This window comes from Streptomyces sp. NPDC090445 (assembly GCF_044769385.1).
Taxonomy (GTDB): Bacteria; Actinomycetota; Actinomycetes; order Streptomycetales; family Streptomycetaceae; genus Streptomyces.
In genome coordinates, this window is the sequence record NZ_JBIVXV010000002.1 from 405,238 (window position 1) to 516,027 (window position 110,790).

The window sequence follows — 110,790 nt, forward strand, 5'->3', positions numbered from 1 at the left end:
CTGCTCGGCCGCACCTCCGGCCCCAGCGCGCCCCCGACCCCGCCCCCGACCCCGACCGCGACCGCGGCCTCCCTCCCGGACACCCGCACCCCGGTGGCCCTGGCCCGCGCCCTCTCGGTGCGCCGCGGCCGGGCGGAGGTCCTGCACGGCGTCGACCTCGCGGTGGCAGCCGGTGAGACGGTGGCGCTGATGGGCCGCAACGGCGCCGGCAAGTCCACGCTCCTCGGCGCCCTGGTCGGCACCCTCGCCCCGGCCGGCGGCGAGGTGTCGGTCGGCGGCCGGGTGCCGCACCGCACCCCGCCGGCGGAGATGGTGCGCCGCGTCGGGCTGGTCCCGCAGGAGCCCCGCGACCTGCTGTACGCGGACACGGTCGCCGCCGAGTGCGCGGCCGCGGACGCCGACGCCGGGGCGGCGCCCGGCACCTGCCGGGGCCTGGTGTCGGCGCTGCTGCCCGAGGTGGCCGACGGCACCCACCCCCGCGACCTCTCCGAGGGGCAGCGGCTCGCCCTCGCCCTCGCCCTGGTGCTGACCGGCCGGCCGGCGCTGCTGCTGCTCGACGAGCCGACCCGCGGCCTGGACTACGCGGCCAAGGCCCGGCTGATCGGGATCCTGCGCGGGCTCGCCGCCGAGGGGCACGCGATCGTCCTGGCCACGCACGACGTGGAGCTGGCCGCGGAGCTGGCCCACCGGGTGGTCGTCCTGGCCGGCGGTGAGATCGTCGCGGACGGGCCGACCGCCGAGGTCGTGGTGTCGTCGCCGGCGTTCGCACCGCAGGTGGCCAAGATCCTGGCGCCCGGCCACTGGCTCACCGTGCCGGAGGTCGCCGCGGCCCTGGCGTCCGCTGCCCCACGGCCCGAGGTGCCGACCGCCGGGGCCGGCAGCCCGTCCGCTCCGGGTGCACCGGAGGGAGCGCCGTGAACCACCCCGCAAACAACCCCGCGAACAACCCCGCACACCACGCGCCGAACCACCGCGCAAACAACCCCGCACACCACGCGCCGAACCACCCCGCGAGCCGCCCGGCAAACCACCGCCCCGTGCGGATCGGCCCGCGGGCCGCGGCCGCCCTCGTCCTCGTCACCCTGATCGGGATCGCCGCGTTCGGGTGGCCGCTGCTCGCCGACCGCCAGTCCGGGCTCGCCCACTCCCAGGACGCCCCCTGGCTCTTCGCGGCGCTGCTCCCCCTCCTCGTCGGCGTCGTCGTCGCGACCATCGCCGACCAGGGCATGGACGCCAAGGCGGTGGCGATGCTCGGCGTCCTCGCCGCGGTGGGCGCCGCACTGCGGCCGCTGGGTGCGGGGACGGCCGGCCTGGAGCCCATGTTCTTCCTGATGGTGCTCAGCGGCCGGGTCCTCGGCCCCGGCTTCGGTTTCGTCCTGGGCTCGGTGACGATGTTCGCGTCGGCCCTGCTCACCGGCGGGGTCGGGCCGTGGATGCCGTTCCAGATGCTGGCCCTGGGCTGGTTCGCGCTGGGCGCCGGCCTGCTGCCCGGGCCGGAGCGGATCCGGGGCCGGGCGGAGCTGGCGATGCTGGCGGCGTACGGGTTCGCGGGCTCGTTCGCGTACGGGACGATCATGAACCTGCAGGGCTGGGTCCTGCTGCAGGGCATGGGCCAGGGCGTGTCCTTCCATCCGGGGGATCCGGTCGCGGCGAACCTGGCGCGGTTCCTGGCGTACTGCCTGGCGACCTCGCTGGGCTGGGACCTGGGCCGGGCCGCGCTGACGGTCGTACTGACCCTCGCCCTCGGCGGCACGCTGCTGAAGGCACTCCGCCGGGCGACTCGGAAAGCGGCGTTCGACGCCCCCGTCTCCTTCGATTCGGGGCCGAAGGTGGCCCGGGACACACCATGAAACAGGCACAAGCGGCCACAGAAGGTGACATTTGGGCCCTCCGGCGGTGAGGCGCCCCACAGGACCCACGTCACATACGGCCCGCCCTAGTAGCCCGCGCGGCACCCGCCGCCCCCGCCCCGAACCCCTTCCCGCCTGCACGGACCCGACCACCCGCGGCACCCCGCGGACCACCCCGGCCTGCGAGGCCCGGTAGTAGGAGGGGGGCTTTGCCGGGGCGGCGGCGGCCTGGCTAACTGGTGTTGTCGCCGAGGCGGCCGGGGCGCACAGCCCCCCCGCCGGGACGAACCCCTCCACCCCGTGAGTGGCTCACGCATGCCTCCGGCATGCCGCGACCGACCTTGTCCCCTACGGAAGGCCCTCCGTGTCCAACACCGTCATCCGCCGCATCGCCGCTTCCAAGAAGACCCTCGCGGGTACCGTGATCGGCCTTGCCGCCGCCGGTTCCATGCTGGCCGCCGTCCCGGCCCAGGCCGCGCCCACGAGTGCCAAGGCGATCGCACAGCAGATGATCAAGGACCCGGCCCAGTTCGCCGCCTTCGACAAGATCGTCTCCCACGAGAGCGGCTGGAACCACACCGCCACCAACGCCTCCTCCGGCGCGTACGGCCTGGTCCAGGCCCTGCCGGCGTCGAAGATGTCCTCCGCCGGCACCGACTGGAAGACCAACCCGGCCACCCAGATCAAGTGGGGCCTGGACTACATGAACGAGCGCTACGGCTCCCCGGTCGAGGCCTGGAACTTCTGGCAGGCCAACCACTGGTACTAAGCCGGTGGCACCACACGGACTTGATCGCGCACACACGCAAAATACGCGAACGCGCGAACGCGTGAGCACACGAAGGCCCCGGTGGCCGGCCTCCCCAGGCCGGCCACCGGGGCCTTCGCCTTCCCATCCCATCCCACAGGGTTCATGCGGCGCCGAAGGCGCCCTGTCGTACGCCCCTCGGCCTCACGGCCTCACGGTCTCGGCGCCTCCGCCTCACAGCCTCTGGATGATCGTCCCGGTGGCCTGCGCGCCGCCCGCGCACATGGTGATCAGGGCAAATTCCTTGTCGCGGCGTTCCAGCTCGTGCAGTGCGGTGGTGATCAGGCGGGCGCCGGTCGCGCCGACGGGGTGGCCGAGGGCGATGCCGCCGCCGTTGACGTTGACCTTGTCGAGGTCCTGCTCGAAGACCTGGGCCCAGCTGAGCACGACGGATGCGAAGGCCTCGTTGATCTCGACGAGGTCGATGTCCTTGAGGGACATCCCGGCCTTGCCGAGCACGGCCCGCGTCGCGTCGATCGGGCCGTCCAGGTGGTAGTGCGGGTCGGCGCCGACCAGGGCCTGGGCGACGATCCGGGCGCGCGGCTTGAGCCGCAGGGCGCGGGCCATCCGGCGGGAGGCCCACATCACAGCGGCGGAGCCGTCCGATATCTGGGAGGAGTTCCCGGCGGTGTGCACCGCCGTCGGCATGACCGGCTTGAGCCCGGCCAGGGCCTCCATGCCGGTGTCGCGCAGGCCCTCGTCGCGGTGGACCAGGCGCCACATGCCCTGGCCCGCCGCCTGCTCCTCCTCGGTGGTGGGGACCTGGACGGCGAAGGTCTCGCGCTTGAACCGCTCCTCGGCCCAGGCGGTGGCCGCCCGCTGCTGGGAGAGCAGTCCGAGCCGGTCGACGTCCTCGCGGGTCAGGCCCCGGCGGCGGGCGATCCGCTCGGCGGCCTCGAACTGGTTGGGCAGGTCGACGTTCCACTCGTCCGGGAAGGGCTTGCCGGGGCCGTGCTTGGATCCGGAGCCCAGCGGTACCCGGCTCATCGACTCGACGCCGCAGGCGATGCCGATGTCCATGACACCGCCGGAGATCATGTTGGCGACCATGTGGTTGGCCTGCTGGGAGCTGCCGCACTGGCAGTCCACGGTCGTCGCGCCGGTCTCGTACGGCAGGCCCATGGCGAGCCAGGCGGTCCGGGCGGGGTTCATCGACTGCTCGCCCGCGTGGGTGACGGTGCCGCCGACGATCTGCTCGACGCAGTCCGGCTGGATGCCCGTACGGGCGAGGAGCTCGCGGTAGGTCTCGCCGAGCAGGTAGGCGGGATGGAGGTTGGCGAGCGTGCCCCCGCGCTTGCCGATGGGCGTGCGTACTGCTTCGACGATGACGGGTTCCGCGGCCATGAGCTCGTCCTCTCCTGCGCAGTGCCGACGCGGCGGGCCGTCCCGGCGCCCCGCCTGAACTAGTACGCGTTCTAGTTCCCCCCGCAGTCTTATGACCCCTGGGCCCGGCACGCAAGGGTCTTGCACCCGGCCTCCACGGATTCCCCACGCAACAGTTGGCGCGCAAGCCCTTGTCACTTCTAGAACTCGTTACTACGTTTCAGCCACTTCAACTTCCTGATGGTTCGTCAGACTTGGAGTTGCCCCGATGACCTGTCCCGCGCTGCCCGAGGGCTTCGACGCCACCGACCCCGACCTCCTCCAGGACCGGGTCCCGCTCCCCGAGTTCGCACGGCTCCGGCAGACCGCGCCCGTGTGGTGGTGCGCCCAGCCGCGCGGCATCACCGGGTTCGACGACGAGGGCTACTGGGCCGTGACCCGGCACGCGGACGTCAAGTACGTGTCCACGCACCCGGAGTTGTTCTCCTCCACCGTCAACACGGCCATCATCCGCTTCAACCCGCACATCCAGCGCGAGCAGATCGAGGCCCAGCGCCTGATCATGCTGAACATGGACCCGCCGGAGCACACCCGCGTACGCCAGATCGTGCAGCGCGGCTTCACGCCGCGGGCGATCCGGGGCCTGGAGGGCGCCCTGCGCGAACGAGCGCGGAACATCGTGGCACAGGCGCGCGCGGAGGCGACGGGCGTCGGCACAGGCGCCGGCACCGGCGCCGGCGCCGGCACCGACGACGCGAGCTTCGACTTCGTCACGCGCGTCGCGTGCGAGCTCCCGCTGCAGGCCATCGCCGAGCTGATCGGCGTACCGCAGGAGGACCGGCTGCGCATCTTCGACTGGTCCAACAAGATGATCGCGTACGACGACCCCGAGTACGCCATCACCGAGGCGGTCGGAGCCGAGGCCGCCATGGAGCTCATCGGCTACGCGATGAACATGTCCGCGGCCCGCAAGGAGTGCCCGGCCAAGGACATCGTCACCCAGCTCGTGGCCGCCGAGGGCCAGGGCAACCTGAGCTCCGACGAGTTCGGGTTCTTCGTCCTCCTGCTGGCGGTCGCGGGCAACGAGACCACGCGCAACGCCATCAGCCACGGCATGCACGCCTTCCTCACCCACCCCGAGCAGTGGGAGCTGTACAAGGCGGCCCGGCCGGCGACCACCGCCGAGGAGATCGTGCGCTGGGCCACCCCCGTGGTGTCCTTCCAGCGCACCGCCACGCAGGACACCGAGCTCGGCGGGCAGAAGATCAAGGCGGGCGACCGGATCGGGCTCTTCTACGCCTCCGCCAACCACGACCCCGAGGTCTTCGCGGACCCGGACGCCTTCGACATCACCCGCGATCCGAACCCGCACCTCGGCTTCGGGGGCGGCGGACCGCACTTCTGCCTCGGCAAGTCCCTGGCCATCCTGGAGATCGACCTGATCTTCAACGCCCTCGCCGACGCCCTGCCCGACCTGCGGCTGGCCGGCGAGCCGCGGCGGCTGCGCGCGGCCTGGCTGAACGGCATCAAGGAGCTCCGGGTCAGCCACGCCTGAACGGGCGGGGCGGAACCGGTCCGGGACGGCAGGCGCCGGTGAGCCGATGGGCAGGTGGGCAGGTGGGCCGTTTCGGGGAGTTCGGCGGCGTTGGCCGCGCTTGGCCGCGCTTGGCCGCGCTTGCTGCGCTTGCCCGGTGTTCTCCGCGATCTCCGGTGATATCCGCTCTTCTCCACTGTCCTCCACTGTTGGACCGGGGGTTGCACGCGGTGAGGCGACGATCGCGACAAGCCGCGGTAACGGCCCGCCATCGATGCCGTCCGGAGGATTGTCGCGGCGGCTGCAGCACCGTCAGACTGCGCGGATGAACCTCCAGGACAGCGGTACCGACGAGAGCGTGGAGGCGTGCTGGCAGCGTCTCCCGACGACGTGGCGGCTGATGCTCGACCGGGGTGATTCCCAGGCCGCGGCCGCGGGGCGGGGTGTCCTCGCGCTGATCGAGGCCGCCTCCGCACAGCCTGAGCTGCGGCGGCTGTATCCGTTCACCACCCGCTGCGTCCTGCGGTTCGGCTCCGGCGGCGGCCTGCCGACCGAGACGGACACCCCGGCTGTCGAGCCGCTGCGCGACGGCCGGTTCCGCGTACTGAGCCCCAGCCTCACACGCGTCATCGGCGAAACCGACACGGCGGACGCGGCGGTCGCCCTGGTCCTCGCACAGCTGCCGTAGCTGCCGTGGCTGCCGTAGCTGCCCTGGCTGGCTGGCTGGCTGGCTGCCGCAGTTGCCGACGGCCCCGGATCAGTGAGCCCGGGCGCCGGACCGCGCCCGAGTGGCGGGAGTGACGGCGCGGGCGGATCCTGACAGAACGCGGCGATCCACCGAAGGGGCGCCGGAGCAGTCCTGCCCGGCGCCCCTACGGCCAGCTGACGCGGCCGCAGCGGCTCCACGCCCCCCGCGGTGGACAGACCGCCAATTCACCGCCCCCGGGCCGTCATTCTTGAACGCCCGGGCCGGACCATCGCCTACGGCCGCGCGGACGCCGACGGCACCCGGACAACGGCCTCCCCGGAGGCACCACCGGCAGCACCCGGACCACCGGCAGCCCCCACATCCCCCTCACCCCCGGCACCCCCCGCACCGTCACCTCCGGCACTCCGCTGCCCCGGCAGCCCCGGCAGCGCAACCGCCGGCCGGCGCGGCCCGGACAGTACGTACACGAGCCCGAACCCGGCGGCGACGACGACCGCCCCGCCGGCCGCGTCGAGCACCCAGTGGTTGGCGGTGGCGACGATCGCGCACACCGTGATCAGCGGGTGCAGCGCCCCGAGGAGCTTCTGCCAGGCCTTCGGCGCGAGCGCGACGATCACCACCCCGCACCACAGCGACCAGCCGAAGTGCAGCGAGGGCATCGCCGCGTACTGGTTGGAGATCGCGGTCATCGCCCCGTACTGCGGATTGGCCAGGTCCTGCGGGCCGTGCACGGTGTCGATGAAGCCCAGGCCGGGCATCAGGCGCGGCGGCGCCAGCGGGTAGAGCCAGAAGCCGGCGAGCGCGAGGACGGTGGCCAGGCCGAGGGAGGCGCGCGCCCAGCGGTAGTCGCCGGGCCGGCGCCAGTACAGGACGCCGAGGATCGTCAGCGGAATCACGAAGTGGAACGACGTGTAGTAGAAGTTGAAGAACTTCTCCAGCCAGGGAGTGTTCACCACGGCCTGGTTGACGGCGTGTTCGATGTCGATGCCGAGGGTGCGCTCGATGCCGATGATCTGCCTGCCGTGCGCCTCGGCGTGGCTGCGGCCGGCGGGTGCGGCGGCCCGTATGTGCGAGTAGATCGAGTAGCCGACGCGTATGAGGAGCAGTTCGAGCAGCAGGTTGGGGCGCGACAGCACGCGCCGCCAGAACGGCATCAGCGGCACGGCCCGCCACCGGGCGGCAGCCGGCTGCCCGTACGCGGTCGGGACGGGCTCGCGCCAGTACGGGGAGGAGCGCGGCAGGAACGGCACCGCGCAGGCCGCGGCGAGCGCCGTCAGCAGCAGCACGTTGTCCCGTACGGGGGCCAGTACGGCGATGTTGGGCAGCAGGACGGAGCTGGGCAGGGTCGCGGCGAGGACCACGGCGACGGGCCACACGCGCCGGTCGGCGGCACGGCTGCCGACCTTGCCGGCCACGGCGAGCAGCAGCCACAGCAGCTGGTGGCGCCAGCCGGCCGGGGTGACGGCGACGGCCACGCACCCGGTGACGGCGACGGCGAGCAGCAGCTGCCCGTCGCGGGCGTAGCGGACGGCGCGCCGCATCCCGGTCCAGGCGATGGCGGCGGCGAGGACCGCGTACAGCAGGACCTCGGCGGGGCCGGTCAGGCCGAGGCGCAGCAGGGCGCCGTGCACGGACTGGTTGGCGGGGGCGGCGGGGGTGCCGCCGAGGCCGGTGCCGGCGAGGTGGTGCACCCAGTACGTCCACGAGTCGCCGGGCAGTGCCGCCCAGGCGAGGGCGGTCGCGCCGGCGCAGGTGACGGCGGCGGTCCGGGCGGCGGTGCGGCGGCCGGAGCGCCACTGCAGCAGCGCGAACAGCAGGAGGGCGGGCTGGAGGGCGGCGGCGAGGCCGAGCAGGAAGCCGGCGGGGCGTCCGCCGGGCACCCGGAACACGGCCAGCAGCACCAGCAGCACGGGCAGGACCGCCGGGAGCAGCAGGAGCAGCAGGACCGGCGACACGGGCAGGACGGCGCTCTGACCGGGCGCGGCGGCCTCCCGGACGGGCAGCGAGACCAGCATCAGCCCGACCAGGGCGGGCGCGGCGAGCAGCGCGGTCCGCGGCGGCACGGGGCCGGGCAGGCCGCGCGCGGCGACCAGCCCGACGGCGGCGACGCACAGCAGCGTCACGCAGGTCCAGGCAGGCAGCAGCGAGGACGGCGCACCCAGCCCGAGGAAGGGCTTCGGAAAGGACTTCAGGAGGAGCCCGGCGAACGGCGTGCCGGAGAACTGCCCGGAAAACTGCCCGGCGTCGTACAGCGAGCCAGACAGGACACCGGGAAGGTGCAGGCCGGCGAGCCGCTCCCCGGGCGGCACGCGCAGCACGGCCGCAGCCTGCCGGGCGGCGAGGACCGCGACGAACGCCCACAGGAGCAGCCGCGCCACCGCGAGCCCGCCGCCCCCGCCGACACCCCGGCCGCGCCCGGGCCGCGCGGCCCGGCCCCCGCCGCGTCTGCCGCCCCCGCCTATGACCCCGGCATGTTCGTCCGCCCCGCTGTGCTCCGCCGTGTCGGCCACGCCTCGCAGGCCCTCCCACCTGATGAACGCAACCCCGGCTTGGCCTGGCTGCTGCGTTGATTTACCCGGAACGACGATATCCCCCGCCTCATCCCTAGGATGGCGGCCATGAGCATCGTGAAGATCAACAAGGGTGTCAAGGCACTCACATAGAGCCCCACCTGTGGGTGATTCACGCCGGCGACTCAAGCATAGGAGCCCCGCCCGGCGGGGTCGGTCTCCGTCGCCGGACGGGGCTCGCGGCTGGCTCAGCGGTTCAGGTCCCGGTGTTCGTCCAGCGCGCGCAGTCCGGGCGCGAGACGGGGCAAGGAGCCTGTACACCGGATCTCTCGGGGGAGGGCCCAGGAGTGCCAGCAGGACAGGCACCACAGCATCGGGTGATGCTCCGCGTCCGGCACCGCTTCGCCGCCACAGCGGGGGCACTCCTGCACCGCGTCTCCTAGGCCGAGAGGTCGAACTCGCCCAGCTTGGCACCGCTCAGGAAGTCGGTCCATTCCATGGCGGTGAACTCCACCGCCCGGCCGGTCACGGAGCTGCGGACGACCACCTTGCCGGGCACGTTGGTGGCCACCTCGACGCAGCGCGGGTTGTTGTTCTCGTAGGTGCACGCTGAGGACGTGCGGAATTCGAAGTCGGGAATCGTGGTCATGGTGCCTTCCCTTCGCCGTGCTGCGGGGGAGCGGCCCCCGCGCCGTCGTGCATGTTCGCCCCACCCGTCACGGGCGGGGAGTCTCGAAGTCCCACATGGCCCGTAGGCAGCGCAGACACTCACAGGGCGGGAACACGTCCCCGAAGCCCTCCCAGTAGCCCTCACGGCGGAAGCGCGCCACGTCGATCGGGTCGCGCACCAGCGGGCGTACGGGGTCACCAGACCGGAAGACCAGCACGGGGCCGGCTGAGCCCCCGCTGAGCACGCTGACCGTCAGCCGGGACCGCCCCCTCACCGGACCCGCTCCACCACGGCGACTTCCGAGAACTCCCGCAGGAACGTCATGTGCCCCGTCCGCCCCGTGTGCTCGATGCACATGTCGGTGCACACGTCCGCGTTGCCCGTCGGAGCGGCCGCCCACTGGCAGTCCGGATTCAGGCACCGTGCCGTGGCGGTCGTCTCCGCCGACGGATGGCGGTGCATCACGTAGCGGACGAAGCGGAGGACGGCTCGAACGGTCATGCCGCGCCCCTGTCGCGGGAGTGGTTGCGCAGCTCGGTACGCAGCGACTCGACGGCGCCCAGGTTTCCGACCGCTTCGGCCCCCTTCAGGTCGGCGTCGAGCGCGCAGCACACCCCGCATTCATGGGCGGGAGGCTCCGAACCCTCCGGCCGGGTCGCTTCCTGTCGTGCTGCCGTCGCCATGCTGCACCTCCGTGTCACCCTCGGTGCGGGCATCGTTTCGCCGCCAGGAAGCCCGGCCTAGTGTGATCCGTAGTGGCAACCGTCCCCTGGGCCCCGGAATCTCTCTGTCTAGTGGCATCCCTAGTAGCAAGATGGCCGCATGGACATCGGGGAGCTGATTCGGGATCTCCGCACGGCTCGTGGCTGGAGCCAGGGGCGGTTAGCTTCGGAGATCAACAAGGTTCACGGCACGACACTGACCCGGGAGTACGTGAGCAACTGGGAGCGTTCCAAGGTCAGGCCAGGCCCGTTCCACCTGGCCGCACTGTCCGCCGTACTCGACGTTCCCCTAGCTGTCCTTGAAGGTGAAGTGGACCGACGTGAGTTCCTTACCGACGTGGCCGGGGCCGCCATAGCCCCTGTCGTCGCCTCCGATCTGATCAGCGCAGGATTCGCCGCCCGGTTGCGTGGAGGGCCGTCAACAGACGAGTGGGAGGCCAAGCTCACGACGTACGGCACCCAGTACATGTCCATGGGCGCGGCGGACATCCAACGACGTGTCTCCGGCGAACTCGTCACCGTGCAACAGCAACTCGATGACCCCCGGCTGTGGTCCGTCGCCTCCCGCCTGATGACCCTCTACGCCAAGACGTTCCCGGGGTCGGACGGCTCCAAGGCGGTGCACTGGTACCGGATGGCAGCGACGGCTGCTGACGAGTCCGGCAACGACGAAGCGCGCGTGTGGGTCCGGGGCCGTGCGGCTATCGCCCTGGGCTACGAAGGCGCGTCCCTCGGGGTCGCTGACGTGCTTGCCGACCAAGCCATGGCGATATCGGATCGCCCCTCCCTCGGCCTCCTCAACGCTGTGATGGGCAAGGCGCACGCGGCAGCGATCCGAGGGGATCGGACAACAGCACTCCACCTGGCGGACCGTGGCCGGCGCATCTTCGACAAGGCGGGGTCGCACGAGCAGACCAGTGACTACGCCGTGCCCTGGTGGCGAATGAACGTCTTCCTGTCCCTCCTCCTGGCCCGTCTGGGAGATGAACGGGGAGCCGTGGAAGCACAGGAAGCAGCACGCCGGGAACTCCCCGCAGAGCTGCCCCGGTTCGCGACACACCTAGAGATGCACCGGGGGCTCATGCTCGCCCGGTCCGGAGACCTCCTGGGCGGAGCCGCCTACGCCCGGACAGCGCTGGACGCCTTGCCGCCGGAGAAGCACTCCCTGACGCTGCGGTTGCTCATGGCGGAGATCGAACGGACCTGACGGCCGGCGACCGCGAAACCCGTACGCGGGCAGGGGTGCCACCACGCTCCGGTCCCCGAGCTGGTGTTTTGGGGGGCCTCCCCACCTCCTCACGGGGTCGTTCTCGGGTGCTGGTGGAGAGGTTTCCACTGGTCAACGCCACGCAAGGCCCGAAAAAGGGCGTTGCACCCAGGGCGCGCATTCCGAGCTTGGGCCGGGATCGCCAGCGGGCATGCACGCCGAACTTTCGGACCGTCCTCCCCTCGCCTCAGCAGGACGCAGGAAAGACCGTCCACCACCAGGGCAGACGGTCTATCGGGTTGGCGCGGGTTACTCGTTATCACCCAAGGCCCGGTACAGCGTGGCGCGGGAGACCCCGAGGGCCTTGGCGATGGCCGTAACGCTCTCCCCTTTTTCGCGACGGGCCTTTGCCGCAGCGAGCTTGTCCGCGTCCATCACGGCGGGGCGTCCACCCGTACGACCCTGAGCGCGGGCAGCGTCCAATCCGGCCCGGGTGCGGTCCTTGATCAGGCTGCGCTCGAACTCCGCCATGGCGCCCACGACCTGAAGCATGAGCCGCCCGTCCGGCGTGTTCGGGTCAATGCTCGCCAGCGCTCCCGTCAGCACCTTGAAGCCGACGCCACGGGCAGCGAGCGAGTCCACGAGGGTCACGAGATCGATCAGCGATCGGGCGAACCGGTCCAGCTTCCAGACGCACAGGGTGTCGCCGGGGCGCAGGTAGTCCAGAGCGGCCGTCAGCTCCGCGCGGTCGGTGTTCTTGCCGCTTGCCTTGTCCGTGAAGATCCGGGCGCAGCCGGCCACCGTCAGCGCGTCGTGCTGCAACTGCGCTTCCTGGTCGTCGGTGGAGACTCGGGCGTATCCGATCAGGTGTCCTGCGGTCGTCGCCATGCACCAATCGTCGCAGAACTCGTCTCAAAACATCAAGGGATTTCAGGGAATTCTGAGACGGGTTTTGGAACGCCTTCGGGAGGAGCTGGAACACCCCTCCCGCCTGTCTCACAAACCATCGTTTCTGAGACAGTCGCAGCCGGTGACACACAGCCACATCCGCCAGACCCGTACACCCGGCCAGGGTCAGCCACCTAACGGTCCGCCGCTTGCCGCGCCCGGGATGCCCCCGTGGGGTCGCAGGACTCCACGGGAAGACCCCAATGAGCCACCGGAAAGTTCCTTCTCCCTGTCGCTCCGACGGCGCGGGCGGTGGGGGCTACCGCCTTGGATCCGCCTCGGGAACCACGACGCCCCGCCACCCCTCGCAGCCGGCCAGCTTCCGGCGCGTACCGAAGCGCTTGTCCATGGCCGCGAACAGAGCGCGCTTCCCGGTCGTCGTACCCAGGTTCCGGGCGAGCACCGGCTCAGCCGCGCAGAACGCCTCCCACACGGCCGACGTGCGGACGTGGACGTTGTGCGGTGCGGTCCCCAGCATCCGGACCCACGTGGCCGGATCGTTCAGCGGGGCACGGAACGCGTCGAACTGAGAGGCCAGCGAGAGGAGCTGCGTGGCGCGACCGTCGGAAGCGGAATCCACTTCGGACGCCACGGTGCCGATGTCCCGGACGACGGCAGGGTCAAGGTCGCCGGGGGCGGGAATGGCGTCCAGCTCCTCGCGGAGTCTGCCTATGGCTTCGTAGTGACGGTCCGCTTCCTCTTCGCTCTGCGCGTCCTCCATGCCGTACTGCGCCGTCTTGATGGACTGCCGCAATGCGTACCGACGTTCCTCGTTGGACTTCTCCGCCTCCGCGTCCACCCCCTTATGCAGCATGCGCAGCCACTCGCCCATGCCCCGGCGGACCAGCGGCCAGTCCCTCCACTCACCAGCGGGGGTGGTCCACTGAGCACCGCTCCACAGGAACGGCACGGGGCGATCCGCCCTGTCTGCGTGCTGCGCTGCGGCTTCAAGGGCGCTGCGCGCCTTCGTGTCGTCTATGTACTTTCCCAAGACTCCCAAACCCCCTGATCTGCAACCACAAAGACCTTCTCTCCCCGCTGTCCGCAGATCGCGAAGCGATCGAGGACCCTCACAGGTGACCAAAGGTGACCCGAACACCATCCAGAGAGTGAGTTGGTGAAGCATCAAAACACCAGGTCACTCGCTGTTTAGGTGAAGAGAGAGAGGTGAAAACAAAAACTACATACAGAAGAAGTTGGAACGGTGCCCAACATCGTCATTCGTCACACCGTCACCCCTCACGACCGTAAGCGGACCGGCTGACAGTCGCCGGACCGGTACACGCTCACAGGAACGCCGAACGGCCCGCCACCGGGTTTCCCCAGCAACGAGCCGTGAACGGCGCTCAGACAGGCTCAGGCTCCCGCAGGTTCCGGAGACTCGGCCCACCGCAGGATCACGCGGTCAAGCGTCTTCGCGTTCCGGCCCCTGCCGACAGATTTGGCGATCCTCACGGAGTCGATGAACAGCGCCAGGAACTCCCGCTTCGTCTTGAGGTCCCACGCTGCCCACGTGGAGCCCTCTCCGATCGGATCTCCGTCCACGCCGGTCCACTCGTTGGGAATCTCGATCGTCTGGCCTTCCGTCGCGTCCAACTGGGCGAGCCGTTCGGCCGTGCGCTCCTCGTGGGCCGACAGGCGCGCCATCGACTCGTGGAACATCTGCGTGCCGGTCTTGTCGTCGTAGACGCCCGCCAACCGGTCCATGTGCAGGATGCGGCGGGACTCCCGTACGTGCTCCAGTTCGGCGCGCACGGCCGCTCGTTCAGCGTCCCGCTGGGACGTGTCCCGCTGCCTGGCGAATCGACGGGATGCCTCAGCGAGCCATTCGAGGTCTTCCGGGTCGTCCGGGTCCATGGCAGTGAGGCGCGCCCACACTCGGCGTGCTGTCTGGTCGTCCGCCGCCTCCTGCCCGATGACGAGACCGCCATGGCCGGCTACGACTCCCCCGGCACGGTTGCACTTGTAGTAGAGCTTTCCCACCCGACGGTCGGCGACCATGACGGAGCCGCACACGTCGCAGAACAGCAGCCCGTGACCGGCAAGCAGCGTGGGCACGCGTCGTCCGGCGCGCACGACGGTCTGCGTACGGCCGTTGAGCACGTCCTGAAGCTGCCACCACTCCTCGACGGGAATCAGTGGGTCATGTGTCTGGACGGGCTGCCCCTCTTCGTCACGGAGGATGACTCGCTTGCCGGTCTTCCCCGGGACCGGGTTGCCGTCAGCATCCTTGGTTGGCAGTACGCGCCCCTGCCATTCGATGGCGTACCCAGCAAGGCGCGGGTCCCGCAGGATGCGGAGCACGGTGGAGGACACCCACGCGGGCCGGTCCACAGCTTCCGAGATCGCCCGAGCGCGCCGCGCGGCAAGCCTCTTTATCCCCGCCTCTCCCAGAGACTCGGCCTTGGTGGGTACGCCCTCTTCGTTGAGCCGCTTGGCGATCTGCGAGGCGGACAGTCCGTCGGCCGCCCATCTGGCCATGTCGCGCACATGCGGGGCCTCCACGGGGTCCGGGACCAGCCGGATGACCGACAGCTTGCCGCTGGTGCCGCGCTCCGTCGTGAAGCCGTAGGGAGAGAAACCGGACACGTGGCTACCAGCCCGCCGGAGTGTGTCCTTCGTGGCGGAGACGTAGGCCGACTTCATGTCGGATTCCTGCTGCGCCAGACCCGCGATGATGGCGAGGATGCCGACCCCGACCGGGGTGGACGTGTCGAGGTACGGCTCTTCGACGCTCACCAGCCGGACGCCGTGCGATTCCAGCTCCTCGATGATCCGCATGGCCTCGAGAGCGCCACGGCGAGTGAGGCGGGACAGCGAGAAGACGACCACCGCGTCCACGTGCCCGCCGCGTACGGCAGCCATCATCTCCTCGAACCCCGGGCGGTGGACGCTGGGGTCCCATCCGGACTTGCCTACGTCCTCGAAGTGGCCTGCGTCGTTCCACCCTTTCGAGCTAATGAGTGACGCGCACCGGTCGCGCTGCGCCACGGGTGACGCCTGCGAATCGTCCTCACGACGCTTTGACTGACGGATGTAGGAGACTGCTCGCACGTGGTCAAGGCTAGGTGCAGTGCCCGGCCTGTGTTTCCTGAGAGGTGTCATGTGCCTAGCATTGTAAAAATCAACGTTCTGACCGTTCCCGCCGAGCAGCGGGAGGTGCTGGAGCAGCGGTTCGCCTCACGGGCGGGGGCTGTGGAGGGTTCGGACGGGTTCGAGTGGTTCGAGCTGCTGCGTCCGGTGGAGGGCACGGACCAGTACCTGGTCTACACGCGGTGGCGGTCCGAGGAGGACTTCCAGGCGTGGATGGAGGGCCCCATGAAGGCGGCGCACCAAGGCGGGGCCGGCGGCGGCGCGGCGGGAGCGGGAGAGCGCCCGAAGCCGGCGGCCTCGGCGTCGACGGTGTGGTCGTTCGAGGTCGTGCAGCAGGCGGGACCGAAGACCGGAGCCTGACCGGGAAGGGCACGGGCCCGAGCAGGCACGGAAGCACGGAAGCCCGGAAGCACGAAGACGCAGAGGCAGGAGGCGAGGAGGCGAGGAGGCGAGGAGGCGAGGAGGCGAGGAGGCCGTCAGCTCCAGAAGACGTCCTCCTCGTCGATGTCCTGGGTGCACTCGTCGATGTCGCTGATCTTCCCGCCGACGATCGTGAAGAAGAGGCCCTGCTGGACTTCGAGTCCGCGGTCGCCGCGGTCGCCGCGGAACGTGTGCACGGAGATGCCGTGCCCGCGGCCGTCCACGAGCACCGAGTGCAGGTCGACCGCCATGGTGCCGTTGGTCTCCTCGGCGAGGCGGCGGTAGAGGTTGAGGACGGCTTCCCGGCCCTTGTGGTGGCCTGACAGCGGGTTGCTGCCGGGCACGTGGTGGATGACGTCGGCCGTCATCAGCGAGCCCAGGGTGTCCATGTCGCCCTTGCCGAAGGCCTCGTAACCGCGGCGGATAAGGGCAGCGTCAGGGTGTTGGGACATGGTGGTCACGCCCTCCATCGGTGCGATTTAACCCTTTTCTCATCATCAGCCCGTTCCTGTGGATATTCCACGCGGCGGACGACGGCGAGATCCCACAATGACGCCATGAACATCAACTCCGGCACCAACACGGCTACGGCAACCAACACGGCTACCGACAGCACCTGGACGGTCGCCCCCGAGCACGTCGACACACCCGACGCCACCGCACTGCGGCGCGCGTACTACGCGGAAGTCGCCGGACGCTACTGGAAGCGGCCCGCGACGGAGGCCGAGGTCGACGAGGGGCTGCGGGACGACCCGGCCGACGGGCTGGTCCCGCCGACGGGCCGGTTCGTCGTCGGCCGGCTGGACGGCGCGCCCCTGTCCTGCGGCGGCATACGGATGCTCGACCCCGTCACCGCCGAACTGACCCGGGTGTACGTGGACCCGCGCGCCCGCGGCACCGGCGGCGGCGCGGCGCTGCTCGCCGCACTGGAGGACGAAGCCCGGGCGCTGGGTGCCGAGCGGGTCCGCCTGGACACGCGGTCGGACCTGGTGGAGGCCCGGACCCTGTACGCGCGGAACGGGTACGCGGAGATACCGGCCTACAACTCGGGCCCGTACGCAGAGCACTGGTTCGAGAAGCGCCTGGCCTGAGAGGCGAGGCGGGTGAGCCGGGTGAGCCGGTGAGCCGGGTGACGCCGGATCGTCGGCCGGTCAGGGAGCGGCGTGGTCGCGGCGCGGGGGCGCGTCGTACGGCTCCTCGGCGTCCGATCCGCAGAGCTCGGCGTTGATCTCCTTGACCAGTTCGGCCAGGTCGGTCGGGCGGTCCGGGCCCCACCAGTCGCCGAGCAGCGCGGCGAGGGACTCCTCGCGGGCCTGCGCCAGCTTCGCCGCGGTCTCCCTTCCGCGGTCGGTCAGGATCAGCGGCAGCCCGTCCCGTACGGCGAGGCCGCGCACTTCGAGCTGGCGGGCGGCCTCGGTGATCACCTTCACGGGGACGGTGGTGCGTTCCGCGAGCACGGCGGGCTCGGCCGAGCCGTACCGGTTGATCCGCAGCAGCAGCCAGCTGGAGGCGGGCAGCAGGTCCAGCCCGGCCCGCTCGGTGATCTTCTCGTAGACGTGGCGGCGGCCCTCGCGGGTGCCGAGGACCGACAGGGCTCGGGCCACTTCCTCGTGGGAGGAGCGCTGGACGGGGTTGGAGGCGAGCGTCTCGGTCACGTCGGGGGCGGTCACGGAGCCGCGGAGCTTGTCCTCCTTGAGGAACCAGGCGACGGCGAAGGCGAGGAGGACGACGGGAACGGCATAGAGAAAGACGTCCGTGATCGATTCGGAGTAGGCGTCGAGCACGGTGGGCTGTACGTCGGCCGGCAGCGTCGCGATGGCCCGGGGGTCGGCCTCCACCTGGGCGACCGTGCCGGGCGGGAGGGAGGACCCGGCGAGGGCGGTGGCGAGTTTGTCGTCGAGCTGGTGGGTGAAGACCGTGCCGAAGATCGCGACGCCGAAGGAGGCTCCGATGGAGCGGAAGAACGTCGCGCCGGAGGTGGCGACGCCGAGGTCCGCGTAGCTGACGGCGTTCTGCACGGCCAGGACGAGGACCTGCATCACCAGGCCGAGCCCGAGGCCGAACACGAAGAAGTACGCGCTCATCTCCCAGCTGCCGCTGGTGCGCTGCAGCTGGTGCAGCAGCAGAAGTCCGATCGCGGTGACCCCGGTGCCGAGGATCGGGAAGACCTTCCAGCGGCCGGTGCGGCTGACGATCTGGCCGGACCCGGTCGACGCGATGAGCATGCCGAGGACCATCGGCAGCATGTGGACACCGGACAGGGTCGGCGAGACGCCCTGTACGACCTGCAGGAACGTCGGGAGGTAGACCATCGCGCCGAACATCGCGAACCCGACGACGAAGCTGATCACCGAGCAGAGGGTGAAGGTGCGGATGCGGAAGAGACCGAGCGGGAGGACGGGTTCGGCGGCCCTGCTCTCCACGACGACGAAGGCGACGAGCAGGACGGCGGCGAGGACGGCCAGGCCGATGATCCGGGCCGAGCCCCAGCCCCAGGTGCCGCCGAGGGAGGCGATGAGGATGAGGCAGGTGGCGACGGATGCGATGAGGAAGGTGCCGAGGTAGTCGATGGTGTGCTTCGAGCGGCGCGCCGGGATGTGCAGGGCCGCCGCGATGACGGCGAGCGCGACGAGACCGATGGGGAGGTTGATGTAGAAGACCCAGCGCCAGGACAGCTGGTCGACGAACAGGCCGCCGAGCAGCGGACCGAGGATGCTGGTCGCACCGAAGACGGCTCCGAAGAGACCTTGGTAGCGGCCGCGTTCACGGGGCGGGACGATGTCGCCGACGAGGGCCATGGACAGCACGATCAGACCGCCGCCGCCCAGGCCCTGGAGGGCGCGGAACCCGATCAGCTGGGACATGTCCTGGGCGAGCCCGCACAGTGCCGATCCGACCAGGAAGAGGACGATGGCGGCCTGGAACAGCCTCTTGCGCCCGTACTGGTCGCCGAGCTTGCCCCACAGGGGTGTCGCGGCGGTGGAGGCGAGCAGGTAGGCGGTGACGACCCAGGACAGGTGCTCCATCCCGCCCAGCTCGCTGACGATGGTCGGCAGGGCGGTGGAGACGATCGTCTGGTCGAGGGCGGCGAGCAGCAGGCCCAGCATCAGTGCGCCGATGGAGACGAGTACCTCACGGGAGGCGTGTTCTGCCGCCGGGCCGGCTCGTCCGGGACCGGAAACGGGATCCACGGTGCCCTTGGCGCCTTCGCGAGCCATCCTCTCCTCCTCAGGCCGGATCAACATTTCCATCCTGAGCGGTGTGTCCGGTTATGGCCTCTCGGGCGGGTTGGGCGGCCCTGGAAGGGTCTGCATAATCGCAGGCAATGGCCAGGGAGGGAGTCCAGTGAGCGCTGAGCGCTGTCCAGATTGCGACGCGGTGGGCGTCGGCTGCGAGTGCGCGCCGGGGGGACCGGGAGGTGGTTTCGAGCCACTGCGCATCCGCCCGTACGTATCGCTGCCCCATCCCGGCGAGCCGGACCCGCAGGCCACGCAGGTGATACCGCCGGTGGCGCCGGTGCCACCGATACCGCCGGCCCAGCCGATACCGCACGTCCAGCCGGCCCAGCCGGCCCAGCCGGTCCAGCCGGTCCAGCCGTCCCAGCCGGTGTACGGCTCGGTGTACGGCGCGGTGGCCGATCCGGCGCACGGCTACGCCCACCCGGACACACCGGCGCACGAGGACTCCACCCCGGCGTACGGAACACCCGCGGTCTGGCCGGACACGCCGCCGCAGGCGACCTGGCCTGCGCGAACGGCCCCGCTGCCGCCGCCCCCGCAGGACCTGGGCGAACTCGGCACACTCACAGGAAGGGGAAGGGGAGGGGGTGGGGGTGGGGCCCCCGGGAAGCGGTCCTCCTCGGGTTCCCGCCGTCGGCGCCTTCCGACGGTCCTCGCCGGTGCCGGCACCGTGGTCGCGGTCGGCACTGCCACCCTGGCGCTGGCGATGCTGCCGCGTTCCGCGGAGAGCGACACGGTCCTGCTGGACGCCAAGCCGACGGGTCCGGCGGCCAGCGTGGTGCCGACCGATCCCGCGGAGACGCCCGCCTCGGCGAAGCCGTCCCCCAAGGCCTCGGCCTCCAAGTCGGCCGCCCCCTCCAAGTCGGCGTCGCCCACCGCTTCCCGCTCCTCGGCGTCCGCGTCGCCGAGCGCGTCGTCGGCCCGGCGCGCGGCGAGCAGCCCCCCGGCGGCTCCCAAGGCGCCGACGCTGAAGCACGGCGACTCCGGCTCCGAGGTGGAGAAGCTGCAGCGGCTCCTGGCGGCCCAGGGCCTGTACCGGGGCAAGTACAACGGCAAATACGACGACCGCACGGAGAACGCCGTCGCCTGGTTCCAGTGGGAGAACGACATCGAGGGCGACCCGGAGGGCGTCTACGGCCCGCAGACGCGCAAGGTGCTGGAGGGCGTCGGCTGACGTTCCGACCCGCAGTGGCGCACACCGCCCCTTGTTTTGTATCGTGTAGGAACAAAGTGGTTCCGTCCGCATTCCCTGACCGGTGGACGGAACCACTTGTTCTCTTCTCCCGCCCCGTCTGGAGCCCCTGCCGATGCCGGCCAGCACCACCGCCTCCCCCGTCGTCCTCACCGCCAAGGCCCTGCTCCTCGACATGGACGGCACCCTGGTCAACTCGGACGCGGTGGTCGAGCGCTGCTGGCGCGAGTGGGCGGTCTCCCACGGCCTGGACCCGGAGGCGGCCCTCAAGGTGGTGCACGGCCGCCAGGGCTACGCCACGATGGCGATCCTCCTGCCGGACCGCCCGATGGAGGTCAACCACGCCGAGAACGCCGTCATGCTCGCCCGGGAGACCGCCGACACCGAGGGCGTGGTCCCGGTCGGCGGGGCCGCGGAGTTCATGAAGGCGATCGCCGGGCTGCCGCACGCCCTGGTCACCTCCGCCGACACGGCCCTGGCCACGACCCGCATGACCGCAGCCGGCCTGCCGCTGCCCGGGATACGGATCACCGCCGAGAGCGTCGCCGCCAGCAAGCCGGACCCCGAGGGCTTCCTCAAGGGCGCCGCCGAACTGGGCGTCGCCCCCGCCGACTGCATCGTCTTCGAGGACTCGGGCGCCGGCATAGCCGCGGGCCGCGCCGCCGGAATGCGCGTGCTCGGCATCGGTCCCCGCGCCGCCGAGCACGCCCCGACGGCCCACGTCCCCGACCTGACCGCCGTACGCGTCTCCACCACCCCGGACGGCTCCATCCGCCTCACCCTGGCAACCCCGGCACCCACCGCCTGACCACCACACCCGAGACGCCGCTTCCGACGGCACCGGCGATCGTGACGCAGCGGCAGCCGCCGCCCGCGTTCGGAACCGCGCCGACCGACGGTCCACGAGCCCCGCACGCGACCGGCTGCCCGGGCGGCCGGCCCCGACGGTGAGCGGTCAGTCCTCACGGAAGCGAAGATCGCCGACATGGGCGGCGTGGCTGTGCGCGTCCGCGGCGTCGAGTGCGGCGCGAACCGCGTCCCAGGGTTCGCCGTCACCGAAGTCGGTACACAGGACCAGCAAGGCCAGATCATCGGGCAGGGGCAGGGGGAATCGGGATGATCGTGTCACCCGGCTACGACACCGCCCGCCGACAACCGCACGGCACCCGACCAAGCCCAAGCCCAAGCCCAGGCCCACACCCAAGGCCCAGGCCCAGGCGCACCGCACCGTCGGGGAGCCGCTCGGCCGGCTTCTCCGCGTCAGCCCGCGATGGCCTCGTACAGGGAGAACGCGGCGAGGGCGGCCATCACGGTGGCCGCGATCTTGGTGATCAGGCGCAGCGGCACGTACTTCATCAGCGTGCGGCCGCCCAGGATGCCGATGCCGGCCACCGCCCACAGGGCGAGCACGGCGCCGATGCCGACCGAGACGGGGTTGTCGTACCGGGCGGCGAGGTTGGCGGTCATGATCTGCGTGAGGTCGCCGAACTCCGCGACGAGGATCAGCATGAAGCCGGCTCCGGAGACCTTCCAGAAGGACTGGTCGGCGGGTGCCTTGACCTCCTCGTCGCCGTCGCTCTTCTTCAGCAGCAGCATGGCCGCGCCCGCGAGGAAGAGGACGCCGACGACGGCCTGTACGAGCCGGTGCGGGAGCAGGGTGAGGACGCTGCCTGCGGCGATGGCGAGCGCGACGTGCACGGCAAAGGCGGCCGCGACTCCGGCGAAGACGTAACTGGCGCGGTAGCGGGTGCCGAGCATCAGGCCGGCGAGGGCCGTCTTGTCGGGGAGTTCGGCGAGGAAGACGACGCCGAAGGCGATGGCCGTGACGGTGATGCTGAAGTTCGCGCTGAACACGGGGATGGGACCTCGATCGGTGGGCGGGGCGCCACCGGTTTCCGAGAGACCTGGGGTGTATCAGGGGTCGCTTCGGCTCGGCGGCGCCCTGACGGCGTTCACGCGCACACGCCCCGATGCGGACGGATGCAAGTGAACCTGGACAGGACACTGCGGCCGAAGGTCTCGCTGGCCGACCGCGCATACGCGGCCTGCCTCCGGGCGCCGGCTGGGTGACCCAGCAGTGTGTCGACGGTCCGGCGAAGAGCTACTCCCCTTCTGCTACGACCAGCATACGGGAGCCCGTGACCGCCCGGACCAGAACGTTGGCCACTTTCGGCCCCTTGCGCCGCATCCGCGCACCGCGCCCCGCCCCCCTCACGACACCCGCCCCTCCCCTCGGCCTCCGCCACGCCCGTACCAGGTCATATCCACCCACACGCACCCGCACCCACACGCCGGGGCGGGCGACAGCCGCCGGAATCTCAACTTCCGCCCACTTCCAAGAAGTTGAGACTCCCAGACGTGACGTGCCCATGTCGCATGGCTGTAACCTTGCGCCCGCCATCACGCAATCCGGCACCGCCACCCTGGCCGCACCCCCTCCGGGGGCCACCCGGCCGCACACCCCCCACACCCAGGGAGCACTCCCATGGCCCTTTCGGCCCGCATACCCTCCGTCTACGCGCGTCGCCTCGGCGTGCTCGCGTCAACCGTTGCACTCGCCGCCCTCACCTCCCTCGTGAACGCCCCGACCGCGCAGGCCGCCCCGCCCACCCCCATCAGCGCCTCCGCCGCCCGCGCCTACCTGGCCACCGTCACGCCGCGCACCGAGGGCTCCACCAGCGGCTACAGCCGCAGCCTGTTCCCGCACTGGAGCACCGTCTCCGGCAGCTGCAACACCCGCGAGACCGTCCTCAAGCGGGACGGCCGCAACGTCGTCACCGACTCCAACTGCGCCTCGGTCAGCGGCAGCTGGTTCTCCGAGTACGACGGCGCCACCTGGACCGCCGCGGCCGACCTCGACATCGACCACGTCGTCCCGCTCGCCGAGGCCTGGCGTTCCGGGGCTAACTCCTGGAGCACCTCCAAGCGCCAGCAGTTCGCCAACGACCTCACCCGCCCGCAGCTCATCGCGGTCACCGACCACGTCAACCAGGCCAAGGGCGACCAGGACCCGGCCGAGTGGATGCCGTCCCGCACCTCCTACCGCTGCACCTACTCCCGCATGTGGGTCCACGTGAAGCAGTACTGGGGCCTGAGCATGGACTCCGCCGAGAAGACGGCCCTGGTGAACGCCCTGAACGGCTGCTGACGGGCACGGTCCGCCCGCCGGCCCCGCCGGCCCCGCCGGATTTCCCCCACGAGGGGGAGGCCATGCTCCTCCTCTCCGTCGTACCGTGATCGAAAGGGCTACGGAGGAGGGGGAGTTCCATGGCCACGCTGCGCCTGGGGCCGCTGCTGCGCCACGTCGACTGGAGCACGGGCGGTTCGGCCACGATATGGGTCGAGACCGACCGCCCGTGCACAGCCGAGGTGCGCTGCGCCGACGGGGCCGCCGGCCGTGTGCGCACCTTCCAGATCGCCGGGCACCACTACGCGTTGGTGCCGGTGACCGGCCTGACCCCGGGGACCACGACCGCGTACGAGGTGCTGCTCGACGGGGCGCGCGTCTGGCCGCTGCCCGACAGCGCCTTCCCGCCGAGCACGATCAGCACCCCCGACGCCGCCGCTTCCGGCCGGCCGGGCCCCGGCCTGCGGATCACGTTCGGCTCCTGTCGGCAGGCCGCTCCGCCCGCCGACCGGCACGGGCCGCACGGGCCGGACGCGCTCGACACCCTCGCCGCGCAGCTGGCCGCCGCCCCGCAGGCGCCCCGCCCCGACCTCCTGCTGCTCCTGGGCGACCAGGTGTACGCGGACCAGCTGTCCCGGGAGACCCGGCAGTGGCTCGCCGCCCGGCGCGACCTGCGGGACGCCCCCGGTGCACAAGTCGCCGACTACGAGGAGTACACCCGCCTCTACTACGAGTCGTGGCTCGACCCGGAGATCCGCTGGCTCCTGTCGACCGTCCCCAGCCTGCAGATGTTCGACGACCACGACGTCGTGGACGACTGGAACACCAGCGCCGCGTGGCTGGCGGAGATGCGGGCGACGCCGTGGTGGCAGGAGCGGGTGATCAGCGGGCTGATGTCGTACTGGGTGTACCAGCACCTGGGCAATCTCTCGCCCGCCGAGCTCGCCGCCGACGCGGTGTTCCAGGCCGTGTGCAAGGATGCGGACGGCACGGATGCGCTGCGCGCCTTCGCCGCCGCGGCGGACGCCGACCCGGCTTCGGTGCGTTGGAGCTACCGTCGGGACTTCGGCCGGTCGCGGCTGCTGATGGTGGACACGCGGGCGGCGCGGGTGCTGGCCGAGGACGGGCGGGCCATGCTCGACCCGGCCGAGCAGGAGTGGCTCCGGGAGAACGCGCTGGCCGGCCACGGCGGGTACGACCACCTGCTGATCGGGTCCTCCCTGCCGTGGCTGATGCCCCCGCTGATCCATGACGCGGAAGTGTGGAACGCCGCGCTGTGCCGCGGTGACCGGGGGCCCCGCTGGGCGCGGATCGGCGAGGACCTGCGGCGGCGCAGCGACCTGGAGCACTGGGCGGCGTTCCCGGCCTCGTTCAAGGCGCTCAGCGATCTGATCGAGGAGGTGGGGACGGGACCGCGGGCGCCGGCGACGGTGGCCGTGCTGTCGGGGGACGTGCACCACGCGTATGTGGCCGAGCCCCGAATACCCAGCACGGCGCGGGTGTTCCAGCTGACGTGCTCGCCCGTGCACAACTCGATCCCGGCCGTGGTGCGGTGGGGGTTCCGGCTGGGCTGGTCGCGGATCGGCCGCTGGTTGGGGCGCGGCCTGTCGCGGCACGGGCGGACGGGCCGGCCTCCGCTGAGCTGGCGGCGTACGGACGGCCCCTGGTTCGGGAACCAGCTGATGACGCTGTCGCTGTCGGGCCGGTCGGCACGGCTGCGGCTGGACCAGGCGCGCCGGGTGGGCGGGAAGCGGCGGGGTCGTGCCGGCCGGGTGGGCGACGGCGCCCGGCTGGTGACGGTGCTGGACCGCCGGCTCACGCCGGAACCCTGAGCGGCGGAGTGAGCGGCCTGAGCGAGCGGCCTGAGCGGGCGGGCACGCCCCCGTGCGGGCGGATCCTGGCAGCGGCACCCCGGCAGCGCTACCGGTACGGAACCGGCATGCGGAACCGGACCGTCTGACGGCTCGGCACCGTGACTGCCGTCGGACATTCGCCGGCAGACCGCGTCCGGGGCCCGGGGTCGTGCCGAGGGCGGCGAAACGGAACAGTGCGGCCGGCGCGCCGGGCAGCCGGGGGCGCCCCCCGGAGGTCCGGGGCGGGAGTGCCCGGCGTACGCTGTGTGGCTGTCAAGCCGCCCCTGCCGCTTCCGCGCGACGTCGCGGCGCCTCATGCCGAGGCACGTCAACCGGACCGGGGGGTCTCGTCTTGTGGGAGAGTCTGGGGTCGCTGACCGCGAGCCCATGGATCTACGCCGTCGTGGCGTTGTCCGTCGTGCTCGATGTGTTCCTTCCGGTGCTGCCGAGCGGGGTGCTGGTGATCACTGCGGCGGCGGCCGCGGCTGCTGCCGGGGCGGCCGGACCGGTTCCGGTACCGGACCGGGTCCCCGACATCGCGGCACTGCTGCTGATCGCCACGACCGCCTCGGTGCTGGGTGACATGGCTGCGTTCCGGCTGGCCAGGCGCGGCGGGGACCGGCTGGAGCGGGCCATCGCCCGTTCCCGGCGCCTGACGCTGGCCCAGGAGCGCCTGGGCACGGCCCTGGCCCGGGGCGGCGGAGCCCTGGTGGTGATCGCCCGGTTCGCACCGGCCGGCCGTTCGGTGGTGTCGCTGGGTGCCGGGAAGACCCACCGCAAGGTGAGGGAGTTCCTGCCCTGGTCGGCTCTGGCGGGCATGGCCTGGGCCGGTTACAGCGTGGCCTTCGGCTATTTCGGCACCCAGTGGCTCGGGGCGGCCTGGCTCGGCACCGCGGTCTCCGTGATCGCCCTGTTCGCCGCGGGCTCCCTGGCCGCCTTCGTCATCCGCCGCCCCGCCCCGACCCCGGCACCAACGGCGTAACGGCCCCACCCCGACCCCAGGGCCCCCGCCCCGGCAACACAGCCACCCGACCCGCCCGGCCCGGGCGCCGACCGCATGGCAGCCCGACCGCCCCGGCCTCGGCACCGACCGCGCAGCAACCCGGCCTGCCTCGGCCTCGGTACCGCAGGCACAGCCCGCACAGCCCGCGCCGCCCCGCGCCGTGCCGCCCGCACCGGCAGCCCCGCACCGGCAGCCCCGCGCCGCAGGCCCCGCGCAGCGGCCCGCAGCCGCCCTGCCCCTGGCGCCCCGGCATGCGTGTGGGCCGCTCTCTCCCCCACCCGCCGCAGGCCACCCGCTGCCCGGCGTCGCCCGGCGCCCGCCCGGCCCTGCGCGTTCCCCCGGGTGGAGCAGCCACTCACCCGTTCACCCGGTCCCGATCGCCGTCGGCGGCTCGGGCTCCTAGCGTCCACAGCATGGTGCGCAACCGAATCCGCGTCACACCCGTGGCCCGGCCGCGCCGTTCAGAGGAGCCCGAGGAGTTCGATCCATGCCCGCCAAGCCGTCGAACCGCCCGCTGCTGAACCTCGCAGCCGCGACGCTAGCCGTCGCCGCCACCGCCGTCGCTCCGCTTCCCGCCGCCCATGCCGCCGACGGCTCCCCCCTCTCGGCCGCGGTCTCCCCCACCACCGCTGCCCCCGGCAACCGGGTCGCCCTCATCCTCCGGGGCTGCGGGAGCAACCTCGCCCGGGTCGGGTCGAGTGCGTTCGGCGAGGTCCGGCTGTCGGGGGGAGGCAGCTCCGGCTCCGGCAGCCTGACCGGGAGCGCCACCATCCTGCGCAACGCTTCCACCGGCGTGCACCCCGTCACCTTCGAGTGCGGGGACTTCGCCGGGTCGCGCGTCACCGTCTCCCTCCAGGTCGCCCCGGGCGCGGCCCGCGGCGGCGAGGGCGGCAGCATCGGCGCGGTGAGCCCGGCCCGGATCGCGATCGGCGGCACCCTCGCCGCGAGCGCACTCGGTGCCGGCATCTGGATCCTGCGCCGCCGGGCCCGTACGTACTGACCCCGCCCCCCTGCGCCTGCCGCCCTGCCCTCGCCCCCTGCCTCCGGCAGTGCCCCGCAGGGGCGCGGGGAACTGCGCGATCGGCCACAACCGGTCCGCAGCCGGTCGCCGGACCTTCGCCGCCCCATCGCCGCCCCATCGCGGCACCTCCCGCGGAGCGCTCAGGCGGGGGCGGCTGCGGCGGCCGGCACTGCGGCAGCGCCCCGCACGCGGAGCCCGTCCAGCAGGTCGCGGGTCGCTTCGGCGACGGCGTCCACGGCCGCGTCGAAGACCTCCTGGTTGTGCGCGGCCGGGGCGCGGAAGCCGGACACCTTGCGTACGTACTGCAGCGCGGCGGCGTGGATCTCCTCCTCGGTGGCCTTCTCGGGGATGGCGGGCGGGCGCAGGGTCTTAATGGAACGGCACATACCCCCACTATCGCGCTACCGGGGCAGCTCGGCCCCGGACAATTTCATGATCAGGCCGGCTTGCAGGCGTGCCCGCAGCTCGGGGTCCGCCACCTCGTCCAGCAGTCCGACGGCCTGCTGCAGGGCCGCGGCCGCCCGGCGGTCCTCCCGCAGGGCGGCGGTCTGGTCGGCCATGTGCCGCAGGGCGATGTCGGCGCGGCGGTGGAACAGTTGCCCGATGAGGGTGACGACGACGCCGACCGAGCTGATCACCATCCCGAGGTAGAGGTCTCCGGTGCTCTCCGCCTTCCAGACGCCGAGTGCCACGCCGACCAGCAGGATCGCGGCGCCCACCCCGGCGAACCGCTGGCTGGTGGCGAAGCTGCTGCGTGCCTGCGCCAGCCCGTACGCGTAGTACTCGACCAGCACGGCCGTGAACCCGGCGTCCTCCCGGCTGTCGGGCCTGTCCCGCCCGTGCCCGCGCGGGATGCCGCTGACGTCGGCGTACTTCGGGTCCCCGGCGTCCCCCCTCCCCGCGCCGGCGCCGGCGCCGGCGGCCTCACCCTCGCCCGCGGCCGCCCCCGACTCGGCGATCTGCGCGAGCAGCCGTGCCCGCTCGGCCTCGCGCCGCTGCTCGAACCCGGCCCCGGCCTTCCTCTCCCACACCGCCAGCACGCCGGCGACCCCCAGCAGAGCCGCCCCCACGACACCCCACTCGCCCATCCCCCGACGATCCCACGCCCCCGCCCGCCGCCGACACCCCTCCGCCGGGATGCGCTGATCCGACGTGCGGCGCACTCTATGAAGGACCGTGGGCGCTGCGGCCCGCGGCGCCCCCACCGGCGGAGGATGGCCCGTGAACCGATACCCGCCCATCGCCGACCACGGCATGGTCGGAGACCTCCAGACCGCGGCCCTGGTGGCCTCGGGAGGAACGATCGACTGGTGGTGCACACCGCGTTTCGACTCGCCGAGCATCTTCGCCTCGCTCCTCGACGCCGACCGCGGCGGCTTCTGCCGGCTGGCCGTGGACCTCCCGGACGGCGACGGCGTGACGGTCCGGCAGCTGTACCTGTCCGACACGGCCGTGCTCGTCAACCGCTTCCTGGCCGCGGGCGGCGTCGGCGAGGTCGCCGACTTCATGCCCCGGTGACCGGCCGGACGGCGACCGACCGGCACCGTCTGGTCCGGTTGGTCCGCGTGGTGCGGGGCAGCCTGCCGTTCACGTTCGACTGCCGTCCCCGCTTCGACTACGGGCGGGCCCGCACACGCTGGCGCTGACCGGCGACCGCGCGGCGGTCTTCCACGGTCCGGACACGGATCTCCACGTGCAGGCCACCGCGCCCCTCACCCTGCGTGCGGACGGCGACGACCTCACGGCCGGGTTCACGCTGCGGGCCGGCGAGATGGCGGCGGTGGTGCTGACGAGCACGGCGGCCGGCGGGCCCGCCCCCGCCCCGCCGCCGTCCCTGGACGGGGTCACCGGCGAGCTGGAGGACTGCCGGGCGTTCTGGCAGGCCTGGCTGCGGTCCTCCACGTACCGGGGTCGCTGGAACGACATGGTGAACCGCTCGGCGATCACCCTCAAGCTGCTCACGTACGCCCCGACCGGCGCGCCGATCGCCGCCGCCCGCGGGCGGGCCAGGAGCCGCTGCCGTCCACCGGCCCGTTCCACAACCGGACGTCCAACCTCGGCCTCGTCACCCAGAACGTGCAGTGGCTCCTGCTGATGGGCACCTCGTTCACGGTCGCGGCCTACCTCCAGGTCGTCCGCGGCTACGACGCCATCCAGACCGGCGTGATCTTCACCGCGGCCACGCTGGGCCTGCTCGTGTCGTCCCTGGCCGCGGAACGCCTCGCCAGGCGGCGCCCCCAGCGGACCCTGATCATGACCGGGTTCTGCGTCACCATCGCCGGCATCGCCGTCCTCATCGCGCTGGCCGGCGGCTCCCCGAACCCCTGGGCCCTCGCCCCCGGACTGCTGCTGATCGGGCTGGGCCTCGGCGTGATGCTGACCCCGTCGGTCAACGTCGTCCAGTCCAGCTTCCCCGAGGAGGAGCAGGGCGAGATCTCCGGCCTGTCCCGCAGCGTGTCGAACCTCGGCTCCTCCCTCGGCACCGCGATTGCCGGCACGATCCTCGTCTCCGGCCTCACCAGCAGCGCCTACGCCGCCGCCATGATCACCCTGGCCGTCATCGGCCTCGCCGGCCTGACCGCCGCCACCCTCCTCCCCGAACGCAACTGATCGCTTCCTCGTCCGAAGCCTCCCGTACGAGCCCGAGGCCCGTACGGGAACCAAGGGCGGTCCGGTCCGGTCCCGGTGACGGAGGGGGGTGGGGAGGCCGTTCCTCGCCGCTGCCCGTCCGTTCCGGCTGCGGTCAGGCCATCACCGCCCGGCCGGCTGTCGAGCGTGACCGGATGGGCATGTCCGCGTAGATCCAGACGACTATCCGAGCATCGGCATATCGGCGCGGCCTACAGCAATCTCGGCATATCCGACATTACGCTGCCGCTGTTGATCAGCGCGTCGAAAGGAATGCCGTGCCTCTCAAGCCCAAGGCTGACCGTCGGTCGGCCGCGAAGTGCGTTCTGCCACGCTCGAAGTCCCGAGCCGGCGGGCGCCTGGGACGGCTGCGGGCCGTCGTCGTGGCCGGCGCCCTGCTCGCCGGGTTGAGTCCGGTGGCGGCCGGCGCGCCGCAGGCCGCCGCCGTGACAGGGCACAAGGGCGATCCGACGCAGTACTGGAACAAGGTCCTGTTGCAGACGTTCCGCAATGCGCGGGGCTGGGACGCCTCGCCCGGCAAGCTCTCCAGGTCCGGGGCGATGGTCTTCGCGGCGATCTACAACGCCGAGAGCGCCTATCAGTACACGTACGGAACCCTGAAGTACCAGCCGTACCTCAGCCGGCCGCTGAAGTACGCCAGCAAATCGTCGAAGCCGCGTGCGGACGAAGAGGAGCGGCTGATCGACCGCACGGCGTACCGAATGATCTCCGAGCTGTACCCGAACGACCAGGCCTACATCGACGCCCGGTACGAGGCCCGCACCGGACGCTCCCCCCACGCCCCCGACCCCCTCGACCGCCTGGTGGTCGACCGCGTGGTGAGGCAGATCAACAAGGCCCGGGCGGACGACGGTTCGGACAACCCGGAGGTCTACGACGGCGACACCACCACCCCCGGAGCCTGGCGGCCGACAGGCGAAGAGGCGACGGAAGACGAAGGGGCCTGCAAGGAGCCGAGCGACGCGGTGACCCCGAACTGGGGCAAGGTGAAGCCGTTCGTGCTCCGCTCCGGCTCGCAGTTCCGGCCTCCCAGCCTGCGCGGCTTCACTTCCTACGGCGAGCTGGTGAACAGCCCGCAGTACGCGCGCCAGCTCGACGAGGTGCGACGGGTCGGTGCCGTCGACTCCACCGAGCGCACCTACGATCAGACCGTCGTCGCCTGGTTCTGGGACCATGACCTGAACGGCACCTACCACCCCCCGGGGCAGCTGCTCCAGCTGACCGGGACGGTCGCCAAGAAGTTCAAGCTCGACACGTACGAGACCACCCGCTTGTTCGCGCTGTCGGCGCTGTCGTTGGCGGATGCCGGGATCGCGTCCTGGGACAGCAAGTTCGACACCCCGATCAACGAGTGGCGCCCGGTATCCGCGATCCGGGCGACGGGCGGCGCGAACGCAGACTGGGAGCCCCTCAGCGCGGACCGCTCGGGGGCACCGTGGACCCCGTGCTTCCCCGCCTGGACCTCCGGGCACGCCAACTTCACGGGGGCGTGGGCAACTGCGATGCAGCACTACTTCGGCCGTGACGACGTCTCGTTCACCGCGCACTCCGAGGACCCGCACACCCTCGTGCCGTCCCGCCGGATGAACAGCTTCAGCCAGGTCGCCGAGGAGGGCGAGTTCAGCCGGCTGTGGCTGGGCGTGCACTTCCGCTGGGACGCCGAGGACGGGCGGCAGATCGGCACCAACGTCGCCGACTACGTGTACGCCAACGCGCTGCAGCCGACACAAAAGGGCCGTCCGGATCAGCAGTGAACCGACACCGCGCCCCACGCGACAGCCGTCAGCGCCTTTGCCGAGCACCGTAGGGCGAAGGCGCTGACGGCACGTTCGCAGCGGCGGTGAAGGAGTCGAAGGACGTTCGGCCTTGACGGTCGGGCAACGGCCCCGGGCGTGTGCCTGAGCTGTTTGGCAGTGCGTCCCTCGTCCTTTCGTGTGGGGGGTCTGGCGCGTGGCCGGCCGACGCGGATCGCGCCGGTCGACGATCGACGGACTGGCCGATGGGATCGCAGGAGGAGTCTGCGACCGCTGCGTGAGGGTAGGTCACTGTGATCGACAGGCGGAACGTGCTGCGGGCGGGTGTGCTCGGCAGCATGGGCGGGGCGCTGGGGCTGCAGGCACCGGAGAGTGCGGCTGCGCCGGCTGAGGCAGCAGCGTCGGTTGACGCCCGGGACTGGAAGCGGTTGGCCGATGCGCTGTCCCCCGGGGCCACCCTCTACCGGCCTCACGGCTCCGTATATCCGGCGCTGGCCTTGCCGTACAACCACAGGTACGCCGGAATCCAGCCTGCCGGCATCGTTGCCTGCGCGACCACCCGGGACGTGTCCGAAGCGATCCGCTGGGCTCGCGCGGTGGGGCTGCCCGCCGTACCGCGCTCCGGGCTGGGACACAACTACGCCGGGTATTCGACCACCACGGGCCTGCTGCTGAACATGGCCCGCATGAAGAGCATCGCCTCCACTCCGACGCCGGGCCGTGCCCGGCATCGGGTCTACGGGCCGATGAAGGTCGTACACGGCGCCGGCACCGTCACCGTGGGGGCCGGCGTCACCAACGGCGACCTGCATCCGCTGTTGGAGGACCAGGGCATGTTCCTGCCGACCGGTCGCTGCCCCAGCGTCGGGGTCGCAGGGCTCACGCTCGGCGGCGGTATCGGCTTCAGCGACAAGATGTTCGGCCTGACCTGCGACCGGCTCGTTTCCACGACCGTCGTGCTTGCCGACGGACGCACGGTCAAGGCCGCCGAAGACGCGCACCCCGACTTGTTCTGGGCCTGCCGCGGCGGAGCCGGCAACAACTTCGGCGTCCACACCTCGTTCACCTTCCAGTACGAGCAGTTCGAGGGCACCGTGGGCTTCTACCAGGTCCGCTGGAGCCTGGACTCCGTACTGCCGGTGCTCGCCGCCGCCCAGCGCATCGCCCGGGACACCGCGGACGACAGGCGGTTCCACATGCGTCTGGGCATCGGCACCAACGGCACGACCAGGGCACAGATCCGTGCGAACGCCAACGTCAACGCCATCGGCCAGTTCTACGGCACCGTCCGGGAACTGCGCGCCATCCTCGACCCGCTGCTCGAGATCGGCACGGCCGAGGAACGCGCCCGCAACAGCGCGTCCGTCCGCCAGGTCACGCCCGGTGAAGCGAGCGTGCTGCTGAGCGCCACCACACCGATCGAACGCTTCGCCACCAAATCCGCGATGCTGGACTCCCGCACCCTCCTGACCGATCAGCAGGTCAGCGCGGCAGCCGAGCGCCTGCTCGACTGGCCCGGCAGCGGCAACGAGGACGGAGCCGGGTTCGCGATGTTCGCCCTCGGCGGTGAGATCAACCAGGTCCCGCCGGACGCGACCGCGTTCGTACACCGAAACGACCTCTTCGTCTTCGCCGCCGAGACCTCGTGGGCAGACCACGACCGCCCCAGCGTCGCCGAAGCCAACCTCCACTGGCTCAAGCAGTTCTACGACGACATCTTCCGCCACAAGTCGCCCGACCACTCGTACCAGAACTTCCCCGACCCGACGCTCAAGAACTGGCGGGAGGCCTACTACGGCACGAACTACCCCCGCCTGGTCGACGTGAAGCGGACATACGACCCGACCGGCTTCTTCGACTACCAGCAGGCCATCGGCACCCGCTGAACACCCGGCCTCGGACCGCCTGACCACCGCCACGACATCCCCGCCACCACCCGCGCCGTGGCGGAGATCCTCGAACCCGCCTGCGCGGGATCCGCCCCCGGTCACAAACGCCCGTGAACGTCGATGCCGGACACACACACCAAAGGCCCCCCGCCATGATCGGCGAGGGGCCTTCGTACTGGTGGGCGCGGACGGTTTCGAACCGCCGACATCTGCTTTGCAAGCTCGAATCGGGGCGCTGTCGCCGCGCGGCCTACGGTCCTACAGCTTGATCATTTTGGCGTACGGGCTCAAGATCCGCTCTCGCGCCGAGCCGAAATCGACGAGCGTCGCGGTTCCGTCCTCGACGCCGATCACTCGGCCGAGTCCGTACACGTCGTGCGTAACCTGGTCACCCACCGCGAAGTGCTTGGGGGGTGGCGCGGTCGGGGCTTTGAAGGGGCTGCTCGGCAGATGGCGCTTCGGTGCGGCTGGCTTTGTCATTGCGCCCAGTATGCGCCCGCCGGGCTCCGACCGGACCGCCGTGCGCATCACCGTTCGGACCCGATCCCCGCGCCTTCCGGATCGGCGACGGGGCGACGAACTCCGGGTGACGCCCAGCCACCCCACTTTCATGGGGATGTGGCATCTATGTGGCATCCGGGCACACAGAAGGCCCCCCGTTCGATTTCGACGGGGGGCCTCAATGTGTGGCCTGACCTGCTAGTTAGGCCTTGGTGGGCGCGGACGGTTTCGAACCGCCGACATCTGCTTTGTAAGAGCAGCGCTCTACCCCTGAGCTACGCACCCGCGATGAGTGGACAGCCTACATGCCAGCCACGCCCCCCACGCAAACCCGTTCCCGTGGGGGAGAATGGAGCGGCATGGCGGTGGCGGGCGCGGTACGGGAGAGGGATTGTGACGACGGCATCCCGGCGGTGGTTCGGTGGGCGGGACGACAGTCGGCGGGCGGATGCTCAGGCGGCCAAGGATGCCGCGGCCGCCGCGTTCTACGAGCTGGACACGGCTCAGCGGGATCTGCGGATCTCGATCGAGACCATCGCGGCGGCGGACGGTTCGCCGGCGGCCCGGCAGGCGGGCGAGGCGTTCGCCGCGCTGGGGCAGCGGATCGACCAGGCCAGCCACGTGTACATCGAGGCGGTCGACGCGCATGACCTGGACCGGCCGGAGCTGGACGGTGCCGTGGCGGCGCGGGCGCGGGACCAGCTGACGCGGGCGCGCGAGGAGCTCGTACGGGCCAAGGGGGAGCTGGACCGGTTCGCGCAGGGGATCCAGCCGCTGCTGGACCGGGCGGAGACGCAGCTCGCGCAGGTGGCGCCGGCCCGGGAGCGGGCGAAGGCGGCGCTGCTGGCGGCGAGCGCGGCGCTGGACGAGGTGCGCGGGTCGGGGATGCGGGCCGATGACCTGGCGGTGCGGCTGGCGGCGCTCGCCCCGGAGCTGACCTTGCTGAACCAGGGGGTGGCCCAGCACGGGGTGCAGGACACCCTGCAGCGTGCGGACCGGGTCCTGCGGGATGCCGAGGCGATACGGGCCGAGCTGGCGCGGCTGCCGGAGCGGGCCGCGGAGATCGACCGGCGGCTGGTGAGCCTGCGGACCCGGGCGCAGGCGCTGCGCAACCGGGCGGACCGGGTGGATCCGGTGCTCAGCGAGCTGCGGCGGCGGTTCAGCGCGGCGTGCTGGCAGGACCTGCAGCACGTGCCGGAGCAGGCCGTGCGGGATGTCTCGCGGGCGGAGGAGCAGCTGCGGGAGGCGGCCCGGGCGCGGGAGGAGCAGCGCTGGGCGGATGTGGCGGCGCTGATCGAGGCGGTGCGGGCGGCCCTGGACGCCACCGGCGAGGCGGTGTCGGCCGCGCAGGACCGGCTGACCCGGCTGGAGGCGGTGGCGCGGGATCCGCAGCAGGAGGTGGAGCGGACCCGGTTCGTGATCCGGGACGCGCAGCGGCTGGTGATGGAGGGCCGCAGTGTGCCCGATCCGCGGCACGCGGGGCCGCTGGACGAGTCGGTGGCCCGGGTGGAGCGGGCGCTGGCCTCGCTGGAGGGTCGCCACCCCGACTACTGGCGCTTCCTCCAGGAGATGGAGGAGGTCCGGGCGGTGGTGGGCCGGGTGGTGGCGGACGTACGGGGCGGGCGCGCCACCGGCTGAGCCGGGCCGGGCCGCACCGGTTGCGGCCGGAGTTGTCCGGGGGTGGGCATCGGCGGATGCTGGTGGGACAGGGACGGAGCAGAGGAGGGCGGTATGGCTGCCCACGCTTCACACACTTCCCGCGTCTCCCGCGTTTCCCGCAGTTCTCGTGCAGCTCGTGCGTCTCGGGCTGCGCCTGCGCCGCGTGAGGGTTATGCGCCGCACGCGGTCTACGGGTGTCACGAGGCCCATGAGAATTACGCGCCCTTCGTGGCCCATGAGCCCTACGGGCCGCAGGTGCCGCAGGAGACCCACAGGCTTCGGCGCCGCGTGCGCCGCATGATGCATCCCGTCGAGGCGCAGCTCGACGAGCACCTGCCCGTCGACCACAAGCTCAGCATGGTGTACCGGGTCGGTGCCGGCCTGACCGGGATCCTGCTCGTCGTCTTCGGGGTGCTCGGGCTGACGAACCGGATCGGGTTCTTCGACACCGGCGGCGACCAGGTCCTCTCCCTGAACACCAACGGCGCGCTGAGCGTCCTGTCGATCTGTGTCGGCCTGCTGCTCATCATCGGGATGGTGATCGGCGGGAACTTCGCCTCGACGCTCAACATCGTGCTCGGGCTGGCCTTCATCGCGAGCGGTTTCGTCAACCTGGCCCTGCTGGACACGGGACTGAACTTCCTCGCCTTCGAGATCCAGAACGTGCTGTTCAGCTTCGTCGTCGGCGTGATGCTGATGTGGTTCGGGATGTACGGGCGGGTGGGCAGCGCGCTGCCGCACGACAACCCGTACTGGCGGGCCCGCCACCCCGAGCAGGCGGCCCGCGAGGACCGGGCCCGGAGCAGGACCCGGTCGGCGACCCCGGCCGCCGGGCATTGACCCGGCACGCCTAGTAGCCCTGCCGGCCGCCCGGCGAGGCCGCGGCCGCGGCCGCGGCCAGCAGGGCTTCGGCGGCCGCGGTGCGCGCGTACAGCACGCTGCGGCCCGCCCGGTGGGCGCTGGCCAGGCCCGCGTCGCGCAGCGCGGTCAGGCACTGGGAGACCCGCGCCGGGGAGAGGCCCGTACGGTCGGCCAGCTCGGTGGTGGAGGCCGGGCTGTCCAGCTCCGCCAGGAGCGTGCTGCGCGAGTGTCCGAGTACGGCGGCGAGGGCCGCGGAGGCGGTGCGCGGCCGCGTCTCCCACAGGGAGCCGGCGCCGCGCGCGGGGTAGACGAGCTGCGGCGGGTCCGGCGGCGCCACCCGCGTGGAAAGGCCGGAGGTTTTGAACGCCGAAGGGATGAGCAGCAGCCCCGGGCCCGCCGCCTCCCGGCTGAGCGCGCGCTGCCGGGACCGCGGGGGTGCGAGCCGCAGGGCGACGCCGTCCCAGTCGGCCTGCGGGTCCAGGTCGGTGAGGAGGCGGGCGGCGCCGTGCTCGGCGGCCTGCCGGGCCCGGTGCAGTACGTCGGCTTCGAGCACGGCCCGTATCCGTGCCCAGTAGGGCGCCAGGGCCAGCTCCCAGAAGGCCTCGGCCTCCTCCGCGACCCGGGGCAGCCGGCCGGGCGGATCCGCGTGCAGCGCCCGCAGCCGGGGGCCGAGCCGGCCCTGGTGGTGCGCGAGGTGTTCGAGGTCCCGGCGTACCCGCTCGGCCGGGGTGGCCGTGATCGCGGCGAGTTCCCGGTCCAGTGCGGGGGCCGGGCCGGACGGCGCCGGGGTGAGGAAGTCGGGGGCGTAGCGGGAGGCTGCCGGGATCAGCTCGGCGAGCCAGCCGCGGTCCAGCCCGGCGGCCGCCACCCGCGGGCGCACCTGCGCGAGCCACGGCCCGTGCACGGGATGCCCGGCCGCGGCCACCCGCACGGCAGTGGCCCGCACCGCCGTCACCTGCCCGGCGGCCGCTGGCCCGGCCGCCCGCCGGACCGCCGTCGCCCGCACCGCCGCGGCCCGCACCGCCGCGGCCCGCACCGCCGCGGCCCGTGCGGCTGCCGCCCGCCCGGCTGCCGCATGCCCGGCTGTCGCATGCCCGGCTGTCGCCCGCCCTGTCGTCGTGTCCTCGGTCGTCGGCGGCGGCCGTACGCCGCCCGCCGCGTCCGAGGACCGGGCCAGCAGCCGGAACGCGGCCATGAGCTGCCACATCGGCGAGACCGCGAACCGCATGTGCGCCAGATCGTCCGCCGAGAACGGCAGCAGCGTCGGCCGGCCCATGACAGTCCCTTCGGGGCCCGGATTCAGCTGGAGCCGAATCATTGGCCGCCCACCCTATCCCTCGTTGATCATTCCGGCATGACCTCGCAAACGATCACTGCAGCGGCATCGGGCACCTGGAACCTCGGCGACCTCCGCGTCAACCGGATCGGCTTCGGCGCGATGCGGATCACCCAGGACGGCGCCGCCTTCGACCCCGACGCGGCCCCCGGCGACCGCGACCGCGCGATCCGCGTACTGCGCCGCGCGGTCGAGCTCGGCGTGAACCACATCGACACGGCCGCCTTCTACTTCTCCCGCCTGCGCTCCGCCAACGAGCTGATCAACCGGGCGCTCGCGCCCTACCCGGACGACCTCGTCATCGCCACCAAGGTCGGACCGGGCCGCGACCCGTCCGGCGCCTGGATGCCCCACGCCACCCCCGGGCAGCTGCGCGGCCAGGTCGAGCAGAACCTGCGCGAACTCGGCCGCGACCACCTCGACGTGGTCAACCTGCGCATCGTCGGGACCGACTCGATCGCCGAACGCTTCGGCGCACTCGCCGAACTGCGCGAGGCCGGGCTCATCCGCCACCTGGGCCTGTCCAACGTCCGGCCCCACCACCTCGCCGAAGCGCAGGCCATCGCCCCGGTGGTGTGCGTGCAGAACGCGTTCGGCCTCGGGTTCGCCCCGGAGCAGCAGGCCGAGCAGCGCGCGTTCATACGGCTCTGCGGGGAGCAGGGTGTCGCGTACGTCCCGTTCTACGCGCTGGCCGGGCAGCACCGCGAGGCCGGCCTGCGCCCCGCCGACACCACCGCCGACACCGCCGCCGACACCCCCGGCAACGGAACCGACAGCGACACCCCCGCCGGCAGCCGGGCCGACGCCGTCTCCGCCGTCTCGCAGGCCCGCGGGGTGAGCCCGGCGCAGCTGCGGCTGGCGTGGACGCTGCACCTCGGGGACAACGTCCTGGCCATCCCGGGCACCGGCAAGCCGGACCACCTGGCCGACAACATCGCCGCGGGCGCGCTGCGCCTGTCCGAGGACGAGCTGCGGCTCCTGGATCCCGACGGTCAGGACGGCCGCACCGGCGACCGGGCGGGGCTTCCCCGGTAGCCGACGGGCTTCCCCGGTAGCCTGCGGGGCTTCCTCGGTAGCCTTGGCGCATGCCTCGATACGAATTCCGCTGCCGGACCTGCGACGACACCTTTGAGGTCAGCCGTCCCATGGCCGAGTCGTCCGCGCCCGCCGACTGCCCCGCCGGCCACTCCGACACCGTCAAGCTGCTCTCCGCCGTCGCCGTCGGCGGGACCAGCAGCGCCCCGGCCCCGTCCGGCGGAGGCTGCTGCGGTGGCGGGGGCTGCTGCTAGCTGCCGGGGCGCAGCCCCGCATTTGCCTGCGGTGCCCGCATTGCCCGCGGTGCGTCGCGGCGCACCGCGGCGCACCGCGAGTCGGCGTCAGCGCTTGCGCGACAGGGTGAGCCCGTCCGAGATGGCGAGCAGCACGGACTCCATCCGCGGGTCCGCCGCGACGTGGTCGTTGTAGGCGCGGACGCCGGCCGCAGACCCGCTCGTCGCCGTCTCGTCCACGACCGTGCCGTGGAACAGCGTGTTGTCGGTGACGATCAGCCCGCCCGGCCGCATCCGCGGCACGAGCTCCTCCCAGTACGCGATCTGGTTCTCCTTGTCCGCGTCCACGTACGCCAGGTCGATGTGCGGCTCGGCCGGCAGGGCGCGCAGCGTGTCCAGCGCCGGGGCGATGCGCAGGTCGATGCGGTCGGCGACGCCGGCCGCCTCCCAGGCCTGGCGCCCGTACGCGGTCCACTCGTCGGAGATGTCGCAGGCGATCAGGACGCCGTCCGCGGGCATCGCCTGGGCCATGGAGAGGGTGGAGAAGCCGGTGAAGGTGCCGATCTCGACGATGCGGCGGGCGCCGGTCAGCCGGACCAGGAAGGCCAGCAGCGGGCCCTGCTCCTCCGCGGACTGCATGCCGGCCACGTCGGGGAACTTGGCGTACGTGGTTTCCACGAGCCCCCGCTGGATCTCGTCCAGCGGGGGGTTGTGGTCGAGCATGTACCGGTACAGCTCGTCAGTGATCTTGGTGGTGTTGCCCTTGGTCATGCGCCAAGTGTGCCTACTTCACGGGCAGTCCGGCAGTCCTGGCGAATGCCCGCACGATTTCCTCGCCCGCCGCGACGCCCCTCTCCGCCAGGGCCGTGACCGTCGGCGCGTGCCAGCCCGCGTCGGCCAGTTCGCCGTGCCCGGGCCGCCAGGCGGCGTCCGCCGCGAGCAGCAGGTCGGCGTCGAGCAGGGAGTCGCCGGCCGCGAGCGTCGTGGACGCGCCCGTACGCCGGGCCACTTCGCGCATCGCCGCGCTCTTCGTCAGCGGCCGCGGCACCGCGTAGATCTTGCGGCCCTGGAGGGAGACCGTCCAGCCGCGGGCCTCGGCCCAGGCGGTCAGCGCCTTGAGCCACTCCTCCGGGACCCGGTCGCGTTCGACGACCAGGTAGGAGAACAGGTCCTCCGCGACCCGCGCCTTGCGCAGCCATTCCGGGTCGGCGGACGCCAGCAGGTGCCGGTGGACCTCCTCCAGCGGGGCGCACTCCTCGGCCAGCCGGGCGGCCACCTGCCGGCGCCAGTCCCGGTCGGGCACCCCGTCCACGAGCAGCTGCCCGCCGTTGGCGCAGATCGCGTACGGGGCCGGGCGGCCGGGGAAGCGGATGCGCTGGTACTGCTTGCGCGTCCGGGTCGTGGTCGGGACGAAGACCACCGAGGGGGCGGCGGTCAGTTCGGCCAGCAGGGCCGCCGCGGTCTCCGTCATGTACGACAGCGGCTTGCTCTCGTGGACCTCCACGCACAGCAGCCGGGGTGCGTCCGCGTCGGGCATGGTCAGGCCGAGGGCGGCCGTCGAGTAGATGAGCGTACGGTCGAGATCGCTGGCTACCAGGACAGTCACTTGGAGGCCACAGCCTTTCCGTCGGCGCCGGTCGCGCCGCGCGTGTATCGGGGGTGGATGAGTCCCACGCAGGTGTAGGGCAGCCCGTCGACCTCCTCCACCGGGACCCCGCGCTGCCCGGCGAGGAGCCGTACGTGGTCCAGGTCGGGGCCGGCGCCGCGCCGGGCCAGGATCTTCCACGGCACCCGGCGCAGCAGCACCCGCGTGGTCTCGCCGACGCCGGGCTTGACCAGGTTGACGTCGTGGATGCCGTATTCCTCGCTGATCCGCTCCACCGCTGCCCAGCCCTCCCAGGTCGGGGTCCGGTCGGCCGCGAGCAGCTCCTTGACCTCGGCGTCGACGGCGTCGGAGACCTCCTCGAAGCGGGCGGCGACGGTGTCGACGAAGTCGGCGGAGACGTCGGCCCCGGCGAGCTCGCGGTAGAACTTCGCGCCGTGGAAGTCGGCGGGCCCGACCAGGTCGGACCGGAGCACGGTACGGGATATGAGGCCCGAGACGGTGGAGTTGAGGCAGGCGGAGGGGATCAGGAAGTCCTCGCGGGTGCCGTACGCGGTCACGCACGAGCCGGGGTCGGCCAGGACCACGATGTCCGGGTTGAACTCCGGGCCGCCCTCCCGGTCGCGGTGGGCGCGCAGGGCGGCGGACAGCTCGCGCGTGATGGCGCCCTTGCCGGTCCAGCCGTCGACGAAGACGACGTCGGCGGGGTCGTGGTGGGCGGCCAGCCAGCGCAGCGCGTTGGCGTCGATGCCGCGGCCGCGCACGATGGAGACGGCGTAGTGCGGCAGGTCCAGGCCGTGCCGGGCCTTCGCCCAGCGGCGCATCAGCACGCCGACGGGGGTGCCGGCGCGGGCCAGGGAGACCAGCACCGGGGAGGGGGTGCGCTCGGCGAGGACGGTCTCGGTGACGGTGCCGACGGCGCGGGCGATCCGGGCGGCGGAGGCGTTCAGCGCGCTCCGGTACAGCTCCTGGTACTGGTCGGACGGCTGGTACTCGACGGGCAGCGACTCGGCGTAGTGCGCGCCGCCCGCCTGGATGGCCTCCTCGCGTTCCTCCGTCGGGGCCTCCAGGGCCACGCCGGAGAGGTCCTGGAGCAGCCAGCCGACGTCCTCGGCGGCGTACGAGGAGAAGGCGGGGCCGCGCAGGGGCTCGGGCATGGTCGGCTCCTGCCGGTCGGGAAGGGTCTGGGGGGTGCGCGCGGGCGGCACGTACGAGGGGACGACGGCGAGCAGGACCTGCCCGGTGTGCGGGGCGAGGCGGGCGAGGAGCCCGTCGGGGGCGTGCAGCGCGTCGGTGTCCCCGTCGCCGTCGACCACGGCGACGACGGTGTCGAAGCCGGCCCCGGCGACGTTGTAGGCGTACCGGTCGCCCGGCCCGTCGGCGGGGGCGTCGTGGGCGGGGAAGACGAGCCGGGTGCGGATCGCGTAGCCGGGGTCGTCGACGGCGAGGACGGGCGAGCGGGTGGTGGTGGAGAAGCGGACCTCGCGGGCCGCTCCGGACTCCTCCAGTGCGAGCGCGAGGCGCAGCGGCGCGTACATCAGCTCCTCGTTGCCGAGGACGAGGACGCGGCCGAGGCCAGGACCGGGGCCGGGGCCGGGGCCGGTGGCCGTGCCCAGCGCGTCGGCGAGCTGCCCGGCCAGCGCGGGCAGAGCCGCTTCCAGGCGGTCGCGGTGCGCGGGGGTGAAGCCGTGGCGCCCGCCGTCGGGCACCCCGGCCGGCCAGTCCAGCTCCACCCGCCGGACCGGGGCGGAGCCGGAGGCGGGGGCAGGAACCGGGGCGGTATCGGAGGCCGAGGCCGTCTCGCGTTCGTGTTGCTCGACCAGGGCCTGTCCCTTGGCCAGGACCCCCTCGGGCAGGTGCACGGTCCCCGAGGCCAGGGCGAGCAGGTCGACCCGTGCGCCGATCTCGGCGGCGAAGGCGCTGAGCCGCTCGCGGTCGGCCGGGGAGCGCATGTCGACGAGGGCGACGACCACGTAGTGGGTGCGGGGGTGGCGGGCGTGCAGGTCGCGGATGGTGTTCAGGACCGTGTTGCCGGTGGAGAACTCGTCGTCGACGAGGACCAGGGGGCCGCCGCCCGCCAGCAGCTTCGGGTCCTCGGGCAGCAGCAGGTGGGAGGTGGCGTGCGAGTGGCTCTCCTCGAACCCGCCGACGACCGCCACGCCCGGCACCGGGCGGCGCGTGGAGTGCAGGTAGGGAGCGGCGTCCAGGCCGTCGGCGACGCAGTGGCCGAGGCCGGTCGCGGTCTCGGCGTAGCCGAGGACCACTGCGGCGGCCGGGTCCTCCCCGGCGGCGTCGAGCAGGGCCCGGACCCGCCGGCCGAGCCCGTACCCGGCGGCGTGGACGGCGCGCGGGGACTGCGGGACGTGCTTGCCGAGCACCTGCGAGACCAGCAGGTGGGCCCGCTTGGGGTTGCGCCGCAGGGCGAGGCCGAGGAGTTCCTCCAGCCCCGGCCCGCGGGAGCCGTCCGCTCCTTCCAGGCGTACGCCCAGCCGGTCCGCGACCCACGTTCCCGACCACACCGCGTCGATCGTCTTCCCCTTCTCCGTCTTCTCCGTCGTCACACCAGCCACATCATTCACATCATTCACGTCAGCCATGCCGGCCATGCCAGCCGTTTCGGCCATGCCCGCCGTTCCGGCCATGCCGGCCACGTCCGGGCTCGCTCTCGCTCATACCTGGAGCCCCGCCGTGAGCAGGTCGACGAAGCCGACCTGCTCCTTCGCCACCCCGAACACCTCGGCGCGCAGCATGGTGCGCTCCGCCCAGGCCCGGTGGGGCTTCACCTCGTTCATCTTGTTCGTGTAGGCGGAGCGCATGACGCCGCCGCCGGTGCGCTCGGGGCGCAGGATGTCCTGGGCGTCGCTGAACTCCTCGTGGGAGACCACCGACAGCGCGTGCACGGGCGTGACGTGGACCGGGTGGATGCAGGTCTTGCCGAGGAGTCCGTTCGCCCGGTCGAGTTCGATCTCGCGCAGCAGCCCGTCCAGGTCGTGCTCGATCAGGGCGGTCCGCAGTTCTTCGACGCCCTCCTCCAGGAAGGGGCTGCGCCGCAGCTGCGGCTTGAAGAGGCGCTGCTGGCTGCGGAAGTACTCCCAGACCGGGCCGGTGACAGTGAAGCCGGTGCCGTCGGCGCGACTGAGCACGTTGACCACGTCGGCGATGACCCCGGCGACGATCTGGACGTCGTAGGCGGTCATGTCGGGGGTGCGGCGCAGGCCGTACACGGAGCAGAAGTCGGTGACGCCGAGGCGCAGGGCGAGTACGCGCTCGCGGTAGCGGTTGACCGTGCGGGAGATCCCGGCGAGGGCCTCGACCCGGGTTTCGAGGTGGAGCAGGTCGGGGGTTTCCAGGACGGGCATCGCGTAGAGCCGGGGGAGCCCGCTGAGGGCTTCCGCCTCGGCGACGGCGTCGAGGAAGGCGGGCCCGCGGCTCGCGGTGAACTTGGGGAGGACGAATCCGGCCAGTCTGCGGACGGTGCCGCCCAGGCGGCGCGCGAGGTCGGGGATCTGCTCGGGGGTGCGGACGCGGATGAAGAGGAGGGGGAGCTCCTGGTCGCCCGCGGCCTGCCCGTCGAGGTCGGCGAACTGGCGCACGAGGTTCTCCTCGGCGTCGCGCACGTCCGCGTCGCTGATGGAATCCTCCAGGCAGAGGACCATGGAGACGACTCCGCGGGCGGCCTGCTTGCGGATGTCGTCGGCGAGGTTGGGGCGGGTGGCCGGGCTGTAGAGGGTGGCCCCGAGGGCGGCGGCGAGCAGGCGTGCGGGCGAGGCGGCGGTGAACTCGGCCGGCTCGATATGGAAGAGGTCACGCCGGACCGCGGGCGATATGTGCCCAAAGTGACGCATGCGCTTCCCCCGTACTGTCTCGGCGGCCCAACTGGCGTGGCCGGTAATAGTACGTACGAATCCGGGTCAAGAGTTCCTCAAGCACATGAAGTTCAGGTAACCCTTATGCACCATGCCCACGGTCGACGGCCGGGGCAAGGCCCTGCGGGGGGCCGCGTTGTTCCGCGCCGCCCCGGGAGGGCAGGATGACGGGCATGACGCACGCGATGCAGAAGGGCTCGAACATCCCGGTGACCACGGTGGCGGTCCGGGCGGTGCTGCGCTGGACCGGCGGTCCCGAGGTACCGGACGTGGACGCCTCGGCGCTGCTGGTGGGCCCGGACGGACGGGTGCGCTCGGACGAGGACTTCGTCTTCTACAACCAGCCCCGCCACCCCTCCGGGGCCGTCTGGCGGCTCGGCAAGAAGCAGGTCGGCGAGTCCGTCACCGACGCCGTCCAGGCGGACCTGCGGACGGTGCCCTCGGTGGTGGACCGGATCCTGGTGGTCGCCTCCGCCGAGGACGTACCGTTCGAGCGGGTCCGCGACCTGCGGATCCTGCTGTACGACGCCACCACGACCGGCGCCTCCGAGCCGCTGGCCTACTTCGACGTACGGCCCGAGACCGGCGCCGAGACCGCCCTGATCTGCGGGGAGCTGTACCGCCGGGGCGACGCGTGGAAGTTCCGCGCGCTCGGCGAGGGCTACTCCGACGGGCTGGTGGGGCTGGCGACGGACCACGGCATCTCGGTGGACGAGAACGCCGCCGACGGCTCCGAGGGCGCGTCCGCGGGCGCGGGCGCGGCCGGGCCCACCTCCGAGCAGACGGCCGCGATGCAGCCGCCGACGCTGCCTCCGCACCCGCCCGCGTCCGCGCCCGCGCCCGCGCCGCAGACGCAGGCCCCGCCGGCCGCACAGCCGGCGTACGGGTACCCGCAGCCGGTGTCCCCGGTGCCGGCGCCGGGCGGCGACCCGTCGTTCCGGCTGCCGGTGCAGGGCCCGCAGTTCGTCCGCCGCTGACGCCGCCGGGTGGGGGCGGTCAGGCCTTGGTGCTCTTGTAGCCCCGCCCCCACTGCAGGCCCCAGCCGTACAGCCGGTCCAGCTCGGCCTGGAACCCGTACACGAACTTCACCTCGCGGCGCACGATCAGCTCGCCCTTGACGTGCTCCAGGGAGACCACCGCGCAGGAGCGGGCCTGCGGGTGCCGCTCCTCCAGCGGGATCTCGATCCGCGGCCCGGTGATCGGGTACAGGGTGACCAGGGCGTGCGTCCGGTCGAAGGCCGGGGTCTGGTCGTAGATGTAGACGAAGACCAGCAGGCGTTTGATCTCGTCCGCGTGGTCGAGGTTGACAAAGACCGTCTCGCCGGAGGGTGCGCCGAACCGGTCGTCGCCGCTGAGCTTCACGTACGGCGGGCTGTTGATGTCGCCCAGCAGGTTGCCCAGCGGCTGGACGACGCCCCGGGTGCCGTCGGCCAGCTCGTACAGGCAGCCGATGTCGAGGTCGACGTTGACCATGCCCTGGGTGTGCCCCTGCACCACGTCCGGTTTGAACAGCTTGAACGGGTGCCGCAGCAGCTGCCCGCTCTGGCCGCTGCGGCCGCCGATGTCGGAGCTGCGCATCCGCCAGGACAGGTTGACGCGCAGATTGCCGTGGACGGCCCCCTGCTTGGTCAGCGACACCGTCGGCTGGCGCTTGGTGAGCTCGATCGCCGAAGAGGCGTTGCCCGAGTCGAACTGCAGGGCACGGCTGCCCCTGATGCCGTCGAAGAATCCCATCCCCTGTCCCCCCTGACTGCCGGGATCCCCTGAGATCCCCCTGTGGTCCCCGCGCGGGCCGCCACACGGGCGCGGCTACGCGGACGGGGCGGCCCCCCGGGTCCGTGGACCCAGCAGGCCGCCCCGCATGGAGCGTTCCGCAATACCGCCGCGGTCATGCCTCGGAAGGCCATGCCCCGGGCGGAGGTCATGCCTCGGCGGACGCGCCCTCCAGCTCCAGCCGCTTGTTGCGGCGCACGGAGGACCAGAAGGAGGCGGCGATCAGCACCACGCCGATGAGGCCGGTGATGGTCTCGCTGATCTCGTGCTGGATGGTGATGAGCAGGATGACCGCGAGGGCGCCGATCGCGTAGTGCGCGCCGTGCTCCAGGTAGACGTAGTCGTCCAGGGTGCCCTGGCGGACCAGGTAAACCGTAAGCGACCGGACGTACATGGCGCCGATGCCGAGGCCGAGCGCCATCCAGAAGATGTGGTTGGTGATGGCGAAGGCGCCGATGACGCCGTCGAAGGAGAAGGAGGCGTCGAGGACTTCCAGGTAGAGGAAGAGGAAGAACGCGGCCTTGCCGGCCAGGCCGACCGCGGAGACCTGCTTGCCCTCGGACTTGGCCTTCTCCTCCTCCTCGTGCTCGCGCTCCTCTTCCTCCTCCAGCTTGTCCTCGAAGTAGGAGGAGAGGCCTCCGACGATCAGGTAGGTGATCAGACCGGCGACGCCGGCCAGCAGGACGGTGGCGGACTTGTCCGCGTGGCCGGTGCTGGTGTGGGCGTTCACCGCGAAGGTCATCGCGGTGACCAGCAGGGCGATCAGGGCGACGCACACCGAGAGCATGTCGACCTTGCCGAGCTTGGCCAGCGGCCGCTCCAGCCAGGCGAGCCACTTGTGCTCGCGCTCCTCGAACACGAAATCGAGGAAGATCATCAAAAGGAACATGCCGCCGAACGCCGCGATCGCCGGGTGGGCGTCGGTGACCAGCGCCTCGTACTGTTCCGGGTGGTCCAGGGCCAGCTCGACGGCCTCGATCGGGCCCACCTTGGCGCTGATCGCGACGATGGCCACGGGGAACACCAGCCGCATGCCGAAGACCGCGATCAGGACACCGATCGTGAGGAAGATCTTCTGCCAGAAGGCATTCATCTTCTTCAGGATTCCGGCGTTGACGACCGCATTGTCGAACGACAGCGAGATTTCGAGGATCGACAGGATCAGCACGATCCCGAACGCCTCCCACCCCCACTGCCAAGCGGCGAAGGCAAGGCCGAGCGCCGTGATGGCGAACGACCAGCCGAAGGTTTTCAGAACCACTGGCACCCCATGTTCTCGTATGGCTTTACGAAACGTTGACCCCGAAGTCTAGAGCGATGCCCCTCAGGCCCGACGCGTACCCCTGGCCCACCGCCCGGAACTTCCATTCCCCGCCGTACCGGTAGACCTCGCCGAAGATCATTGCGGTTTCGGTCGAGGCGTCCTCCGTGAGGTCGTAGCGGGCCAGCTCCTGGCCGTCCGATTCGTTCACGACCCGGATGAAGGCGTTGGTGACCTGCCCGAAGGCCTGGCGGCGGGCGTCCGCGTCGTGGATGGAGACCGGGAAGACGATCTTGTCGACCTCGGCCGGCACCTTGGTCAGGTCGACGATGATCGACTCGTCGTCGCCGTCACCCTCGCCGGTGAGGTTGTCACCCGTGTGTTCGACGGAGCCCTCGGGGCTCTTGAGGTTGTTGTAGAACACGAAGTACCGGTCCCCCAGGACCCGGCCGTCGCGGCACATCAGCGCGCTGGCGTCGAGGTCGAAGTCGGCCCCTGTCGTCGAACGCGCGTCCCAGCCCAGACCGACCAGGACCCGGGTGAGGTTCGGTGCGGCCTTGGAGAGGGAGACGTTGCCCCCCTTGGCGAGTGTGACGCCCATGTTGAAGTCCTCCCCGGACGACGTGGTGTCGGGGCCCGTCCGCGGGTGGGTCGGGCCTGCGGTGCGGTGGTGCGGTGGTGCAAGCGCGTCCGGCGCCGTACACGGGGTGTGTGCACGGCGCCGGACGGGTGAACAGCGGACGGGATCAGACGTTGACGCCGAAGTCCCGCGCGATGCCGGCCAGGCCGGAGGCGTAACCCTGGCCGATGGCGCGGAACTTCCACTCGGCGCCGTTGCGGTAGAGCTCGCCGAAGACCATGGCGGTCTCGGTCGAGGCGTCCTCGGAGAGGTCGTAGCGGGCGAGCTCCGTGTTGTCCGCCTGGTTCACGACGCGGATGTACGCGTTGCGCACCTGGCCGAAGCTCTGCTGGCGGCTGTCGGCCTCGTAGATCGAGACCGGGAAGACGATCTTGGCGACATCGGCCGGGACGTCGGCCAGGTTCACCTTGATCGCCTCGTCGTCGCCCTCGCCCTCGCCGGTGCGGTTGTCACCGGTGTGCTCGACCGAGCCGTCCGGGCTCTTCATGTTGTTGAAGAACACGAAGTTCGAGTCGCTGGTGACCTTGCCCAGGTCGTTGGTCAGGATCGCGCTGGCGTCGAGGTCGAAGTCGACACCGGTGGTGGTGCGAGCGTCCCAGCCCAGGCCGACGAGCACTGCGGTCAGGTTCGGCGCGCTCTTGGTCAGCGAGACGTTGCCGCCCTTGCTGAGGCTGACTCCCACGGGTCCTCCAATGAATTAATGTCCGGGGCGGTGCCCCTGTCGTGCGATGGGGGCCCTCCCAGCGGGGGCTGGGGGAGCTACCGGATCAACGTGTTGATCCTAGTGACGGGTTCCCGCCGCCACGCGGTATTTGCCCGCGGAACCGCCCGGCGGAACGGGAGGAGGGGTCACAGGCTGTCGAGCGCCTTGATGTACTCGTTCAGGTCACGCGCGTCGGGCAGCCCGTTGACGACGCTCCAGCGCACGATGCCGTCCTTGTCGATGATGAAGGTGCCGCGGACCGCGCAGCCCTTCTCCTCGTCGAAGACGCCGTACGCGCGGGAGGTCTCGCCGTGCGGCCAGAAGTCGGACAGCAGCGGGTAGTCGAAGCCCTCGTTGTCGGCGAAGACGCGCAGGGTCGGCACGGAGTCGTTCGAGACGGCGAGGAGCTGGACCTCGTCGTTCTGGAAGCGGGGCAGCCGGTCGCGCAGCTCGCACAGCTCGCCGGTGCAGACACCGGTGAAGGCGAACGGGTAGAACAGCAGCACCACGGCCTTCTCGCCGCGGAAGTCGGAGAGCCGGACGGTGGCGCCGTGGTTGTCCTTGAGCTCGAAGTCCGGTGCCTTGCTGCCGATCTCGATGGCCATCTGTCGCATCCCTTCGTTCCCGCATCCCTGCGTTCGGCTGTTCGGGTGAGAGTGCCAGCCTAGGGCGCCGGGGCCCGCAGACGCACACACCCCGCCGACGGAGTCGGCGGGGTGTGTCTCCGCTTGGCTGCGGCGCTCGGCTGCGGCGCGTCGCTCAGCGCTTGGACTTGGCGGCCTTGGGGGTCACCAGCTTGCTGGCGGCCCACTCCTTGCCGACGCTGACGGGCCTCGTCTGCGACAGGCCGGCCGTCTCGGCGGCCTCGCTGATGTCGCTGGCCTCGACGTAGCCGGGGCGGCCCGTCTTCGGGGTCAGCAGCAGGATCAGCGCCGCCTCCTCGACCAGCTCGGTGGCGTCGACGAGGGCGTCGGTCAGGTCGCCGTCCTCGTTGCGGAACCACAGCAGCACCGCGTCGGCCACGTCGTCGTAGTCCTCGTCGACGAGGTCGTTGCCGATCAGTTCCTCGATCTCATCGCGGAACTGCTGATCGACGTCGTCGTCGTAGCCGATCTCCTGGACCACCTGTTCGGACTGGAAACCCAGCCGGGCGGCCAGGCTCTCCGCGTGGTCCGCGGTCGCGCTCACGGGGTGCCTCCTGCTCATGTTCGGTGAATGTCTTCGGCCGCGCGCGTACGCGCAGCATTGGGCGTAGTCCACACGGGCGCGGCGGATCGCGCAAGTACCCGGCCGCCGGGACCGCCGAAACGGTGACGATTGCGGCCGTCTCGCCGCAACTTTCAGCCTTCCCGCACGGCCCTGTGGTGATTCATCCCACACCATTGCAGCTGATTCGGCATTGCCTGGGAACTTCTTACCTGTTTGAGGGACCGAACATCCTTGCGATCCGGGTGGTCGGCCCGATCGCCCGGCGCGGTCCGGCCGGAAGGTCGCGGGAGACATCGCGGAAGACGTCGCGGGAGACATCGCAAATCGCCCGACTCCAAGGATTACCCAGTGGTAAAGATGACGATTCCGACCGAGCGTAAGACCATGGGAGGCGGCGAACCCAAGGCACGACTCCCCTGACAGTGAAGGAACAGCGTGGCTTCCGCATCCGATCGCAACCCGATCATCATTGGCGGCCTGCCGAGCCAGGTCCCGGACTTCGATCCGGAGGAAACGCGGGAGTGGCTCGACTCCCTCGACGCGGCCGTCGACGAGCGCGGCCGTGAGCGGGCCCGCTATCTGATGCTGCGCCTGATCGAGCGGGCGCGCGAGCGGCGCGTGGCCGTGCCCGAGATGCGCAGCTCGGACTACGTCAACACGATCGCGACCAAGGACGAGCCGTTCTTCCCGGGCAACGAGGAGATCGAGCGCAGGATCCTCAACGCCACCCGGTGGAACGCGGCCGTCATGGTCTCCCGGGCCCAGCGCCCGGGCATCGGCGTCGGCGGCCACATCGCCACCTTCGCTTCCTCGGCCTCCCTCTACGACGTGGGCTTCAACCACTTCTTCCGCGGCAAGGACGAGGGCGACGGCGGCGACCAGATCTTCTTCCAGGGCCACGCCTCCCCCGGCGTCTACGCCCGCGCGTACCTGCTGGACCGGCTCTCCGAGCAGCAGCTCGACGCCTTCCGCCAGGAGAAGTCGAAGGCCCCGTACGGCCTGTCCAGCTACCCGCACCCGCGGCTGATGCCGGACTTCTGGGAGTTCCCGACGGTCTCGATGGGCCTCGGCCCGATCGGCGCCATCTACCAGGCCCGGATGAACCGGTACATGGAGGCGCGCGGGATCGCGGACACCTCCGCCTCACACGTTTGGGCGTACCTCGGCGACGGCGAGATGGACGAGCCGGAGTCGCTGGGCCAGCTGTCCCTGGCGGCCCGCGAGGGGCTGGACAACCTCACCTTCGTCGTCAACTGCAACCTGCAGCGCCTCGACGGGCCGGTGCGCGGCAACGGCAAGGTCATCCAGGAGCTGGAGTCGATCTTCCGCGGGGCCGGCTGGAACGTCATCAAGCTGATCTGGGACCGCTCCTGGGACCCGCTGCTGGCGCAGGACCGCGACGGCATCCTCGTCAACAAGATGAACTCGACGCCGGACGGCCAGTTCCAGACGTACGCCACCGAGACGGGCGCGTACATCCGGGACCACTTCTTCGGCGACGACCAGCGGCTGCGCGCGATGGTCGCGGACATGACCGACGACCAGATCCTGCACCTGGGGCGCGGCGGCCACGACCACAAGAAGATCTACGCGGCGTACGCGGCGGCCCGCGCCCACAAGGGCCAGCCGACGGTGATCCTGGCCAAGACGATCAAGGGCTGGACGCTCGGCCCGAACTTCGAGGGCCGCAACGCCACGCACCAGATGAAGAAACTGACGGTCGACGACCTCAAGCGCTTCCGCGACCGCCTGCACCTCCCGATCACGGACGCGCAGCTGGAGAGCGGCGCCCCGCCGTACTACCACCCGGGCCGCAACTCGCCGGAGATCCAGTACATGCACGACCGGCGCAAGGCCCTGGGCGGCTACGTGCCGACCCGTGTGGTGCGCGCCAAGCCGCTGCAGCTGCCCGACGATGCCGCCTACGCGGCGGTGAAGAAGGGCTCCGGCCAGCAGTCGATCGCCACGACGATGGCGTTCGTCCGGCTGCTGAAGGACCTGATGCGGGACAAGGAGGTCGGCCGGCGGTTCGTGCTGATCGCACCGGACGAGTACCGCACCTTCGGCATGGACTCGTTCTTCCCGAGCGCCAAGATCTACAACCCGCTGGGGCAGCAGTACGAGTCCGTCGACCGCGACCTGCTGCTGGCGTACAAGGAGTCCCCGACCGGCCAGATGCTGCACGACGGCATCTCGGAGGCGGGCTGCACGGCCTCGCTGATCGCCGCCGGGTCGGCGTACGCGACGCACGGCGAGCCGCTGATCCCGGTCTACGTCTTCTACTCGATGTTCGGCTTCCAGCGCACGGGTGACCAGTTCTGGCAGATGGCCGACCAGCTGGCGCGCGGTTTCGTGCTCGGTGCGACCGCGGGCCGGACCACCCTGACGGGTGAGGGCCTGCAGCACGCCGACGGCCACTCCCAGCTGCTGGCGTCGACGAACCCGGGCTGCGTCGCGTACGACCCGGCCTACGGCTACGAGATCGCGTACATCGTCAAGGACGGCCTGCGGCGCATGTACGGCCCCGAGGCCGAGGACGTCTTCTACTACCTGACCGTCTACAACGAGCCGATCCAGCACCCGGCCGAGCCGGCCGACGTCGACGTGGACGGCATCCTCAAGGGCATCCACCGGGTGGCCGCGGGCACGTCCGGCTCCCTCCCGGCGCAGATCCTCGCCTCGGGCGTGGCGGTGCCGTGGGCGCTGGAGGCGCAGCGGATCCTGGCCGAGGAGTGGAACGTCAAGGCGGACGTCTGGTCGGCGACCTCCTGGAACGAGCTGCGCCGCGAGGCCGTCGCGGTGGAGGAGCACAACCTGCTCCACCCGGAGGAGGAGCAGCGCGTTCCGTACGTGACGCGGAAGCTGTCGGCCGGCGAGGGGCCGTTCGTCGCGGTCTCGGACTGGATGCGGGCGGTTCCGGACCAGATCGCGCGGTGGGTGCCGGGCGCGTACACCTCGCTGGGTGCGGACGGGTTCGGCTTCGCCGACACGCGCGGCGCGGCGCGGCGGTTCTTCCACATCGACGCCCAGTCGGTGGTGCTGGCGGTGCTGACCGAGCTCGCCAAGGCGGGCCGGATCGACCGGTCCGCGCTGAAGCAGGCCGTGGACCGCTACCGGCTGCTGGACGTGGCGGCGGCCGACCCGGGTGCGGCGGGCGGCGACGCGTAGCGGCGGCCCTGCGGGGGCCGCGGGCATGAAGTGACGGCCGGCGGGCCGGGGTGCGGGTGTGCGCCCCGGCCCGTCGCCGTGCGACGGCCGTCGCACCGCTGCGCCGGTCTGCGAGCTTTACGCATTCCTTACGATGCTCCGTATGAAGGAACCGTCCCGCCAGCTGCGGTGGGAGCAGCGGAGCCAGACCCCGCTGCTCGTCCTCGCCGTGGCGTTCGCCGTCGCCTATGCCGTACCGATCGTGGCCCCCGACGCGGACGCCCGGGTGCACCGTGCGTGCACCGTCACCGAGTGGGCGGTGTGGGCTTCGTTCGCCCTGGACTACCTGGTGCGGCTGGGCCTGTCGGCCTCCAGGAAGGCCTTCGTCCGCGCCCACTGGCTGGACCTGATCGCGGTGCTGCTGCCGATGATCCAGCCGCTGCGGCTGCTGCGGCTGGTGTCCACCCTGCTGCTGGTGGGCCGGCGCGCCCGGATGGCCCCGCAGATCCGGCTGACCACGTACGTGGCGGGTGCGGTGGTCGGGCTGATGATGTTCGGCTCCCTCGCCGTGCTGAGCGTGGAGCGGGACGCACCCGACGGCAACATCCGGAACCTGGGTGATGCCGTGTGGTGGAGCTTCACCACCATGACCACCGTGGGGTACGGCGACCACTCCCCCACCACCGGGCTCGGCCGGGTGCTCGCGGTGGGGCTGATGCTGTCCGGGATCGCCCTGCTCGGTGTGGTCACCGCGAACATCGCGGCCTGGTTCATCGCCCGCTTCGAGTTCGACGACCAGGCCGAGCGGGAGCAGACGGCCGCGATCGCCGAGCTGACCGCGGAGGTACGGGCCCTGCGCGCCGAGGTCGCCCGGCTGGGCGGGACCGCCCCGGGCGGGCAGGCCGGGATCCCCGCCCCGGCGCCCGAGGCGGGCCCGTCGGCCGCGGTGGCCGCGGCGCCCCCCGGGGGGCGGGTCCGCTAGCGTTCCCACACCTTGAAGGCGCGCACCAGGTAAGGCGACTCCGGGAGCTGGACCCCGTCGCCGGGGTACGTCTGGAACTCGCCCGTCTCGGCGCACTCGGCCGACTGGTAGGTGGTCACCGGCCGCCCGGTGCGGTTGACGAGGGACTGGGCGCTGGTCCCGGCGGGCAGCGCGGTGCAGCTGTTGACGTCCAGGGTGCTCAGCTCGTGGGTGTGCCGCTTGCCCTTGAACCCGGGCTGCGCCCACAGGCACAGCTGCCCGGTCGCGCAGGGCACCGCCCGCCCCGGCGGCGGGCCCGCGGCGGGCCGGGCGGGCCCGCCCGGTGCGGCGTGCGCGGTGCCGGGTGCGGCGTGCGCGGTGCCGGGTGCGGCGTGCGCGGTGCCGGGTGCGGCGTGCGCGGTGCCGGACGCGCCGGGCAGGAGGGCGGCGAGCACCAGGGCGGCCGCCGCCAGGGCCGCGTGGGCCCGCCCGGAGGCGGCGCGGGCGGGCGTGACTCCTGCGGGGGAACTCGTACGCATGACGGGTCAACTCCTTGTGGACCTGCCGCCCCGGACCGGTTCCGCAGCGGCTCGGCCACCACGCTGACCTGCGCGGACAGCCCGGCGGAAGGGGGTGCGGGCGGGTCCACCCGGATAGGCGACAGCCCTGCCGGAACCGCCCTGCGGGGCTGGGGAGCACAGCGGGTTGACGCCCCCGTGCCCCGCCGCTCTCCGCTGTCCCCTCCGCTCAGACGTGGGCCGCGCCCGCCCCCGCTGCCGCGTTCTCGCCGCGCTTGGTGAAGCAGGCCACGACCGCGGCGAGGACCGCGACGACGCCGGCAACGGTGAAGGCGGTGCTCATGCCGGACACGAAGGTGTCGTGCGCGACCGCCGCGATGGCGTCGGCGACGGGCTGCGGCGCGCCCTGCGGGACCGGCGCGATGCCGACCTGGACCCCCGTCTCGGCCAGGGCCAGCTGCTCCGGGGAGAGCGGCGGCAGCTCCGCGGCCCGCCAGTTGTCCCCGAACGAGTCACCGACCGTACGGGCCATGACCGCGCCGAGGACGGCGGTGCCGAGGCTGCCGCCGACCTGCATGGCGGCCTGCTGGAGCCCGCCGGCCACCCCGGACAGCTCCAGCGGGGCGTTGCCGACGATGACCTCGGTGGCGCCGACCATGACGGGGGCGAGGCCCACGCCGAGGAGGCAGAACCACAGCGACATCTCCAGGGTGCCGGTGCCCGGGGTGAGCCCGGACAGCCCGAAGCAGGCGGCGGCGGTGGCGGCCATGCCGGCGACGAGCGGGATGCGCGGGCCGACCGCGGTGATGGCGGCGCCGGCCAGCGGCGAGCCGATGATCATCATGCCGGTCAGCGGCAGCAGGTGCAGGCCGCTGTCGACGGGGCTCATGCCGTGCACGTTCTGCAGGTAGAAGGTGACGAAGAACAGGCCGCCCATGAAGGCGAACGCCATCAGCACCATGAGCACGGTGCCCGCGGACAGCGGCAGCGAGCGGAACATCCCCAGCGGGATCAGCGGCTCGCGGGCCGTGGTCTCCCAGGCGGCGAAGAGCACGAAGCAGACCGCGGACCCGCCGAGGAACAGCACGGTCCGGCTGTCGCCCCAGCCCCATGCCGAGGCCTTGATCAGGGCCCAGATCAGGGAGAACATCCCGGTCGACAGCAGCGCGATGCCGGGGAGGTCGAAGGAGCGCGGGGCGTTCTCGGCGCGGTGGTCGAGCAGGATGAACAGGCCGAAGACCAGGGCGATGATGCCGACGGGCACGTTGACGAAGAAGACGGACTGCCAGCTGACGTGCTCCACGAGCAGGCCGCCGACGATGGGGCCGCCCGCGGTCGAGGCGCCGATGACCATGCCCCAGATGCCGATGGCCATGTTGAGCTTCTCGGCGGGGAAGGCGGCGCGCAGCAGGCCGAGCGCGGCGGGCATCAGCAGGGCGCCGAACAGGCCCTGGGCCACGCGGAAGCCGACGAGGAACTCGACGCTGGAGGACAGGCCGATCGCGGCGGACGCCCCGGCGAATCCGGCGATGCCGAGGAGGAAGGTCTGGCGGTGGCCGAAGCGGTCGCCGAGCTTGCCGGCGGTGATGAGGGAGACGGCGAGGGCGAGCAGGTAGCCGTTGGTTATCCACTGGACGTCGGAGAGCGAGGCTCCGAGGTCCTTCTGGATCTCGGGGTTGGCGACGGCGACGATCGTGCCGTCCAGGGTGACCATCATGACGCCGATGGCCACGGCGAAGAGGGTTAACCAGGGATGGCCGCGCAGCCCCGGCCGGGCCGGCGCCCCGCCCGGCCCCTTGACGGGCGTCCGGCCGTCGACGGTGGTCTGACGAGTCATGCGGACAGGCTAGTGACAGCGGCTGACACTTCACAGACGGCTTAACGAGGCAGTGGCTGTCAGGTCCGTCACAGGTACCCTGACCGCTCACTCGGCGTCAGATCGGGCACACGGCCGCCGCGTTGGGCCGCCCCGCGCCCGGCACCCGAACCGACCCGGCACCCGAACCGGCCCGAAACGGGAACCGGCCCGACGCCGGAACCAGCCCCGAAAGGACTCCCGCGGTGATGACCGACGAGCGGCCGGCGCAAGCGTCGCCGGCGCCCGGACTGCGCGAACGCAAGAAGCGGCGCACCCGGGACGCACTGCTGCGCGCCGCCCTCCTCCTCTTCATCTCGCAGGGGTACGAGCAGACCACCGTCGACGAGATCACCGACGCCGTGGACGTCTCCCAGCGCACCTTCTTCCGCTACTTCGCCAGCAAGGAGGAGGTCGCCTTCGCCGCCCAGGACCTGGCCGAATCGCACCTCCTCGCCGCCCTGCGGGCCCGGCCGGCCGCCGAGGGCCCCCTCACGGCGCTGCGCGCCGCCGTGGGCGACGTGTGGGACACCCTCGACGAGGCCCTGTCCGAGGTGGTCCCGCTCGACCTCTACCTGCGCACCTACCGGCTCATCGAGTCGACCCCGGCGCTGCTCGCCGTCCACCTGCGCCGCTGCACCGAGCTGGAGGAGCGGCTGGCCCGGCTGATCGCGGAGCGCGAGGGCCTGGACGTGGACGCCGACCCGCGCCCCCGGGTGGCCGTCGCCGCGTTCTCGGGTGTGATGCGTGTCACGGGACGGCTCTGGGGGCAGGGCGGGGACGCCGGCGTCGCCGCCCTGCGGGACACGACCGAGGCGTACCTCGACCGGCTCGGCCCGGCACTCGCCGCGGACTGGCGCTGACAGCGGGTCACGTGAGCCGGGTCACCGCGGACCGGTGCGGGGTGAGCCCCGTCACCGTGAGCCCGGTCACCGTGTTCCGGCTCACCCCGTGGCCCCCATCACCCTGTGCCTCAGGGCCCGTTCCGGTTTCGTACGCTGGTCCCAGTGAACCTGCCCGGCCTCGCCCACCCCACCGCCGTCGGCGCCGATCCGCGCCCTGCCGTCCTGCGCACCCTGCTCGCGCTGGCGGTCGTCTTCATCATGCTGGCGACCACCGGCTGGACCACCGTGCACCGGCCCGACGCCGGCACCACGCTGCGGGCCGCCGCGCTCGCCGCCTGGTCCACGGCCCGGAGCGACGGCCGGCCCGTGCCGCCCGCCGACGCCCCCGTGCGCACGGTGGCCCGGTTCTTCGCCGACATCGACCCCGGCCGGCAGGCCCGGCTCGCGGACGCCCACCCGTTCGTCATCGGCAACCTCGACGGAGCCCCCGCCACGCTGCGCTACCGCGCCAACCTGCGCGCCCTCGGACTGGCCGAGAAGGCCGAGCAGGCCCGCAGCCGCGACGTCAGCCTGACCCCGGCCGACCGCAACACGGCCGGCCGGCGCGCCCACCGCTTCGCCTCCCTCGCCGGCCCCGGCCGGCAGATCCTCGCCTTCGACCCCACCGGGGGCGGCCGCATCGCCGAGGTCTTCGGCGACCTCGACCAGGCCCGGCGGGTCTCGGTGATCGTCCCCGGTGTGGACACCGACGTCCTCACCTTCGAGCGCACGACGCGCCGGCTGACCGCCCCGGTCGGCATGGCGCAGTCGCTGTACGCGGCCGAGCGCGCCGCGGCTCCGGGCAGCCGGACCGCGGTCATCGCCTGGGCCGACTACACCGCCCCGTCCGGCGTCGGCATGGACGCGGCCACCGGGCGGATGGCCATGGACGGCGCCGTACGGCTGGAGGCCCTCGCGGCGGCGCTGCCGGGGGACGCGAGCGTGGCGCTGTTCTGCCACAGCTACGGGTCGGTGGTGTGCGGGGTCGCCGCGCACTCGCTGCCCGACCGGGTGACGGACGTCGTCGTGGCGGGCAGCCCGGGGATGCGCGCGGGCTCGGTGGCCGACCTGGACACCTCGGCCCGGGTGTGGGCCACGCGGGACTCCGGGGACTGGATCGCGGACGTTCCGCATCTGGAGGTCGGCGGCCTGGGGCACGGGGCGGACCCGGTGTCGCCGGAGTTCGGCGCCCGGCTGCTGTCCTCGGCCGGAGCCAAGCGGCACACCGGCTATTTCGAGCCAGGCACGGGCTCCCTGGACAACTTCGCCAAAATCGGAACCGGCACCTTTGACTCCGTTGTCTGCGCGACCGGGGACGATGCCTGCCGCCGTGGAGTTTCCGGGACAGACGCGCACTGACCCGCGTAGAGTCCCGGAAATCGGACCCCGCTCCGAGGGGGACGCGCAGGCGCGTATCCCTTTACCATGTGCCGCATGGGTGACGTACTGGCCGGAAATCATGCCGCCTGGGAGTTCGACTCGGACTCGGTGCTCATCCGCTTCACCCGGGGGATGCGAACGCCAAGGCTCTGGAATGCCCTCGGGGCGCGGCGGATCCCGTTCGAGGCACTGTCCGCGGTGGACCTCACCACGGGCAGACGCGACGCGGTGGTGCTGGAGGCCGTTCCGCGGCCGGGCGCGGATCCGCTGATGGAGGCCGCCGCAGGGCAACTGCGCGCGGTCTGCGACCCGTACCGTCTGGTGGTGCCGGGCGACCGGGCCGCGCAGGCGCGGGAGTTCGCCGACCGGCTGCGCGAGCGGCTGTGCCCCGAGGCGGACGAGCCGGCCGAGCGCTTCCTGGTGCCGGTGGCGGAGCCGCCGCTGCAGCTGAAGGCGTACGACGCGCGCGTGACCTTCGACGGCACGGCCGTCGGCTTCCAGTGGTCGCGTACGGGCGCCACCGGCACCAAGTGGAAGGCGGGCGACCAGCGTTACCCGCTGTCGGAGCTGGCCGGAGTCGAGTGGCGTTCGCCGGAGGGGCCGGGCGGCCATCTGCGGCTCATACGCCGCGACGGCACCGGGGCCGATCCGCGTCCGGACCACGACCTCGCCACCGCCGTGTTCGGCACCGGGTACGGGGCCGTGCACGAGTCGCTGCCGTTCGCGGCGGCCGTGCTGGCGGCCCTGCGCGTGCGCACCCCGGTGGCCTCGGTGCCGGCGCCGCGCACGGACGAGCGCCTGCACCACCTGAGCGAGCTGCACAGCGCCGGCCTGCTGACGGACGCCGAGTACTCGGCCCTGCGGGATCGTTTCACCACGGACCCCTCCGAGGAGTAGCGCCCGCCCCCGCCGCGGCTGCCCGGTTCCGTTTGCCCCCGGTTCCGGCCGCCCCGGATCCGGCCCCGTGTCGCGCCTGCCTACGCCTCGCGGGCCGCCGAGGTGAAGGCCATGTCCGGGTAGCGGTCCCCCGCGACCTGCCCGGCGATCGGCTCCAGCAGGGCCAGCTCCGGCTCCGTCAGCGTGATCCGGGTCGCGGCGGTGTTCTCCGCGAGCCGCTCCGGCCTGCGGGTGCCCGGGATCGGGACCACCGTCAGCCCGTGCACCTGCGCCCGCTGCTGCACCCAGGCCAGCGCGATCTGCGCCGGGGTGGCCCCGTGGGCGCGCGCGACCTGCCGCACCGGCTCCAGCAGCGCCGCGTTGGCCTTGGCGTTGTCGCCGGTGAACCGCGGCTGGAAGACGCGGAAGTCGCCCTCCGACAGCTCCGCGGCGTCCGCGAAGGCGCCGGTCAGGAAGCCGCGGCCGAGCGGGGAGTACGGCACGAAGGCCACGCCGAGCTCGGCCGCCGCACCGACCGCGCTGCGCTCCACGTCCCGGCTGAACAGGGACCACTCCGACTGGAGGGCCGCGATCGGGTGCACCGCGTACGCCTCCCGCAGCTCCGCCCCGGTGACCTCGCTGAGCCCCAGGTGGCGCACCTTGCCCTCCTGCACCAGCTCCGCCATGGCGCCCACGGACTCGGCGAGCGGGACCGACGGGTCGTGGCGGTGCATGTAGTACAGGTCGATGACGTCGGTCCCGAGCCGCCGGAGGCTGTCCTCCGCCGCCCTGCGGACGTACGCGCGGTCGTTGCGTATGCCGCGGTGGTGCGGGTCGTCGGTGCGCTCGATGCCGAACTTGGTGGCGAGGGTGATCTCCTCGCGGTGCGCGGCGACGAACGGCGCGAGGAACTCCTCGTTGCGGCCCCGCCCGTAGATGTCGGCGGTGTCGAACAGGGTGACCCCGGCGTCGAGCGCCGCCCCGAGCGTCGCGCGGGCCGCCGCCTCGTCCGTCTCCCCGTAGAACTCGCTCATGCCCATGCAGCCGAGGCCCTGGATGCCGACCCGCGGGCCGCCCTTGCCGAGTTCGGCCTGCCCGATGGTGGTGTTCTGCGTCACTGGCGTGCCGCCTTCCCCGTATAAATATCGATCTTGAAGTCCAGAACGGCGAGCGCGTCGGTCAGTTCCGCGATCCGAGCCCGCACCTCGCTCCGGGTCCGCTCCAGCAGCTCGCGCCGCCGGTCGACGGTGTGCTCGCCCTCGCGGAGCAGTTCGGCGTACGTGACCATGTCCGCCACCGACATGCCGGTGGCGCGCAGCTTGCCCACGAACGACAGCCACCGCAGGTCGGCGTCGGTGAAGCGCCGCTGCCCCGAGTGGGACCGGTCCACATGCGGCATCAGGCCGATCCGCTCGTACCAGCGCAGGGTGTGCTGGCTCAGGCCGGTCAGGGCCTCGACCTCGCTGATCGTGTACCGCGTCTGCGTCCCTGTCAGGCTCATGCCGCCCACGCTAGGACCTTTGAGTGCACTCCAAGCAAGTAGGCTCGGCGGCATGGAGAGCGTGGAGACCCTGGACAGCCTGCGGACCATCGACGACTGGCCGGTGCCGACCGCCGCGGCGGCCGTCGTCCGGGCGGACGGGAGCCTGGCGGGCTCCCACGGCCCCGTCGGCCACCGGTTCGCACTGGCTTCGGTGACCAAGCCGCTCGCGGCGTACGCCGCGCTCGTCGCGTACGAGGAGGGCGCCGTCGAGCTGGACGAGCCCGCGGGCCCCGAGGGCGCGACGGTGCGTCACCTGCTGGCGCACACCAGCGGCCTGGCCTTCGACGAGCACCGGGTCATGGCCCCGCCCGGGACGCGCCGGCTGTACTCGAACGCCGGCTTCGAGGTGCTCGGCGACCACATCGCCAAGGCCACCGGCATCCCCTTCGCCGAGTACGTGCACCAGGCGGTGTTCGAGCCGCTCGGCATGGCCTCGACCACCCTGGACGGCTCGCCCGCCAAGGACGGCGTCTCCACCGTGTCGGACCTGGTCCGCTTCGCCGCCGAGCTGCAGGCCCCCCGCCTGCTCGACCCGCGCACGGTCGCGGAGGCCACCACCGTGGCCCACCCGGGCCTCAAGGGCGTGCTCCCCGGGTACGGGCACCAGTCCCCGAACGACTTCGGGCTCGGCGTGGAGATCCGCGGCGCCAAGAGCCCGCACTGGACGGGCGCCTCCTCCTCCCCGGGCACCTTCGGCCACTTCGGCCAGGCCGGCACCTTCCTGTGGGTGGACCCCGCCGTGCGCGCCGCGTGCGTGGTGCTGACGGACCGCGCCTTCGGCCCGTGGGCCGTGGAGGCCTGGCCGCCCTTCACGGACGGGGTCCTCGCCGAGCTCTCCGGCCCGCTCCACCGCTGAGCGGGCCGCAGGACGGCCGTGGTTCTGCCGCAGGACTGCCGCAGTCCTGCCGCGGGATCGCCTCAGGACTGCCGCAGGACTACGGAAGCTCCCAGATCAGCAGCTCCCCGGGGGATCCCGCGACGACCTCCAGGCCCTGCTCTCCGGTGATCCGGGCCGAGTCCCCGGGCCCGAGCTCCACCCCGTCCAGCCGCAGGTCGCCGCGCACCACGTGCAGGTAGACCCGCTCCGCGGCGGGGACGGCGACGTGCTCGCCCGCGCCCGGCCGCCGCACGTGCAGGACGGCGCCGGCCGCGGGGACCTCGTACGGGGTGTCGTCGGAGAGGCCGCGGACCAGCCGGTACGCGGGCTCCCCGCCGGGGGCCAGCGGCGCGAGCCAGGTCTGCACGAAGCGCAGCGGCTCGGCGCCGTCGTTGCGCTCGATGTGCCGGGCGCCGGATCCGGCGCCGAGGTGCTGCACGTCGCCGTGGCGGAGCACGGCCTCCTCGCCGGTGCTGCCCCTGTGCGTCAGCTCACCCTCGATCACCCAGGTGACGATCTCGGTGTGGCTGTGGGGGTGCTCGTCGAAGCCGGCGCCCGGGGCGAGGGCCTCCTCGTTGCAGGCCAGGATCGGGCCGAAGCGCAGGTTGTCCGGGTCGTAGAAGCTGCCGAAGGAGAAGGCGTGCCGGGTGGTGATCCCCGCGTCGGGGTCCCCGCCCGGGTACCGGTCGGCACCGCGGCGTACATCAATCATGGGCCCACGGTAGACCTTGGGTGTGAGGCCGCACTCCGCGCTGCCGTCCCGATAAGGCAGTCTTGTCCCGTGCCCCAACCCGAACGTGAGCATTCCCCCGCGCATCCCGCTGCCGCCCATCCGCATGCCGCGACGCTGCGCCGGCTGGAGAAGTCCTCCGGCCGGCTCGCCGCGAACGCGATCGCGCGCATGGACGAGACCCTGCCGTGGTACCGGGCGATGCCCCCGGAGAACCGGTCCTGGATCGGCCTGGTCGCCCAGGCCGGCATCGCCGCGTTCACCGAGTGGTTCCGGCACCCGGAGACCCCGCAGGCGATCTCCACCGACGTGTTCGGGACGGCTCCGCGCGAGCTGACCCGGGCGATCACGCTGCGCCAGACCGTCGAGATGGTCCGCACCACGATCGAGGTCATGGAGGCCGCGATCGAGGAGGTGGCGGCCCCGGGCGACGAGTCGATCCTGCGGGAGGCGCTGCTGGTGTACGCCCGGGAGATCGCGTTCGCGACGGCCCAGGTGTACGCGCAGGCCGCCGAGGCGCGCGGGGCGTGGGACGCCCGGCTGGAGTCCCTGGTGGTGAACGCGGTGCTGTCCGGGGAGGCCGACGAGGGCGCGCTGTCGCGGGCCGCGGCCCTGGGCTGGAACTCGCCGGAGCACGTGTGCGTGGTGCTCGGCACCGCGCCGGAGGGCGACAGCGAGCTGACGGTCGAGGCGATCCGGCGGGCGGCCCGGCACCACAAGCTGCAGGTGCTGACGGGTGTGCTCGGCGACCGCCTGGTGGTGATCGCGGGCGGCAGCGACAACCCGCTGCAGGTGGCGAAGTCGCTGATCGGGCCGTTCGCGGCGGGCCCGGTGGTCGCGGGCCCGGTGGTCGCGGACCTGCTGAACGCGACGAAGTCCGCGCAGGCGGCGGCGGCCGGTCTGAAGGCCTGTTCGGCCTGGCAGGACGCCCCGCGGCCGGTGCTCGCGGACGATCTCCTGCCGGAGCGCGCGATCGCCTCGGATCCCTCCGCGCGGGAGCAGCTGGTGGAGGAGATCTACAGACCGCTGGAGGAAGCGGGGTCGGCGCTGCTGGAGACGCTGAGTGTCTACCTGGAGCAGGCGAGCAGTCTGGAGGGGGCGGCGCGGATGCTGTTCGTGCACCCGAACACGGTGCGCTACCGGCTCCGACGTGTGACCGACGTCACCGGCTGGTCGCCTTCTGATGTCCGCTCGGCGTTTACGCTGCGGATCGCGCTGATCCTCGGGCGTCTGGCTGACAACGATCAGCAGTCCTAGACTTTTGTCGGACTTCAACAATTACCCTGACGGTTCTTGGTCCCTGTCCCCACGGGCGGCTGGGACCCTCGACAAGAGAGAGTGTGAGGGTGCTCGTACTCGTCGCTCCCGGCCAAGGCGCACAGACGCCCGGCTTCCTGACCCCCTGGCTCGAACTGCCCGGCGCCGCTGACCGCGTCGCGGCATGGTCGGACGCCATCGGGCTCGACCTTGCCCACTACGGCACGAAGGCGGACGCGGACGAGATCCGCGACACGGCCGTGGCCCAGCCGCTGCTGGTCGCCGCGGGCCTGCTCGCCGCTTCGGAGCTGGGCTCCCGTACGGCCTTCGGTGCCGTCGCGGGCCACAGTGTCGGCGAGATCACCGCCGCCGCGTACGCGGGTGTGCTCTCCGACGCCGACGCGCTGTCCTTTGTGCGGACCCGGGGGCTGGCGATGGCCGAGGCCGCCGCCGTCACCGAGACCGGCATGGCCGCGGTGCTGGGCGGTGACCGCGACGTGGTCGTCGCGCACCTGGAGAAGCTGGGTCTGACCCCCGCCAACATCAACGGCGCGGGGCAGATCGTGGCGGCGGGCACCAAGGAGCAGATCGAGGCCCTGGTCGCCGAGAAGCCCGAGGGCGCCATGAAGGTCGTTGCGCTGCAGGTCGCGGGCGCCTTCCACACGCACCACATGGCTCCCGCGGTCGCGACGCTGGACGGGGCCGCCAAGGCCCTCGCGCCGGCCGACCCGGAGCTGAAGTACGTCTCGAACAAGGACGGCCAGGTCGTCACCTCGGGCGCCGACGTCGTCGCCCGCCTGGTGGGCCAGGTCGCGAACCCGGTCCGCTGGGACCTGTGCATGGAGACGTTCGCCGACCTCGGCGTCACCGGGCTCGTCGAGCTCAGCCCGGGCGGCACCCTGACGGGTCTGGCCAAGCGCGCCCTCAAGGGCGTGCCGAACGTGGCCCTGAAGACCCCGGACGATCTCGACAAGGCCGCGGCGCTCGTCGCCGAGCACGCGGCCTGAGAGAAGGAGCCCACACAGCATGTCGAAGATCAAGCCTGCCCAGGGCTCCCCGTACGCCCGCATCCTCGGCGTCGGCGGCTACCGCCCGACCCGGGTGGTCCCCAACGACGTCATCCTGGAGAAGATCGACTCCTCCGACGAGTGGATCCGCTCCCGCTCGGGCATCGCGAGCCGGCACTGGGCCTCGGCCGAGGAGACCGTCGCCGCGATGTCGGTGGAGGCCTCCGGCAAGGCGCTGGCCGATGCCGGGGTCTCCCCCGAGCAGATCGGCGCCGTGATCGTCTCGACGGTCTCCCACTTCCGGCAGACCCCGGCGGTCGCGACCGAGATCGCGCACCGGATCGGCGCGGTCAAGCCGGCCGCGTTCGACATCTCCGCGGGCTGCGCCGGCTTCGGCTACGGCCTGACCCTCGCCAAGGGCCTCGTCATCGAGGGCTCGGCCCGGTACGTGCTCGTCATCGGCGTGGAGCGGCTGTCGGACCTGACCGACCTGGAGGACCGCGCGACGGCCTTCCTGTTCGGCGACGGCGCCGGCGCCGTGGTCGTCGGCCCCTCGGACGTGCCGGCCATAGGCCCCACGGTGTGGGGCTCGGAGGGCGACAAGTCCGGGACGATCAAGCAGACCGTTCCGTGGGACGAGTACCTCGGCAAGGACGCCGGCGAGAAGTTCCCGGCCATCACGCAGGAGGGCCAGGCGGTGTTCCGCTGGGCCGTCTTCGAGATGGCCAAGGTGGCCCAGCAGGCGCTCGACGCCGCCGGGATCACCGCGGACGACCTGGACGTCTTCATTCCGCACCAGGCCAACATGCGGATCATCGACTCGATGGTGAAGACCCTCAAACTGCCGGAGCACGTCACGGTCGCCCGTGACGTGGAAACCACCGGCAACACCTCGGCCGCCTCGATCCCGCTCGCAATGGAGCGGCTCCTGGCGACCGGAGCGGCGAAGAGCGGCGACACCGCGCTCGTCATCGGCTTCGGGGCGGGGCTCGTCTACGCCGCGACGGTCGTTACCCTCCCCTAGGGCCCGGAACCACATCCGGTCCTGTTCCACCGCAGTCAGCTACAGAAGGAGCGCCACATGGCCGCCACGCAGGAAGAGATCATCGAGGGTCTGGCGGAGATCGTCAACGAGATCGCCGGTATCCCGGTCGAGGACGTCGAGGCCGACAAGTCGTTCACCGACGACCTGGACGTCGACTCCCTGTCCATGGTCGAGGTCGTCGTCGCCGCCGAAGAGCGCTTCGACGTCAAGATCCCGGACGAGGACGTCAAGGGCCTCCGCACCGTCGGTGACGCTGCCGACTACATCCTGAAGCACCAGGCCTGAGCCTGACGAGCGTTTGTCGCCACCCGGCGGTGGCGCCGTGACAATTCAGCACCCCCTGAGACGTGGAGAAAGAATTCCTGTGAGCCCGACCAATCGCACCGTGGTCGTCACCGGTATCGGCGCAACCACTCCGCTGGGTGGCGACAGCGCTTCGACCTGGGAAGGTCTGCTCGCCGGCCGGTCCGGTGTCAAGCCCCTGGAGGGCGAGCGCTTCGCCGAACTCCCGGTCCGCATTGCCGCCCCGGTCGCCGTCGACCCGAGCGAGGTCCTCCCGAAGCCCCTGGCGCGCAAGCTGGACCGCTCGGCCCAGTTCGCCGTCATCGCGGCCCGCGAGGCCTGGGCCGACGCCGGCTACAAGGCCCCGGCGGGCGAGGACGCGTCCGTCGCGCCGGAGCGCCTGGGCACCGTGATCGCCTCCGGTATCGGCGGTGTCACCACTCTGCTCGACCAGTACGACGTACTGAAGGAAAAGGGTGTGCGCCGGGTTTCCCCGCACACCGTCCCCATGCTGATGCCGAACGGCCCGTCGGCCAACGTCGGCCTGGAGGTCAACGCCCAGGCGGGCGTGCACACCCCGGTCAGCGCCTGCGCCTCCGGCGCCGAGGCCATCGGCTACGCCGTCGAGATGATCCGCACCGGCCGCGCCGACGTGGTCGTCGCGGGCGGCACCGAGGCGGCCATCCACCCGCTGCCGATCGCCGCGTTCGCCAACATGATGGCGATGTCCAAGAACAACGAGAACCCCGAGTCGGCCTCACGCCCGTACGACAAGGGCCGTGACGGCTTCGTCCTCGGCGAGGGCGCGGGCGTCGTGGTGCTGGAGTCCGCGGAGCACGCCGCCGCGCGCGGTGCCCGCGTCTACTGCGAGGTGCTGGGCCAGGGCCTGTCCGCGGACAGCCACCACATCGCGCAGCCGGAGCCGACCGGCCGCGGTGTCGCCGCCGCCGTGCAGAACCTGCTCGACAACACGGGCCTGAACCCGGCCGAGCTGGTCCACGTGAACGCGCACGCCACGTCGACCCCGCAGGGTGACACGGCCGAGGTGAAGGCCCTGCGCAAGGTCCTGGGCGACGACCTCGACCACGTCGCGATCTCCGCGACCAAGTCGATGACCGGCCACCTGCTGGGCGGCGCCGGCGGTATCGAGACCGTCGCGACCGTGCTGGCCCTCTACCACCGGCTGGCCCCGCCGACCATCAACATCGACGAGCTGGACGAGGACATCACCGCGGACATCGTCCGCGGCGAGCCCCGCAAGCTGCCCGCCGAGGGCCCGATCGCCGCGATCAACAACTCGTTCGGCTTCGGCGGCCACAACGTCACGCTGGGGTTCCGCAGCGTCTGAGGCCGAGGAGGCGGGCGTTCGCCGCGCCGCAGCCGCGCCGCAGCCGCCGACGCCGCGCCCCGTGCGCATGAGGCCCACCCGGGATTCCCCGGGTGGGCCTCTTCGCGTTCCCCCGCGCCCGGTCGGGCGGCCCCGGCTGCGCGGCGGCTAGACCACCTGGTGGAGCCAGCGCACGGGGGCGCCCTCGCCGGCGTAGCGGAAGGGCTCCAGTTCGTCGTCCCAGGGCTTGCCGAGCAGTCGGGAGATCTCCGCTTCCAGGTCGGTCTCGCCGCGTGCGGAGCGGGCGAGGGCGGCGCGCAGCCGGTCCTCGGGGATCAGGATGTCGCCGTGCAGGCCGGTGACGGCGTGGAAGATGCCGAGGTCCGGTGTCGAGCTGTAGCGCTCGCCCTCGGCGGTGGCGCAGGGTTCCGCGGTCACCTCGAAGCGCAGCAGGTGCCAGCCGCGCAGCGCGGAGGCGAGTTTCGACGCGGTGCCCGCCTCGGCCTGCCAGGAGAACTCGGCTCTCCAGGTGCCCGGAGAGGCGGGCTGCCGGATCCAGTCGAGGTTCACCCGCACCCCGAGCACGCCCGCAACAGCCCATTCCACGTGCGGGCAGAGCGCGCGCGGTGCGGAATGCACGTACAGAACTCCACGTGTCGTCACCGGGACCTCCAGTGTGGGACGAGGTCGGGAATAAACTCCAGAAAACGGACAGAATGTGACGTGATGTAATGTAACGGAAATAATTTGACATCGCGCTGCGGGACCTGCGGCCGAAACGCCACGGGGAAAAAGCTACCGTGCGGCAGGGGTCATGGTGTGTCGTACGGTCGGTCCGAGGCCGCCAAACCCAGAGCTTTCACTCAGCAGGACGCCCCCGCGAGGACGCGGGGCGACGAGGAGGGGACCACCCGATGCGCACCACCGTTCCCGGACACCGCACGCGACGCACACGCGCGGGCGCGGGCGCGGCCATGGCCCTGCTGGCCGGGGCGCTGACCGGGTGTCAGGCGTCCGCCGCACCCGAGGAAGGGGAGCGCGGCGCGCAGGCCGGGCCGCGCTGGAACACCGCGCCCGCGTCGATCGCCGCCGTCGGCGACTCCATCACCCGTGGTTTCGACGCCTGTTCGGTCCTGGCCGACTGCCCCGAGGTCTCGTGGGCCACCGGGAGCGATCCGGCGGTCCACTCGCTGGCCGCCCGACTGCTCGGCGACGCGCAGGTGGCGGCGCGCAGTTGGAACTACGCGGCCACCGGCTCACGGATGGCGGACCTGGAAGGACAGCTGGCCTCGGCCTCCGGGCACAAGCCCGACCTGGTCACGGTGATGGTCGGGTCGAACGACGCGTGCCGCCCGTCGACCGCGTCGATGACCCCCGTGGCGGAGTTCCGGACGGGCTTCGAGAAGGCCCTCGGCGCGCTGCGGGCGGCCTCGCCCGCCTCCCAGGTGTACGTCTCCAGCGTGCCCGACCTGCAGCGGCTGTGGCAGCAGGGCAAGGACAGCCCGATGGTGCGCCAGGTGTGGAAGCTGGGCATCTGCCAGTCGATGCTCGCGGATCCGCTGTCGTCCGCGGCGACGGCGACGACCCGGCGCGAGCAGGTGCGGGCGCGGGTGGTCGAGTACAACGAGGTGCTCCGCGAGGTCTGCGCGAAGGACGCGCTGTGCCGCTACGACGGCGGCGCGGTGTTCCAGTACCCCTTCGCCGCCGACCAGTTGAGCCACTGGGACTGGTTCCACCCGGGCAAGGACGGGCAGGCGCGGCTCGCCGAGCTGGCGCACCGCCAGGTGACCGCCGCCGAGCCGCCGCGCTGACGCCGCTTCCGACCCCGGCCCCGCCGCCGCCCCCGTTCCGGGTCGGCTCCAGGGATGTTTTCCGGCCACCCGCCGGACGCGGTCCGGCATCCTGGGCGCATGAAAATCGCCGCAGCGCAGCTGACCTGCATACCCGCCGACGTCCCGGGCAACACCGCACGGGCCGCGGCCCTCGCCGCCGAGGCCCGGGACACGGGCGCCGGGCTCGTGGTGTTCCCCGAGCTCACGCTCACCGGCTACGAGCCGGCCGCCCTGGCCGCCGACCCGGGCCTGTGGATCGCCGGCCCGGACGACCCCCGGCTCGACCCGCTCCGGTCCGCCGGCACCGCCGTCGCCGTCAACGTCGCGCTGCGCACCGGCGGCCCGCGGCCCGCCATCGCGACGCTGGTCTACGGGGCGGACGGCGGGCACGTCACCATGTACGCCAAGCAGCACCTGTACCGGCAGGAACAGGACGCCTTCACGCCGGGCGGCCGCGACGGGCACTTCGAGCTCGGCGGCATCCGCTTCTCACTCGGCATCTGCTTCGACAACCACTTCCCCGAGCTCGCCGGGCGCGCGGCGGCGGCCGGCTGCCGCGTCCACCTCGCCTCCTCCCTGTACGGGACGGACGGCGGGATCGAGGAACGGGCCGCGGTCCACCCCGGGCTGGCGAAGGAGCACGGCCTGTACGTGGTCCTCGCCAACCACGTCGGCCCGGCCGGCCCGTGGACCGGCTGCGGACGGTCCGCGGTCTGGGCCCCCGACGGCGCCCTGCTCGCCGAGGCGGACGACCGCACGCCGATGGTGGTGACGGCCGAGATCACCGCCTGACCGGCCCTCCGGGGCTCCAGGACTCCGGCGCGCCGGTCAGGCGGTCAGGCGGTCGGGCGGTCGGGCGGTCGGGCGGTCGGGCGGTCGGGCTGTTCAGGGGGCCGTCGGCACCCGCGGGCGGTACTCCCACGGGCGACGGCCTCGCCCTGCTCCGGGCGGGGCGGCCACCGGTCAGGAGGCCGACACGCACCGGGGTCGTCGGGCAGCACGTCTCGGCCGGACGTCCGGGCCCGCCGGTCCGGTGCCCCCGGGCAGGCGGCGAGCGCGGAGGGCGATGGTTCCGCTTGGTTGGCTCAGCCGAGCGCGCCGAAGCCCGCCAGCACGAAGAGGAGGGTCCAGCCGCCCATCGCCAGCCAGCCGAGCGCCAGGCCGAGCGTCGCCGGGGTGTCACCCTCCTCGCCGCGAGCGCGGATCTGCGCCTTGGCGATGTGGCCGGTGATCACGGCGCCGGGAGCGGCCATGCCGAGGGTCGGCAGACACAGCACACCCAGAACGAGTGATGCGATCGCCATCCCGTTGACCCGCCGCACCGGCACGGGCATCGGCCCCGGCATGGCCATGGGCATGGGCATGGCGACCGGTGCCGCGTGCCCTGCGAAGGCCGGCCCCGCCGTCACCGCGGCGCCGTAGGGGACCGCCATCGGCCCGGCCGGCAGATCGGCCACCAGCTGCGCGAGCTGGCCGTACGTCTGCGCCTGCGAGGCCGCGTCGAAGCGCTGCCCGTACTCCTCGCGGGAGAGCCGGCCCTCCGCGTACGCGGCCTTGAGGACGTCCACCGTGCGGTCGCGGTCGGTGTGCGAGGCCCGCATCGCGGACGCCGGGACCTGCGCGGACGGCCAGGCCTGCCCCGGCTGCGCGGGCAGCGCACCGAACGGGGACGCAGGCGGATGGACCGGGTACTGCTGCCCCCACGGCTGCTGAGCCATCCCGCCACCTCCGAAACCCTGCACGCGTCCGTGTACGCGTCCGTCCAAGAATGGAGGACGAACGCGCTGCGGCAAAGGTTGCCGCTCTGCCGCCCGGGCCGGCGCGTGTGATGAGGTGTCGCCCATGACCGACTTCGAGACGATCACGGTTCCGGGCCTCCTCTGCGGATACCCCGGAGTCGCCTTCGGCGGGTACGTCGCCGGAGTGCTGGCCGCGCACGCGGCCGCGAAGACCGTACGGGTGGACTTCCGCCGGCCCGTCCCCACCGACGCCCCGGTCCGGCTCGTCCCGACCGCCGGCGGCGGAGCCGAACTGACCGACGGCACGGACCTGCTGGCCGCGGCCAGCCCGGCCGAGCCGACGGTCGAGGTCCCGGCGGCCCCGTCCTGGGAGCAGGCCCTGGCCGCCGCCGAGGCCTACCGGGCGGCCCCGCCGGACGGGTCGGTCGACTGCTTCGGCTGCGGCCTGAACCGCACCCCGGACACCGGCCTGCGCCTGCACTGCGGCCGGGTGCCCGGCACGGCCCTGGTCGCCACCGCCTGGACCCCGGGGCCCGCGCTCGCCGACGCCGACGGGCTGCTGCCGGCCGAGCTGGTGTGGGGCTCGCTGGACTGCCCGGGCAACGCGGTGGGCCGCCTCCTCGACGACCGGCGGGCCGGCGCGGTCACGGCCGCCCTGACCGGGCAGCTGCTGCGGCCGGTCCCGGCCGGCACGGGCCTGGTGTCGTACTCCTGGCTGCTCGGCGGCGAGGGCCGCAAGTACCGCGCGGGCACGGCGCTGGCGACGGCCGAGGGCGAGCTGTGCGCCGTCGGCGAGGCCCTGTGGGTGGAGCCCCGCCCGGCCCGCTGAGCGGGTACCGCGCCCCGTGGGGGCGCGGTTGCCCGAGCGACCGGCCCCACCGGCCGCGGTGTCATGGCCGGCCTTCCGGCGGAGCGCTCAGGCGGATGCCGCCTCGTCGTCCGGGAGGAGGTACCTGCTCCCCCACTTCCCCAGGGGTTCCAGGGCCGCGTTCAGGTCGTGGCCCAGCAGGGTCAGGGAGTACTCCACGCGCGGCGGGACCTCGTCGTAGGCCTCGCGGTGCACCAGGCCGTCCGTCTCCAGCTCGCGCAGCTGGGCGGCGAGCACCTTCTCCGACACCCCCGGGACCAGCCGCCGCAGCTCGCCGAAGCGGCGCGGCCGCTGGTCCAGCTCCCACAAGAGCGACACCTTCCACTTGCCGTCGATCACGGACATCGCCGCGGCCACACCGCACTGGTCCGCCCCGGGCCTCCGCCCGACACCCATCGCACACCCCTCCCCGCCTGCTCACTCACTTTGAAGTAACCACCCACTCCAAAGTACGTACTTGAGGACCTTTCGGCCCGGCACCAGTCTGAATGACATGACCGACAAGAACGTTGCACAGCGCTCCCTCACCCTGCTCGGCCTCGGCGACATGGGCACCGCCCTGGCCCGCACCTGGCTCGCCGCCGGCCACTCCCTGACCGTCTGGAACCGCACCGCCGCCAAGGCCGAGGCCCTCGCCGCCGAAGGCGCCTCCGTCGCCGCCGGCCCCGCCGAGGCGGTGGCCGCGAACGACCTCGTCGTCGTCTGCCTGCTGGACGACGCCAGCGTCGGCTCGGCCCTGGAGGGCGCCGACCTGACCGGCAAGGACATCGTCAACCTCACCACCGGCACCCCGGCCGAGGGCCGGGCCCGCGCGGCCTGGGCCGAGGCCCGCGGCGCCCGCTTCGTGGACGCCGGAATCATGGCCACCCCGGTGATGATCGGCGTTCCCGAGGCCGGCGGCTACGTCTTCTACAGCGGCTCCCGGGCCCTGTTCGACACCCACCGGGCCGTGCTGGAGGTCCCGGTTCCGGCCCGGTACGTCGGCGAGGACGCGGGCCACGCCGCCCTGCACGACGTGGCGCTGCTCAGCGGGATGTACGGGCTGTTCGCCGGCATCTCGCACGCCTTCGCGCTCATCGAGGGCGAGGACATCGCCCCGAAGGACCTGGCCCCGCTCCTGTCGGAGTGGCTGGGCGCGATGGGCTTCTTCGTGGGCGACGCGGCCGAGCGGCTGACCTCGGGCGACTTCACCACCGGTGTGGTGTCCAACCTCGCCATGCAGGTGACCGCGAGCGGGACGCTGCTGCGCACCGCGGAGGAACAGGGGGTCAGCGCCGAGCTGATCAACCCCTACTTCGAGCTGATGCGGCGCCGCCTGGCCGCCGACGGGTCCGCGCACGCCGGTGAGGACACGGCGGGCGCGATCACCCTGCTGCGGCGGTAGGCCGCCGGGTCAGGAGGCGTATGGGTTCGGCGGCGTCCCGAAGCCGCCGGCCGGCCCCCGGTCGGGACCGGGACCGCCCGCCGGGTACCGGGGGGACTGCGGAGGCTGCGGGTGCTGCTGCCCCGGGTACGCGGCCGGGTACGGGGCCTGCGGCTGGGCCTGGGCGGGGTACTGCGGCGGGTACGGGGCGCCGTACGGGGCGCTCTGCGCCGGCTGTCCGCCCGGGTACTGGCCGTATCCCTGGGGCTGTGCCTGGGTCTGGGCCTGGGGCCGGTCCTGGCCCGGGGTGCGGTCCTCGCCCGCGCCCTCGCCCTCGCCGGCCCGCTCCTCGTCCTCGCCCCGCAGGTGCCGGACCATGAGCGTCGCCCCGGCCACCGCGCCCGGCATGAGGAACACCGCCACCAGCGGCAGCAGGAAGGCCAGCACCAGCGGCACGCCGAAGCCGAGCGCCAGCATCCGCCGCCCGCGCAGCAGGACGAGCCGTTCCTTCAGCTCCACGCCGCGGCGCTGGAGCGCGACGGCGGTGAGCTCCTCGGCGAGGAAGAAGCCGGACACGCAGAACCCGATGACCGGGATCACGGTCTGGCCGACCACCGGGATGAACCCGAGGGCGAACAGCAGGATCCCGTACAGCGCGACGCGCAGGAGCACCTTCAGGCTGTCCCGGGCGGAGATCCACAGCTCCCGGACGAGCGGCAGCCCGGACTCCGGGACGTCGCCGCCTTCGCTGCGGTCGACCTGCTCCGACAGCGACTCGTAGAAGGGCTGGCCGATGAGCAGGGTCACGGCGGTGAAGGTGATCACCGCGAGGAACAGGCCGAGGCCGAAGACCAGGGTGGTCAGGAAGCCCCGGAACAGGCCCTGCCAGGGCGAGGTCCAGTCGTCGGCGAAGGGCGTGGCCCAGGCCGTCAGGTCGTCGGCTCCGTAGCCGAGGGCGACGAACGCGCCGACGTACAGCACCAGCGACGCCAGCCCCGGCAGCAGGCCGAAGCCCAGCCACCGTCCGTGACGGAACACCCATCTCTGTCCGGCCAGCAGGTAGCCGAATCCCCCCGCAAGATCACGCATGGGTCCAGCTTACGGTGAAGGCCGCCCTCCGGTCGGGTGGGCGGCCTTCGCACGCGGGCGGCTACCGGATCAGACGGCGAGCTCGACCGTGATGTTGCCGGCGGTGGCCTTGGAGTACGGGCAGACCTGGTGGGCCTTCTCGATGAGCTCCTTGGCCTTGGCCTGGTCCACGTTCGGGATCACGGCCGAGATCTTCACGATCAGGCCGAAGCCCTCGTCGTTCTTGCCGATGCCGACCTCGGCGGTGACGGTGGAACCGGAGATGTCGGCGTTCTCGTTGCGGGCGACGACGCCCAGGGCGCCCTGGAAGCACGCGCTGTAGCCGGCCGCGAAGAGCTGCTCCGGGTTGGTGCCGGCGCCGCTGCCGCCCATCTCCTTCGGCGGGTTCACCACGACGTCGAGCCGGCCGTCGCCGGTGGAGACGCGGCCGTCACGGCCGTTCTCCGCGGTGGCCACGGCGGTGTAGAGGACGTCCGACTGCTGGATGGACATGTAGACAGGATCCTTCTGCTGGTCGCCGCGACTCGCGCCCACGATCGCGACGGTTCGGGACCGAGCCTAGCCGGTGAACGAAACGATCATCTTTCCGGTGTTCTGGCCGCGCAGCATTCCGAGGAAGGCCTCGGTCGCGTTCTCCACGCCCTCGACGACCGTCTCGTCGGCCACGAGCTCGCCCGAGCGCAGCCAGCCGGAGACGTCCTTGACGAACTGGGGCTGGAGTTCGGCGTGGTCGTTGACCAGGATGCCCTGCAGGCGCAGCCGCTTGCCGATGACCTGGAGCAGGTTGCGCGGGCCGGGGGCGGGCTCGGTGTCGTTGTACTGGGCGATCGCCCCGCACAGGGTGGCCCGGCCGTGCACGTTCAGGGAGGAGATCGCGGCCTCCAGGTGGTCGCCGCCGACGTTGTCGAAGTAGACGTCGATGCCCTCGGGGGCGGCGTCCTTCAGCTGCTCGGCGACGGGGCCGTTCTTGTAGTTGAAGGCGGTGTCGAAGCCGTACTTCTCCGTGAGGAGCGTCACCTTCTCGCCCGAGCCGGCCGAGCCGATGACCCGGGACGCGCCCTTGATCTTCGCGAACTGGCCGACCAGGCTGCCGACCGCGCCCGCTGCGCCGGAGACGAAGACGGAGTCGCCCTCCTTGAAGGAGGCCACCGCGAAGAGGCCGGCGTAGGCGGTCATGCCCGGCATGCCGAGCACACCGAGGTAGGCGGAGAGCGGGGCGAGCGAGGCGTCGACCTTGGTGGCGTGCGCCGCGTCCACGTCCGCGTACTCGCGCCAGCCCAGGCCGTGCAGGACGTGGTCGCCGACCTCGAAGCCCTCGGCGGCCGAGGCGACGACCTCGCCGACCGCGCCGCCCTCCATCGGCCGGTCCAGCTGGAAGGGCGGGATGTAGGACTTCACGTCGTTCATCCGGCCGCGCATGTACGGGTCCACGGACATGTGGAGGTTGCGCACCAGGATCCGGCCGGGGGCCGGGGCGGCGACCGGTACCTCGCGCAGGGCGAAGTCCTCGGCCACCGGCCAGCCCTGGGGACGGCGGACGAGGTGCCACTCACGGCTGACGGCGGGGATCGCAGGGGTCTCGGACATGGCGCACTCCAGATCGCGAAATACTTCAGGACGTGAAACAACCATGCGCCTGGATATTTCAGGTTGTCAAGCAAATGGGTACGCTGGATCCATGCCCAGTCGTCGTGTGGATCCCCTGACCGTCGAGGTCGTCGAGCTCATCGGCACCGTCGTGGCCCGCTACCACGAGGAGTACGAGCAGGCCGCCGCCAGCCACCGGCTGACCGGCGCGCAGGCGCGCGTGCTGAACCTGCTGTCGCTCGAACCGATACCGATGCGCCGCATCGCGCAGAAGCTGAAGTGCGAGCCGTCCAACATCACCGGAATAGTGGACCGGCTGGAGTCGCGCGGCCTGGTCGAGCGCCGGCCGGACCCGGCCGACCGGCGCGTGAAGCTGGCCGCGCCCACCGAGGAGGGCCTGCAGACGGCCGACCGGCTGCGCGAGTCCCTGGACTTCGCGCGCGAGCCGCTGGCCGGGCTGTCCACGGCCGAGCGGGCGGTCCTGCGCGACCTGCTCAAGCGGATGCTGGGCTGAGCCGGCGGCTCAGCAACCGAACCGGTCGAACCGGCCGAACCGGCCGAACCGCCGGTTCAGCAGAAGATCCACCAACAGGTCTTCGGCGGCTTCGTCGGCGACGGGCTCGGCAGCGGCGGAACAGGCTGCGGCGACCCCGTGCCCGAGGCGCTCGGCGAGGGCTGCCCCGACTGTCCGGGCTTTACGGACGGCCCCTTCCCGGAACCCTGCTGCGATCCGGACTTCCCCGAGGCGGAGGCCGACGCCCCCGGCCCCGGCTGCGTACCGCCCCCGGCGGAGTCCCCGGACCGGGCCGGCTGCGCGGCGTTCGCGGCGGCCTTCGCCGCGGCGGTGGCCTTGACCGGCTTCAGCGGGGCCGGAGCGCTGGGCCCGCCGGTACGGCTGGGCAGCGGGGCCGGCTCCTGCGGACCGTCGTCGGTCAGCATGACGTTCGCCGCCCGGTCGGTGTGGTCACCGTCCGCCATCAGCTGCGCCAGGCCCACCGACCCGCCGACGGCGACCGCGAGGCCGAGCCCGACGGTGACGAAGGTCCGCCGGCGCCGGCGGTTCGCGGCCCGGGCGCGGGCGCCGGGCCGCCGCTCGGCGGTGTCGCCGGACAGCACGACGAGGGAGTCCGCGAAGGGGTCGGCGGCCTCCGCCCGGGGCGCTCCGGGGGCCACGGGAGGCCCGTACGGCACCTCGGCGGAGCCGTATGGGGCGGCGGGCGCGGCGGGGGCGCCCGGCACGGCGGGGGGCAGGTACTCGGCCGGGGTTCCGCACCCGGCGCACGCCAATGCGCCGTTGAGGTGCCTCCGGCAGGCGTGGCAGTAGTCCATGGCGGATGTGACGCTACGTGGTTTCAGGCCACATTCGCATCGCGGGTTCGTAAAGGTCCTGTGTGGAATCGTGGTCCGCATGACGCCGCCGCCCCCGCCTCCGACGCCTCCGGTCCCGCCGTCCACTCCACCGCAGGGACCTGTGACTTTCGGCCGGAACGCGTTCCAATTGGTGCTGCTGCGGCGGATGGCCGACTTCCGGCCGGAGCTCGCCGAGGAGGCCCGGCGGCGCCTCGGCGCCTCCCTCGCCGAGCAGCGGGAGGCGAACCGGCGCTGGCAGGCGATGGTCCGCTCGCCCCGCTCCCGCGGGGCCCTGGCGCGCTACCGGTCGGTGCTCGGCCCGCCGGAGTCCACGGCCCGGCGGACCATCGGCGACCTGGAGTGCGAGGCCCTGCTGTGGCCCCTGCCGCTCTGGCCCGACCTGCGCTTCGAGGTGCTGGCCGCGCCGGACGGGGCCGTGTGGAACGAGTGGCTGGTGCGCGCACCGGGCGCGCCCGGTCCCGCCCTGCGCGCGCCGGAGGACCTGCGGCCCTGGTCGGCGACGGTGGACGAGGTGGCGCGGGCCTTCGCGCCGGTGCGGCCGATGGAGGGCACCGCGCCGACCCGGTGGCGGCTCGCCTTCACCGCGCAGGGGCGGCCCTGCGTGGCGGAGTTCACGTACGGCCTGCTCCAGCGGGTCTCCGTGGACGGCGCCGAGCTCGACGCCCGCTGACCGGAACCCGTGGCGCCGCGGACGGTCACCCGGCGAGGAAGGCGCGCACCCCGGCCGAGGTGGCGTCGTCGCCCAGCAGGTCGTTGTGGCCGAGGCAGCCGACCGCCGTGTTCACCGCCCCGGCCAGGGGGACGCTGCTGTCCGGGTTGACGACCTCGTCGCAGTCCGAGCGGAAGGTCGCGTACCGCACCGCGCCCGGGGTCTCGTCCCCGGAGTTCAGGTTCCGCACCACGTACGAGTTCGGCGTCATGTCCCGGCACGCCTGGTGCCACAGGGCGCAGGCCCAGGCGGTGGAGGTGCCGTGGTTGGGGCCGGCGAGCGAGACCCAGCGGTCGACGGTCGCGGTGCCGCCGCCGTATGTGACGTACCAGCGGCTGACGAGCGATCCGAACGAGTGCGAGACGACGTCCACCCGCTCGGCGCCGGTCTGCCGGCGGACCTGGTCGACGTACGCGCCGAGCTGTCCGGCCAGGACCTCGTTGACGGACCGGTGCGTGTCGTAGCCCCAGGAGAAGAGCTCCGCGTCGGTGTATCCGGCGGCGCGCAGGTCCGCGCGCAGGGAACCCCAGACGCCGGGGTCGGCGTTGTAGCCGTGGACGAGGACCACCGGGCGGTGCGCGGGAACCGCCGGCGCGGCGGCGGCGCGGGCCGCGGCACGGGCGGCCGGCAGCGGCCCGAGGAGCACCGTGCCGAACGCGGCGCAGAACGCGGCGCAGAAGACGGCGCAGAGCGCCGCACGGAGCGTCAGGAGCGCCGTCGGATTCTGGCGGGGCGTCAGCATCTGGTCCCCTTTACCTTGTTACGCGCGAGTAGCGCGGACGGTGCGGGCATGGTGCTGCCTGTCGGTACGGAAATCCACCCCCGTGCAGCACCTCCCGCCCCGTGTGGCGCACCCCGGCTGGAGCATCCCAACGGGCGCCATGCCCCATTCGCCCGAGAAGATATGAAATGCAACCGGCAATCCGCCGGTCTTCCAGCACCAGCGCTCTCGGGAGGACCTGCCGTGACCGTCAGTCTTGAGCAGTTGCGCCGCTGCCACGTCGCCGTCGACCTCGGGGCAGCCAGGACCCGCGTCTACGTCAAGGGCGCCGGCCTCGTCGTCGACGAACCCAGCGCGGCCGCCGTCAACACCCGCACCGGCGCGCTCATCGCCGTCGGGAGCTTCGCCGAGCGGATGACCGGCCGCACACCCGACTACATCCGGGTCGTCCGCCCCGTCTCCGGCGGCACCGTCGTCGACATCGACATGGCCCAGCGGATGCTGCGTCACCTGCTCGGCGAGAAGCTGCGCCGCGCCCTGCGCCGCAAGCCCCGGCTGCGCGCCGCCGCCTGTACCCCGCACGACGCCGACCCACTCGCCCAGCGGGCCGCTGTGGAGACGATGGTCGGCCTCGGTGCCCGCCGCGTCGAACTCGTCGACACCCTGATCGCGGCGGCCGTCGGCTGCGGCCTGCCCGTGGAGCAGCCGACCGCGACGATGATCATGGTGTGCGGGGCCGCCGCCACCCAGGTCGCCGTCCTCTCCCTCGGCTCGATCGTCACCGCCCAGCGGATCCCCGTCGGCGGCGAGGCCATCGACCACGCCGTCGTCCAGCACCTGCGCCACGCCCACGAGCTGATGCTGCCCAGCCAGGCCGTCCGCCCCCTGCAGCTGGCTCTGCACGGCAACGGCATCACCGACGAGGGCCCCGCCTCCACCCTGATCCACGGCCGCGACGTGGCCACCGGCCTGGCCCGCTCCGTCCACGTCGACACCGCGGCCGTCCGCGACGCCATCCACACCCCGCTGACCGCCGTCCTCGACGGCATCGGCAAGGTGCTGCGCGACTGCCCGCCGGACCTGGTCGCCGACCTGACGGACCGGGGGATCATGATGGTGGGAGGCAGCGCCCTGCTGCCGGGCCTGGACCAGATGCTGCGCGACGCCACCGGCATGCCCGTAGCCATCGCGGAGAGGCCGGACGTGTGCGCCGTGCTCGGCCTCGGCGCGATGCTCGAAGGGAAGGTCGCCCCGATGGTCCTCAACCCGCTGACCGGATGACTCCGGACCCGGAGCCCGCCGCCCCCGACCCGGAGCCCGCCACCCCCGACCGGGGGGCAGGCCTCGCCGTGCTGCTGGAAGCGGTCCTCGGCATCGGGTCGGAACTGGACCAGCAGGCCACCCTCCAGCACATCGTGGACTCGGCCACCGAGCTGTGCGCAGCCCGGTACGGAGCGCTCGGGGTGGTCGACCCCGAGCGCTCCCGGCCGACCGAGCTCTACACGGCCGGAACGACCGAGGCGGAACGGGCCGCAACACCCCGCCCGGCCGACGGCCGGGGCGGCACCCTCGGCGTCCCGATACGCGTCCACGACGAGGTCATCGGCAACCTCTGCCTCGCCGGGAAACGCGGCGGCGGCCCCTTCCGGGACGAGGACCTCGCCCTCCTCCAGGTCCTCGCCTCCCGGGCGGGCACCGCCATCGGCAACGCCCGGCGGTACGAGACCGCGCGCCGCCGCGAGCGCTGGATCGAGGGCGCCGCCGCCGTCACCACGGCCCTGCTGGCCGGCCGCCCGGCCGCCGACGCCCTGAAATGCGTGGCCGAACGGGCCCGGCTGCTGGCGGACGCCGCGGCCGGGGTGATCCTCCAGCCCACCCCCGAAGGCGGCATGGAGATCGTCTCCGCCTCCGCGCAGGGCGACCCCGGCGACCTGGTCGGCACGACCATCGCCCCCGGATCCCCGGTCCTGGAACAGCTCCTGGGCGGGGAGCCGGTCTTCGTCGAGGACTGCGCGACCGACCCGCGCATGACCACCCGCGTCCGCAAGCGCTTCGGCCCGAGCATGATGCTCCCGCTGCAGAGCGGCGGACAGCTGATCGGCACCCTCGCCCTGCCCCGGGCCCGCGGCGGAAAACCGTACGACGCCGTGGACCGGCTGCTGGCCTCGCAGTTCGCGTCCCAGGCCGCGCTGGCCCTCGTCCTGGCGGACGCCCGGCACGACCGGGAGCGGCTGGCCGTCTACGAGGACCGCGACCGGATCGCCCGGGACCTGCACGACCTGGTCGTCCAGCGGCTGTTCGCGACGGAGATGATGCTGGAGAGCACGAGGAAGCGGTCCGCGGCCGCGGCGGCGGCCGGGGACAAGGCGGCCGGCGACACGGCAGGGGGCACGGCCCGGGACACGGTCGGCGAGGATCTCGGCCGGGCCGTGGACGAACTGGACTCCACGATCCAGGAGGTCCGCACCGCCATCTTCGCCCTCCAGCAGCCGCCGGCCGACGTACCGCCGACGTTCCGCGGCCGGGTGCTGCGCGAGGTGCACGGCGCGGCGGTCCTGCTCGGCTTCGCCCCGTCGGTGCACTTCACGGGCGCGGTGGAGACCCTGGCCGCCGAGCCGGTGGCGAAGGGCCTGCTGTCGGCGCTGCGCGGGGCGCTGGCCGCGGCCCATCGGCGGCGCGAGGTCACCTCCATCGCGGTGGAGGTGGACGCGGACGCGGAACGGATCCGGCTGACGGTGACGGACGACGGCCGCACGCCCGCCGGCCCGCGGGGGACGACGGTGACCTGGGAATCGGCCGTATAGGCCCGGGGGATCGGGCTGTGCAGGGGCGGGGTCAGGCGGTGTTCGGGCCGGACGGCGGCCGCTGTGCCGCCCGCAGTGCGAGCCGGGTGCTGGACTGCGCCACCCCGGCCTCCCGTTTGAGGCGGCGCAGCAGGGTGTCCAGCGCGGCCGGATCGGCGGCCCGGGCCCGTACGAGGTAGTCGTACTCCCCCGTCACGTGCACCACCTCGGTGATCCCCGGCAGCCCGGCGACGCGCTGCTCGAACTCCTCGTTGGTGGTGTCCTGGCGGAGCGTGAGGTCGATGAAGACGACGAGCCCGCCCCGGGTGTCGGCGGCCGGATCCACGATGACCGTGAACCCCCGGATCACCCCGTCGCGCCGCATCCGCCGGACGCGGTCGGCTGCGGCGTTGGCGCTGAGCCCGACGCGGACGCCGAGGTCCCGGTACGAGATCCGCGCATCCTGCTGCAGGATGCCGAGGATTTCCCTGTCCAAGCGGTCCATACCGCGATTCTCGCAGCGGGGGCCGATAATCGCTGCCGCGGCCGCCGCCGCGCACCGCACCCTGCCGGGCATGACGGAACTACTGACTCCCGCCCTGGCGGGCACGGTCGCCGGGCTCGGCGTGGCGATGCCGATGGGCGCGATGAGCGTGCTGCTGCTCCAGGAGGCGATGCGCGACCGCCGCACGGCCGTGGCCGCGGCGGCGGGCATCGCGGCCGTGGACCTCGGCTACGCGGCCCTGGCCACCGCGCTCGGACCCTGGGTGGCCTCCCACGTGGCCCCGGTCGAGGCCTGGATCCGGCTGGCCGCGGCGGCGATCCTGCTGGCCATCGCCGCGCACGGCCTCCGGGGTGCCGCGCGGGAGCCGGGTCCCGCGGCACCCGACCCCACGGCCCCGCATCCCACGGCCCCGGATCCCGGGCCCGCGGCCGGTCGCGGCACCAGGCATCGCGGTGGCCGCGCCAGGGCCTTCGCCCGCTACGTCGGCCTCACCGCCGTGAACCCCACCACCGCCCTCTACTTCGCCGCCCTCACCACCGCCCAGGCCGCCACCCTGCACACCGCCGCCTCCGCCACCGCGTTCCTCACCGGGGTCGCCGCCGCCTCTCTCCTCTGGCAGCAGACCCTCGTCGCCGTCGGGTCCCTCGCCGGACGCAAGGTGCCCGCCCGGGTCCGCGTCTGGACCTTCCGCCTCGGCTACGGCCTCGTCGCCGCGTACGCCGTGAAAATCGCCCTCCCCCTGCCGTAACCCCCTGGCTAGGGTGGCCCCGTGACGACCCGCCTCTCGGCCCGCGCGGCCATCGCCTCCGTGACCGACCCCGGAACCTTCGCCGAACTGCCCGTTCCCCCACGGGAGTCGGCCACCGACGGCCCGCTGGCCTGGACCGGCTACGACGCCTCCCGGGCCCGCGCCGCCGAACGGACCGGCGAGGAGGAATCCGTGGTCGTCGGGACCGCCCTCGTCGGCGGCCGGCGAGCGGCCCTGGCCTCCTTCGAGTTCGGCTTCCTCGGCGGCTCCCTCGGCGAACGCACCGGCGACCTGCTCGAAGCGGCGTACACCCACGCCCGCGAGCACCGCCTTCCGCTGGTGTCCCTGATCGCCACCGGCGGCTCCCGGATGCAGGAAGGCATGCTCGCACTGGCCCAACTCCAGCGGGTGGCCCGCCAGTCCGTCCTGACCCGGGCCGCCGGGCTCCCCCAGATCGCCGTCCTGCGCGATCCCACCACCGGCGGCGGCTGGGCCACCCTCGGCGCCGGAGCGGACGTCGTCCTCGCCCTCCCGGGCGCCCAGGTCGGCTTCGCCGGGTCCCGGGTGCGGCCCGCGGACGCCGACCCGGAGGCCTACACCGCGGAGAGCCAGTACGCCTCCGGGCACGTGGACGCGGTGGTGGAACCCGCCCGGCTGCCCGGCCTCCTGGCCGACTGGCTCCGGGTCCTGGCCGCGCCCCGCCCGGCCGGGCCCGTCGAACCCCCCGCCGCCCTGGCCGACGTGGCACCCCCGGCCGACGGCCGGGACGCCGTACGGCAGGCCCGGCACCCCGGCCGGCCGCACGCCGAGGCCTACCTGGACGCGTACTTCACGCTGCGCCTGCCCCTGTCCGGGGACCGGGCCGGCGGCACCGACCCCGGAATGCTGTGCGGCTTCGGGCTGCGCGGGGGCCGGGCCGTCGCGTACGCCGCCCAGTGCGGCACGGCGACCCGCCCGGCGGGATACCGCACGGCCGCCCGCGTGATCCGCCTCGCGGACCGGCTCGGCATCCCCGTCCTGACCCTGGTGGACACCCCCGGCGCGGCCAACGACGCCGCGGCCGAGCGGGCGGGGGCCGGCGCGGCCATCGCCGACACCTTCGCGGCGGTCGCGGCGGCCACGGTCCCGGTCACCACCCTCCTCATCGGCGAGGGCGGCTCGGGCGGGGCCCTGGCACTGGCGGCCCCGGGCAACACCTGGGCCACCCCGGACAGCTACTTCTCCGTCATCGCCCCCGAGCTGGCCGCCGCCATCCTCAAACGGCCCCCGTCCGAGGCCCCGGCCACCGCGGACCAGCTCCGCATCCGCCCCCAGGACCTCGTGTCCCTGGGCGTCGCCCGCGGCATCGTCGGCCCCGCCTGACCCGCCGCGGCCACGGCTGTGCGGCTACGGCTGGGGCGAGCGGGCGTCGTAGCGGGCGAAGCCGCGCCAGCGGGCGGCGAGCAGCGCCAGGACCAGGGCGCAGGCGAGGCCGCCGCCGGTGATCGCCACCGTCGGGGAGGCGAGGTCGGCGACGGTCCCGGCGAGGAAGTCGCCGAGCCGCGGCCCGCCCGCGACGACCACGATGAAGACACCCTGAAGGCGGCCGCGCATCTCGTCCGGGGTGGCGGCCTGCATCATCGTGGAGCGGAACACCATGGAGACGGTGTCCGCGCAGCCGGCCAGGGCCAGGAAGAACAGGCCGAGCCACAGGTTCCGGGTGAGCCCGAACACGGCGACGGCCAGCCCCCACGCGGCCACGGACAGCAGGATCGCCAGCCCGTGCCGCCGGATCCGGCCCTGCCAGCCGGAGAACAGGCCGCCGAGCAGCGCCCCGACGGCGGGGGCGGCCGCGAGCAGGCCGACGGTGGTGGCGTCGCCGCCGTACCAGAGCACGGCGACGGCCGGGAACAGCGCCTTGGGTTGGGCCAGGACCATCGCGGCCAGGTCGGAGAAGAAGGTCATCCGGATGTTGGGCCGGGTCCCGAGGAACCGCAGCCCGTCGAGGACGGACGCCCTGCCGCGCTTGCCGCCCTCCCGGTCGGGCAGCATCGCCGGCAGCCGCCACATCGCGTAGAGCGCGGCGGTGAAGGCGACGGCGTCGATCAGGTACGCGGCCTCGTAGCCCCAGCGTCCGACGACGAGCCCGCCGAGGACCGGGCCGAGCATGGCCCCGGAGGTCATCGTCACCGAGTTCAGCGCGTTGGCGGCGGGCAGCTGCCCGGCCGGCAGCAGCCGGGGGATCATCGCGGACCGGGCGGGCCCGCTGAGGGCGCCGCAGACCGCCTGCAGCGCGACGATCGCGTACAGCAGCCAGACCCGGTGGTGGCCGAGCAGCGCGGCGCCCGCCAGCAGCACCGACAGGGCGGTCATGCCCGCGGAGCTGTACAGGCCGAGCTTGCGCCGGTCCATGGTGTCGGCGATGGCGCCGCCGTACAGCCCGAAGACGACGAGCGGGACGAACGAGAAGAGCCCGACGAGGCCGACGGCGAAGCTGGAGCCGGTGATGTCGTAGACCTGGAGCGAGATCGCGAGGGCGGTCATCGCCTGGCCCGTCCAGGAGACGGTGCCGCCGACCCACAGCCGCCGGTAGTCGGGCGAGGTGCGCAGCGGGGTGAGGTCGGCGAATATCCGTGGGGAGCGCCCCGGGGGCGCGGGCCCGGGGGCGGGCGTGGGTGTGGGTGCGCTCGTACCGGTCACAGCGGATGGTAACCGGCGGCCGCCCGCGGCCGCGGGGCCGGAGCGCCGCCCTTCACGCATCCGCAACAGTCGCCCCACGCGGATCCGCGGTTGCAGGCCGCGCGGATCCTTGCCGGTAACTCGCCATCGCTGCAGGACATTTGACTGAATCGACGCGCGCTCGCCGCCTGGCGTCGGCTCATGATGAAACGACTCGTATGTCCAGGGAGGCGTAGTGATCGAACCTGGCAACAGCACCACGAGCACCGATAGCACGGGCACAGACACCACGGGCACCGACACCACGGGCACCACCGTCAGCGCGGACAACGGCGTCCACGCGCCCCTGACGGTCGGGGTCGAAGAGGAGTTCCTGCTCGTCGACGCCCGCACCTTCCGGGTGGTCCCGGCCGCCCCCCGTGTCCTCGAAACCGCCGCGGGCCTCCCTCACGAGGTCCATGCGGAGGGCACCCGCTACCAGGTGGAAATCTCCACCCCGGTCGCCGACTCGGCCCCGAAGCTGCGCGAGGAGTTGGCGGCGCTGCGGCGCACCCTCGCCCGGGCGGCCCGCGCCCACGGCTGCCGGCTGCTGGCCGCGCCCTCGCCGGTCATGGCCGTCGAGGCTCCGCTGCACCTGACGGACGACGAGCCGCGCCAGCGCGAGCAGCACCGCCGCTTCGGCGCGCTCACCGACACCCTGGTCAGCTGCGGCCGCCACATCCACATCGGCACCTTCGACGTGGACACGGCCGTCGCCGTGTCCAACCGGGTCAGACCGTGGCTGCCCACCCTGATCGCCCTGGCCGCCAACTCGCCGTTCTGGGGCGGCCGTGACACGGCCCACGCCAGCTGGCGCGCGATGGCCTGGTCGGGCTGGCCCTCGGCGGGCCTGCCCCCGCACTTCACGTCCACGGCCCATTTCCGGCGCTCGGTGCAGACCCTGCTCGGCTCCGGGGCGGCCCTGGACACCAAGATGGTCTATTGGGACCTCCGCCCGTCCGGGCACTGGCCGACGCTGGAGATCCGGGCGCCCGACATGTCCTCGGACATCGACACGGCCATCCTCCAGGCGGAACTGGTCCGCGCCCTGGTGGCCAGCGTCCTCGGGGACATCGCGCAGGGGCGCCCCGAGCCGGTCGTACGGGACGACGTCCTGTACCTGGCGCGCTGGCGGGCGGCCCACGACGGACTGGAGGGCTTCGGCCTGGACCCGTACACGGGGGCCGAGCTCCCGGCGGCGGACCTGGCGGAGGCCCTGCTCGACCTGGTGGCCCCGGAGCTGGCCGCCTGCGGCGAGCTGGACCACGCGGCGGAAACCCTGGGGCGCCTGCTCCGCGACGGCTCGGGCGCCCACCGCCAGCGCGCGGCGTACGCCCGCCGCCAGGACCTGAGGGACGTACTGCGCCACCTCACGGACGAAACGGAGAACGTCTGACCCATCCGGGCCGCAGGCGGGCCACCCCTCCGCCCGCGGCCCCCGACACTCCGGGCCAGGACCCCGGAACCCTGCGTGACGATCGCCATATCCGCGGCCCCCGGCGTTCCGAGCCCACGCGGCACACCGGGCCCAGCCGCCCCGGAAAACACCAAAGCCGCAGGTGCAATCGTTTCTGCACCTGCGGCTTGCGGTGGGGCGGGTGGGACTCGAACCCACGGCCGACGGATTATGAGTCCCGAGGAGATCGTCCAGGACGATCAACCCTGACCCAGACCCGTCCCTAAGTGCCTGGTCAGCGACCCCTCGCCGTCCAGCTGAGTGAGCCCCGACGGGCTCGGACCCCTTCCGTCCGAGCCCGTCCGCTCACGCATCGCTCACGCATCTCGGGCCAGGTCCACCACCGCTGACCCGTATGTACTGGTCCCCGATACCAGGGTCGCGGCGCGTCTCGCCCGATGATGTCAGCAGTCAGCCAGCCTCCCTGACGGTCCCGTCAGAACAGCACTCCCTGGTCAGGGGCAGCAGGTTTCTCAGGTGGCCGAACGTACGGAAGGACCAGCGTGTCGGCTGTCACCCGGTGCGGGTTCGTCGTGACGGCGGACGCGTCTCGCATCCGCCGGATCAAGTTGGTCACCTGGCCCGGCTTGTAGACCGTTTCCAGCAACGTGTACGTCTTGAGCTCGGCGACGGTCATGCCCTCGGGTGACTTCCCGACGTGCTCCAGCAGAATCCGGCGCAGCGGCTCGGTATTCGGCGCCAGCTCGAGCGCGAGTTGCTGTTGCTGGGTGTCCTTCGGGTCCCGATAGCGGACGCCGTAGTCGCGGTCGACACTCCACATCGCCTCCTTCATCTTCTCCAGGCCCAGCTCGTGCCGGGTGCCGAAGATCAGGTAGAGGACGTGGCTCTTCTCGTCGACCATTTCGAAGGCCAGGGTGTGCGAGAAGCCCGCCCTCCGGAGGGTGTCGCGGTACTGATCGCGAAGGAAGGCGAACTTCTGGCTCGGCGGCTGTTCGAACACTCCATGCCATTGGGTGCCACCGAAGGCCGCGTCACCGGCGCTCCTGTGCCTCTCGTCCCGCTCGGCGAAGCGGGTGAGGAAGGACGGTGCGAAGGTGACCATCACCTCGGTGCTGCGGTGCTTGCCCAGTTCCTGCAGGAGACTGAACGGGATGTCGGGTCCGCCGTAACTATCGAGAAGTACGAAGAGCGGGCTGCCCAGGCAACCCTGCGCGTGAAGCTGCTCAAGCAGGACGGGGTGGCACTCCCCTACATGCGTACTCACATGGAGACGCCGATTGACCTCCGCCGGCTGCCGAGCACGTGCCTTGCCGACCTGGCTTTGCAGCTCGGCTTCCCGCCGCTTATCGTCCTCGACGAGCACCATGCGGATCTGCTTGGGCCGATGCAGGAGTGCCTCGGCGAAGATATCGAAAGCCACGACCGGCGAGCCGGGCTCGCCCTTCGTGTAAACACCTGGGCCAGAGAAGCCTTCCGCATACGTGATGCTGTCGAAGCGCGACAGCAGGATAGGAGCCCAGGGCTGTAAGTACTTCCGCAAGAGGTCGTGCTTCGCACCCGTATGCGGATCCCTGTCCCACACCACGTCCTTGGGCACCGCCACTTCTGCTCCCCCCTGATGCCCGGATGATTACGCGAATCAGGGCAGAGGATCACACAGGGTGCTGGGCTGCGTCATCAGCTCGGACGTCAATGGCTGGTTATCGCTACTTACGAAGCGCAAGCGGGAATCCGGTCGGGCATCTCGCTCCAGATCTGCCCTTCGAGTTCCCGACCGCCCGCCTTCGGGGTCCGCCCTCCCCATTGCTTGAAGAAGAAGGGCACGCCGGCCGCCTTGCACAGGTCGCGGATCTCGATGACCCAGTCCTCCTCGATGGACCGGTGATTCGGGCCGGACTCGCCTCCGGCGATCACCCAGCCGATCCCGTCGAGGTCTAGGCCCCCCAGGGAGCCCAAAAGCGGTTCACAGGACAGGAACCGAACGGCAGCAGGCACGGCTCGGAGGTCGTCAACGCGGTCGAGCTGGTCCGCGCTCTCCACTGATACCCCCATCCACAGGTTGGTCGGCCAGTCGAGCTGGTCGGCCAACCGGCGCAGCCGGAGGGCCCGCTTCGTCAGCAACTGATACGTGTGCTGAGGCGTCTCCGCGATGACCTCGAACACCTGCCTTACGAAGTCCAGAGGGACGCGCGCGTGAAACAGGTCGCTCATCGAGTTCACGAAGACCATCCGCGGAGACTTCCACTGCAGCGGCACCTCGAGGGCGTCCGGATGGAGGGTGAGTCCGAAACCGGGGCCCGAAGTGCGCGGGTCTCCGTCGCTCTGGTACTTGGCCGCGCCCATGGACTTCAGCCGCCGAGATAACGTCAACGCGTAGCAGTTGTCGCATCCGGGCGTGATGCGATCGCATCCCGTCGTGGGGTTCCACGTGGCTTCGGTCCACTCGATGGCGCTGCGGTCGCTCATACTTGCCCTCCCCTGCCTGAAGCGACGAGCGACACCTGAACGCGCCCTGCGTGCGCTTCGATTGATCTGTGTAACGAACGGCGCACCGACCTGGCACGCGACCCGCCCATCATTCCTGGCGCGGCTTAGCCCCGACTAGAGGATCCAGAGGCTCGATCGAATTAAGGGCAGCTTCTGAGACATGGTGGATGCGGTGCCGGCGACTCAGCCAAGGTAGGGGTAGGTGCCGGCGAGGTAGTCGCCGATCTGCTGGCGCATGCTGGCATGGATGTCGTACTGGTCGAGGTCGGCGGGCTGGATGAAACGGACGCCGTCAGCCTCGTCGTTGATCGTGGGTGCGCCTCCCACCGGTCGGCCGGTGTAGGTGTTCTCGTACTGCTGACGGATCTCGCCGTCGGTGTAGGCGACGATGTGGTTCGGGTTGGTGTAGACGCCGAGGAAGCCGGTGATCTCGGCAACGATGCCCGTCTCTTCCAGGCACTCGCGTACGGCGCACTGGGCCGCGGTTTCGCCGATGTCCTGGGCTCCGCCGGGCAAGGCCCACTGGCCGGTATCACGGCGGCGCTGGAGCAGGATGGCGCCGCTGCCGTCGACGATGAGCAGATTGCTCGCGGGGATGAGCGTATTCGCCTTCGGCGCGGTGGGGTCGTTGTAGTACTCGATCCTGCCCATGTGCGGCGGTTCCCTCCAGGTCGGGAGTCCACGGCCGCGCGGCGGCCCAGACGGCTTCGAAGCCTTGTGCGTGACTACCGATCACAGACGTGGTCAGGCGCCAGTTTCCGGCGACTTCCCATGTTCCAAATAGACGGTCAGGCCGTTCGTTCGGGCCTGGATGCCAGCCTCGATTCGGCGCGCGAGGCGGGGGATGGTGAGTTCAGGCACCTGTTGGGTGCGGTGGAAATCGCAACCGCGGAGCTCGTCCGCTTGCAGAGTGATCTGCTGGCGCTGGTCCGGGCTCAGGCGGCCGCCGTCGAAGAGGTAGAGGATCTTGTCTCCCTCTCCGGGATTCGGCGCCCAGTCCACGACGAGGAGGCGGCCGATGTGCGGTGAGATGCCAAGTTCCTCCTGGACCTCGCGTACACAAGCTCCTCGGGGCGACTCCCCCTCCTCAACATAGCCCCCGGGGATGTCGCGGTAGTCCTTGTAGGACGGTTCGACGAGGAGGACTCGATCGGCTTCGTCGAAGAAAAGAGCGCCGGCTGCCATGCGGGGCCGCGCCATCTTCGCCTCGTGCTGGTTCTCGCTCACCGCTCGGACTCTAGCTGCCCACGACCACGCTCAGTCTGCGCGCCGGGGCTGCCCCGGGATAGGCAGTCGCCTTGACGTTCGCTTCGACCTGCTGTCGAAGAGGCTGGAGATCACCGCTGGCGCCCAGCACGAGCACTGCTCCGACATCCTCCTGAAGCAGGCGGAGGAGAAGGGCATGGAGACCGAGTTTATGCCGGACTACCTGAGCATCTTCCGCCGCGGCTGCCCGCCGCACTGCGGCCTCAGCGCCGGCCTCGGGATCCTCATGGTCATACTCGGCCTGGACTTCATCCGCCAGGTGGCCTTCCTCTTCCGCGGACTGAACCGCCTGACCCCCTGACTGGGGCTACCGTGCAAGCTCTCTGCTTCCTATCGCCCAGCTGACCAGGTGGCAGAGAAGACCACGTTGCGTACCCACGTTCAGGCCCGACGGGTCGGAATGCTTGCCTTGGGCTCCAGCACAGCGAGGCACCGCTAAGGACGCTGAGATATGCCAAACCGCGTGCAGAGCTGTCCGCTTGGAGCGACGATGAATCGCGCCCTCACGTCACGCATTACGTGATCAACCGCCTCAAGCAGGAGCCTCAGCCATGCCAGAAGCACCCAAGCCTGACCACGGAGACCTTCCCTCACCTCTTCCGTGGCCTGCTCGAGCTGGGGCGGCTCCATACATTCCCGGCCATTTCTCCGAGCTTGTCGGAAACCTCACGGCCCTGCTCAAGGACATCGACGCGGATCCTCTGGTCGAGAGAACGTTCACCTGGCCAGGTGCCTCTTCTCCTGTCCCGCTGCGTCAGGTGCTCCACTCCACCGGGGGCTGCGGCCTGTTCACCAGAGAGGGCCGCCCCTCGCGTGTTCTCCTCACCCCTGAGGCCAGACACTTCCTGGATACCGGTGACGTCGCCTACCTCATGGCAGTACTCCACGCCCATGTCCGTTTCTTCGGCGAGTTGTTGGACTCGGTGGGCGAAGGCCTCACGTACGACGAGTTGAATCACGTCGCGGCCGGTACTTACGGGCTGAACTGGAAGTCTCTCGACCAGGTGCGCCGACGGGTCTATTGGATGCGCGCCGCGGGCCTGCTCGACTATTGGACTAACGGGAAGATCGTACCGACGGACGATGGTCGGATACTGCTCCGCAAGCTGAGCCTCGTGCGCCCGAGTGACCTGGAGGCACAGAGGCAAGCCGCCAGCCTCTCTGCCCAGCTGCCGAAGCCTCCGCGTCTACTTGCCGAGCATCTCAGTCAGGTAGGCGAGGGAGAGCTGAAGGCGCGCAAGAGAGTGTTGGGCTATATTGCAAGCGGTGCCAACCCGGAGACTCTCCGTCGACTCGTCGACGCTGCGGCAGCAGGACTCTCACGCGGGGAGTTCATTGGTTTCTCCGCTGAAGCCTTCAATGTCAGCAAGTCATCCGCTGAGCAGTCGCTCAGCACCCTCCAAGGCCTCGACCTTCTGGTCCAAGTGGGAGCCGACCAGTTCGCAGCGACGCGCCTGGCAGCGGAATGGCTCCAATCCGGCGAGGTCGTCGACCTTATCCGCCACCTACATCTCAATCTGGCCTTGCTCGGTGAGGTGCTGGACTGCCTAGCAGACGAATCCGACTCGGGCACACTGGTAGGGATCCTGGCCGAGAGGTACCCCACAGTCGATCTCACCAGAAAGGATGTGACTGCGCGCGTCGCGCTTCTGGTTGAGGCCGGACTCGCCGAACGCGTCGGGAGTTTGACGCGTAGGACGGCCCTCGGTACTGCGCTTGCTGGCTCACTGCCTCTTCAGAAGCGCCAGGATATTCAGGGTGATAACGCGCCAGGCGAGTCGGGCACCATGGTGTCCGCGACCGACCAGTGCCCACCCTTGCCCGTTCAGTTGGCAGCAGAAGTCATGAGCTCATCCAAGGACAGCGCGAACTACCAGCGGTTCGAACGGGCCCTGGCGGACGCCTTCAGATACCTCTCGATGGACGTCGAGGTGCACAGCGGGCCAGCCAAGACAGATCTGGTCGTCACACTGTGGCTTTCTCCGACAAGCCGACGGCGCATCGCTGTAGAGGCCAAGACGGACGGTGCCGGTCTCGTGACCGACCACGACGTACGGTTCATGCGTCTCAGTGAACACCGCGCTCGTCATCACGCCGATCACACCGTTCTGATCGGTCCCGACTTCGACACCCGGGTGTTCCGTGAGGCGAGTAAGGAGGAAGTGGCCGTACTGACCGCCAAGCAACTTGCAGACGCCATCGTCCGCCATTCCGAGACCCCTCTCTATCCGCACGAACTCGTTGGATTGCTACTCGCGGGCCAAGCCGATGCACTCGAACACACGTGGAGCGAGGCAGAGCGGCGGACTGAAGCACAAGCACTCGTGGTCAACGCCATGTGGAAGAGTGCGAACGACCCCGCTGACGTTGAGTTTGGTGCCGGCGCGCTCGACGTCCGGGATATCTGGCGGGAGACGAAGTCCTCGCTAGAGACGCCGCTCGACAAGAAGGAAATTGAAGAGGCGCTGGCCTTCCTCAGCAATCCCTGCATTGCAGGCGTGGCACGACGAGGCGGTGACCACACGATCACCGCACCACCAGCTCTGATCGCTTCGCGGCTACGCTCGCTGGCTGCATCGATCGAGGCAAAGGCTTCCGGCGCAGATCCACAATGGGGCACGCCTACGACCTCGATCGCAGCGGTCTCCGACCTCGCGCAGGAGGATACACCGAAACCAGACCACCGATCGGACGATGTCGAGCCAGCACAGGTACGCGCCTGGGCCCAAATTGAAGGACGACCAGTGAACCTTCGTGGTCGACTCCCAGAATCCCTGATCAGAGACTACAAGCGGGCTCACGGCCTATCAGCTGACTGAGACCGGGCACGCCCCCGAAGAGCACTGTCTCAAGCTCAGGATATTATGCGCCCAGCATACGGCGGCACATACTCCGCTGTCCCGAAATCTGGCAAGCCAGCCGCGCGATGGGCGCCGTTGCCACTTTCGGCGAGCAGGTTGTCCGCCTCCGCTTCTTACCATTTCGGCAGCCTCAGTGGTGTGTGCCTGCAGGGAAAAGGCGTCCGGGCTTTCCGGGAAGCGAAGAATCGCGGCTGGCACCTCTCAAGAATGAGGTGTCGGCTGCTGCCTCATCGTCGAGATCTGGTTCACCGTCATGAGTGATGTGCAGTGCAAACGAGGATGCCGCCCAGGCAAGTGATGCGGAAGGCGCCTTGCGTGCGGATGGATTCCTCAACGCGCTCGCGGGCTCGATCGATCGTCTCCCCGAAGGGGACCCCCATCTGATCGGCCCAAGCTTCGTACGAGGCGAGGTGGGCGATCACTGGAGCCGAGTCCGGCACGTCGATCACCCCCGGGAGCGGGATGGACCGGATGTCGGTGAAGACCTCCCCCAAAATGTCGGGGGCATCTTCGAGCGTGAAGCGGGCCGACAGCTGTACCCGGGCGGGGCCCTCCGCGACGCCTAGGACGTCGCCGGCGGCCTGGCGCCAGAGGTCTTCCAGTTCACGCTTGTCGGCGCGGCTGTTGGTGGAGACGAGGGCGACGCCGCCCGGGGCCAGGACACGGCCCAGCTCTCGTACGGCTCGTGGCTGGTCTTCGACGTGGTAGAGCATGTGCATGGCCAGGACGGCGCTCAGAGTGCCGTCGGCGATGGGGATCTGCTGGGCGTCTGCGGCAACTGCGCCGGGGATGCCGGTCAGGATGCCGGGAGAGACATCCATGGGGATCACGGACAGGTCCGGCCGGTCCTCGCGCATCCGCTGGACGAACTTGCCGTTGCCGCAACCCACATCCGCGACAATGCCCTTGAGGCTGGCAAGCTCGTTCACGACGATGCCGGGAAGGTCGTGCCTGGGGGTCTGCCACTGGTAGAGGGACTGGCGGGCCGCGAGGTGCTGACCCGTGCCGTACGCCTTCGTGGAGAGCAGGTGGCGATCGGTCACGGAAAGATCGTCGGTCGGGCGGGTGGTCATCGCGGCTCCGTGGGGTTGCTGGCGAGAGCAGGCCGGGTGGTTGCTTCTCGGATGCGCTCGCGGAGATCGACTACTGGCCACGAGTCACGGTACGGCGCACTGCCGATGGCTGCGTCCAGTTTGCGAAGTCTGATCGTGATGCTCGCGGTGTACTGGCCTACAGCGAGGACTGGGGTCAGCTCAGCGCCTGCCGCTTCCACTTCGCCGTTCGCGAGGTAGGCCGTCGCCAGGTCGAGATGGGCGGCGTTCAGGTCGCCAGGGGACCTCTCCCCGTCGGACCCCGCCTGGTAGAGCTCGACGGCACGGTTGGAGGCCGTGATCGCTTGGCGGATCTGATCACGACTCCCTGTGGTGAGCAGGGTCGTGCCGGTGTAGGCCCACTGCTTGGCCTCCGGGAAGGCGAACACGCCTGGCAGTTCGTCTGCGCCGGCGACACTGCGCGCTTCGTGAGCCCGCCTCAGGGCATGCAGCGCACCTTGGCTGTCTCCTCGGGACGCCAAGGCCCTCGCTTCCAGGCTGAGTAGCCGAGCTCTGATGGTCCCTGGCCCGGTGCCCGCCTCGTAGCCGCTGCGCGCCAGACTGGCGGCACGCTGGTAGTCCCCGGTCCAGTAGGCGGCGAGGGACTGAAAGGACCGTGCCCAGGCTCGCATCCCTTGGTGGTCGGCGATGTCCGCACATTGCAGCGCGGTGCGTGAGTGAGTGGCAGATGAGGTCTGATGGCCAAGGTCGAGGGAGACATGGGCAGCCAGGCCGCACAGCCAGCCGGCCACGACGTAGAGGTGCCGGGTCTGGCCCGGATGCTGGCGTCCTTCGAGTAATTGGAACACCTCCCTTCGCAGGGTGCGGATCTCCGGTACCAGCAAAGCCAGAGGGCGACTAACGAAGTCGTGGGCGAGCCTCTCGACGTCCGCGTCGAGTTGTTCGAGCACCGTCACGTTGACGTTGCTGACAGCCGCGTGTCGGGCGATGCGGGCGGACAGGGCAGCGTCCAAGTCGAGGTCGGCCGCAGCCGCGGAGGGCAAGGGGGTGCCGTGACCACGTGGGGCCAGCGATTCAGCAGTACTCCTCGGGTGTAGCCCGAGCTGGGCCTCATCTCTTACCTCGTACACCCGGCACAATGCAGCCCGATAGTCGCTGGAGGGCCAGGTGATGGCACCGCGCTCCAGTCGGGAGATCCAGTTCGCGTCGAGCTCGGGGTTGCGTCCCGTGTCGGCTTCGACCTGCTCGCACACCCGCTGTGCGGCATGCGCCTGGGTCCACCGCCGCTCGTGTCTGAGCCTGCGCAGGGTCTCGTTCGCCATCATCCCGCCGTCCGCTGGTCGAGTTGGGCGCCGGAAATCCTAGCCGGGATCTGCCTTCCAGGTGCCTACAACGTGCCTAGTGGAATGCCCTGTTGAGGGTCTGGCCAGCAGAGTTGACTGAGCGCATCCCCCGACCAGACCGCCCCGGGAGAGTCTCCGTGATCACCCACGCAACTCCGGTACAGCGCGACATCCGCTACAGCCACCGGGACCAGACGGCGACCCTGTCTATCACGCTCCACCGCCTCGACGGTACGACCGAGAACACAACGCTGGTCCTCTGCCCGGGCGAGGTGGAGCTGCTGCATGCGCAGACGGACAGGGCCATCGAGATGCGAGAGGCCGCGGCAGGGCATCCCACGTGAGTACCCCGGCCGCGCAGTCCCACGGCCCCGACACAGTGGCCGCCCAGTGAGGCAGCGGATCGCCGTGACGATCTACGTGCTCATCTGCACTGTGGTTGTCTGGGCCTGCCTCCTCGCCACTGACCACTGACCTCCCGCCGCCGATCGGCGGCGGGGAGCGGCGGCTGCGTCCGCGCCGCCGGCACACCCGAATGACGGAGGTACCTGATGAACGAAACCAACTCCCAGAACAAGCCGAGCGCGCCGGTGACGGCCGAGGCGGTTCGCCGCCTCCAGCAGCGCGTGGCGGCGTTCGCCGCGACCGGCACCACCAGCAACTCCCCGGTCACCTACCACCGGTAGGTCGAGCCGCCCGCAAGCAGGTGCGGAGGAGGGCGTCCGCTGCCCTCCTCCGCACCTCCACCGATCGCGCAAAGGAGTTCGTAATGGCAGCTGCTCCCGTCGGCCTGGAACTGACCTTCCTGGGCCACCAGACCTGGCACATCACGGACGGCCTCTCGTCCGTCCTCCTCGACCCGATCCTCACACCCGCCTTCGGGGCCGGGAGCCTGGAGTTCGAGATCTGGCCGCCCCGCACCGTGGACACCCAGGGCATGTCCGGTCCGGACGCCGTGATCCTCAGCCACGAGCACCTGGACCACTTCCACCTCCCCTCGCTCGCCCTCCTCGCCCGTACCGTGCCCGTCTACACCGGCACCACCACCCCGGCCGCTGTCACCGACGCCATCGCAGCCCTGGGCTTCACCGTGCACCGCGTGGACCACACTCAGCCGCTGAACGTCGGCGACATCGAGATCACCCTCTACCCCGCTGGAGCCCGCACCCTCTTCTGGGAGAAGCGCGTCTCCCAGCCCCTGTTCCGCCTGGCCGGCAACATCGGCAACGACGTCTTCATCGGCGTCGACGCCGACGTCTCGGACCTCTACATCGAGCAGCTGACACAGGGCGCGCTCGCCCCGCCCCGGCTCGCGGTGGTCTCCAACAACGCCCAGACCGTCCCGTACGGAGCCCTCGGCGCAGACAACAACCTGCTGCCCGGCATGGACGGACCCCGCAACCGCACCACCGGCCTCCAGATCCTCAACGGCCTGCTCATCAACTACCTCAAGCCCCTGGATGGCGTACCGGATGTCGCCCTGTGCGGGAATGGCTTCACCGCGCCCCGCAGCCCTCACGGCCCGTTCCTCTATGCCGACCACAAGGCCCTGGCCGCGACCGCCAACGACCTCCAGCACCTCTTCCGCGTGCACGGTCCACGCCCCGGCGACCGCCTCACCGTCCCGGTGGCCGACGGCCCGGTCACCGCCTCGCGCGTCCCCTGGGTCACCCCCGACCCCGTGGCGGAGAAGTCCGCGCTCGCCGCGCTCGCCGACTTCCTCGAATCCCCGCAGCACGTCGAGCCCACCCCGATCACCCCGGTCCTGGGCAAGGATGAGTGGGAGAAGGCCGAGGCCCTGGTGGCCGAGGAGCTGCCCCGGCTCGCCCGTGAGCTCATCGCCACCCGCACCGGGGCCTTGGCCACCAGCATCCACGACTACCTCGCCGGACCCCTCGGAGCACACCGGGCTGTTCTGCGCCTCCTCGACCCGCCCGGACGGCCTGGCGAGGTCGACATGTACGCCTGGAACATCACCGGCCCCACCTGGGACAAGACCGCCGCGACCAGCCGGGAGGAGGCCATGGCCGCCTACCCCTTCGGCGTCGAGATCTACTTCCAGGACTTCGCCGCCGTCTTCCTCGGCCGTGCCCAGATCTGGGACGTCGTCGGAGGCTCATACCAGGGCTGGCACATCGGGGAGAGCCTCGACTCCCCGGTCTACGCCCTCTTCGCGATCTACGGCGAGCACCAGCGGCCCGACCTCGCCGCCCGCTGCTACGCCCACAGCCTCGCCACGCTCGGCATCGGCCAGGAGACCGCGGCATGACCGCTGCCCCCGCCGGGCCACTGGACGGCGCCACCCGGGCGCGGCCCGACGGGTGGCTCCCGAATCCGCTGACCATTGACCCTGCTGCCGCCGAGCGGCAGGCATACGTGCTCCTCACCCGCCACCACCCAGGTGAGCCCGGGCCAGTGCGCTGCATCACTGCCCGCTACCGCACGGCCGTCTTCACCCTCGGCACCCCGCCCCACCGCATCCTGAAGCACCATGCGGACGAGGCCGGCTACCTCAGCGAGGTCCTGGCCTACGAGCTCCTGCACGGCGAGCACGTCCTACCGGAACTACACAGGTCGTGCGACACCTCCCGCACCCTGCTCGTCGACTACCTCGAACAGTCCGTCCAGCTCACCGCCGCCAACGCCTTCGACGAGCTGATTCGGGCCGTCGCCGTCATCCACACCGCGTCCCTCCGCTGGCAAACCGAGGTGGCGGAAGCGATGGCCCGCTGGGGCGCCGGAAATCTTCTCGACTCACCACCGCCGGAATGGGTCACCCGCGCCGACAACTGGCGGCTTCTTCTCCGGCTCGTCAACGATGCACACGGCTCCAACCACGTGCCGCTCGGTCATCTAGACCTCAAACCGGAACACGTCCGCCGCCGCATCGACGGACAGCTGGCACTCGTGGACGCCGAGACCCTGCGACCCGACATCACCGGCCTGCCAGACCTGATCACCCTGGCGTACATCGCACGCGAGCTGGGGCAGTCGTCCCCGCGCTCGGTACGCCACGCATACCTGCACCACGTACGCGAGCTCGGCGCGCAATGGAACGACGCGGACCTCATACGTGCCCTGACGGCGTTCGCCGCCGCCACCGGCCTTCGTTCCCTGCACGGCGCCCACGAGTGACACCGCAGCGGTACCGTGCCCCTTCCCGACGCAAGGAGTAACCCAAGTGCGCGGTATCCGCACGGTCATGGTCTTCGTCGACGACCCCGAAGCCGCCGCCCGATGGTGGGGCGGCATCTTCCATGCCGAGGTCAAACTCGACGTCAACGGCAGCTCCGTCTATGCCTGGCTGGACCTCGACGGACTCGAGTTCGGCTTCCACCCCGCCTCCCCCAAGGCGAACGCCCACGGGCGAAGCACCGTCCCGTACTGGTCCGTCGAGGACCTCGACACCGAACGCAAACGACTCCTGGAAGCGGGCTGCACTCACCACCGCGGCCCCCTTGATGTGGAGCCCGGCCGGCGCATCTGCCAGCTCATCGACCCGTTCGGCACGGTCTTCGGACTCGACGGGCCTTGACTCCTCGGAGCCCACCCATGCGTCACTGGCCCCTCACCGCCCTCCGCCTCACCACCCCTGATCTCGTCCTCCGCCTTCCCTCGGACGCTGAACTGGACGTACTCGCTCAGGTAGCCGCCGAGGGAGTCGTCCCGGACGGCGCCGTGTACTTCCCGCAGCCCTGGGCGTCCGCGCCGCCGGCCGAGCGGGCCAGGAGCGTCGTACAGAACCACTGGTGGGCACGAGGCGACTGGACCGGCGACAACTGGCGGCTCCTCCTTGCCGTCTTCCGTGACGGTCAGGTCATCGGTCAGCAGAATCTCTCCGCACGCGACTTCGCCACCACCAGGGAAGCCCGCACCGGGTTCTGGCTCGGCAGCCGCTTCCAGGGCCAGGGCTACGGCACACAGATGCGCGCCGCCGCCCTGGCCCTCGCCTTCGACGGCCTCGACGCCGCACGGGTCACCTCTACCGCGTTTGCTGACAACACCGCCTCACGAACCGTGTCCCGCAAGTTCGGCTACCAACCCAACGGCGTCCACCGCATCGCCGTCGACGGCCAGCCTCACGACGCCCATGAGGAAGTCATCGAGGCGGCCGTTTGGCAGAAGTGCCCTCTGCGCGCCTCGGTAGACGTAAAGGGGCTGTCGGCGTGCATCAGCTGCTTTCGATGACTCCGAGCTGTCATGCCACGGCGGCTCAAACGATCAGAAGAGAAAACGTTCCAACTGACCTTCTTCCATGGCCGTGGGAGCTATGCGACGAAGACTTCGTGGCGCATGTGGAGCGTCCGGTACGGAGCGAGGGCGCGGCGGGCCTCGGCGGGAATCGGGCTGCCTGTTGTCGCCATCCGCTCTTCGACTTCCGCGGCCGGCGGCTTGCTGGACAGCTGGCGTTGCTCAACGGGCGGGATGAGGCCAGCGGCAACGGATCGGCGTACGGCCCGCAGCTCGGCCAAGTAGGCGACCGTGTCGTCGGGGTCGGCTATCGGGACAGGGTCGATGTGCCTCTGGAGTAGCTCGACACGGCGAGGGGACCAAGCCCTGAGGATGTCGGTCGGCTCCACGGATCGGTATTGCGCGGTGCGGTCGCCGCCTTGCTGCTCGTAGAAGCGGTCCACGGCGTGGGCTGCGTCCCACCGGACCGATCCCAGGACCGCTGGGACGACGGCAAGGGCATCGCTCCACGGCCGAATCAGCTCGGCAGCCTGCTGAGGCGTGGACATGAGGCGGCGCAAGCGGCTGTCGAACGTACCGGCGTGGTTGAGTAGCGCGGCGACTTCTTGGAGCTCCAATTCAGGCGCCTCCGTCCTGGGTGAGTAGGGCGAGTCCGCCCATGAGGGCGGCGGTGTGGCCACCGGGAGTCGATCGGGTGGTGGGGACGACGTTCTCAGTCCGATTCGAGGGGGGAGCTTGCTGATCCAGGTCGGCCCAGGCCCGGAGCCAGTAGCGGGCGGGCTTGGGAACGTCTCCCGGGGCAGTGCGACGGGCGACGACCTCGACCAACTGCTCGGTGCCGTGGTGCTGAATGGGGCGTTCGAGGTCCTGCTGCTCGCCGGCCCCCAGGTTCCAGTGGATCGGCAGTGCCTCACATTTGAGGGCGTCCGCCAGCTGCCGCACCGCTTCGCTGCCGATGAGAGTGGCGGGCTTGATCGTTCGCACCCCGTGCCGCCGTCTGGTCTATGCAGCGGCTGCTGCGGTGGCCGTGTCCGGCTGGATGCCGAGGACTTCGAGAAGTTCGGCGGTGAGTACGCGCTGCGCCCTTCCGAGTCGGATGGTGCCGACCGGTAGCTCGCCTCGCCTGGCGAGGTCGTAGGTCGTGCTGCGCTTGAGCCCGAAGGCTCGGCCCGCCGTATCGAGGTCGATCACCGGCGGCAGCGCCAGCAGTTCGTCGCGGTTGAGAGCCGAACCGCTCATCGACTGCCCTCCGCTGCGACTTGGGCCGTCAGATCGCCCAGCACCTGGGCGTACCTGAGGGCCGGCTCGCCCCGGGGCGCGCGTTTGCCCTGCTCCCACCGCCAGACCGTGGAGGGGTCGACCTCGCAGAGGGCCGCGATCTCGGCTAGGGACAACCGAGCTGCCAGCCGAGTACGGCGCGCTGCACCCGATATCGCCTCTTCCCTGACACGGGAAATACCCAGAACGTCGACATTGATCATGGCCCGAACGTAGCCCATGTTTTTCCGAATACAAAACTCCGGGTATTTAGCAAAGGCCGCGGCGATGGGCGAAGAATACTGTAGCGAAGCGCACGGTTCGCGAGGCCGAAATTCCGCGCTCCCGGAGCGCCTCACGAGCGGCGCTCCCGACCACTCGCGTAGCCATTCCAGCGCGACTTGACCTTGCCGGGTCGTTGCCTATGATCAGCCGGAGACGGCACTTTTCGCAGGTCAGAGCCGCGGCCCTCGACGCCAAGGCTGCCACGTCACAAAATCCCCATTCCAGCCACCCGCCCACCGATATCGGATTCAAAGAATCTCGACAGATAAGGAAAGACAGGGAAAGACGAGGGCATCTAGGGTCAGATAGCGGAGGCTTCAGCCATGCCCATACGCCGGTCGATATCTCAGAACAGCCAGCACGGAGACAGTGCATGAAGGGCTCGACGTACCGTCGCTGCCATTGCAGGGACGCCGAGACGGGGAAACCCCTCGGCAGTAAATGCCCGAAGCTGAAGCAGCGGCGGCACGGTAGCTACTCGGTGCGGCAGGAGCTGCCGCCGTACGAGGACGGCCGGCGTCGGTCGTTCAGTCGGGGCGGGTACGAAACGAAGGTCGCAGCCCAGGCCGACCTCGACCGGATACGGGCGCTGCTCGCGCTGCCGGACGCGGACGACGAGGAGGGACGGCGGCACATTGCCGAGCTGCTGGAGCTGGTCGCGGACGAGAAGGGGCCGATCCCGGACCTGGAGGGGACGCGGCGGCGGTTCGTGACCGGGCAGAAGCTCACGTCCCGTCTGACGGTGGGCGACTGGCTGGACATGTGGCTGGCGGGCAAGAAGACCCGCAGGACGACGACCAGCGGGTACAGCTCTCACGTCCGCGTGCACCTCAAGCCCCGCATCGGGCACGTGCGGCTCGACCGGCTGAACGTCGGGCACCTGCGGGATGTGTTCGGTGCGATCGCGGACGAGAACGAGGTGATCGCCGCCGAGGATCAGGCCCGGCGTGAGCAGGCAGCCAAGGGCAAGTGGGGAAGGGACAGCAGGCCCCCGGCCGCCGAGCGGGCGCGGCTGGATGAGGAGAAGGCGAAGCTCGCCGCTATGCCGCCCTTTCGGAAGATCACTGGGCCCGCGACCCAGCAGAGCATCCGCCGGATGCTGAGGGCCGCCCTGAACGCCGCCATCGCCCAGCAGCTGCTGACGTTCAACCCGGCGGCCCACGTCGAGCTGGCGTCCGGGAAGCGGCCCAAGGCGCAGTTGTGGACCGATGAGCGGGTGCAGCGGTGGCGCGAGACCGGAGTGAAGCCCAGCCCTGTGATGGTGTGGACGCCGGCTCAGGTCGGCACCTTCCTCGACGCGGCGGAGGGGGACCGGCTGTACGCGTTCTTCCATCTGATCGCGTTCCGCGGGCTGCGGCGCGGTGAGGGTGTCGGGCAGGAGTGGACCGACGTGGACCTGGAGGCAGGGCTGCTGACGCCGGCCGAGAAGATCGTCGTGGACAACTGGGAGGCTTACGAGTCCGCGCCGAAGACCGACGGCAGTGCGGGGACCATCGCCCTCGACAGCGGCACCGTGGAGGTCCTGCGGGCCCACCGAGCGCGGCAGAACCGGGAGCGGCTGAGGTTCGGGGCAGCGTGGCAGGACACCGGGAAGGTGTTCACGCAGGAGGACGGGTCCTGGCTGCATCCGGAGACGGTGTCCGAGACCTTTCGCCGGATCCTGGCGAGCACTGATCTGCCGCCGATCAGCCTTCGTGACCTACGTCATGTGGCCGCGACTCTGACGCATGCCGGTGGCGGGGACCTACACACGATCAAGGAGACCTTGCGGCACTCACGATCACGCTCACCTCTGACACGTACACGAGTCTGTTGCCGGAGGTGGACAGGGCCGCCGCGGAGGGGGCTGCACGCGTCGTGCCGCGGGCACGGCAGGCGGTTGGCTCCGATACCGCCGCTCACGCATCGCTCACGCACGAGGGGGTAAACGACAAGATGCCCCGGCCCGGCAAGACCGGGCGGGGCACCAAGCTGGCAGGTCAGAACGTTTCTTCTGACCAGACCTGCGGTGGGGCGGGTGGGACTCGAACCCACGGCCGACGGATTATGAGTCCGCTGCTCTAACCGGCTGAGCTACCGCCCCTTCACGGCGTGGCGCGTACAAGTGTGCGCGCCGTCTGCCGCAGCATAGCCGCTCATACGATCTCCTGCCTCGGCTGGGCCGTGTGATCGGCTTCGCTGTCGGTGGAGACCGGTTTGAAGGCTGCCCGGTTCCATCGGCGGGGCAAAAGTTTCCGCACACGGGCAAAAAAGAAGAGGACCCCTCGGGGTCCTCTTCCCTCTGCTCCCCCGGCTGGACTCGAACCAGCAACCCTCCGGTTAACAGCCGAATGCTCTGCCAATTGAGCTACAGGGGATCGCGCTCCCCCGACTGGACTCGAACCAGTAACCTGCCGGTTAACAGCCGGCTGCTCTGCCAATTGAGCTACAGGGGATTGCTGCGTTGCACCGAACGGCCCACCTCCGGCCTTGCCGGGGGGCGAGCGCTCGTTGCGAGTCATAGATTAGCGCAAGCAGGGGGGTGCTCCGCCAATCGGTATCGACAGCGGGCCGGGCACCACACGACGAAGGGTGGCAGGCATGCGCTACAAGGTCACGTTCGTGAGCGGAGTGGCCCTCGGGTACGTCCTCGGGACACGGGCCGGGCGGGAGCGCTACGAGCAGATGAAGAAGTGCGTGCGCGGGGTCGCGCAGAACCCGGCCGTGCGCAACGCGGCCGAGACCGCAGGACACCAGGGGCGCCATTTCGCCGGCAGGGCGTTCACCGCGGTGGGCGACCGGGTCGGGGACGTCCTGCCCGCGTCGGTGACGGACCGCGTACGGGTGCTGCGGCGCCGGGCCAACGGTGCCGTCGGCTACGACGACGACTGGGGCACCAGCAACACCTGAGGCGGGCGGGGCAGGCGAGGCGGGCGGGGCGGGCGGCTCAGCCCGGGCGGGCGGGGCTCCCGGCACACCGCCGGCCGCCGCCTGGTCCGCCGCCCTGCCCGCCGCCTGGTCCGCCGCCCGGCCCACCCCCCGGTTCACCGCCGATTCACCGCTGTTCCGGGGCCGGTTCGCCGCCGGTGCACACGGGATCCGACGCCCTCCGCGGCGGCGGATCCCGGTCGTGTGTGCGGCAGAATTCTCCGTATGGGGATAGTCGCCGGGCTGGACAGCTCTTCCGCCTTCACTCGCATCGTCGTCTGCGACACCGACACGGGTGCCGTACTGCGCCAGGGCTACGCGCCCCATCCGCAGTCCGCGGGTGATCCCCAGGCCCTCCACCCCCACGACACCGACCCCCAGGCCTGGCTGCTCTCCCTCGGCGAGGCCGCCGGCGGCGGCCTCCTCGAAGGCGTCCAGGCCATCGGCGTCTCCGCGCAGCAGCACGCGCTGCTGCCGCTGGACGCGCAGGGCGCCCTCGTCCGCCCGGCCCTGGTCGGCAACGACAAGCGCGGCCAGGTCGTCGCCGCCGACCTCACCGAGGCCCTCGGCGGCCGGCAGGCCTGGGCCGAGGCCGTGGGCTCCGTCCCGCACTCCGCCCAGCCCGTGGCCAAGCTCGCCTGGCTGGCCCGCAACGAGCCCGACGCGGCCCGCCGGGTGGCGGTGCTGATGTCCCCGCACGACTGGCTGGTCTGGCAGCTGCTGGGCCGGCCCGCCCGCCGCACCACCGACCGGGGCGGGGCCTCCGGGACCGGCTACTGGTCGCCGGCGACCGGCGCCTACCGCCCCGACCTGGTCGAGCTGGCGCTCGGGCACATGGCGCTGCTGCCGGAGGTGCTCGCGCCGGCCGAGGCCGCCGGGATGACGCCGGAGGGGCTGCTGATCTCCGCCGGCACCGGGGAGACCATGGCCGCCGCGCTCGGGCTGGGCTTGGCCCCCGGGGACGCCGTGGTGTCGCTGGGCGCCTCGGGCTCCGTGATGGCCGTCCACCACTCGGCCGTACAGGAGCCCGGCGGCCTGGTCACCTCCCTCGCCGACGGCAGCGGCATGCACCTGCCGGTGGTGAACACCTCCAACGCGGTACGGGCCCTGCGGGGCACCGCCGACCTGCTGGGCACCGATCTGGAGGGGCTGTCCGAGCTCGCGCTGGAGTCGACGCCGGGCGCGCACGGCCTCGTGCTCCTGCCGTACCTGGAGGGTGAGCGCACACCCAACCTGCCGCACACCGCGGGCACCCTGTCCGGGCTGCGGCGCGACTCGATGAAGCCGGAGCACCTGGCGCGGGCCGCGTTCGAGGGCATGCTGTGCGGGCTGGTCGACGCGCTCGACGTGCTGCGCCTGCGCGGGGTCGAGGTGCGCCGGGTGTTCCTGCTGGGCGCGGCGGCCGAGCTGCCCGCCGTGCAGGCCGCGGCTCCGGGGCTGTTCGGTACGCAGATCGTCGTACCGGCGCCGGCCGACTACGCGGCGCTGGGCGCGGCACGCCAGGCGGCGTGGGCGCTCGGTGTGCAGCGGGGGACGCTGGCCCCGCACACCCCGCCGGTGTGGCCGGCTCCGGCCGCGCAGGTCTTCGAGCCGGGCGAGGACTACCCGGCCATGCAGGCGGTGCGCCAGCAGTACATCGCGACGCGGGAGCAGCTCCACCCGGGCGCCTTCCAGGCGTAGGGCCTCCCCCGGGGCCTGCCGGATCCGTGGGAGCCGGGCGGGTTCGGCGGGAGCCGGGCGGGTTCGGCGGGAGCCGGGCGGGTTCGGCGGGAGCCGGGCGGGCGGGAGCCGGGCGGGTTCGGCGGGAGCCGGGCGGGCGGGAGCCGGGCGGGTTCGGCGGGAGCCGGGCGGGCGGGAGCCGGGCGGGTCGGCGGAGGGCCGGGCGGGGGTGTGCAGGGGGCGTAGGACCGCCTCCTCCTTTTGACCGGCCTTTGCGAAAACCGGTGGGGTTTGCACGCACCGTGGCCCAAGATGGGATGCCCCCCTCGACCGTGCCGACCGGAGCCTGCGCGTGCTCATACGACTTCTGCGGACCCATCTGGGTCCGTACCGGAAACCCATCGCCCTGCTGGTCCTGCTGCAACTGCTCCAGACCAGTGCGAGCCTCTACCTGCCCACGCTGAACGCGGACATCATCGACAAGGGTGTCGTCCACGGCGACACCGGCTACATCCTGCGCTTCGGTGCGCTGATGCTCGGCGTCTCCCTCGTCCAGCTCGGCTGCAACGTCGGCGCCGTCTACTACGGAGCCCGCACCTCCGCGGCCGTCGGCCGCGACGTCCGCGCCGCCGTCTTCGACCGGGTGCAGAGCTTCTCCTCGCGGGAGCTCGGCCAGTTCGGCGCCCCGTCGCTGATCACGCGTACGACGAACGACGTACAGCAGGTCCAGATGCTGGTCCTGATGACCTTCACCCTGATGGTCTCGGCGCCGATCATGTGCATCGGCGGCATCGCCATGGCGCTCTCGCTCGACGTGCAGCTGTCGGGCGTGCTGCTGGCCGTGGTGCCCGTCCTCGGCCTGTCCGTCGGGGCGATCGTCTGGAAGACGCGCCCGCTGTTCCGCTCGATGCAGGACCGCCTGGACGCCGTGAACCGGGTGCTGCGCGAGCAGATCACCGGCAACCGGGTGATCCGCGCCTTCGTCCGCGACACCTACGAGAAGGAACGCTTCCGCGGCGCCAACACCGAGCTGACCGACGTCTCGCTCGCCTCCGGCCGGCTGCTGGCGCTGATGTTCCCCACGGTGATCGTGGTCGTGAACATCTCCAGCGTCGCCGTGATCTGGTTCGGCGCGATGCGCATCGACAGCGGCGGCATGGAGATCGGCCAGCTGACGGCGTTCCTCGCCTACCTGATGCAGATCGTCATGTCCGTGATGATGGCCACGTTCATGTTCATGATGGTGCCGCGCGCCGAGGTCTGCGCCGAGCGCATCCAGGAAGTCCTGGACACCGACTCCAGCGTGGTCCCGGCCGCCGAACCGGTGACCGAGCTCTCCCGGGCCGGGATGCTGGAGCTGCGCGGCGCCGACTTCCACTACCCGGGCGCCGAGGCCCCGGTGCTGCGCGGCGTGGACCTGGTGGCCCGCCCCGGCGAGACCACCGCGGTCATCGGCTCCACCGGCAGCGGCAAGTCCACGCTGCTGGGCCTGGTCCCGCGGCTGTTCGACGCGACCGGCGGCCACGTGCTGGTCGACGGCGAGGACGTGCGCCGGCTCGACCCCGAGCTGCTGGCCAGGACGGTCGGCCTGGTGCCGCAGAAGCCGTACCTGTTCTCCGGGACGATCGCCTCGAACCTGCGCTACGGGCGCCCCGACGCCACCGACGAGGAGCTCTGGCGGGCCCTGGAGGTGGCGCAGGCGGCGGAGTTCGTGTCCGCGCTCGACGGCGGCCTCGACGCGCCCGTCACCCAGGGCGGGACGAACGTCTCCGGCGGCCAGCGCCAGCGCCTCGCCATCGCCCGCACGCTGGTGCAGCGCCCGGAGATCTACCTCTTCGACGACTCCTTCTCGGCCCTGGACTACGCCACGGACGCGGCGCTGCGCGCGGCGCTCGCCCGCGAGACGGAGGAGGCGACGGTCGTCATCGTCGCCCAGCGGGTCGCGACGATCCGCGACGCCGACCGGATCATCGTCCTCGACGAGGGCCGGGTCGTGGGCGAGGGACGCCACCACGAGCTGATGGCCGGCAACGAGACCTACCGGGAGATCGTGCTCTCCCAGCTGACGGAGGCGGAGGCCGCATGAGCGGGCCCGGAGGACGGATGACGGCGGGACCGGCCCAGCGGTTCCTGGACTTCAAGGGCTCGGGCAAGCGGCTGCTGCGGCAGATCGCCCACGACCGGGCCAAGCTGTGGGGCATGGTCGCCGCGGTCTTCGGCAGCGTCGTCTGCACGGTGATCGGCCCGAAGATCCTCGGCCACGCCACCGACCTGGTCTTCGCGGGGATCGTCGGCCGGCAGATGCCGGCCGGGCTCACCAAGGAGCAGGCGCTGGACGGGCTGCGCGCCAAGGGCGAGGACGGCATGGCGGACATGCTGTCCGGCACCGACTTCACCCCCGGCGAGGGCATCGACTTCGGCGCCGTCGGGACCGTGGCGGTCTGGGCGCTGGCGGTCTTCGTCCTGGCCGGCCTGCTGATGCTGGTGGCGACGCGGCTGTCGAACCACATCATGAACGGCACCGTCTACCGGATGCGCGAGGAGCTCCAGGACAAGCTGGCGCGGCTGCCGCTGTCGTACTTCGACCGGCAGAAGCGCGGCGAGGTGCTCAGCCGGGCCACCAACGACATCGACAACGTCGGGCAGACGCTCCAGCAGACGATGGGGCAGCTGCTCAACTCGCTGCTGACGATCGTCGGCGTGCTCGCGATGATGTTCTGGATCTCGCCGCTGCTGGCGCTGGTCGCGCTGGTGACGATCCCGGTGTCGGTCGCCGTCGCCGCGAAGATCGGCAAGAAGTCGCAGCCGCAGTTCGTGGCGCAGTGGAAGTCCACGGGTGCGCTCAACGCGCACATAGAGGAGATGTACTCGGGCCACACGCTCGTGAAGGTCTTCGGCCGGCAGAAGGAGTCCGCGGCCGTCTTCGCCGAGCAGAACGAGGCGCTGTTCCGGGCCTCGTTCAAGGCGCAGCTGGTCAGCGGCATCATGCAGCCGGTGATGTTCTTCATCTCGAACATCAACTACGTGCTGGTGGCGGTCGTCGGCGGGCTGCGGGTGGCCTCGGGCAGCCTGTCGATCGGTGACGTGCAGGCGTTCATCCAGTACTCGCGCCAGTTCTCGATGCCGCTGACGCAGGTCGCGTCGATGGCGAACCTGGTGCAGTCCGGCGTGGCCTCGGCGGAGCGGGTGTACGAGCTGCTCGACGCCGAGGAGCAGGAGCCGGACGTGGCGGTTCCGGAGCGTCCGGAGAAGGTCCGCGGCCAGGTCACGCTGGAGAAGGTGGCGTTCCGCTACGACCCGGACAAGCCGCTGATCGAGAACCTGTCGCTGAGCGTCGAGCCCGGCCAGACCGTGGCCATCGTCGGCCCGACCGGTGCCGGCAAAACCACGCTGGTGAACCTGCTCATGCGGTTCTACGAGGTCACCGGCGGCCGGATCGCGCTCGACGGGGTGGACATCGCGAAGATGACCCGCGCGGAGCTGCGCGGCGGCATCGGCATGGTGCTCCAGGACACCTGGCTGTTCGGCGGCACGATCGCGGAGAACATCGCGTACGGGGCCTCGCGCGAGGTCACGCGCGCCGAGATCGAGGCGGCGGCGCGGGCCGCGCACGCCGACCGGTTCATCCGCACCCTGCCGGACGGCTACGACACCGTCCTGGACGACGAGGGCGCGGGAGTCAGCGCCGGCGAGAAGCAGCTCATCACGATCGCCCGGGCCTTCCTGTCGGACCCGGTGATCCTGGTGCTCGACGAGGCGACCAGCTCCGTCGACACCCGTACCGAGGTGCTGATCCAGAAGGCGATGGCGCGGCTCGCGCACGGCCGCACGTCCTTCGTGATCGCGCACCGGCTCTCCACGATCCGGGACGCGGACGTGATCCTGGTGATGGAGAACGGCTCCATCGTGGAGCAGGGCACGCACGGGGAACTGCTGGAGGCGCAGGGCGCGTACGCGCGGCTGTACGCGGCGCAGTTCGCGCAGGCGGTCGCCGAGGTCGACTGACCGGCCGCGACCCGGGATGCGGAATGCGGGCGTGGGGGGCGGGGCGGGATCCGGCGGTGCCGGGCCTGTCCCGCCCCCGCCGTATGCGCAGTGTGCGCCGGGCCGCCGTATGCGCGGTGTGCGCCGGGCCCGCCGTCAGTCGAGGTAGCCGCGGAGCT

108 protein-coding genes, 4 tRNA genes and 3 pseudogenes (2 of these 115 cut by a window edge) are annotated in these 110,790 nt (G+C 71.7%); 58 read left to right on the top strand and 57 right to left on the bottom strand.

Translation table 11 applies throughout. The annotated features are described in order from the left end of the window. The 3 genes from ACIQUT_RS06520 to ACIQUT_RS06530 all read left to right on the top strand — a co-directional run. Window positions 1–918 carry the end of an ABC transporter ATP-binding protein gene (locus ACIQUT_RS06520; protein ID WP_403560096.1) on the top strand. Its footprint begins 993 nt before the window's first position, so 918 of the gene's 1,911 nt are visible here — the last part of the coding sequence; its start codon lies off the left edge, out of view; its stop codon occupies window positions 916–918. A gap of 119 nt (window positions 919–1,037) precedes the next feature. Continuing rightward, window positions 1,038–1,850, top strand: coding sequence for an ECF transporter S component (locus ACIQUT_RS06525; protein WP_403560611.1), 813 nt, complete (start codon window positions 1,038–1,040; stop codon window positions 1,848–1,850). A gap of 364 nt (window positions 1,851–2,214) precedes the next feature. Further along, window positions 2,215–2,619, top strand: a complete 405-nt coding sequence (locus ACIQUT_RS06530; RefSeq protein ID WP_403560098.1) for a transglycosylase SLT domain-containing protein — start codon at window positions 2,215–2,217, stop codon at window positions 2,617–2,619. A gap of 213 nt (window positions 2,620–2,832) precedes the next feature. On the opposite strand, the gene ACIQUT_RS06535 is transcribed toward ACIQUT_RS06530, so the two are convergent. Next, on the bottom strand, window positions 2,833–4,002 hold the full coding sequence (locus ACIQUT_RS06535) for a steroid 3-ketoacyl-CoA thiolase (RefSeq protein WP_403560100.1): 1,170 nt from the start codon (window positions 4,000–4,002) through the stop codon (window positions 2,833–2,835). A 247-nt stretch (window positions 4,003–4,249) separates the two neighbouring features. On the opposite strand from ACIQUT_RS06535, the gene ACIQUT_RS06540 reads away from it, so the two are divergent. Together ACIQUT_RS06540 and ACIQUT_RS06545 are read left to right on the top strand one after the other, a co-directional pair. Beyond that, complete coding sequence (locus ACIQUT_RS06540; RefSeq protein WP_403560101.1) at window positions 4,250–5,536, top strand: cytochrome P450; 1,287 nt, start codon at window positions 4,250–4,252, stop codon at window positions 5,534–5,536. 304 nt (window positions 5,537–5,840) lie between these two features. Continuing rightward, entirely contained in the window at window positions 5,841–6,203 is a 363-nt protein-coding gene (locus tag ACIQUT_RS06545; RefSeq protein WP_403560103.1) for a DUF6193 family natural product biosynthesis protein, read from the top strand. Window positions 6,204–6,496: 293 nt separating this feature from the next. Here ACIQUT_RS06545 and ACIQUT_RS06550 read toward each other — a convergent pair whose 3' ends face one another. The 5 genes from ACIQUT_RS06550 to ACIQUT_RS06570 all read right to left on the bottom strand — a co-directional run bounded on the left by ACIQUT_RS06550 (window position 6,497) and on the right by ACIQUT_RS06570 (window position 10,087). After that, window positions 6,497–8,734 (bottom strand): phosphatase PAP2 family protein, encoded by a 2,238-nt coding sequence (locus ACIQUT_RS06550; RefSeq protein ID WP_403560105.1) that lies wholly within the window; start codon window positions 8,732–8,734, stop codon window positions 6,497–6,499. Window positions 8,735–9,173: 439 nt separating this feature from the next. Further along, on the bottom strand, window positions 9,174–9,383 hold the full coding sequence (locus ACIQUT_RS06555) for a DUF397 domain-containing protein (protein ID WP_403560107.1): 210 nt from the start codon (window positions 9,381–9,383) through the stop codon (window positions 9,174–9,176). 67 nt (window positions 9,384–9,450) lie between these two features. Then, window positions 9,451–9,678: a hypothetical protein gene (locus ACIQUT_RS06560; RefSeq protein WP_403560109.1), complete on the bottom strand. Its 228-nt coding sequence runs from the start codon at window positions 9,676–9,678 to the stop codon at window positions 9,451–9,453. Next, window positions 9,675–9,905 carry a hypothetical protein gene (locus ACIQUT_RS06565; RefSeq protein ID WP_403560110.1) on the bottom strand — a complete coding sequence of 77 codons (231 nt, stop codon included), beginning with the start codon at window positions 9,903–9,905 and terminating at the stop codon, window positions 9,675–9,677. Before ACIQUT_RS06565 ends, ACIQUT_RS06560 begins: the two co-directional genes overlap by 4 nt. Then, complete coding sequence (locus ACIQUT_RS06570; RefSeq protein ID WP_403560112.1) at window positions 9,902–10,087, bottom strand: hypothetical protein; 186 nt, start codon at window positions 10,085–10,087, stop codon at window positions 9,902–9,904. Before ACIQUT_RS06570 ends, ACIQUT_RS06565 begins: the two co-directional genes overlap by 4 nt. Before the next feature lie 139 nt (window positions 10,088–10,226). Here ACIQUT_RS06570 and ACIQUT_RS06575 point away from each other — a divergent pair, with 139 nt between their 5' ends. Continuing rightward, complete coding sequence (locus tag ACIQUT_RS06575) at window positions 10,227–11,333, top strand: helix-turn-helix domain-containing protein (RefSeq protein ID WP_403560114.1); 1,107 nt, start codon at window positions 10,227–10,229, stop codon at window positions 11,331–11,333. 309 nt (window positions 11,334–11,642) lie between these two features. Here the strand turns inward: ACIQUT_RS06575 and ACIQUT_RS06580 are convergent, their stop codons facing one another. The 3 genes from ACIQUT_RS06580 to ACIQUT_RS06590 all read right to left on the bottom strand — a co-directional run bounded on the left by ACIQUT_RS06580 (window position 11,643) and on the right by ACIQUT_RS06590 (window position 15,335). Then, complete coding sequence (locus ACIQUT_RS06580) at window positions 11,643–12,221, bottom strand: recombinase family protein (RefSeq protein WP_403560116.1); 579 nt, start codon at window positions 12,219–12,221, stop codon at window positions 11,643–11,645. Window positions 12,222–12,540: 319 nt separating this feature from the next. Beyond that, complete coding sequence (locus ACIQUT_RS06585; RefSeq protein ID WP_403560118.1) at window positions 12,541–13,272, bottom strand: hypothetical protein; 732 nt, start codon at window positions 13,270–13,272, stop codon at window positions 12,541–12,543. 365 nt (window positions 13,273–13,637) lie between these two features. Then, window positions 13,638–15,335, bottom strand: coding sequence for a recombinase family protein (locus ACIQUT_RS06590; protein ID WP_403560120.1), 1,698 nt, complete (start codon window positions 15,333–15,335; stop codon window positions 13,638–13,640). A 51-nt stretch (window positions 15,336–15,386) separates the two neighbouring features. Here ACIQUT_RS06590 and ACIQUT_RS06595 point away from each other — a divergent pair, with 51 nt between their 5' ends. Next, entirely contained in the window at window positions 15,387–15,734 is a 348-nt protein-coding gene (locus tag ACIQUT_RS06595) for an antibiotic biosynthesis monooxygenase family protein (protein WP_403560122.1), read from the top strand. 116 nt (window positions 15,735–15,850) lie between these two features. Here the strand turns inward: ACIQUT_RS06595 and ACIQUT_RS06600 are convergent, their stop codons facing one another. After that, a complete protein-coding gene (locus ACIQUT_RS06600) occupies window positions 15,851–16,246 on the bottom strand; it encodes a nuclear transport factor 2 family protein (protein WP_403560124.1) in 396 nt (131 codons plus the stop codon). A gap of 105 nt (window positions 16,247–16,351) precedes the next feature. Here ACIQUT_RS06600 and ACIQUT_RS06605 point away from each other — a divergent pair, with 105 nt between their 5' ends. Continuing rightward, a complete protein-coding gene (locus ACIQUT_RS06605; RefSeq protein ID WP_403560126.1) occupies window positions 16,352–16,885 on the top strand; it encodes a GNAT family N-acetyltransferase in 534 nt (177 codons plus the stop codon). 60 nt (window positions 16,886–16,945) lie between these two features. On the opposite strand, the gene ACIQUT_RS06610 is transcribed toward ACIQUT_RS06605, so the two are convergent. Further along, on the bottom strand, window positions 16,946–19,012 hold the full coding sequence (locus ACIQUT_RS06610) for a DHA2 family efflux MFS transporter permease subunit (RefSeq protein ID WP_403560127.1): 2,067 nt from the start codon (window positions 19,010–19,012) through the stop codon (window positions 16,946–16,948). A 298-nt stretch (window positions 19,013–19,310) separates the two neighbouring features. Here ACIQUT_RS06610 and ACIQUT_RS06615 point away from each other — a divergent pair, with 298 nt between their 5' ends. Beyond that, window positions 19,311–20,207: a peptidoglycan-binding protein gene (locus ACIQUT_RS06615; RefSeq protein ID WP_403560129.1), complete on the top strand. Its 897-nt coding sequence runs from the start codon at window positions 19,311–19,313 to the stop codon at window positions 20,205–20,207. Between the two features lie 133 nt (window positions 20,208–20,340). Then, on the top strand, window positions 20,341–21,033 hold the full coding sequence (locus ACIQUT_RS06620; protein WP_403560131.1) for an HAD-IA family hydrolase: 693 nt from the start codon (window positions 20,341–20,343) through the stop codon (window positions 21,031–21,033). 147 nt (window positions 21,034–21,180) lie between these two features. Here ACIQUT_RS06620 and ACIQUT_RS06625 read toward each other — a convergent pair whose 3' ends face one another. After that, window positions 21,181–21,306 carry a hypothetical protein gene (locus ACIQUT_RS06625; RefSeq protein ID WP_403560133.1) on the bottom strand — a complete coding sequence of 42 codons (126 nt, stop codon included), beginning with the start codon at window positions 21,304–21,306 and terminating at the stop codon, window positions 21,181–21,183. 179 nt (window positions 21,307–21,485) lie between these two features. Continuing rightward, window positions 21,486–22,079 (bottom strand): TMEM165/GDT1 family protein, encoded by a 594-nt coding sequence (locus ACIQUT_RS06630; protein WP_403560135.1) that lies wholly within the window; start codon window positions 22,077–22,079, stop codon window positions 21,486–21,488. Between the two features lie 649 nt (window positions 22,080–22,728). Here ACIQUT_RS06630 and ACIQUT_RS06635 point away from each other — a divergent pair. The 4 genes from ACIQUT_RS06635 (at window position 22,729) to ACIQUT_RS06650 (ending at window position 27,208) form a co-directional block, all read left to right on the top strand. Continuing rightward, window positions 22,729–23,373 (top strand): DUF1524 domain-containing protein, encoded by a 645-nt coding sequence (locus tag ACIQUT_RS06635; RefSeq protein WP_403560613.1) that lies wholly within the window; start codon window positions 22,729–22,731, stop codon window positions 23,371–23,373. A 119-nt stretch (window positions 23,374–23,492) separates the two neighbouring features. Then, window positions 23,493–25,184 carry an alkaline phosphatase D family protein gene (locus ACIQUT_RS06640; protein WP_403560137.1) on the top strand — a complete coding sequence of 564 codons (1,692 nt, stop codon included), beginning with the start codon at window positions 23,493–23,495 and terminating at the stop codon, window positions 25,182–25,184. 373 nt (window positions 25,185–25,557) lie between these two features. Next, a complete protein-coding gene (locus ACIQUT_RS06645) occupies window positions 25,558–26,187 on the top strand; it encodes a DedA family protein (RefSeq protein ID WP_403560139.1) in 630 nt (209 codons plus the stop codon). Between the two features lie 508 nt (window positions 26,188–26,695). Next, on the top strand, window positions 26,696–27,208 hold the full coding sequence (locus tag ACIQUT_RS06650) for a hypothetical protein (RefSeq protein ID WP_403560141.1): 513 nt from the start codon (window positions 26,696–26,698) through the stop codon (window positions 27,206–27,208). Window positions 27,209–27,369: 161 nt separating this feature from the next. Here the strand turns inward: ACIQUT_RS06650 and ACIQUT_RS06655 are convergent, their stop codons facing one another. Together ACIQUT_RS06655 and ACIQUT_RS06660 are read right to left on the bottom strand one after the other, a co-directional pair. Next, a complete protein-coding gene (locus tag ACIQUT_RS06655) occupies window positions 27,370–27,615 on the bottom strand; it encodes a DUF2277 domain-containing protein (RefSeq protein WP_403560142.1) in 246 nt (81 codons plus the stop codon). Between the two features lie 15 nt (window positions 27,616–27,630). Next, window positions 27,631–28,317: a hypothetical protein gene (locus ACIQUT_RS06660; RefSeq protein WP_403560144.1), complete on the bottom strand. Its 687-nt coding sequence runs from the start codon at window positions 28,315–28,317 to the stop codon at window positions 27,631–27,633. A gap of 133 nt (window positions 28,318–28,450) precedes the next feature. On the opposite strand from ACIQUT_RS06660, the pseudogene ACIQUT_RS06665 reads away from it, so the two are divergent. From ACIQUT_RS06665 to ACIQUT_RS06680, 4 genes and pseudogenes are all read left to right on the top strand, one after another. Then, window positions 28,451–29,225 (top strand): annotated as a pseudogene (locus ACIQUT_RS06665) (trehalase-like domain-containing protein); the annotation flags it as partial. A gap of 80 nt (window positions 29,226–29,305) precedes the next feature. Then, the gene (locus ACIQUT_RS06670; protein ID WP_403560614.1) at window positions 29,306–29,839 is read left to right on the top strand and encodes an MFS transporter; all 534 of its coding nucleotides are present in this window, start codon (window positions 29,306–29,308) and stop codon (window positions 29,837–29,839) included. 296 nt (window positions 29,840–30,135) lie between these two features. Further along, window positions 30,136–31,632 carry a vanadium-dependent haloperoxidase gene (locus ACIQUT_RS06675; protein ID WP_403560146.1) on the top strand — a complete coding sequence of 499 codons (1,497 nt, stop codon included), beginning with the start codon at window positions 30,136–30,138 and terminating at the stop codon, window positions 31,630–31,632. A 293-nt stretch (window positions 31,633–31,925) separates the two neighbouring features. Beyond that, on the top strand, window positions 31,926–33,518 hold the full coding sequence (locus ACIQUT_RS06680; protein WP_403560148.1) for an FAD-binding oxidoreductase: 1,593 nt from the start codon (window positions 31,926–31,928) through the stop codon (window positions 33,516–33,518). Window positions 33,519–33,779: 261 nt separating this feature from the next. Here ACIQUT_RS06680 and ACIQUT_RS06685 read toward each other — a convergent pair whose 3' ends face one another. Beyond that, window positions 33,780–34,001, bottom strand: coding sequence for a hypothetical protein (locus tag ACIQUT_RS06685; protein ID WP_360622507.1), 222 nt, complete (start codon window positions 33,999–34,001; stop codon window positions 33,780–33,782). Between the two features lie 231 nt (window positions 34,002–34,232). Then, window positions 34,233–34,307 (bottom strand) — tRNA-Val (locus ACIQUT_RS06690). A 54-nt stretch (window positions 34,308–34,361) separates the two neighbouring features. Here ACIQUT_RS06690 and ACIQUT_RS06695 point away from each other — a divergent pair. After that, the gene (locus ACIQUT_RS06695) at window positions 34,362–35,660 is read left to right on the top strand and encodes a hypothetical protein (RefSeq protein ID WP_403560150.1); all 1,299 of its coding nucleotides are present in this window, start codon (window positions 34,362–34,364) and stop codon (window positions 35,658–35,660) included. 318 nt (window positions 35,661–35,978) lie between these two features. Continuing rightward, window positions 35,979–36,521, top strand: a complete 543-nt coding sequence (locus ACIQUT_RS06700; RefSeq protein ID WP_403560616.1) for a DUF4383 domain-containing protein — start codon at window positions 35,979–35,981, stop codon at window positions 36,519–36,521. Window positions 36,522–36,531: 10 nt separating this feature from the next. Here the strand turns inward: ACIQUT_RS06700 and ACIQUT_RS06705 are convergent, their stop codons facing one another. After that, a complete protein-coding gene (locus ACIQUT_RS06705; protein WP_403560152.1) occupies window positions 36,532–37,818 on the bottom strand; it encodes a winged helix-turn-helix transcriptional regulator in 1,287 nt (428 codons plus the stop codon). Window positions 37,819–37,896: 78 nt separating this feature from the next. Here ACIQUT_RS06705 and ACIQUT_RS06710 point away from each other — a divergent pair, with 78 nt between their 5' ends. Then, window positions 37,897–38,913: an aldo/keto reductase gene (locus ACIQUT_RS06710; protein ID WP_403560154.1), complete on the top strand. Its 1,017-nt coding sequence runs from the start codon at window positions 37,897–37,899 to the stop codon at window positions 38,911–38,913. A 50-nt stretch (window positions 38,914–38,963) separates the two neighbouring features. Then, window positions 38,964–39,167, top strand: a complete 204-nt coding sequence (locus ACIQUT_RS06715) for a zinc ribbon domain-containing protein (RefSeq protein WP_179172463.1) — start codon at window positions 38,964–38,966, stop codon at window positions 39,165–39,167. 87 nt (window positions 39,168–39,254) lie between these two features. Here the strand turns inward: ACIQUT_RS06715 and ACIQUT_RS06720 are convergent, their stop codons facing one another. The 4 genes from ACIQUT_RS06720 to ACIQUT_RS06735 all read right to left on the bottom strand — a co-directional run bounded on the left by ACIQUT_RS06720 (window position 39,255) and on the right by ACIQUT_RS06735 (window position 44,594). Further along, complete coding sequence (locus ACIQUT_RS06720; RefSeq protein WP_403560156.1) at window positions 39,255–39,917, bottom strand: O-methyltransferase; 663 nt, start codon at window positions 39,915–39,917, stop codon at window positions 39,255–39,257. 13 nt (window positions 39,918–39,930) lie between these two features. After that, the gene (locus ACIQUT_RS06725; RefSeq protein ID WP_403560158.1) at window positions 39,931–40,752 is read right to left on the bottom strand and encodes an HAD family hydrolase; all 822 of its coding nucleotides are present in this window, start codon (window positions 40,750–40,752) and stop codon (window positions 39,931–39,933) included. Continuing rightward, window positions 40,749–43,346 carry a phosphoribosyltransferase gene (locus ACIQUT_RS06730; RefSeq protein ID WP_403560160.1) on the bottom strand — a complete coding sequence of 866 codons (2,598 nt, stop codon included), beginning with the start codon at window positions 43,344–43,346 and terminating at the stop codon, window positions 40,749–40,751. The genes ACIQUT_RS06725 and ACIQUT_RS06730 overlap by 4 nt, the downstream gene beginning before the upstream one ends. A 72-nt stretch (window positions 43,347–43,418) precedes the next feature. Continuing rightward, complete coding sequence (locus ACIQUT_RS06735) at window positions 43,419–44,594, bottom strand: HpcH/HpaI aldolase/citrate lyase family protein (RefSeq protein ID WP_403560162.1); 1,176 nt, start codon at window positions 44,592–44,594, stop codon at window positions 43,419–43,421. A gap of 194 nt (window positions 44,595–44,788) precedes the next feature. Here ACIQUT_RS06735 and ACIQUT_RS06740 point away from each other — a divergent pair, with 194 nt between their 5' ends. Continuing rightward, the gene (locus tag ACIQUT_RS06740) at window positions 44,789–45,592 is read left to right on the top strand and encodes a TerD family protein (protein ID WP_403560164.1); all 804 of its coding nucleotides are present in this window, start codon (window positions 44,789–44,791) and stop codon (window positions 45,590–45,592) included. A 19-nt stretch (window positions 45,593–45,611) separates the two neighbouring features. On the opposite strand, the gene ACIQUT_RS06745 is transcribed toward ACIQUT_RS06740, so the two are convergent. The 6 genes from ACIQUT_RS06745 to ACIQUT_RS06770 form a co-directional block, all read right to left on the bottom strand. After that, window positions 45,612–46,349 (bottom strand): Tellurium resistance, encoded by a 738-nt coding sequence (locus ACIQUT_RS06745; protein ID WP_403560166.1) that lies wholly within the window; start codon window positions 46,347–46,349, stop codon window positions 45,612–45,614. Between the two features lie 187 nt (window positions 46,350–46,536). Then, complete coding sequence (locus ACIQUT_RS06750; protein ID WP_403560168.1) at window positions 46,537–47,649, bottom strand: DUF475 domain-containing protein; 1,113 nt, start codon at window positions 47,647–47,649, stop codon at window positions 46,537–46,539. A gap of 25 nt (window positions 47,650–47,674) precedes the next feature. After that, window positions 47,675–48,250, bottom strand: a complete 576-nt coding sequence (locus ACIQUT_RS06755; protein WP_403560170.1) for a TerD family protein — start codon at window positions 48,248–48,250, stop codon at window positions 47,675–47,677. A 145-nt stretch (window positions 48,251–48,395) separates the two neighbouring features. Continuing rightward, window positions 48,396–48,971: a TerD family protein gene (locus tag ACIQUT_RS06760; protein WP_403560172.1), complete on the bottom strand. Its 576-nt coding sequence runs from the start codon at window positions 48,969–48,971 to the stop codon at window positions 48,396–48,398. A gap of 167 nt (window positions 48,972–49,138) precedes the next feature. Beyond that, a complete protein-coding gene (locus tag ACIQUT_RS06765; RefSeq protein ID WP_179172473.1) occupies window positions 49,139–49,597 on the bottom strand; it encodes a peroxiredoxin in 459 nt (152 codons plus the stop codon). Between the two features lie 154 nt (window positions 49,598–49,751). After that, a complete protein-coding gene (locus ACIQUT_RS06770; RefSeq protein WP_403560174.1) occupies window positions 49,752–50,180 on the bottom strand; it encodes a DUF3052 domain-containing protein in 429 nt (142 codons plus the stop codon). Window positions 50,181–50,636: 456 nt separating this feature from the next. On the opposite strand from ACIQUT_RS06770, the gene aceE reads away from it, so the two are divergent. Both aceE and ACIQUT_RS06780 read left to right on the top strand, forming a co-directional pair. Then, the gene (gene aceE, locus ACIQUT_RS06775; protein WP_403560176.1) at window positions 50,637–53,369 is read left to right on the top strand and encodes a pyruvate dehydrogenase (acetyl-transferring), homodimeric type; all 2,733 of its coding nucleotides are present in this window, start codon (window positions 50,637–50,639) and stop codon (window positions 53,367–53,369) included. A gap of 133 nt (window positions 53,370–53,502) precedes the next feature. Continuing rightward, entirely contained in the window at window positions 53,503–54,330 is an 828-nt protein-coding gene (locus tag ACIQUT_RS06780; RefSeq protein WP_403560178.1) for a potassium channel family protein, read from the top strand. On the opposite strand, the gene ACIQUT_RS06785 is transcribed toward ACIQUT_RS06780, so the two are convergent. Next, window positions 54,327–54,848, bottom strand: coding sequence for a peptidase inhibitor family I36 protein (locus tag ACIQUT_RS06785; protein ID WP_403560180.1), 522 nt, complete (start codon window positions 54,846–54,848; stop codon window positions 54,327–54,329). The genes ACIQUT_RS06780 and ACIQUT_RS06785 overlap by 4 nt on opposite strands. Before the next feature lie 208 nt (window positions 54,849–55,056). After that, a complete protein-coding gene (locus ACIQUT_RS06790) occupies window positions 55,057–56,544 on the bottom strand; it encodes a DHA2 family efflux MFS transporter permease subunit (RefSeq protein WP_403560617.1) in 1,488 nt (495 codons plus the stop codon). 347 nt (window positions 56,545–56,891) lie between these two features. On the opposite strand from ACIQUT_RS06790, the gene ACIQUT_RS06795 reads away from it, so the two are divergent. The 3 genes from ACIQUT_RS06795 to ACIQUT_RS06805 all read left to right on the top strand — a co-directional run bounded on the left by ACIQUT_RS06795 (window position 56,892) and on the right by ACIQUT_RS06805 (window position 59,843). Next, window positions 56,892–57,545, top strand: coding sequence for a TetR/AcrR family transcriptional regulator (locus ACIQUT_RS06795; protein WP_403560182.1), 654 nt, complete (start codon window positions 56,892–56,894; stop codon window positions 57,543–57,545). 150 nt (window positions 57,546–57,695) lie between these two features. Further along, a complete protein-coding gene (locus tag ACIQUT_RS06800) occupies window positions 57,696–58,925 on the top strand; it encodes an alpha/beta hydrolase (protein WP_403560619.1) in 1,230 nt (409 codons plus the stop codon). Window positions 58,926–58,991: 66 nt separating this feature from the next. After that, window positions 58,992–59,843 (top strand): DUF4429 domain-containing protein, encoded by an 852-nt coding sequence (locus ACIQUT_RS06805; RefSeq protein WP_403560184.1) that lies wholly within the window; start codon window positions 58,992–58,994, stop codon window positions 59,841–59,843. Window positions 59,844–59,923: 80 nt separating this feature from the next. Here ACIQUT_RS06805 and ACIQUT_RS06810 read toward each other — a convergent pair whose 3' ends face one another. Beyond that, window positions 59,924–60,940 (bottom strand): aldo/keto reductase, encoded by a 1,017-nt coding sequence (locus ACIQUT_RS06810; protein WP_403560186.1) that lies wholly within the window; start codon window positions 60,938–60,940, stop codon window positions 59,924–59,926. Further along, on the bottom strand, window positions 60,937–61,323 hold the full coding sequence (locus ACIQUT_RS06815; protein ID WP_403560188.1) for a MerR family transcriptional regulator: 387 nt from the start codon (window positions 61,321–61,323) through the stop codon (window positions 60,937–60,939). The genes ACIQUT_RS06810 and ACIQUT_RS06815 overlap by 4 nt, the downstream gene beginning before the upstream one ends. A 70-nt stretch (window positions 61,324–61,393) precedes the next feature. Between ACIQUT_RS06815 and ACIQUT_RS06820 the strand changes: the two genes are divergently transcribed. Beyond that, window positions 61,394–62,221, top strand: coding sequence for a serine hydrolase domain-containing protein (locus ACIQUT_RS06820; RefSeq protein ID WP_403560621.1), 828 nt, complete (start codon window positions 61,394–61,396; stop codon window positions 62,219–62,221). Window positions 62,222–62,300: 79 nt separating this feature from the next. On the opposite strand, the gene ACIQUT_RS06825 is transcribed toward ACIQUT_RS06820, so the two are convergent. Beyond that, window positions 62,301–62,954 (bottom strand): pirin family protein, encoded by a 654-nt coding sequence (locus ACIQUT_RS06825; RefSeq protein WP_403560190.1) that lies wholly within the window; start codon window positions 62,952–62,954, stop codon window positions 62,301–62,303. Between the two features lie 69 nt (window positions 62,955–63,023). On the opposite strand from ACIQUT_RS06825, the gene ACIQUT_RS06830 reads away from it, so the two are divergent. The 5 genes from ACIQUT_RS06830 (at window position 63,024) to fabF (ending at window position 67,911) form a co-directional block, all read left to right on the top strand. Further along, window positions 63,024–64,229, top strand: coding sequence for a PucR family transcriptional regulator (locus ACIQUT_RS06830; protein WP_403560192.1), 1,206 nt, complete (start codon window positions 63,024–63,026; stop codon window positions 64,227–64,229). An 89-nt stretch (window positions 64,230–64,318) separates the two neighbouring features. After that, window positions 64,319–65,236 carry an ACP S-malonyltransferase gene (locus ACIQUT_RS06835; protein ID WP_403560194.1) on the top strand — a complete coding sequence of 306 codons (918 nt, stop codon included), beginning with the start codon at window positions 64,319–64,321 and terminating at the stop codon, window positions 65,234–65,236. Window positions 65,237–65,255: 19 nt separating this feature from the next. Continuing rightward, window positions 65,256–66,260, top strand: a complete 1,005-nt coding sequence (locus ACIQUT_RS06840; RefSeq protein WP_403560196.1) for a ketoacyl-ACP synthase III — start codon at window positions 65,256–65,258, stop codon at window positions 66,258–66,260. Window positions 66,261–66,317: 57 nt separating this feature from the next. Beyond that, entirely contained in the window at window positions 66,318–66,566 is a 249-nt protein-coding gene (locus ACIQUT_RS06845) for an acyl carrier protein (RefSeq protein WP_179172485.1), read from the top strand. A gap of 79 nt (window positions 66,567–66,645) precedes the next feature. Then, complete coding sequence (gene fabF / locus ACIQUT_RS06850; protein WP_403560198.1) at window positions 66,646–67,911, top strand: beta-ketoacyl-ACP synthase II; 1,266 nt, start codon at window positions 66,646–66,648, stop codon at window positions 67,909–67,911. Between the two features lie 147 nt (window positions 67,912–68,058). On the opposite strand, the gene ACIQUT_RS06855 is transcribed toward fabF, so the two are convergent. Continuing rightward, window positions 68,059–68,553 (bottom strand): DUF3145 domain-containing protein, encoded by a 495-nt coding sequence (locus tag ACIQUT_RS06855; protein ID WP_403560200.1) that lies wholly within the window; start codon window positions 68,551–68,553, stop codon window positions 68,059–68,061. 251 nt (window positions 68,554–68,804) lie between these two features. Here ACIQUT_RS06855 and ACIQUT_RS06860 point away from each other — a divergent pair, with 251 nt between their 5' ends. Both ACIQUT_RS06860 and ACIQUT_RS06865 read left to right on the top strand, forming a co-directional pair. Then, window positions 68,805–69,701, top strand: coding sequence for an SGNH/GDSL hydrolase family protein (locus ACIQUT_RS06860; RefSeq protein WP_403560202.1), 897 nt, complete (start codon window positions 68,805–68,807; stop codon window positions 69,699–69,701). Window positions 69,702–69,800: 99 nt separating this feature from the next. Beyond that, entirely contained in the window at window positions 69,801–70,514 is a 714-nt protein-coding gene (locus ACIQUT_RS06865; protein ID WP_403560204.1) for a carbon-nitrogen hydrolase family protein, read from the top strand. A 293-nt stretch (window positions 70,515–70,807) separates the two neighbouring features. Here the strand turns inward: ACIQUT_RS06865 and ACIQUT_RS06870 are convergent, their stop codons facing one another. After that, on the bottom strand, window positions 70,808–71,440 hold the full coding sequence (locus ACIQUT_RS06870; protein WP_403560206.1) for a DUF1707 and DUF4190 domain-containing protein: 633 nt from the start codon (window positions 71,438–71,440) through the stop codon (window positions 70,808–70,810). Between the two features lie 124 nt (window positions 71,441–71,564). On the opposite strand from ACIQUT_RS06870, the gene ACIQUT_RS06875 reads away from it, so the two are divergent. Further along, window positions 71,565–72,290 (top strand): hypothetical protein, encoded by a 726-nt coding sequence (locus ACIQUT_RS06875; protein WP_403560208.1) that lies wholly within the window; start codon window positions 71,565–71,567, stop codon window positions 72,288–72,290. Window positions 72,291–72,377: 87 nt separating this feature from the next. On the opposite strand, the gene ACIQUT_RS06880 is transcribed toward ACIQUT_RS06875, so the two are convergent. Continuing rightward, the gene (locus tag ACIQUT_RS06880) at window positions 72,378–72,725 is read right to left on the bottom strand and encodes a winged helix-turn-helix transcriptional regulator (protein WP_403560210.1); all 348 of its coding nucleotides are present in this window, start codon (window positions 72,723–72,725) and stop codon (window positions 72,378–72,380) included. A gap of 97 nt (window positions 72,726–72,822) precedes the next feature. On the opposite strand from ACIQUT_RS06880, the gene ACIQUT_RS06885 reads away from it, so the two are divergent. Beyond that, a complete protein-coding gene (locus ACIQUT_RS06885; protein ID WP_403560212.1) occupies window positions 72,823–73,713 on the top strand; it encodes an NAD(P)-dependent oxidoreductase in 891 nt (296 codons plus the stop codon). A gap of 342 nt (window positions 73,714–74,055) precedes the next feature. Here the strand turns inward: ACIQUT_RS06885 and ACIQUT_RS06890 are convergent. The 3 genes and pseudogenes from ACIQUT_RS06890 to ACIQUT_RS06900 all read right to left on the bottom strand — a co-directional run. Continuing rightward, a pseudogene (locus ACIQUT_RS06890) lies at window positions 74,056–74,781 on the bottom strand (EI24 domain-containing protein); the annotation flags it as partial. Between the two features lie 69 nt (window positions 74,782–74,850). Next, window positions 74,851–75,273 carry an organic hydroperoxide resistance protein gene (locus ACIQUT_RS06895; RefSeq protein ID WP_360622436.1) on the bottom strand — a complete coding sequence of 141 codons (423 nt, stop codon included), beginning with the start codon at window positions 75,271–75,273 and terminating at the stop codon, window positions 74,851–74,853. Window positions 75,274–75,339: 66 nt separating this feature from the next. Beyond that, window positions 75,340–76,368, bottom strand: a complete 1,029-nt coding sequence (locus tag ACIQUT_RS06900; RefSeq protein ID WP_403560214.1) for an NADP-dependent oxidoreductase — start codon at window positions 76,366–76,368, stop codon at window positions 75,340–75,342. Between the two features lie 91 nt (window positions 76,369–76,459). On the opposite strand from ACIQUT_RS06900, the gene ACIQUT_RS06905 reads away from it, so the two are divergent. Beyond that, entirely contained in the window at window positions 76,460–76,882 is a 423-nt protein-coding gene (locus ACIQUT_RS06905; protein WP_403560216.1) for a MarR family winged helix-turn-helix transcriptional regulator, read from the top strand. Window positions 76,883–76,938: 56 nt separating this feature from the next. Here ACIQUT_RS06905 and ACIQUT_RS06910 read toward each other — a convergent pair whose 3' ends face one another. Further along, complete coding sequence (locus ACIQUT_RS06910; RefSeq protein WP_403560218.1) at window positions 76,939–77,697, bottom strand: hypothetical protein; 759 nt, start codon at window positions 77,695–77,697, stop codon at window positions 76,939–76,941. Window positions 77,698–77,884: 187 nt separating this feature from the next. Between ACIQUT_RS06910 and ACIQUT_RS06915 the strand changes: the two genes are divergently transcribed. Then, window positions 77,885–78,409, top strand: coding sequence for a hypothetical protein (locus ACIQUT_RS06915; protein WP_403560623.1), 525 nt, complete (start codon window positions 77,885–77,887; stop codon window positions 78,407–78,409). Window positions 78,410–78,434: 25 nt separating this feature from the next. On the opposite strand, the gene ACIQUT_RS06920 is transcribed toward ACIQUT_RS06915, so the two are convergent. Beyond that, window positions 78,435–79,190, bottom strand: coding sequence for an esterase/lipase family protein (locus tag ACIQUT_RS06920; protein WP_403560220.1), 756 nt, complete (start codon window positions 79,188–79,190; stop codon window positions 78,435–78,437). 222 nt (window positions 79,191–79,412) lie between these two features. Here ACIQUT_RS06920 and ACIQUT_RS06925 point away from each other — a divergent pair, with 222 nt between their 5' ends. After that, complete coding sequence (locus ACIQUT_RS06925; RefSeq protein ID WP_179172501.1) at window positions 79,413–80,450, top strand: rod shape-determining protein; 1,038 nt, start codon at window positions 79,413–79,415, stop codon at window positions 80,448–80,450. Beyond that, window positions 80,447–81,973, top strand: a complete 1,527-nt coding sequence (locus tag ACIQUT_RS06930; protein WP_403560222.1) for a GAF domain-containing protein — start codon at window positions 80,447–80,449, stop codon at window positions 81,971–81,973. The genes ACIQUT_RS06925 and ACIQUT_RS06930 overlap by 4 nt, the downstream gene beginning before the upstream one ends. A gap of 31 nt (window positions 81,974–82,004) precedes the next feature. Here ACIQUT_RS06930 and ACIQUT_RS06935 read toward each other — a convergent pair whose 3' ends face one another. After that, window positions 82,005–82,457: an Lrp/AsnC family transcriptional regulator gene (locus ACIQUT_RS06935; protein WP_403560224.1), complete on the bottom strand. Its 453-nt coding sequence runs from the start codon at window positions 82,455–82,457 to the stop codon at window positions 82,005–82,007. A gap of 70 nt (window positions 82,458–82,527) precedes the next feature. On the opposite strand from ACIQUT_RS06935, the gene ACIQUT_RS06940 reads away from it, so the two are divergent. Together ACIQUT_RS06940 and ACIQUT_RS06945 are read left to right on the top strand one after the other, a co-directional pair. After that, window positions 82,528–83,205, top strand: coding sequence for a LysE family transporter (locus tag ACIQUT_RS06940; protein WP_403560225.1), 678 nt, complete (start codon window positions 82,528–82,530; stop codon window positions 83,203–83,205). Between the two features lie 21 nt (window positions 83,206–83,226). After that, window positions 83,227–84,567, top strand: a complete 1,341-nt coding sequence (locus ACIQUT_RS06945) for a carboxyl transferase domain-containing protein (RefSeq protein ID WP_403560227.1) — start codon at window positions 83,227–83,229, stop codon at window positions 84,565–84,567. 24 nt (window positions 84,568–84,591) lie between these two features. Here the strand turns inward: ACIQUT_RS06945 and ACIQUT_RS06950 are convergent, their stop codons facing one another. Beyond that, a complete protein-coding gene (locus ACIQUT_RS06950) occupies window positions 84,592–85,944 on the bottom strand; it encodes an MFS transporter (RefSeq protein WP_403560229.1) in 1,353 nt (450 codons plus the stop codon). A 154-nt stretch (window positions 85,945–86,098) separates the two neighbouring features. Here ACIQUT_RS06950 and ACIQUT_RS06955 point away from each other — a divergent pair, with 154 nt between their 5' ends. Beyond that, window positions 86,099–87,298, top strand: a complete 1,200-nt coding sequence (locus ACIQUT_RS06955) for a glutamate--cysteine ligase (protein ID WP_403560231.1) — start codon at window positions 86,099–86,101, stop codon at window positions 87,296–87,298. Window positions 87,299–87,794: 496 nt separating this feature from the next. Here the strand turns inward: ACIQUT_RS06955 and ACIQUT_RS06960 are convergent, their stop codons facing one another. The 4 genes from ACIQUT_RS06960 to ACIQUT_RS06975 all read right to left on the bottom strand — a co-directional run bounded on the left by ACIQUT_RS06960 (window position 87,795) and on the right by ACIQUT_RS06975 (window position 91,033). Next, window positions 87,795–88,916 carry a three-Cys-motif partner protein TcmP gene (locus tag ACIQUT_RS06960; protein WP_403560233.1) on the bottom strand — a complete coding sequence of 374 codons (1,122 nt, stop codon included), beginning with the start codon at window positions 88,914–88,916 and terminating at the stop codon, window positions 87,795–87,797. A gap of 113 nt (window positions 88,917–89,029) precedes the next feature. Continuing rightward, window positions 89,030–89,785, bottom strand: coding sequence for a DUF5131 family protein (locus ACIQUT_RS06965; protein WP_403560235.1), 756 nt, complete (start codon window positions 89,783–89,785; stop codon window positions 89,030–89,032). Window positions 89,786–89,989: 204 nt separating this feature from the next. Continuing rightward, a complete protein-coding gene (locus ACIQUT_RS06970) occupies window positions 89,990–90,457 on the bottom strand; it encodes an NUDIX hydrolase (protein ID WP_403560237.1) in 468 nt (155 codons plus the stop codon). A gap of 93 nt (window positions 90,458–90,550) precedes the next feature. Continuing rightward, a complete protein-coding gene (locus tag ACIQUT_RS06975; RefSeq protein ID WP_403560239.1) occupies window positions 90,551–91,033 on the bottom strand; it encodes an NUDIX domain-containing protein in 483 nt (160 codons plus the stop codon). Between ACIQUT_RS06975 and ACIQUT_RS06980 the strand changes: the two genes are divergently transcribed. Both ACIQUT_RS06980 and ACIQUT_RS06985 read left to right on the top strand, forming a co-directional pair. After that, the gene (locus tag ACIQUT_RS06980; RefSeq protein ID WP_403560240.1) at window positions 90,990–91,373 is read left to right on the top strand and encodes an amino acid--tRNA ligase-related protein; all 384 of its coding nucleotides are present in this window, start codon (window positions 90,990–90,992) and stop codon (window positions 91,371–91,373) included. The genes ACIQUT_RS06975 and ACIQUT_RS06980 overlap by 44 nt on opposite strands. A gap of 250 nt (window positions 91,374–91,623) precedes the next feature. Then, entirely contained in the window at window positions 91,624–93,891 is a 2,268-nt protein-coding gene (locus ACIQUT_RS06985; RefSeq protein ID WP_403560241.1) for a hypothetical protein, read from the top strand. 293 nt (window positions 93,892–94,184) lie between these two features. Here the strand turns inward: ACIQUT_RS06985 and ACIQUT_RS06990 are convergent, their stop codons facing one another. Together ACIQUT_RS06990 and ACIQUT_RS06995 are read right to left on the bottom strand one after the other, a co-directional pair. After that, entirely contained in the window at window positions 94,185–95,006 is an 822-nt protein-coding gene (locus ACIQUT_RS06990) for a class I SAM-dependent methyltransferase (RefSeq protein ID WP_403560243.1), read from the bottom strand. Next, complete coding sequence (locus ACIQUT_RS06995) at window positions 95,003–96,310, bottom strand: helix-turn-helix domain-containing protein (RefSeq protein WP_403560244.1); 1,308 nt, start codon at window positions 96,308–96,310, stop codon at window positions 95,003–95,005. The genes ACIQUT_RS06990 and ACIQUT_RS06995 overlap by 4 nt, the downstream gene beginning before the upstream one ends. 155 nt (window positions 96,311–96,465) lie before the next feature. Between ACIQUT_RS06995 and ACIQUT_RS07000 the strand changes: the two genes are divergently transcribed. The 6 genes from ACIQUT_RS07000 to ACIQUT_RS07025 all read left to right on the top strand — a co-directional run bounded on the left by ACIQUT_RS07000 (window position 96,466) and on the right by ACIQUT_RS07025 (window position 100,516). Continuing rightward, window positions 96,466–96,672 (top strand): hypothetical protein, encoded by a 207-nt coding sequence (locus ACIQUT_RS07000; RefSeq protein WP_403560246.1) that lies wholly within the window; start codon window positions 96,466–96,468, stop codon window positions 96,670–96,672. Window positions 96,673–96,879: 207 nt separating this feature from the next. Then, entirely contained in the window at window positions 96,880–97,014 is a 135-nt protein-coding gene (locus tag ACIQUT_RS07005; protein ID WP_403560248.1) for a hypothetical protein, read from the top strand. 83 nt (window positions 97,015–97,097) lie between these two features. After that, window positions 97,098–98,597: an MBL fold metallo-hydrolase gene (locus ACIQUT_RS07010; RefSeq protein WP_403560250.1), complete on the top strand. Its 1,500-nt coding sequence runs from the start codon at window positions 97,098–97,100 to the stop codon at window positions 98,595–98,597. After that, on the top strand, window positions 98,594–99,463 hold the full coding sequence (locus ACIQUT_RS07015; protein ID WP_403560252.1) for a hypothetical protein: 870 nt from the start codon (window positions 98,594–98,596) through the stop codon (window positions 99,461–99,463). Before ACIQUT_RS07010 ends, ACIQUT_RS07015 begins: the two co-directional genes overlap by 4 nt. Before the next feature lie 46 nt (window positions 99,464–99,509). After that, window positions 99,510–99,863 carry a VOC family protein gene (locus ACIQUT_RS07020; RefSeq protein ID WP_403560254.1) on the top strand — a complete coding sequence of 118 codons (354 nt, stop codon included), beginning with the start codon at window positions 99,510–99,512 and terminating at the stop codon, window positions 99,861–99,863. Between the two features lie 17 nt (window positions 99,864–99,880). Then, window positions 99,881–100,516 (top strand): GNAT family N-acetyltransferase, encoded by a 636-nt coding sequence (locus ACIQUT_RS07025; protein ID WP_403560256.1) that lies wholly within the window; start codon window positions 99,881–99,883, stop codon window positions 100,514–100,516. A gap of 80 nt (window positions 100,517–100,596) precedes the next feature. On the opposite strand, the gene ACIQUT_RS07030 is transcribed toward ACIQUT_RS07025, so the two are convergent. From ACIQUT_RS07030 to ACIQUT_RS07045, 4 genes are read right to left on the bottom strand one after another with little or no spacing between them, the layout of a single operon-like run. Further along, entirely contained in the window at window positions 100,597–101,136 is a 540-nt protein-coding gene (locus tag ACIQUT_RS07030) for a hypothetical protein (RefSeq protein ID WP_403560258.1), read from the bottom strand. A 1-nt stretch (window position 101,137) separates the two neighbouring features. Then, entirely contained in the window at window positions 101,138–101,503 is a 366-nt protein-coding gene (locus tag ACIQUT_RS07035; protein WP_403560260.1) for a hypothetical protein, read from the bottom strand. An 18-nt stretch (window positions 101,504–101,521) separates the two neighbouring features. Next, a complete protein-coding gene (locus tag ACIQUT_RS07040) occupies window positions 101,522–101,758 on the bottom strand; it encodes a hypothetical protein (protein ID WP_403560261.1) in 237 nt (78 codons plus the stop codon). Beyond that, the gene (locus ACIQUT_RS07045) at window positions 101,755–102,000 is read right to left on the bottom strand and encodes a helix-turn-helix domain-containing protein (RefSeq protein WP_403560263.1); all 246 of its coding nucleotides are present in this window, start codon (window positions 101,998–102,000) and stop codon (window positions 101,755–101,757) included. The genes ACIQUT_RS07040 and ACIQUT_RS07045 overlap by 4 nt, the downstream gene beginning before the upstream one ends. Window positions 102,001–102,434: 434 nt before the next feature. Here ACIQUT_RS07045 and xerC point away from each other — a divergent pair. After that, a pseudogene (gene xerC / locus ACIQUT_RS07050) lies at window positions 102,435–103,936 on the top strand (tyrosine recombinase XerC); the annotation flags it as partial. A gap of 134 nt (window positions 103,937–104,070) precedes the next feature. Here the strand turns inward: xerC and ACIQUT_RS07055 are convergent. The 3 genes from ACIQUT_RS07055 to ACIQUT_RS07065 form a co-directional block, all read right to left on the bottom strand. Further along, window positions 104,071–104,144, bottom strand: a tRNA-Ile gene (locus ACIQUT_RS07055). Between the two features lie 201 nt (window positions 104,145–104,345). Then, a tRNA-Asn gene (locus ACIQUT_RS07060) sits at window positions 104,346–104,418 on the bottom strand. Window positions 104,419–104,423: 5 nt separating this feature from the next. After that, window positions 104,424–104,496: transfer RNA gene (locus ACIQUT_RS07065), tRNA-Asn, on the bottom strand. 145 nt (window positions 104,497–104,641) lie between these two features. On the opposite strand from ACIQUT_RS07065, the gene ACIQUT_RS07070 reads away from it, so the two are divergent. The 4 genes from ACIQUT_RS07070 to ACIQUT_RS07085 all read left to right on the top strand — a co-directional run bounded on the left by ACIQUT_RS07070 (window position 104,642) and on the right by ACIQUT_RS07085 (window position 110,632). Then, window positions 104,642–104,950 carry a YtxH domain-containing protein gene (locus ACIQUT_RS07070; protein WP_403560265.1) on the top strand — a complete coding sequence of 103 codons (309 nt, stop codon included), beginning with the start codon at window positions 104,642–104,644 and terminating at the stop codon, window positions 104,948–104,950. Between the two features lie 243 nt (window positions 104,951–105,193). Further along, window positions 105,194–106,648 (top strand): FGGY family carbohydrate kinase, encoded by a 1,455-nt coding sequence (locus ACIQUT_RS07075; protein ID WP_403560267.1) that lies wholly within the window; start codon window positions 105,194–105,196, stop codon window positions 106,646–106,648. A 331-nt stretch (window positions 106,649–106,979) separates the two neighbouring features. Continuing rightward, window positions 106,980–108,713 (top strand): ABC transporter ATP-binding protein, encoded by a 1,734-nt coding sequence (locus tag ACIQUT_RS07080; RefSeq protein WP_403560269.1) that lies wholly within the window; start codon window positions 106,980–106,982, stop codon window positions 108,711–108,713. Beyond that, window positions 108,710–110,632: an ABC transporter ATP-binding protein gene (locus ACIQUT_RS07085; RefSeq protein WP_403560271.1), complete on the top strand. Its 1,923-nt coding sequence runs from the start codon at window positions 108,710–108,712 to the stop codon at window positions 110,630–110,632. The genes ACIQUT_RS07080 and ACIQUT_RS07085 overlap by 4 nt, the downstream gene beginning before the upstream one ends. 135 nt (window positions 110,633–110,767) lie before the next feature. Here the strand turns inward: ACIQUT_RS07085 and ACIQUT_RS07090 are convergent, their stop codons facing one another. Continuing rightward, window positions 110,768–110,790, bottom strand: partial view of an RNA polymerase sigma factor gene (locus tag ACIQUT_RS07090; RefSeq protein WP_403560625.1) — the end only. It continues 1,015 nt past the right edge of the window; only the last 23 of its 1,038 coding nucleotides appear in the window; its start codon lies beyond the right edge, outside the window; the stop codon is at window positions 110,768–110,770.

Coding starts and splice junctions, on each gene's coding strand:
- ACIQUT_RS06535 (WP_403560100.1), bottom strand. CDS start 4,002: ATGGCCGCGGAACCCGTCATCGTCGAAGCAGTACGCACGCCCATCGGC.
- ACIQUT_RS06540 (WP_403560101.1), top strand. CDS start 4,250: ATGACCTGTCCCGCGCTGCCCGAGGGCTTCGACGCCACCGACCCCGAC.
- ACIQUT_RS06545 (WP_403560103.1), top strand. CDS start 5,841: ATGAACCTCCAGGACAGCGGTACCGACGAGAGCGTGGAGGCGTGCTGG.
- ACIQUT_RS06555 (WP_403560107.1), bottom strand. CDS start 9,383: ATGACCACGATTCCCGACTTCGAATTCCGCACGTCCTCAGCGTGCACC.
- ACIQUT_RS06565 (WP_403560110.1), bottom strand. CDS start 9,905: ATGACCGTTCGAGCCGTCCTCCGCTTCGTCCGCTACGTGATGCACCGC.
- ACIQUT_RS06570 (WP_403560112.1), bottom strand. CDS start 10,087: ATGGCGACGGCAGCACGACAGGAAGCGACCCGGCCGGAGGGTTCGGAG.
- ACIQUT_RS06575 (WP_403560114.1), top strand. CDS start 10,227: ATGGACATCGGGGAGCTGATTCGGGATCTCCGCACGGCTCGTGGCTGG.
- ACIQUT_RS06580 (WP_403560116.1), bottom strand. CDS start 12,221: ATGGCGACGACCGCAGGACACCTGATCGGATACGCCCGAGTCTCCACC.
- ACIQUT_RS06600 (WP_403560124.1), bottom strand. CDS start 16,246: ATGTCCCAACACCCTGACGCTGCCCTTATCCGCCGCGGTTACGAGGCC.
- ACIQUT_RS06605 (WP_403560126.1), top strand. CDS start 16,352: ATGAACATCAACTCCGGCACCAACACGGCTACGGCAACCAACACGGCT.
- ACIQUT_RS06610 (WP_403560127.1), bottom strand. CDS start 19,012: ATGGCTCGCGAAGGCGCCAAGGGCACCGTGGATCCCGTTTCCGGTCCC.
- ACIQUT_RS06620 (WP_403560131.1), top strand. CDS start 20,341: ATGCCGGCCAGCACCACCGCCTCCCCCGTCGTCCTCACCGCCAAGGCC.
- ACIQUT_RS06640 (WP_403560137.1), top strand. CDS start 23,493: ATGGCCACGCTGCGCCTGGGGCCGCTGCTGCGCCACGTCGACTGGAGC.
- ACIQUT_RS06650 (WP_403560141.1), top strand. CDS start 26,696: ATGCCCGCCAAGCCGTCGAACCGCCCGCTGCTGAACCTCGCAGCCGCG.
- ACIQUT_RS06655 (WP_403560142.1), bottom strand. CDS start 27,615: ATGTGCCGTTCCATTAAGACCCTGCGCCCGCCCGCCATCCCCGAGAAG.
- ACIQUT_RS06660 (WP_403560144.1), bottom strand. CDS start 28,317: ATGGGCGAGTGGGGTGTCGTGGGGGCGGCTCTGCTGGGGGTCGCCGGC.
- ACIQUT_RS06685 (WP_360622507.1), bottom strand. CDS start 34,001: ATGACAAAGCCAGCCGCACCGAAGCGCCATCTGCCGAGCAGCCCCTTC.
- ACIQUT_RS06700 (WP_403560616.1), top strand. CDS start 35,979: ATGATGCATCCCGTCGAGGCGCAGCTCGACGAGCACCTGCCCGTCGAC.
- ACIQUT_RS06705 (WP_403560152.1), bottom strand. CDS start 37,818: ATGGGCCGGCCGACGCTGCTGCCGTTCTCGGCGGACGATCTGGCGCAC.
- ACIQUT_RS06710 (WP_403560154.1), top strand. CDS start 37,897: ATGACCTCGCAAACGATCACTGCAGCGGCATCGGGCACCTGGAACCTC.
- ACIQUT_RS06715 (WP_179172463.1), top strand. CDS start 38,964: ATGCCTCGATACGAATTCCGCTGCCGGACCTGCGACGACACCTTTGAG.
- ACIQUT_RS06720 (WP_403560156.1), bottom strand. CDS start 39,917: ATGACCAAGGGCAACACCACCAAGATCACTGACGAGCTGTACCGGTAC.
- ACIQUT_RS06730 (WP_403560160.1), bottom strand. CDS start 43,346: ATGGCTGACGTGAATGATGTGAATGATGTGGCTGGTGTGACGACGGAG.
- ACIQUT_RS06735 (WP_403560162.1), bottom strand. CDS start 44,594: ATGCGTCACTTTGGGCACATATCGCCCGCGGTCCGGCGTGACCTCTTC.
- ACIQUT_RS06740 (WP_403560164.1), top strand. CDS start 44,789: ATGACGCACGCGATGCAGAAGGGCTCGAACATCCCGGTGACCACGGTG.
- ACIQUT_RS06745 (WP_403560166.1), bottom strand. CDS start 46,349: ATGGGATTCTTCGACGGCATCAGGGGCAGCCGTGCCCTGCAGTTCGAC.
- ACIQUT_RS06755 (WP_403560170.1), bottom strand. CDS start 48,250: ATGGGCGTCACACTCGCCAAGGGGGGCAACGTCTCCCTCTCCAAGGCC.
- ACIQUT_RS06765 (WP_179172473.1), bottom strand. CDS start 49,597: ATGGCCATCGAGATCGGCAGCAAGGCACCGGACTTCGAGCTCAAGGAC.
- ACIQUT_RS06780 (WP_403560178.1), top strand. CDS start 53,503: ATGCTCCGTATGAAGGAACCGTCCCGCCAGCTGCGGTGGGAGCAGCGG.
- ACIQUT_RS06785 (WP_403560180.1), bottom strand. CDS start 54,848: ATGCGTACGAGTTCCCCCGCAGGAGTCACGCCCGCCCGCGCCGCCTCC.
- ACIQUT_RS06790 (WP_403560617.1), bottom strand. CDS start 56,544: ATGATGGTCACCCTGGACGGCACGATCGTCGCCGTCGCCAACCCCGAG.
- ACIQUT_RS06795 (WP_403560182.1), top strand. CDS start 56,892: ATGACCGACGAGCGGCCGGCGCAAGCGTCGCCGGCGCCCGGACTGCGC.
- ACIQUT_RS06805 (WP_403560184.1), top strand. CDS start 58,992: ATGTGCCGCATGGGTGACGTACTGGCCGGAAATCATGCCGCCTGGGAG.
- ACIQUT_RS06815 (WP_403560188.1), bottom strand. CDS start 61,323: ATGAGCCTGACAGGGACGCAGACGCGGTACACGATCAGCGAGGTCGAG.
- ACIQUT_RS06825 (WP_403560190.1), bottom strand. CDS start 62,954: ATGATTGATGTACGCCGCGGTGCCGACCGGTACCCGGGCGGGGACCCC.
- ACIQUT_RS06840 (WP_403560196.1), top strand. CDS start 65,256: ATGTCGAAGATCAAGCCTGCCCAGGGCTCCCCGTACGCCCGCATCCTC.
- ACIQUT_RS06845 (WP_179172485.1), top strand. CDS start 66,318: ATGGCCGCCACGCAGGAAGAGATCATCGAGGGTCTGGCGGAGATCGTC.
- ACIQUT_RS06860 (WP_403560202.1), top strand. CDS start 68,805: ATGCGCACCACCGTTCCCGGACACCGCACGCGACGCACACGCGCGGGC.
- ACIQUT_RS06865 (WP_403560204.1), top strand. CDS start 69,801: ATGAAAATCGCCGCAGCGCAGCTGACCTGCATACCCGCCGACGTCCCG.
- ACIQUT_RS06870 (WP_403560206.1), bottom strand. CDS start 71,440: ATGGCTCAGCAGCCGTGGGGGCAGCAGTACCCGGTCCATCCGCCTGCG.
- ACIQUT_RS06875 (WP_403560208.1), top strand. CDS start 71,565: ATGACCGACTTCGAGACGATCACGGTTCCGGGCCTCCTCTGCGGATAC.
- ACIQUT_RS06880 (WP_403560210.1), bottom strand. CDS start 72,725: ATGGGTGTCGGGCGGAGGCCCGGGGCGGACCAGTGCGGTGTGGCCGCG.
- ACIQUT_RS06885 (WP_403560212.1), top strand. CDS start 72,823: ATGACCGACAAGAACGTTGCACAGCGCTCCCTCACCCTGCTCGGCCTC.
- ACIQUT_RS06895 (WP_360622436.1), bottom strand. CDS start 75,273: ATGTCCATCCAGCAGTCGGACGTCCTCTACACCGCCGTGGCCACCGCG.
- ACIQUT_RS06900 (WP_403560214.1), bottom strand. CDS start 76,368: ATGTCCGAGACCCCTGCGATCCCCGCCGTCAGCCGTGAGTGGCACCTC.
- ACIQUT_RS06905 (WP_403560216.1), top strand. CDS start 76,460: ATGCCCAGTCGTCGTGTGGATCCCCTGACCGTCGAGGTCGTCGAGCTC.
- ACIQUT_RS06910 (WP_403560218.1), bottom strand. CDS start 77,697: ATGGACTACTGCCACGCCTGCCGGAGGCACCTCAACGGCGCATTGGCG.
- ACIQUT_RS06915 (WP_403560623.1), top strand. CDS start 77,885: ATGGCCGACTTCCGGCCGGAGCTCGCCGAGGAGGCCCGGCGGCGCCTC.
- ACIQUT_RS06920 (WP_403560220.1), bottom strand. CDS start 79,190: ATGCTGACGCCCCGCCAGAATCCGACGGCGCTCCTGACGCTCCGTGCG.
- ACIQUT_RS06930 (WP_403560222.1), top strand. CDS start 80,447: ATGACTCCGGACCCGGAGCCCGCCGCCCCCGACCCGGAGCCCGCCACC.
- ACIQUT_RS06935 (WP_403560224.1), bottom strand. CDS start 82,457: ATGGACCGCTTGGACAGGGAAATCCTCGGCATCCTGCAGCAGGATGCG.
- ACIQUT_RS06940 (WP_403560225.1), top strand. CDS start 82,528: ATGACGGAACTACTGACTCCCGCCCTGGCGGGCACGGTCGCCGGGCTC.
- ACIQUT_RS06950 (WP_403560229.1), bottom strand. CDS start 85,944: ATGCGTGAAGGGCGGCGCTCCGGCCCCGCGGCCGCGGGCGGCCGCCGG.
- ACIQUT_RS06965 (WP_403560235.1), bottom strand. CDS start 89,785: ATGAGCGACCGCAGCGCCATCGAGTGGACCGAAGCCACGTGGAACCCC.
- ACIQUT_RS06970 (WP_403560237.1), bottom strand. CDS start 90,457: ATGGGCAGGATCGAGTACTACAACGACCCCACCGCGCCGAAGGCGAAT.
- ACIQUT_RS06980 (WP_403560240.1), top strand. CDS start 90,990: ATGCGGGGCCGCGCCATCTTCGCCTCGTGCTGGTTCTCGCTCACCGCT.
- ACIQUT_RS06985 (WP_403560241.1), top strand. CDS start 91,624: ATGCCAGAAGCACCCAAGCCTGACCACGGAGACCTTCCCTCACCTCTT.
- ACIQUT_RS06990 (WP_403560243.1), bottom strand. CDS start 95,006: ATGACCACCCGCCCGACCGACGATCTTTCCGTGACCGATCGCCACCTG.
- ACIQUT_RS06995 (WP_403560244.1), bottom strand. CDS start 96,310: ATGATGGCGAACGAGACCCTGCGCAGGCTCAGACACGAGCGGCGGTGG.
- ACIQUT_RS07005 (WP_403560248.1), top strand. CDS start 96,880: ATGAACGAAACCAACTCCCAGAACAAGCCGAGCGCGCCGGTGACGGCC.
- ACIQUT_RS07010 (WP_403560250.1), top strand. CDS start 97,098: ATGGCAGCTGCTCCCGTCGGCCTGGAACTGACCTTCCTGGGCCACCAG.
- ACIQUT_RS07015 (WP_403560252.1), top strand. CDS start 98,594: ATGACCGCTGCCCCCGCCGGGCCACTGGACGGCGCCACCCGGGCGCGG.
- ACIQUT_RS07025 (WP_403560256.1), top strand. CDS start 99,881: ATGCGTCACTGGCCCCTCACCGCCCTCCGCCTCACCACCCCTGATCTC.
- ACIQUT_RS07040 (WP_403560261.1), bottom strand. CDS start 101,758: ATGAGCGGTTCGGCTCTCAACCGCGACGAACTGCTGGCGCTGCCGCCG.
- ACIQUT_RS07045 (WP_403560263.1), bottom strand. CDS start 102,000: ATGATCAATGTCGACGTTCTGGGTATTTCCCGTGTCAGGGAAGAGGCG.
- ACIQUT_RS07070 (WP_403560265.1), top strand. CDS start 104,642: ATGCGCTACAAGGTCACGTTCGTGAGCGGAGTGGCCCTCGGGTACGTC.
- ACIQUT_RS07075 (WP_403560267.1), top strand. CDS start 105,194: ATGGGGATAGTCGCCGGGCTGGACAGCTCTTCCGCCTTCACTCGCATC.
- ACIQUT_RS07085 (WP_403560271.1), top strand. CDS start 108,710: ATGAGCGGGCCCGGAGGACGGATGACGGCGGGACCGGCCCAGCGGTTC.